At 42.6% G+C, this 115,343-nt stretch carries 116 protein-coding genes, 8 tRNA genes, 7 rRNA genes, 2 pseudogenes and 1 other annotated feature (1 of these 134 cut by a window edge); of the genes and pseudogenes, 123 read left to right on the plus strand and 10 right to left on the minus strand.

Going from position 1 to position 115,343, the window contains the following annotated elements; all coding sequences use genetic code 11:
- From CDZ94_RS14120 to CDZ94_RS14550, 87 genes and pseudogenes are all read left to right on the plus strand, one after another.
- Positions 1 to 1,486, plus strand: a 16S ribosomal RNA gene (locus CDZ94_RS14120).
- Positions 1,487 to 1,646: 160 nt separating this feature from the next.
- Positions 1,647 to 1,723, plus strand: a tRNA-Ile gene (locus CDZ94_RS14125).
- Between the two features lie 17 nt (positions 1,724 to 1,740).
- A tRNA-Ala gene (locus tag CDZ94_RS14130) sits at positions 1,741 to 1,816 on the plus strand.
- A gap of 310 nt (positions 1,817 to 2,126) precedes the next feature.
- Positions 2,127 to 5,061: ribosomal RNA gene (locus tag CDZ94_RS14135) — 23S ribosomal RNA — on the plus strand.
- Positions 5,062 to 5,160: 99 nt separating this feature from the next.
- A 5S ribosomal RNA gene (gene rrf / locus CDZ94_RS14140) occupies positions 5,161 to 5,277 on the plus strand.
- Together the 16S, 23S and 5S rRNA genes with 2 tRNA genes alongside form the textbook arrangement of a ribosomal RNA operon.
- An 878-nt stretch (positions 5,278 to 6,155) precedes the next feature.
- A pseudogene (locus CDZ94_RS14145) lies at positions 6,156 to 6,989 on the plus strand (IS1595 family transposase); the annotation flags it as partial.
- Positions 6,990 to 7,928: 939 nt separating this feature from the next.
- On the plus strand, positions 7,929 to 9,290 hold the full coding sequence (locus CDZ94_RS14150; RefSeq protein ID WP_096438101.1) for an amidohydrolase family protein: 1,362 nt from the start codon (positions 7,929 to 7,931) through the stop codon (positions 9,288 to 9,290).
- A 1,010-nt stretch (positions 9,291 to 10,300) separates the two neighbouring features.
- Positions 10,301 to 11,866, plus strand: a 16S ribosomal RNA gene (locus tag CDZ94_RS14155).
- Positions 11,867 to 12,242: 376 nt separating this feature from the next.
- A 23S ribosomal RNA gene (locus tag CDZ94_RS14160) occupies positions 12,243 to 15,177 on the plus strand.
- A gap of 99 nt (positions 15,178 to 15,276) precedes the next feature.
- A 5S ribosomal RNA gene (gene rrf, locus CDZ94_RS14165) occupies positions 15,277 to 15,393 on the plus strand.
- Between the two features lie 459 nt (positions 15,394 to 15,852).
- A complete protein-coding gene (locus tag CDZ94_RS14170; RefSeq protein ID WP_232735668.1) occupies positions 15,853 to 17,973 on the plus strand; it encodes a transporter substrate-binding domain-containing protein in 2,121 nt (706 codons plus the stop codon).
- Positions 17,966 to 19,318 carry a sigma-54-dependent transcriptional regulator gene (locus tag CDZ94_RS14175; RefSeq protein ID WP_198546722.1) on the plus strand — a complete coding sequence of 451 codons (1,353 nt, stop codon included), beginning with the start codon at positions 17,966 to 17,968 and terminating at the stop codon, positions 19,316 to 19,318. Before CDZ94_RS14170 ends, CDZ94_RS14175 begins: the two co-directional genes overlap by 8 nt.
- A gap of 166 nt (positions 19,319 to 19,484) precedes the next feature.
- On the plus strand, positions 19,485 to 20,495 hold the full coding sequence (locus CDZ94_RS14180) for a TAXI family TRAP transporter solute-binding subunit (protein ID WP_096438105.1): 1,011 nt from the start codon (positions 19,485 to 19,487) through the stop codon (positions 20,493 to 20,495).
- A 71-nt stretch (positions 20,496 to 20,566) separates the two neighbouring features.
- Entirely contained in the window at positions 20,567 to 21,007 is a 441-nt protein-coding gene (locus CDZ94_RS14185) for a DUF1850 domain-containing protein (RefSeq protein ID WP_096438107.1), read from the plus strand.
- 5 nt (positions 21,008 to 21,012) lie between these two features.
- Complete coding sequence (locus CDZ94_RS14190; protein ID WP_096438109.1) at positions 21,013 to 22,992, plus strand: TRAP transporter permease; 1,980 nt, start codon at positions 21,013 to 21,015, stop codon at positions 22,990 to 22,992.
- Positions 22,993 to 23,473: 481 nt separating this feature from the next.
- The gene (locus tag CDZ94_RS14195) at positions 23,474 to 24,205 is read left to right on the plus strand and encodes an MgtC/SapB family protein (RefSeq protein ID WP_096438111.1); all 732 of its coding nucleotides are present in this window, start codon (positions 23,474 to 23,476) and stop codon (positions 24,203 to 24,205) included.
- Between the two features lie 209 nt (positions 24,206 to 24,414).
- The gene (locus CDZ94_RS14200; RefSeq protein ID WP_096438113.1) at positions 24,415 to 24,876 is read left to right on the plus strand and encodes a CtsR family transcriptional regulator; all 462 of its coding nucleotides are present in this window, start codon (positions 24,415 to 24,417) and stop codon (positions 24,874 to 24,876) included.
- Between the two features lie 38 nt (positions 24,877 to 24,914).
- Positions 24,915 to 25,454, plus strand: a complete 540-nt coding sequence (gene mcsA / locus CDZ94_RS14205) for a protein-arginine kinase activator protein McsA (protein ID WP_096438115.1) — start codon at positions 24,915 to 24,917, stop codon at positions 25,452 to 25,454.
- A gap of 3 nt (positions 25,455 to 25,457) precedes the next feature.
- A complete protein-coding gene (mcsB, locus tag CDZ94_RS14210; RefSeq protein ID WP_096438117.1) occupies positions 25,458 to 26,534 on the plus strand; it encodes a protein-arginine kinase McsB in 1,077 nt (358 codons plus the stop codon).
- Positions 26,535 to 26,553: 19 nt separating this feature from the next.
- Positions 26,554 to 29,010 (plus strand): ATP-dependent protease ATP-binding subunit ClpC, encoded by a 2,457-nt coding sequence (clpC, locus tag CDZ94_RS14215; RefSeq protein WP_096438119.1) that lies wholly within the window; start codon positions 26,554 to 26,556, stop codon positions 29,008 to 29,010.
- 319 nt (positions 29,011 to 29,329) lie between these two features.
- Positions 29,330 to 30,739 carry a DNA repair protein RadA gene (gene radA / locus CDZ94_RS14220; protein ID WP_096440866.1) on the plus strand — a complete coding sequence of 470 codons (1,410 nt, stop codon included), beginning with the start codon at positions 29,330 to 29,332 and terminating at the stop codon, positions 30,737 to 30,739.
- Entirely contained in the window at positions 30,717 to 31,796 is a 1,080-nt protein-coding gene (disA, locus tag CDZ94_RS14225) for a DNA integrity scanning diadenylate cyclase DisA (RefSeq protein WP_096438121.1), read from the plus strand. The genes radA and disA overlap by 23 nt, the downstream gene beginning before the upstream one ends.
- Before the next feature lie 199 nt (positions 31,797 to 31,995).
- Positions 31,996 to 33,102 carry a PIN/TRAM domain-containing protein gene (locus tag CDZ94_RS14230; RefSeq protein WP_096438123.1) on the plus strand — a complete coding sequence of 369 codons (1,107 nt, stop codon included), beginning with the start codon at positions 31,996 to 31,998 and terminating at the stop codon, positions 33,100 to 33,102.
- Between the two features lie 124 nt (positions 33,103 to 33,226).
- Positions 33,227 to 33,928 (plus strand): 2-C-methyl-D-erythritol 4-phosphate cytidylyltransferase, encoded by a 702-nt coding sequence (gene ispD, locus CDZ94_RS14235; protein ID WP_096438126.1) that lies wholly within the window; start codon positions 33,227 to 33,229, stop codon positions 33,926 to 33,928.
- Entirely contained in the window at positions 33,921 to 34,406 is a 486-nt protein-coding gene (gene ispF / locus CDZ94_RS14240; protein WP_096438128.1) for a 2-C-methyl-D-erythritol 2,4-cyclodiphosphate synthase, read from the plus strand. Before ispD ends, ispF begins: the two co-directional genes overlap by 8 nt.
- Before the next feature lie 176 nt (positions 34,407 to 34,582).
- A complete protein-coding gene (gene gltX, locus CDZ94_RS14245) occupies positions 34,583 to 36,043 on the plus strand; it encodes a glutamate--tRNA ligase (protein ID WP_210421730.1) in 1,461 nt (486 codons plus the stop codon).
- A gap of 371 nt (positions 36,044 to 36,414) precedes the next feature.
- On the plus strand, positions 36,415 to 37,095 hold the full coding sequence (gene cysE, locus CDZ94_RS14250) for a serine O-acetyltransferase (protein ID WP_096438130.1): 681 nt from the start codon (positions 36,415 to 36,417) through the stop codon (positions 37,093 to 37,095).
- Positions 37,085 to 38,485: a cysteine--tRNA ligase gene (cysS, locus tag CDZ94_RS14255; protein WP_096438132.1), complete on the plus strand. Its 1,401-nt coding sequence runs from the start codon at positions 37,085 to 37,087 to the stop codon at positions 38,483 to 38,485. Before cysE ends, cysS begins: the two co-directional genes overlap by 11 nt.
- Before the next feature lie 64 nt (positions 38,486 to 38,549).
- A complete protein-coding gene (locus tag CDZ94_RS14260) occupies positions 38,550 to 38,903 on the plus strand; it encodes a Mini-ribonuclease 3 (RefSeq protein WP_096440870.1) in 354 nt (117 codons plus the stop codon).
- 31 nt (positions 38,904 to 38,934) lie between these two features.
- Positions 38,935 to 39,666, plus strand: a complete 732-nt coding sequence (rlmB, locus tag CDZ94_RS14265; RefSeq protein ID WP_096440872.1) for a 23S rRNA (guanosine(2251)-2'-O)-methyltransferase RlmB — start codon at positions 38,935 to 38,937, stop codon at positions 39,664 to 39,666.
- Positions 39,667 to 40,179, plus strand: a complete 513-nt coding sequence (locus CDZ94_RS14270; protein WP_096438134.1) for an NYN domain-containing protein — start codon at positions 39,667 to 39,669, stop codon at positions 40,177 to 40,179.
- A gap of 174 nt (positions 40,180 to 40,353) precedes the next feature.
- Positions 40,354 to 40,992 (plus strand): RNA polymerase sporulation sigma factor SigH, encoded by a 639-nt coding sequence (sigH, locus tag CDZ94_RS14275; RefSeq protein WP_096440874.1) that lies wholly within the window; start codon positions 40,354 to 40,356, stop codon positions 40,990 to 40,992.
- A 309-nt stretch (positions 40,993 to 41,301) separates the two neighbouring features.
- Entirely contained in the window at positions 41,302 to 41,451 is a 150-nt protein-coding gene (gene rpmG / locus CDZ94_RS14280) for a 50S ribosomal protein L33 (RefSeq protein ID WP_096438136.1), read from the plus strand.
- Between the two features lie 29 nt (positions 41,452 to 41,480).
- On the plus strand, positions 41,481 to 41,675 hold the full coding sequence (gene secE, locus CDZ94_RS14285) for a preprotein translocase subunit SecE (RefSeq protein ID WP_096438138.1): 195 nt from the start codon (positions 41,481 to 41,483) through the stop codon (positions 41,673 to 41,675).
- 59 nt (positions 41,676 to 41,734) lie between these two features.
- Positions 41,735 to 42,268, plus strand: coding sequence for a transcription termination/antitermination protein NusG (nusG, locus tag CDZ94_RS14290; protein WP_096438140.1), 534 nt, complete (start codon positions 41,735 to 41,737; stop codon positions 42,266 to 42,268).
- A 468-nt stretch (positions 42,269 to 42,736) separates the two neighbouring features.
- Positions 42,737 to 43,162 carry a 50S ribosomal protein L11 gene (gene rplK, locus CDZ94_RS14295; protein WP_157812071.1) on the plus strand — a complete coding sequence of 142 codons (426 nt, stop codon included), beginning with the start codon at positions 42,737 to 42,739 and terminating at the stop codon, positions 43,160 to 43,162.
- A 216-nt stretch (positions 43,163 to 43,378) separates the two neighbouring features.
- Positions 43,379 to 44,074: a 50S ribosomal protein L1 gene (gene rplA / locus CDZ94_RS14300; RefSeq protein WP_157812070.1), complete on the plus strand. Its 696-nt coding sequence runs from the start codon at positions 43,379 to 43,381 to the stop codon at positions 44,072 to 44,074.
- Positions 44,075 to 44,122: 48 nt separating this feature from the next.
- Positions 44,123 to 44,271, plus strand: a sequence feature (ribosomal protein L10 leader region).
- Between the two features lie 38 nt (positions 44,272 to 44,309).
- The gene (gene rplJ / locus CDZ94_RS14305; RefSeq protein ID WP_096438144.1) at positions 44,310 to 44,810 is read left to right on the plus strand and encodes a 50S ribosomal protein L10; all 501 of its coding nucleotides are present in this window, start codon (positions 44,310 to 44,312) and stop codon (positions 44,808 to 44,810) included.
- Positions 44,811 to 44,874: 64 nt separating this feature from the next.
- Positions 44,875 to 45,237 (plus strand): 50S ribosomal protein L7/L12, encoded by a 363-nt coding sequence (rplL, locus tag CDZ94_RS14310; RefSeq protein ID WP_096438146.1) that lies wholly within the window; start codon positions 44,875 to 44,877, stop codon positions 45,235 to 45,237.
- A gap of 486 nt (positions 45,238 to 45,723) precedes the next feature.
- Positions 45,724 to 46,323 carry a class I SAM-dependent methyltransferase gene (locus CDZ94_RS14315; protein ID WP_096438148.1) on the plus strand — a complete coding sequence of 200 codons (600 nt, stop codon included), beginning with the start codon at positions 45,724 to 45,726 and terminating at the stop codon, positions 46,321 to 46,323.
- A gap of 459 nt (positions 46,324 to 46,782) precedes the next feature.
- On the plus strand, positions 46,783 to 50,325 hold the full coding sequence (gene rpoB / locus CDZ94_RS14320; protein ID WP_096438150.1) for a DNA-directed RNA polymerase subunit beta: 3,543 nt from the start codon (positions 46,783 to 46,785) through the stop codon (positions 50,323 to 50,325).
- 36 nt (positions 50,326 to 50,361) lie between these two features.
- Positions 50,362 to 53,979 (plus strand): DNA-directed RNA polymerase subunit beta', encoded by a 3,618-nt coding sequence (gene rpoC, locus CDZ94_RS14325; protein WP_096438152.1) that lies wholly within the window; start codon positions 50,362 to 50,364, stop codon positions 53,977 to 53,979.
- A gap of 148 nt (positions 53,980 to 54,127) precedes the next feature.
- Positions 54,128 to 54,376 carry a 50S ribosomal protein L7ae-like protein gene (locus CDZ94_RS14330; RefSeq protein ID WP_096438154.1) on the plus strand — a complete coding sequence of 83 codons (249 nt, stop codon included), beginning with the start codon at positions 54,128 to 54,130 and terminating at the stop codon, positions 54,374 to 54,376.
- A 111-nt stretch (positions 54,377 to 54,487) separates the two neighbouring features.
- Positions 54,488 to 54,901, plus strand: coding sequence for a 30S ribosomal protein S12 (rpsL, locus tag CDZ94_RS14335; RefSeq protein ID WP_096438156.1), 414 nt, complete (start codon positions 54,488 to 54,490; stop codon positions 54,899 to 54,901).
- Between the two features lie 43 nt (positions 54,902 to 54,944).
- Positions 54,945 to 55,415, plus strand: coding sequence for a 30S ribosomal protein S7 (gene rpsG / locus CDZ94_RS14340; RefSeq protein WP_096438158.1), 471 nt, complete (start codon positions 54,945 to 54,947; stop codon positions 55,413 to 55,415).
- Positions 55,416 to 55,556: 141 nt separating this feature from the next.
- Positions 55,557 to 57,635, plus strand: a complete 2,079-nt coding sequence (fusA, locus tag CDZ94_RS14345; protein WP_096438160.1) for an elongation factor G — start codon at positions 55,557 to 55,559, stop codon at positions 57,633 to 57,635.
- Positions 57,636 to 57,769: 134 nt separating this feature from the next.
- A complete protein-coding gene (tuf, locus tag CDZ94_RS14350) occupies positions 57,770 to 58,960 on the plus strand; it encodes an elongation factor Tu (RefSeq protein ID WP_096438162.1) in 1,191 nt (396 codons plus the stop codon).
- A 520-nt stretch (positions 58,961 to 59,480) separates the two neighbouring features.
- Entirely contained in the window at positions 59,481 to 59,789 is a 309-nt protein-coding gene (gene rpsJ / locus CDZ94_RS14355; RefSeq protein WP_096438164.1) for a 30S ribosomal protein S10, read from the plus strand.
- Between the two features lie 31 nt (positions 59,790 to 59,820).
- On the plus strand, positions 59,821 to 60,450 hold the full coding sequence (rplC, locus tag CDZ94_RS14360; protein WP_096438166.1) for a 50S ribosomal protein L3: 630 nt from the start codon (positions 59,821 to 59,823) through the stop codon (positions 60,448 to 60,450).
- 26 nt (positions 60,451 to 60,476) lie between these two features.
- Complete coding sequence (gene rplD, locus CDZ94_RS14365; RefSeq protein ID WP_096438168.1) at positions 60,477 to 61,100, plus strand: 50S ribosomal protein L4; 624 nt, start codon at positions 60,477 to 60,479, stop codon at positions 61,098 to 61,100.
- Entirely contained in the window at positions 61,100 to 61,390 is a 291-nt protein-coding gene (gene rplW / locus CDZ94_RS14370; protein WP_096438170.1) for a 50S ribosomal protein L23, read from the plus strand. Before rplD ends, rplW begins: the two co-directional genes overlap by 1 nt.
- Positions 61,391 to 61,419: 29 nt before the next feature.
- Complete coding sequence (gene rplB / locus CDZ94_RS14375; protein WP_096438172.1) at positions 61,420 to 62,250, plus strand: 50S ribosomal protein L2; 831 nt, start codon at positions 61,420 to 61,422, stop codon at positions 62,248 to 62,250.
- A 60-nt stretch (positions 62,251 to 62,310) separates the two neighbouring features.
- Positions 62,311 to 62,589 (plus strand): 30S ribosomal protein S19, encoded by a 279-nt coding sequence (rpsS, locus tag CDZ94_RS14380; RefSeq protein ID WP_096438174.1) that lies wholly within the window; start codon positions 62,311 to 62,313, stop codon positions 62,587 to 62,589.
- Between the two features lie 22 nt (positions 62,590 to 62,611).
- A complete protein-coding gene (rplV, locus tag CDZ94_RS14385) occupies positions 62,612 to 62,953 on the plus strand; it encodes a 50S ribosomal protein L22 (RefSeq protein WP_096438177.1) in 342 nt (113 codons plus the stop codon).
- Between the two features lie 2 nt (positions 62,954 to 62,955).
- Positions 62,956 to 63,615, plus strand: a complete 660-nt coding sequence (rpsC, locus tag CDZ94_RS14390) for a 30S ribosomal protein S3 (protein WP_096438179.1) — start codon at positions 62,956 to 62,958, stop codon at positions 63,613 to 63,615.
- A 2-nt stretch (positions 63,616 to 63,617) separates the two neighbouring features.
- Positions 63,618 to 64,052: a 50S ribosomal protein L16 gene (rplP, locus tag CDZ94_RS14395; protein WP_096438181.1), complete on the plus strand. Its 435-nt coding sequence runs from the start codon at positions 63,618 to 63,620 to the stop codon at positions 64,050 to 64,052.
- Positions 64,042 to 64,245 carry a 50S ribosomal protein L29 gene (rpmC, locus tag CDZ94_RS14400; RefSeq protein ID WP_078578514.1) on the plus strand — a complete coding sequence of 68 codons (204 nt, stop codon included), beginning with the start codon at positions 64,042 to 64,044 and terminating at the stop codon, positions 64,243 to 64,245. The genes rplP and rpmC overlap by 11 nt, the downstream gene beginning before the upstream one ends.
- A 21-nt stretch (positions 64,246 to 64,266) precedes the next feature.
- A complete protein-coding gene (gene rpsQ, locus CDZ94_RS14405; RefSeq protein WP_096438183.1) occupies positions 64,267 to 64,530 on the plus strand; it encodes a 30S ribosomal protein S17 in 264 nt (87 codons plus the stop codon).
- Between the two features lie 49 nt (positions 64,531 to 64,579).
- Entirely contained in the window at positions 64,580 to 64,948 is a 369-nt protein-coding gene (gene rplN / locus CDZ94_RS14410; protein WP_096438185.1) for a 50S ribosomal protein L14, read from the plus strand.
- 55 nt (positions 64,949 to 65,003) lie between these two features.
- Positions 65,004 to 65,315 (plus strand): 50S ribosomal protein L24, encoded by a 312-nt coding sequence (gene rplX / locus CDZ94_RS14415; protein ID WP_096440878.1) that lies wholly within the window; start codon positions 65,004 to 65,006, stop codon positions 65,313 to 65,315.
- Positions 65,316 to 65,344: 29 nt separating this feature from the next.
- Positions 65,345 to 65,884: a 50S ribosomal protein L5 gene (gene rplE / locus CDZ94_RS14420; RefSeq protein ID WP_096438187.1), complete on the plus strand. Its 540-nt coding sequence runs from the start codon at positions 65,345 to 65,347 to the stop codon at positions 65,882 to 65,884.
- Between the two features lie 27 nt (positions 65,885 to 65,911).
- A complete protein-coding gene (locus CDZ94_RS14425; RefSeq protein WP_096438189.1) occupies positions 65,912 to 66,097 on the plus strand; it encodes a type Z 30S ribosomal protein S14 in 186 nt (61 codons plus the stop codon).
- Positions 66,098 to 66,124: 27 nt separating this feature from the next.
- Positions 66,125 to 66,523 (plus strand): 30S ribosomal protein S8, encoded by a 399-nt coding sequence (gene rpsH, locus CDZ94_RS14430; protein ID WP_096438191.1) that lies wholly within the window; start codon positions 66,125 to 66,127, stop codon positions 66,521 to 66,523.
- Between the two features lie 28 nt (positions 66,524 to 66,551).
- Positions 66,552 to 67,088: a 50S ribosomal protein L6 gene (gene rplF / locus CDZ94_RS14435; protein ID WP_096438193.1), complete on the plus strand. Its 537-nt coding sequence runs from the start codon at positions 66,552 to 66,554 to the stop codon at positions 67,086 to 67,088.
- Between the two features lie 33 nt (positions 67,089 to 67,121).
- Entirely contained in the window at positions 67,122 to 67,484 is a 363-nt protein-coding gene (gene rplR, locus CDZ94_RS14440; protein ID WP_096438195.1) for a 50S ribosomal protein L18, read from the plus strand.
- 25 nt (positions 67,485 to 67,509) lie between these two features.
- Entirely contained in the window at positions 67,510 to 68,007 is a 498-nt protein-coding gene (gene rpsE, locus CDZ94_RS14445) for a 30S ribosomal protein S5 (protein ID WP_096438197.1), read from the plus strand.
- A gap of 13 nt (positions 68,008 to 68,020) precedes the next feature.
- Positions 68,021 to 68,209: a 50S ribosomal protein L30 gene (gene rpmD / locus CDZ94_RS14450; RefSeq protein WP_096438199.1), complete on the plus strand. Its 189-nt coding sequence runs from the start codon at positions 68,021 to 68,023 to the stop codon at positions 68,207 to 68,209.
- Between the two features lie 31 nt (positions 68,210 to 68,240).
- On the plus strand, positions 68,241 to 68,681 hold the full coding sequence (gene rplO, locus CDZ94_RS14455; protein WP_096438201.1) for a 50S ribosomal protein L15: 441 nt from the start codon (positions 68,241 to 68,243) through the stop codon (positions 68,679 to 68,681).
- Positions 68,681 to 69,973: a preprotein translocase subunit SecY gene (gene secY, locus CDZ94_RS14460; protein WP_096438203.1), complete on the plus strand. Its 1,293-nt coding sequence runs from the start codon at positions 68,681 to 68,683 to the stop codon at positions 69,971 to 69,973. The genes rplO and secY overlap by 1 nt, the downstream gene beginning before the upstream one ends.
- Before the next feature lie 70 nt (positions 69,974 to 70,043).
- Positions 70,044 to 70,697: an adenylate kinase gene (locus CDZ94_RS14465; protein ID WP_096438205.1), complete on the plus strand. Its 654-nt coding sequence runs from the start codon at positions 70,044 to 70,046 to the stop codon at positions 70,695 to 70,697.
- Positions 70,694 to 71,440: a type I methionyl aminopeptidase gene (gene map, locus CDZ94_RS14470; protein WP_096438207.1), complete on the plus strand. Its 747-nt coding sequence runs from the start codon at positions 70,694 to 70,696 to the stop codon at positions 71,438 to 71,440. The genes CDZ94_RS14465 and map overlap by 4 nt, the downstream gene beginning before the upstream one ends.
- 97 nt (positions 71,441 to 71,537) lie before the next feature.
- Positions 71,538 to 71,840 (plus strand): KOW domain-containing RNA-binding protein, encoded by a 303-nt coding sequence (locus CDZ94_RS14475; protein WP_096438209.1) that lies wholly within the window; start codon positions 71,538 to 71,540, stop codon positions 71,838 to 71,840.
- A gap of 4 nt (positions 71,841 to 71,844) precedes the next feature.
- Entirely contained in the window at positions 71,845 to 72,063 is a 219-nt protein-coding gene (infA, locus tag CDZ94_RS14480) for a translation initiation factor IF-1 (RefSeq protein ID WP_010896341.1), read from the plus strand.
- Between the two features lie 48 nt (positions 72,064 to 72,111).
- On the plus strand, positions 72,112 to 72,225 hold the full coding sequence (rpmJ, locus tag CDZ94_RS14485; RefSeq protein WP_003322638.1) for a 50S ribosomal protein L36: 114 nt from the start codon (positions 72,112 to 72,114) through the stop codon (positions 72,223 to 72,225).
- Positions 72,226 to 72,246: 21 nt separating this feature from the next.
- Complete coding sequence (gene rpsM / locus CDZ94_RS14490; RefSeq protein ID WP_096438211.1) at positions 72,247 to 72,612, plus strand: 30S ribosomal protein S13; 366 nt, start codon at positions 72,247 to 72,249, stop codon at positions 72,610 to 72,612.
- A gap of 18 nt (positions 72,613 to 72,630) precedes the next feature.
- Complete coding sequence (gene rpsK / locus CDZ94_RS14495; RefSeq protein WP_096438213.1) at positions 72,631 to 73,023, plus strand: 30S ribosomal protein S11; 393 nt, start codon at positions 72,631 to 72,633, stop codon at positions 73,021 to 73,023.
- A gap of 182 nt (positions 73,024 to 73,205) precedes the next feature.
- Complete coding sequence (locus CDZ94_RS14500; protein WP_096438215.1) at positions 73,206 to 74,150, plus strand: DNA-directed RNA polymerase subunit alpha; 945 nt, start codon at positions 73,206 to 73,208, stop codon at positions 74,148 to 74,150.
- 80 nt (positions 74,151 to 74,230) lie between these two features.
- Positions 74,231 to 74,593, plus strand: coding sequence for a 50S ribosomal protein L17 (gene rplQ, locus CDZ94_RS14505; RefSeq protein WP_096438217.1), 363 nt, complete (start codon positions 74,231 to 74,233; stop codon positions 74,591 to 74,593).
- 275 nt (positions 74,594 to 74,868) lie between these two features.
- Positions 74,869 to 75,717 (plus strand): energy-coupling factor transporter ATPase, encoded by an 849-nt coding sequence (locus CDZ94_RS14510; protein WP_096438219.1) that lies wholly within the window; start codon positions 74,869 to 74,871, stop codon positions 75,715 to 75,717.
- Positions 75,699 to 76,577, plus strand: coding sequence for an energy-coupling factor transporter ATPase (locus CDZ94_RS14515; protein WP_096438221.1), 879 nt, complete (start codon positions 75,699 to 75,701; stop codon positions 76,575 to 76,577). Before CDZ94_RS14510 ends, CDZ94_RS14515 begins: the two co-directional genes overlap by 19 nt.
- Positions 76,570 to 77,367 carry an energy-coupling factor transporter transmembrane component T family protein gene (locus CDZ94_RS14520; RefSeq protein WP_096438224.1) on the plus strand — a complete coding sequence of 266 codons (798 nt, stop codon included), beginning with the start codon at positions 76,570 to 76,572 and terminating at the stop codon, positions 77,365 to 77,367. Before CDZ94_RS14515 ends, CDZ94_RS14520 begins: the two co-directional genes overlap by 8 nt.
- Before the next feature lie 21 nt (positions 77,368 to 77,388).
- Entirely contained in the window at positions 77,389 to 78,174 is a 786-nt protein-coding gene (gene truA, locus CDZ94_RS14525) for a tRNA pseudouridine(38-40) synthase TruA (RefSeq protein WP_096438226.1), read from the plus strand.
- Positions 78,175 to 78,358: 184 nt separating this feature from the next.
- Positions 78,359 to 78,796, plus strand: coding sequence for a 50S ribosomal protein L13 (gene rplM, locus CDZ94_RS14530; protein ID WP_096438230.1), 438 nt, complete (start codon positions 78,359 to 78,361; stop codon positions 78,794 to 78,796).
- 20 nt (positions 78,797 to 78,816) lie between these two features.
- Complete coding sequence (gene rpsI / locus CDZ94_RS14535) at positions 78,817 to 79,209, plus strand: 30S ribosomal protein S9 (RefSeq protein ID WP_096438233.1); 393 nt, start codon at positions 78,817 to 78,819, stop codon at positions 79,207 to 79,209.
- Between the two features lie 177 nt (positions 79,210 to 79,386).
- Positions 79,387 to 79,824: a DUF2521 family protein gene (locus tag CDZ94_RS14540; protein ID WP_096438234.1), complete on the plus strand. Its 438-nt coding sequence runs from the start codon at positions 79,387 to 79,389 to the stop codon at positions 79,822 to 79,824.
- A 74-nt stretch (positions 79,825 to 79,898) separates the two neighbouring features.
- Complete coding sequence (cwlD, locus tag CDZ94_RS14545; RefSeq protein ID WP_232735667.1) at positions 79,899 to 80,618, plus strand: N-acetylmuramoyl-L-alanine amidase CwlD; 720 nt, start codon at positions 79,899 to 79,901, stop codon at positions 80,616 to 80,618.
- A gap of 98 nt (positions 80,619 to 80,716) precedes the next feature.
- Positions 80,717 to 81,778 carry an Mrp/NBP35 family ATP-binding protein gene (locus CDZ94_RS14550; protein ID WP_096438237.1) on the plus strand — a complete coding sequence of 354 codons (1,062 nt, stop codon included), beginning with the start codon at positions 80,717 to 80,719 and terminating at the stop codon, positions 81,776 to 81,778.
- A gap of 363 nt (positions 81,779 to 82,141) precedes the next feature.
- On the opposite strand, the gene CDZ94_RS14555 is transcribed toward CDZ94_RS14550, so the two are convergent.
- The 6 genes and pseudogenes from CDZ94_RS14555 to gerD form a co-directional block, all read right to left on the minus strand.
- On the minus strand, positions 82,142 to 82,504 hold the full coding sequence (locus tag CDZ94_RS14555) for a hypothetical protein (protein WP_096438239.1): 363 nt from the start codon (positions 82,502 to 82,504) through the stop codon (positions 82,142 to 82,144).
- Positions 82,505 to 82,636: pseudogene (locus CDZ94_RS21985) on the minus strand (transglutaminase-like domain-containing protein); the annotation flags it as partial. It lies immediately after the preceding gene.
- 12 nt (positions 82,637 to 82,648) lie between these two features.
- Positions 82,649 to 83,173 (minus strand): hypothetical protein, encoded by a 525-nt coding sequence (locus tag CDZ94_RS14565; RefSeq protein ID WP_096438240.1) that lies wholly within the window; start codon positions 83,171 to 83,173, stop codon positions 82,649 to 82,651.
- Between the two features lie 230 nt (positions 83,174 to 83,403).
- Positions 83,404 to 83,721: a thiol-disulfide oxidoreductase DCC family protein gene (locus tag CDZ94_RS14575; RefSeq protein ID WP_157911764.1), complete on the minus strand. Its 318-nt coding sequence runs from the start codon at positions 83,719 to 83,721 to the stop codon at positions 83,404 to 83,406.
- Between the two features lie 79 nt (positions 83,722 to 83,800).
- The gene (locus CDZ94_RS14580; protein ID WP_157911765.1) at positions 83,801 to 84,103 is read right to left on the minus strand and encodes a hypothetical protein; all 303 of its coding nucleotides are present in this window, start codon (positions 84,101 to 84,103) and stop codon (positions 83,801 to 83,803) included.
- A 351-nt stretch (positions 84,104 to 84,454) separates the two neighbouring features.
- Positions 84,455 to 85,102, minus strand: a complete 648-nt coding sequence (gerD, locus tag CDZ94_RS14585) for a spore germination lipoprotein GerD (RefSeq protein WP_096438248.1) — start codon at positions 85,100 to 85,102, stop codon at positions 84,455 to 84,457.
- Between the two features lie 188 nt (positions 85,103 to 85,290).
- Between gerD and CDZ94_RS14590 the strand changes: the two genes are divergently transcribed.
- Positions 85,291 to 85,908 carry a KinB-signaling pathway activation protein gene (locus CDZ94_RS14590; RefSeq protein ID WP_096438250.1) on the plus strand — a complete coding sequence of 206 codons (618 nt, stop codon included), beginning with the start codon at positions 85,291 to 85,293 and terminating at the stop codon, positions 85,906 to 85,908.
- Between the two features lie 54 nt (positions 85,909 to 85,962).
- On the opposite strand, the gene pdaB is transcribed toward CDZ94_RS14590, so the two are convergent.
- Positions 85,963 to 86,724 carry a polysaccharide deacetylase family sporulation protein PdaB gene (pdaB, locus tag CDZ94_RS14595; protein ID WP_096438252.1) on the minus strand — a complete coding sequence of 254 codons (762 nt, stop codon included), beginning with the start codon at positions 86,722 to 86,724 and terminating at the stop codon, positions 85,963 to 85,965.
- Between the two features lie 174 nt (positions 86,725 to 86,898).
- Between pdaB and CDZ94_RS14600 the strand changes: the two genes are divergently transcribed.
- The 8 genes from CDZ94_RS14600 (at position 86,899) to CDZ94_RS14635 (ending at position 88,023) form a co-directional block, all read left to right on the plus strand.
- A complete protein-coding gene (locus CDZ94_RS14600; protein WP_096438254.1) occupies positions 86,899 to 87,147 on the plus strand; it encodes a hypothetical protein in 249 nt (82 codons plus the stop codon).
- A gap of 130 nt (positions 87,148 to 87,277) precedes the next feature.
- Positions 87,278 to 87,394: ribosomal RNA gene (gene rrf / locus CDZ94_RS14605) — 5S ribosomal RNA — on the plus strand.
- Positions 87,395 to 87,522: 128 nt separating this feature from the next.
- Positions 87,523 to 87,597, plus strand: a tRNA-Asn gene (locus CDZ94_RS14610).
- 1 nt (position 87,598) lies between these two features.
- A tRNA-Thr gene (locus CDZ94_RS14615) sits at positions 87,599 to 87,674 on the plus strand.
- Between the two features lie 3 nt (positions 87,675 to 87,677).
- Positions 87,678 to 87,752 (plus strand) — tRNA-Glu (locus CDZ94_RS14620).
- Between the two features lie 10 nt (positions 87,753 to 87,762).
- Positions 87,763 to 87,838 (plus strand) — tRNA-Thr (locus CDZ94_RS14625).
- 17 nt (positions 87,839 to 87,855) lie between these two features.
- A tRNA-Gln gene (locus CDZ94_RS14630) sits at positions 87,856 to 87,930 on the plus strand.
- 17 nt (positions 87,931 to 87,947) lie between these two features.
- Positions 87,948 to 88,023, plus strand: a tRNA-Ala gene (locus tag CDZ94_RS14635).
- 574 nt (positions 88,024 to 88,597) lie between these two features.
- Here CDZ94_RS14635 and CDZ94_RS14640 read toward each other — a convergent pair.
- Positions 88,598 to 88,768, minus strand: a complete 171-nt coding sequence (locus CDZ94_RS14640) for an aspartyl-phosphate phosphatase Spo0E family protein (RefSeq protein WP_096438256.1) — start codon at positions 88,766 to 88,768, stop codon at positions 88,598 to 88,600.
- Positions 88,769 to 88,963: 195 nt separating this feature from the next.
- Here CDZ94_RS14640 and sigW point away from each other — a divergent pair, with 195 nt between their 5' ends.
- The 20 genes from sigW (at position 88,964) to CDZ94_RS14740 (ending at position 107,603) form a co-directional block, all read left to right on the plus strand.
- Entirely contained in the window at positions 88,964 to 89,527 is a 564-nt protein-coding gene (gene sigW, locus CDZ94_RS14645; RefSeq protein WP_096438258.1) for an RNA polymerase sigma factor SigW, read from the plus strand.
- A gap of 18 nt (positions 89,528 to 89,545) precedes the next feature.
- Complete coding sequence (locus CDZ94_RS14650) at positions 89,546 to 90,196, plus strand: anti-sigma factor family protein (protein WP_096438260.1); 651 nt, start codon at positions 89,546 to 89,548, stop codon at positions 90,194 to 90,196.
- Between the two features lie 198 nt (positions 90,197 to 90,394).
- Positions 90,395 to 90,745: a lmo0954 family membrane protein gene (locus CDZ94_RS14655; protein ID WP_096438262.1), complete on the plus strand. Its 351-nt coding sequence runs from the start codon at positions 90,395 to 90,397 to the stop codon at positions 90,743 to 90,745.
- 26 nt (positions 90,746 to 90,771) lie between these two features.
- Positions 90,772 to 91,413 (plus strand): PspA/IM30 family protein, encoded by a 642-nt coding sequence (locus CDZ94_RS14660; protein WP_096438264.1) that lies wholly within the window; start codon positions 90,772 to 90,774, stop codon positions 91,411 to 91,413.
- Positions 91,414 to 91,499: 86 nt separating this feature from the next.
- On the plus strand, positions 91,500 to 92,228 hold the full coding sequence (gene liaF, locus CDZ94_RS14665) for a cell wall-active antibiotics response protein LiaF (protein ID WP_096438266.1): 729 nt from the start codon (positions 91,500 to 91,502) through the stop codon (positions 92,226 to 92,228).
- Positions 92,225 to 93,274, plus strand: coding sequence for a sensor histidine kinase (locus CDZ94_RS14670; protein ID WP_096438268.1), 1,050 nt, complete (start codon positions 92,225 to 92,227; stop codon positions 93,272 to 93,274). The genes liaF and CDZ94_RS14670 overlap by 4 nt, the downstream gene beginning before the upstream one ends.
- The gene (locus CDZ94_RS14675) at positions 93,267 to 93,902 is read left to right on the plus strand and encodes a response regulator transcription factor (protein WP_096438270.1); all 636 of its coding nucleotides are present in this window, start codon (positions 93,267 to 93,269) and stop codon (positions 93,900 to 93,902) included. Before CDZ94_RS14670 ends, CDZ94_RS14675 begins: the two co-directional genes overlap by 8 nt.
- A 347-nt stretch (positions 93,903 to 94,249) precedes the next feature.
- Positions 94,250 to 95,068 (plus strand): diadenylate cyclase CdaA, encoded by an 819-nt coding sequence (gene cdaA, locus CDZ94_RS14680; RefSeq protein ID WP_096438272.1) that lies wholly within the window; start codon positions 94,250 to 94,252, stop codon positions 95,066 to 95,068.
- Complete coding sequence (locus CDZ94_RS14685) at positions 95,061 to 96,425, plus strand: CdaR family protein (protein WP_096438274.1); 1,365 nt, start codon at positions 95,061 to 95,063, stop codon at positions 96,423 to 96,425. Before cdaA ends, CDZ94_RS14685 begins: the two co-directional genes overlap by 8 nt.
- A 29-nt stretch (positions 96,426 to 96,454) precedes the next feature.
- Positions 96,455 to 97,816 carry a phosphoglucosamine mutase gene (gene glmM, locus CDZ94_RS14690; RefSeq protein ID WP_096438276.1) on the plus strand — a complete coding sequence of 454 codons (1,362 nt, stop codon included), beginning with the start codon at positions 96,455 to 96,457 and terminating at the stop codon, positions 97,814 to 97,816.
- Between the two features lie 863 nt (positions 97,817 to 98,679).
- Positions 98,680 to 100,482 (plus strand): glutamine--fructose-6-phosphate transaminase (isomerizing), encoded by a 1,803-nt coding sequence (gene glmS, locus CDZ94_RS14695; RefSeq protein WP_096438278.1) that lies wholly within the window; start codon positions 98,680 to 98,682, stop codon positions 100,480 to 100,482.
- Between the two features lie 530 nt (positions 100,483 to 101,012).
- Positions 101,013 to 101,150 (plus strand): hypothetical protein, encoded by a 138-nt coding sequence (locus tag CDZ94_RS14700; RefSeq protein ID WP_232735665.1) that lies wholly within the window; start codon positions 101,013 to 101,015, stop codon positions 101,148 to 101,150.
- Positions 101,151 to 101,233: 83 nt separating this feature from the next.
- Complete coding sequence (locus tag CDZ94_RS14705) at positions 101,234 to 101,554, plus strand: hypothetical protein (protein WP_096438280.1); 321 nt, start codon at positions 101,234 to 101,236, stop codon at positions 101,552 to 101,554.
- Positions 101,518 to 101,730, plus strand: a complete 213-nt coding sequence (locus CDZ94_RS21990; RefSeq protein ID WP_096438282.1) for a GNAT family N-acetyltransferase — start codon at positions 101,518 to 101,520, stop codon at positions 101,728 to 101,730. Before CDZ94_RS14705 ends, CDZ94_RS21990 begins: the two co-directional genes overlap by 37 nt.
- A gap of 315 nt (positions 101,731 to 102,045) precedes the next feature.
- Positions 102,046 to 102,423 (plus strand): GntR family transcriptional regulator, encoded by a 378-nt coding sequence (locus CDZ94_RS14715; RefSeq protein WP_096438284.1) that lies wholly within the window; start codon positions 102,046 to 102,048, stop codon positions 102,421 to 102,423.
- Positions 102,423 to 103,313 carry an ABC transporter ATP-binding protein gene (locus CDZ94_RS14720; RefSeq protein ID WP_096438286.1) on the plus strand — a complete coding sequence of 297 codons (891 nt, stop codon included), beginning with the start codon at positions 102,423 to 102,425 and terminating at the stop codon, positions 103,311 to 103,313. Before CDZ94_RS14715 ends, CDZ94_RS14720 begins: the two co-directional genes overlap by 1 nt.
- A complete protein-coding gene (locus CDZ94_RS14725) occupies positions 103,310 to 103,918 on the plus strand; it encodes an ABC-2 transporter permease (protein ID WP_096438288.1) in 609 nt (202 codons plus the stop codon). Before CDZ94_RS14720 ends, CDZ94_RS14725 begins: the two co-directional genes overlap by 4 nt.
- A 40-nt stretch (positions 103,919 to 103,958) precedes the next feature.
- Positions 103,959 to 104,837, plus strand: a complete 879-nt coding sequence (locus CDZ94_RS14730) for a TraB/GumN family protein (RefSeq protein ID WP_096438290.1) — start codon at positions 103,959 to 103,961, stop codon at positions 104,835 to 104,837.
- A gap of 247 nt (positions 104,838 to 105,084) precedes the next feature.
- Positions 105,085 to 106,233 carry an aminoglycoside phosphotransferase family protein gene (locus tag CDZ94_RS14735; RefSeq protein ID WP_157911766.1) on the plus strand — a complete coding sequence of 383 codons (1,149 nt, stop codon included), beginning with the start codon at positions 105,085 to 105,087 and terminating at the stop codon, positions 106,231 to 106,233.
- Between the two features lie 536 nt (positions 106,234 to 106,769).
- Positions 106,770 to 107,603, plus strand: coding sequence for a class I SAM-dependent methyltransferase (locus CDZ94_RS14740; RefSeq protein WP_096438294.1), 834 nt, complete (start codon positions 106,770 to 106,772; stop codon positions 107,601 to 107,603).
- A 409-nt stretch (positions 107,604 to 108,012) separates the two neighbouring features.
- Here the strand turns inward: CDZ94_RS14740 and CDZ94_RS14745 are convergent, their stop codons facing one another.
- Entirely contained in the window at positions 108,013 to 108,207 is a 195-nt protein-coding gene (locus tag CDZ94_RS14745) for a hypothetical protein (RefSeq protein WP_096438296.1), read from the minus strand.
- A gap of 220 nt (positions 108,208 to 108,427) precedes the next feature.
- Here CDZ94_RS14745 and CDZ94_RS14750 point away from each other — a divergent pair, with 220 nt between their 5' ends.
- The 4 genes from CDZ94_RS14750 to CDZ94_RS14765 all read left to right on the plus strand — a co-directional run bounded on the left by CDZ94_RS14750 (position 108,428) and on the right by CDZ94_RS14765 (position 111,882).
- Positions 108,428 to 108,943: a DUF2243 domain-containing protein gene (locus CDZ94_RS14750; RefSeq protein ID WP_096438298.1), complete on the plus strand. Its 516-nt coding sequence runs from the start codon at positions 108,428 to 108,430 to the stop codon at positions 108,941 to 108,943.
- The gene (locus CDZ94_RS14755) at positions 108,933 to 109,730 is read left to right on the plus strand and encodes a cytochrome c oxidase assembly protein (protein WP_096438300.1); all 798 of its coding nucleotides are present in this window, start codon (positions 108,933 to 108,935) and stop codon (positions 109,728 to 109,730) included. The genes CDZ94_RS14750 and CDZ94_RS14755 overlap by 11 nt, the downstream gene beginning before the upstream one ends.
- A 501-nt stretch (positions 109,731 to 110,231) precedes the next feature.
- Positions 110,232 to 111,011 carry a transcriptional regulator GlcR gene (locus CDZ94_RS14760; RefSeq protein WP_096438302.1) on the plus strand — a complete coding sequence of 260 codons (780 nt, stop codon included), beginning with the start codon at positions 110,232 to 110,234 and terminating at the stop codon, positions 111,009 to 111,011.
- Between the two features lies 1 nt (position 111,012).
- Positions 111,013 to 111,882 carry a Cof-type HAD-IIB family hydrolase gene (locus tag CDZ94_RS14765; RefSeq protein ID WP_198520779.1) on the plus strand — a complete coding sequence of 290 codons (870 nt, stop codon included), beginning with the start codon at positions 111,013 to 111,015 and terminating at the stop codon, positions 111,880 to 111,882.
- A 142-nt stretch (positions 111,883 to 112,024) separates the two neighbouring features.
- Here CDZ94_RS14765 and CDZ94_RS14770 read toward each other — a convergent pair whose 3' ends face one another.
- On the minus strand, positions 112,025 to 112,783 hold the full coding sequence (locus CDZ94_RS14770) for a TrmB family transcriptional regulator (protein WP_096438304.1): 759 nt from the start codon (positions 112,781 to 112,783) through the stop codon (positions 112,025 to 112,027).
- A gap of 212 nt (positions 112,784 to 112,995) precedes the next feature.
- Here CDZ94_RS14770 and CDZ94_RS14775 point away from each other — a divergent pair, with 212 nt between their 5' ends.
- The 3 genes from CDZ94_RS14775 to CDZ94_RS14785 form a co-directional block, all read left to right on the plus strand.
- Positions 112,996 to 114,303 (plus strand): amidohydrolase family protein, encoded by a 1,308-nt coding sequence (locus CDZ94_RS14775; RefSeq protein WP_096438306.1) that lies wholly within the window; start codon positions 112,996 to 112,998, stop codon positions 114,301 to 114,303.
- 228 nt (positions 114,304 to 114,531) lie between these two features.
- Complete coding sequence (locus CDZ94_RS14780) at positions 114,532 to 115,155, plus strand: TetR/AcrR family transcriptional regulator (RefSeq protein ID WP_096438308.1); 624 nt, start codon at positions 114,532 to 114,534, stop codon at positions 115,153 to 115,155.
- A 15-nt stretch (positions 115,156 to 115,170) separates the two neighbouring features.
- On the plus strand, positions 115,171 to 115,343 hold the 5' end (the start) of the coding sequence (locus tag CDZ94_RS14785; protein WP_096440884.1) for a GNAT family N-acetyltransferase. The gene runs 361 nt beyond the window's last position; only the first 173 of its 534 coding nucleotides appear in the window; the start codon lies at positions 115,171 to 115,173; the stop codon falls past the right edge of the window.

The raw sequence follows: 115,343 nt of genomic DNA on the forward strand, positions 1-115,343 counted from the left end.
GGATCCCTTCGGGGTGAAACTTGTGGAACGAGCGGCGGACGGGTGAGTAACACGTGGGCAACCTGCCTCACAGACTGGGATAACTCCGGGAAACCGGGGCTAATACCGGATGATCAAAGGGATCGCATGATTCTTTTGTAAAAGTTGGGTTTTACCTAACACTGTGAGATGGGCCCGCGGCGCATTAGCTAGTTGGTGAGGTAGTGGCTCACCAAGGCGACGATGCGTAGCCGACCTGAGAGGGTGATCGGCCACACTGGGACTGAGACACGGCCCAGACTCCTACGGGAGGCAGCAGTAGGGAATCATCCGCAATGGGCGAAAGCCTGACGGTGCAACGCCGCGTGAGTGATGACGGTCTTCGGATTGTAAAGCTCTGTTGTTAGGGAAGAACAAGTGCCGTGCGAATAGAACGGCACCTTGACGGTACCTAACCAGAAAGCCCCGGCTAACTACGTGCCAGCAGCCGCGGTAATACGTAGGGGGCAAGCGTTGTCCGGAATTATTGGGCGTAAAGCGCGCGCAGGCGGTTCTTTAAGTCTGATGTGAAAGCCCACGGCTCAACCGTGGAGGGTCATTGGAAACTGGGGAACTTGAGTGTAGGAGAGGAAAGTGGAATTCCAAGTGTAGCGGTGAAATGCGTAGATATTTGGAGGAACACCAGTGGCGAAGGCGACTTTCTGGCCTACAACTGACGCTGAGGCGCGAAAGCGTGGGGAGCAAACAGGATTAGATACCCTGGTAGTCCACGCCGTAAACGATGAGTGCTAGGTGTTAGGGGTTTCGATACCCTTAGTGCCGAAGTTAACACATTAAGCACTCCGCCTGGGGAGTACGGCCGCAAGGCTGAAACTCAAAGGAATTGACGGGGGCCCGCACAAGCAGTGGAGCATGTGGTTTAATTCGAAGCAACGCGAAGAACCTTACCAGGTCTTGACATCCTCTGACACCCTTAGAGATAAGGCTTTCCCCTTCGGGGGACAGAGTGACAGGTGGTGCATGGTTGTCGTCAGCTCGTGTCGTGAGATGTTGGGTTAAGTCCCGCAACGAGCGCAACCCTTGATCTTAGTTGCCAGCATTAAGTTGGGCACTCTAAGGTGACTGCCGGTGACAAACCGGAGGAAGGTGGGGATGACGTCAAATCATCATGCCCCTTATGACCTGGGCTACACACGTGCTACAATGGATGGTACAAAGGGCAGCAAAGCCGCGAGGCCGAGCGAATCCCATAAAGCCATTCTCAGTTCGGATTGCAGGCTGCAACTCGCCTGCATGAAGCCGGAATTGCTAGTAATCGCGGATCAGCATGCCGCGGTGAATACGTTCCCGGGCCTTGTACACACCGCCCGTCACACCACGAGAGCTTGTAACACCCGAAGTCGGTGCGGTAACCTTTTGGAGCCAGCCGCCGAAGGTGGGACAGGTGATTGGGGTGAAGTCGTAACAAGGTATCCCTACCGGAAGGTGGGGATGGATCACCTCCTTTCTAAGGAGCTATTAAAGCTCAACGAGTTTTACAAAGGTTTTGCTTTGGTCTTTTTGTTTAGTTTTGAAAGGTTAATCCTTTTAACGGAAATATTGTTTTGAGAGCTAGTCTCTCAGGACTTTTTTTCTGACTAAAAACCAACTCCTTTCTTTTAAGAAGGGGGCCTGTAGCTCAGCTGGTTAGAGCGCACGCCTGATAAGCGTGAGGTCGGTGGTTCGAGTCCACTCAGGCCCACCATAATTAAACATGTTTTTGGGGCCTTAGCTCAGCTGGGAGAGCGCCTGCTTTGCACGCAGGAGGTCAGCGGTTCGATCCCGCTAGGCTCCACCAACATACCTTTTTTAGGTTACACTGTTCTTTGAAAACTAGATAACAGTAACGACATCAAATTTCTAATTTGAAATGAGATGTTCAAAAACGAGGACGATCAGGGCCGAGAAGATCGAGGAACGGCAGTGTCGAAGCCCGGAGCGTAGTACGCTACGTGAGGACTGGAGACACAAACGTGACGAAGAGATTCGACGGCAATGATACCCGGAGTTTTTGAACACCATATCGTAAACTCTTTGTGAGTTTCACCGGTTGTTTGATTATTTGAGAGAACAACCGAGTGTCTTAGAAAAAGACCAACGACATCGACGGTTAAGCTAATAAGAGCGCACGGTGGATGCCTTGGCACTAGGAGCCGAAGAAGGACGGGACGAACACCGATATGCTTCGGGGAGCTGTAAGTAAGCTTCGATCCGGAGATTTCCGAATGGGGGAACCCAGCACGCGTAATGGCGTGTTATTTATACCTGAATACATAGGGTATAAAAGGCAGACCCGGGGAACTGAAACATCTTAGTACCCGGAGGAAGAGAAAGCAAAAGCGATTTCCTGAGTAGCGGCGAGCGAAACGGAAACAGCCCAAACCAAGAGGCTTGCCTCTTGGGGTTGTAGGACACTCCATTGGAGTTACAAAGGAACGGAGTAGATGAAGCGACCTGGAAAGGTCCGCGAGACAAGGTAACAGCCCTGTAGTCGAAACTTCGTTCCCTCCGGAGTGGATCCTGAGTACGGCGGGACACGTGAAACCCCGTCGGAATCCGGGAGGACCATCTCCCAAGGCTAAATACTTCCTAGTGACCGATAGTGAACCAGTACCGTGAGGGAAAGGTGAAAAGCACCCCGGGAGGGGAGTGAAAGAGATCCTGAAACCGTGTGCTTACAAGTAGTTGGAGCCCGTTAAAGGGTGACAGCGTGCCTTTTGTAGAATGAACCGGCGAGTTACGATTACGTGCAAGGTTAAGTTGAAGAGACGGAGCCGCAGCGAAAGCGAGTCTGAACAGGGCGTATCAAGTACGTGGTCGTAGACCCGAAACCAGGTGATCTACCCATGTCCAGGGTGAAGTCCAGGTAACACTGGATGGAGGCCCGAACCCACGCAAGTTGAAAATTGCGGGGATGAGGTGTGGGTAGGGGTGAAATGCCAATCGAACTTGGAGATAGCTGGTTCTCCCCGAAATAGCTTTAGGGCTAGCCTCGAGGTGAGAGTGTTGGAGGTAGAGCACTGATTGGACTAGGGGTCCCTACAGGATTACCGAATTCAGTCAAACTCCGAATGCCAATTACTTTTTACTCGGGAGTCAGACTGCGAGTGCTAAGATCCGTAGTCGAGAGGGAAACAGCCCAGACCATCAGCTAAGGTCCCAAAGTATACGTTAAGTGGAAAAGGATGTGGAGTTGCTTAGACAACCAGGATGTTGGCTTAGAAGCAGCCATCATTGAAAGAGTGCGTAATAGCTCACTGGTCGAGTGACTCTGCGCCGAAAATGTACCGGGGCTAAACGTATCACCGAAGCTATGGATTGTCCTTCGGACAGTGGTAGGGGAGCGTTCCAAGTGCCGTGAAGTCAGACCGAGAGGACTGGTGGAGCGCTTGGAAGTGAGAATGCCGGTATGAGTAGCGAAAAGAGGGGTGAGAATCCCCTCCGTCGAAAGCCTAAGGTTTCCTGAGGAAGGCTCGTCCGCTCAGGGTAAGTCGGGACCTAAGCCGAGGCCGAAAGGCGTAGGCGATGGCAAACAGGTTGAAATTCCTGTACCACCTCCTCACCGTTTGAGCAACGGGGGGACGCAGGAAGGTAGGGTAAGCGCGCCACTGGATGTGCGCGTCCAAGCAGTAAGGCTGGCAAGTAGGCAAATCCGCTTGTCGTAAGGCTGAGCTGTGATGGCGAGGGAAATTATAGTACCGAAGTTCCTGATCCTACACTGCCTAGAAAAGCCTCTAGTGAGGTGAGAGGTGCCCGTACCGCAAACCGACACAGGTAGGCGGGAAGAGAATTCTAAGACGCGCGGGAGAACTCTCGTTAAGGAACTCGGCAAAATGACCCCGTAACTTCGGGAGAAGGGGTGCTCTTTCGGGTTTATAGCCCAGGAGAGCCGCAGTGAAAAGGCCCAAGCGACTGTTTATCAAAAACACAGGTCTCTGCCAAGCCGCAAGGCGATGTATAGGGGCTGACACCTGCCCGGTGCTGGAAGGTTAAGAGGAGGGGTTATCCCTTAGGGGAGAAGCTCTGAATTGAAGCCCCAGTAAACGGCGGCCGTAACTATAACGGTCCTAAGGTAGCGAAATTCCTTGTCGGGTAAGTTCCGACCCGCACGAAAGGTGCAACGACTTGGGCACTGTCTCAACGAGAGACCCGGTGAAATTATATTACCTGTGAAGATGCAGGTTACCCGCGACAGGACGGAAAGACCCCATGGAGCTTTACTGTAGCTTGATATTGGATTTTGGTACAGCTTGTACAGGATAGGTAGGAGCCTTGGAAACCGGAGCGCCAGCTTCGGTGGAGGCATCGGTGGGATACTACCCTGGCTGTACTGACATTCTAACCCAGGACCGTGATCCGGTTCGGGGACAGTGTCAGGTGGGCAGTTTGACTGGGGCGGTCGCCTCCTAAAAAGTAACGGAGGCGCCCAAAGGTTCCCTCAGAATGGTTGGAAATCATTCGCAGAGTGCAAAGGCATAAGGGAGCTTGACTGCGAGACATACAGGTCGAGCAGGGACGAAAGTCGGGCTTAGTGATCCGGCGGCACCGCATGGAAGGGCCGTCGCTCAACGGATAAAAGCTACCCTGGGGATAACAGGCTTATCTCCCCCAAGAGTCCACATCGACGGGGAGGTTTGGCACCTCGATGTCGGCTCATCGCATCCTGGGGCTGAAGTAGGTCCCAAGGGTTGGGCTGTTCGCCCATTAAAGCGGTACGCGAGCTGGGTTCAGAACGTCGTGAGACAGTTCGGTCCCTATCCGTCGTGGGCGTAGGAAATTTGAGAGGAGCTGTCCTTAGTACGAGAGGACCGGGATGGACACACCGCTGGTGTACCAGTTGTTCCGCCAGGAGCATGGCTGGGTAGCTACGTGTGGAAGGGATAAGTGCTGAAAGCATCTAAGCATGAAGCCCCCCTCAAGATGAGATTTCCCATTACGTTAAGTAAGTAAGATCCCTCAGAGACGATGAGGTTGATAGGTCTCGTGTGGAAGCGTGGTGACACGTGGAGCTGAGAGATACTAATCGATCGAGGGCTTATCCAAAAAAACGATGTTGTTTGTCTTTAAGAAACTCACAAAGGTTTCAAGTTGAAGCTGTTATCTAGTTTTGAGAGAACAAGGTTTTCTCAAAAGAATACGTTGTCTAGTGACGATAGCGGAGAGGTCACACCCGTTCCCATGCCGAACACGGAAGTTAAGCTCTCCAGCGCCGATGGTAGTTGGGGGCTCTCCCCCTGTGAGAGTAGGACGTCGCTGGGCAATCGATGAAGGAAACACTCGCTTTTGAGCGAGTGTTTTTTTTGTTAGGCTCTGATAAAGGTCATTGTTTATATTCGTAATAACGGGAGCACTTGATATATAATGAGGTTATAAACTAAGTAGAGCAGCTGTAGAACGTGAGGGTATCGAAATTTTAAAAGCAATAGAAAAGCTTAACTCGGTGGATAAATACCGTTTAGTGAATACCTTATTGGTGCCTTTACTACTTCGTCTTCGAATTGCCCGTGTTGGATGAGATTGCGGGACAAGAGAATAAGACTTGCAGCCAAAAGTTCAGCGGATCGAGACCGCTATTCTCCACCATATAAAGCTAGTAACGACGCAGTTTCTCGATCATTCGAGGAATTGTGTCTTTTTTTGTTGTACACCTTTAGTTAAGTATAGTGTGCTTATTTGTCTTAAGGCTTCCCCATATTTTTTGCCGCGCGATCCTGAGTATCTGGATTTACAAGAGAATAAATGTCAAGAGTGATAGCCACAGGGCTGTGCCTAATCGTTCAGATACAATCCTCGGGTTTTCATCAATCTCTAACATAAGGTTGCGTGAGTACGCCTAAGGTCATGAAAAGTGATCTTGGGACATTTGTTTTTTAAAGAAATAAGAAATCATAAAAAAACTACGTTTCGATGTCTAGCTCTAGGCGCCATCGGCTCATAACCTGATAGTCACCGGAACGGGGGATTACAGTATTTAGAGGCTGCTGAATAAGTAGCATACGCCTACATGGCAAGAGGTATGCTAGAGAATCTGCAAGGAAATAACTCTTCTTTTGCTAAGGCTCTGTTAAAGCTTGTTGTTGATATTTGCCCATACAGAACAAATGTTCTATAATGGAGTTATCAAAGTGGGGGTAGTGATGATTGTGAGAGCAACCGATATCCTTAAAGCCATTCAAAAACTTAATCCAGCGGAAAAACATCGGCTACGGGAATATTTAATCGATGTTCTTACTGCCTCATCGTCAACAGGAACGGTACTGGAAGAAATCTCGGAACGAAAGCATAAGGATGGCTATCGTTGTCCTGGTTGCGAGTCAGAATATATTGTGCGGTTTGGAAGATACTCTACTATCGTAGATGGCGAAGAAGTGAAGAAGCAGCGTTATCGCTGTAAGGCTTGTAAAATGACTTTTACTGACCTCACCAATACGGCATTATATCGAACACGTCATCTCAATCGTTGGATGAAGTTTATTGGTTGTATGATAGAAGGTTATTCGCTTCGTAAATCAGCGGAGCTGATTGGAGACGTTACTCACGTCACATTATTTTATTGGAGGCACAAGCTCCTAACGGCATTAAAACAAATGGAAAGCTCAAATTTCCAAGGTATCGTTGAAATGGACGAAACCTATTTCCTGTACTCTGAAAAAGGACAAAGAAAGATTAATGATAGAAAGCCTCGCAACCGGGGCGGTTCTGCAAAGAAACGCGGTATAAGTAATGAACAGGTATTTGTCCTGGTCGCAAGAGACCGTGAGAAGGTGACCTTTTCCCAGTCGTTGGGAATGGGACGTTTAACTAAAGAGCAATTAGACAAAGCCATTGGGCATAAACTTTCCAACGAGAATGTTTTATGTACCGATGCTTGGCGTGCTTTTAAAACCTATGCCACTGAAAAGGGAATATCCGTTTACCAGTTTAAGTCTAACGGTAAAATTCGCACAAAGGGTCTATATCATATCCAGTCCTCACCTTGTTGGTGTTTTTTTTATATGCATGCTAAAAATAAAAAGGAGTAGAGGGAAAGAGGGTAATTGTAGTCTCCTAGAGAATTCACTCTTAATTAGAGAAAAAGATAAAACTTTATCGAATGATTTTTATTTTTCTTAATACTAAGTAAAACGATTTTGATAGACAATCTACCCAATCCTTCCCCCAAACTATTAAACTTTTACTACCAGATACTTAAGAAGAGAAGACATTTAAAATCACTTCTGGTTTATTTAAAATTAAACTCTCTTTCATAATCTCTTTCTAATGTTATAGGATACAGAAAATTTATGTCAGTGTTTTTTTTCAATCCTTATTAAACTAACGGATAGCGTTAGTTTAATAAGGCAATAAAACAAAACGGAACTTCCAGTTTTATGGGATTTTCGTTTTTTCTATAAATATCAACATTGAACTTTAACAGAGTCTTTGCTAAAAGCCTTGCACTTGATTTTGAGATACACATGGGGGTGCTGAAGCGTTGCCTGCGGAAAGCGAAGCCATGGAAGCGGCACCCTTTTGTATTTGAGTTCTAGAGTTATTCAGCAATCCCTATTTAAGAAAATCAAAATTCCAATCGTCATTAATAATGGGGACTTTTATAAAAATGATAAAGAGAATTGCAGTTTAGACTGGATTTACCTGATGAAATAAAATAAATAAGAATTGAAGATCAAAAAATTATTATGTTATCCCCCCTGTAAGATAAGATGGTATTAGTACTACTTAATATGATAGTTGGTTCCGAAAATAAATAATAAGATTAGGAAAAATAAAAGAGGGAAGGGGAAAAATGAAAAATTACTAATTCTAGTGTTACATCCTTTTCAAATATTCAGCATGAACCATTTCATATAACTTGTATTACTAATTTATTTTCAAGCCACGTTAAAAATAATTTATTGGGGGAATGGGTAATGGAAAGAAAACTATTTAAAAATGGTATAGTGTTGACAATGGATAAGTCAATTGGTGATTTCAAAAAAGCAGATGTGTTAATAGAGGGATCAAAAATTGTTGAAGTGAAACCAAACATAGAAGCGACTGATTGTGAAATAGTCGATGCTTCTGAAATGATTGTAATGCCGGGTCTGGTGGATACTCATCGTCATACTTGGGAATCGGTTATTCGTAATGTAGGTGCGGACTGGTCACTTCAAAAATATTTAAGTAGTATTTATTATGGAAATATTGGATCCAAAAGAACTCCCCAAGACGACTATATTGCAAACTTATTAGGAGCTCTAGAAGCACTAGATTCTGGAGTAACAACATTTTTAGATTGGTCGATGATTATTTCTCGTGATAATACAGGAGAAATGATTAGGGGGCTACAAGAGTCAGGAGCCCGTTCCGTTTTTGCTCATGGTTGTCCAGGTGATGGGGATTATTGGAACAGGGAAAGTACTCTTCATAATTCTGATGACGCAAGGTACATTAAAGAAAAATATTTTTCCTCTAAAGACCAGCTACTCACAATGGGTTTAGCGATTCGTGGACCAGAGTTTTGTTCATGGGAAACATCTGTTGATGAAATAAAGCTAGCTCGAGAATTAGATGCAATATGCAGCATGCATTTAGGGTTTGGAACATGGGGATCAAGTGATCGTTCAATTGAAAAATTATATAATGCAGACCTTTTAGGAGGTGATTTAAACTTTACCCATGCAAACGCCGTTAGTCCTGAAGAGATCAAAATGCTAGTTGAAAAAGGTGGTACTGTATCTGTCACCCCTGAAATTGAGATGATGATGGGGCATGGTTATCCTGCTACTGGCCTTTGTGTTGAAAATGGGTTACGCCCATCAATTGGAGTAGATGTAGTGACATCAACTGGTGGAGACATGTTTGCACAAATGAAATTTACACTTCAGGCAGAACGTTCAAGGGTGAATGAAACAATCTTAGCAGAAGGAAATATGCCAGGGCCTCCACTTCATATTACAGCAAGGGATATTTTAGAGTATGCAACGGTTGATGGAGCTAAAGCGTTAAAGCTTAGTGATAAAGTAGGTACATTAACACCAGGTAAAGAAGCAGACATTATTATGATAAGAACGACTGATTTAAATATATTCCCAGTTAATGATCCAGTAGGTGCAGTTGTTCAATGTGCGCATACAGGAAATGTCGATTCCGTATTTGTTGCAGGTAAAGCAGTGAAAAGGGCTGGAAAAATGGTTAATGTTGATTTAAATCGTGTACGCAAGCTAGCGATTGATGCAAGAGATTCCATATTTAACAAATACGGCAATCCAGATGGAGCTTGGTTAGTTTAATTAGTAGAGGAGTTCTTTAAGTTTCTTAAGTGAGGTATGTAAAATTCCGACCATTCATTGAGTCTGATGAATGGTTGTTTTTTTTGGGGACGACATTTCTGACAGCTGGTGGTGAAAGCCTGTTGCTTAATAAGAGTGGAAGTGGTGAGAAAATGTTTCCTCCCCCTTTCATTTTAAAATAATTATTTTCTATTAATTTGGCTGTTCGAGTTGCAAGTGCTTGTGTAGTTATTTTCGAGTTCGGTCCATCGAATTAGTTTTACGTGAAATAGGAGGTACTTTGTTAGCAGCGGTTCAACTACAAAGGTTGTTTTTTAGTCCCTTAACGTAGGTAATCATAATGTACCTTTATTTCCTGAATAGATGAGTTGAGAAAGGCAAGTATTTCTGTGGCGAATGCGGACGAGGTCCGAGATAAGCCTAGATACTTAGGAGTAACTTCGCATACCCAAGTTATAAGCAAGCTTATGAGATAGATCCGATCCCCCTTATGTTTCTTCATTAAAATTGACAGTTGTTTGTATTTCCTTAACCCTTTAATTTTACTTTAGTATTATTTTTTGGTGATATTCAGCGATTTTCACAGATGGAGATTAGAGCTTGCAAGTGATTCATTGAGCAGTAAATAGCTGATCCTTTCCTCTAAAACAAAAATAGTTTCTGCCTATGTAGCAATACCTACAATATGGTTTCTTATAGAAGAGAATTTATTTTAAGATATTTATAAAAACACTTGTGTAAGAGTTTTTCCTGTGTTATATTTATATTTGTCGCCTTGAGAAAGGTGATTAAACATTATTGAAACATAACATCTCAACACGTAACATTAATTAAAAACTTATAATGAGTGTTGACAACATAATGTTGAGATGATATGATTAATGAGTTGCCTTAAATAACGTAGGCGGCTAAATTGACCTTTGAAAACTAAACAAAAAGCCAAGCGAAACGTGGGATATCGAGAGATATTCCGTCAATGAATTATTTATGATGTCAGAGACATCGAACTTTCTACGGAGAGTTTGATCCTGGCTCAGGACGAACGCTGGCGGCGTGCCTAATACATGCAAGTCGAGCGCGGGAAGCAAGTGGATCCCTTCGGGGTGAAACTTGTGGAACGAGCGGCGGACGGGTGAGTAACACGTGGGCAACCTGCCTCACAGACTGGGATAACTCCGGGAAACCGGGGCTAATACCGGATGATCAAAGGGATCGCATGATTCTTTTGTAAAAGTTGGGTTTTACCTAACACTGTGAGATGGGCCCGCGGCGCATTAGCTAGTTGGTGAGGTAGTGGCTCACCAAGGCGACGATGCGTAGCCGACCTGAGAGGGTGATCGGCCACACTGGGACTGAGACACGGCCCAGACTCCTACGGGAGGCAGCAGTAGGGAATCATCCGCAATGGGCGAAAGCCTGACGGTGCAACGCCGCGTGAGTGATGACGGTCTTCGGATTGTAAAGCTCTGTTGTTAGGGAAGAACAAGTGCCGTGCGAATAGAACGGCACCTTGACGGTACCTAACCAGAAAGCCCCGGCTAACTACGTGCCAGCAGCCGCGGTAATACGTAGGGGGCAAGCGTTGTCCGGAATTATTGGGCGTAAAGCGCGCGCAGGCGGTTCTTTAAGTCTGATGTGAAAGCCCACGGCTCAACCGTGGAGGGTCATTGGAAACTGGGGAACTTGAGTGTAGGAGAGGAAAGTGGAATTCCAAGTGTAGCGGTGAAATGCGTAGATATTTGGAGGAACACCAGTGGCGAAGGCGACTTTCTGGCCTACAACTGACGCTGAGGCGCGAAAGCGTGGGGAGCAAACAGGATTAGATACCCTGGTAGTCCACGCCGTAAACGATGAGTGCTAGGTGTTAGGGGTTTCGATACCCTTAGTGCCGAAGTTAACACATTAAGCACTCCGCCTGGGGAGTACGGCCGCAAGGCTGAAACTCAAAGGAATTGACGGGGGCCCGCACAAGCAGTGGAGCATGTGGTTTAATTCGAAGCAACGCGAAGAACCTTACCAGGTCTTGACATCCTCTGACACCCTTAGAGATAAGGCTTTCCCCTTCGGGGGACAGAGTGACAGGTGGTGCATGGTTGTCGTCAGCTCGTGTCGTGAGATGTTGGGTTAAGTCCCGCAACGAGCGCAACCCTTGATCTTAGTTGCCAGCATTAAGTTGGGCACTCTAAGGTGACTGCCGGTGACAAACCGGAGGAAGGTGGGGATGACGTCAAATCATCATGCCCCTTATGACCTGGGCTACACACGTGCTACAATGGATGGTACAAAGGGCAGCAAAGCCGCGAGGCCGAGCGAATCCCATAAAGCCATTCTCAGTTCGGATTGCAGGCTGCAACTCGCCTGCATGAAGCCGGAATTGCTAGTAATCGCGGATCAGCATGCCGCGGTGAATACGTTCCCGGGCCTTGTACACACCGCCCGTCACACCACGAGAGCTTGTAACACCCGAAGTCGGTGCGGTAACCTTTTGGAGCCAGCCGCCGAAGGTGGGACAGGTGATTGGGGTGAAGTCGTAACAAGGTATCCCTACCGGAAGGTGGGGATGGATCACCTCCTTTCTAAGGAGCTATTAAAGCTCAACGAGTTTTACAAAGGTTTTGCTTTGGTCTTTTTGTTTAGTTTTGAAAGGTTAATCCTTTCAAAACCTGTTCTTTGAAAACTAGATAACAGTAACGACATCAAATTTCTAATTTGAAATGAGATGTTCAAAAACGAGGACGATCAGGGCCGAGAAGATCGAGGAACGGCAGTGTCGAAGCCCGGAGCGTAGTACGCTACGTGAGGACTGGAGACACAAACGTGACGAAGAGATTCGACGGCAATGATACCCGGAGTTTTTGAACATCATATCGTAAACTCTTTGTGAGTTTCACCGGTTGTTTGATTATTTGAGAGAACAACCGAGTGTCTTAGAAAAAGACCAACGACATCGACGGTTAAGCTAATAAGAGCGCACGGTGGATGCCTTGGCACTAGGAGCCGAAGAAGGACGGGACGAACACCGATATGCTTCGGGGAGCTGTAAGTAAGCTTCGATCCGGAGATTTCCGAATGGGGGAACCCAGCACGCGTAATGGCGTGTTATTTATACCTGAATACATAGGGTATAAAAGGCAGACCCGGGGAACTGAAACATCTTAGTACCCGGAGGAAGAGAAAGCAAAAGCGATTTCCTGAGTAGCGGCGAGCGAAACGGAAACAGCCCAAACCAAGAGGCTTGCCTCTTGGGGTTGTAGGACACTCCATTGGAGTTACAAAGGAACGGAGTAGATGAAGCGACCTGGAAAGGTCCGCGAGACAAGGTAACAGCCCTGTAGTCGAAACTTCGTTCCCTCCGGAGTGGATCCTGAGTACGGCGGGACACGTGAAACCCCGTCGGAATCCGGGAGGACCATCTCCCAAGGCTAAATACTTCCTAGTGACCGATAGTGAACCAGTACCGTGAGGGAAAGGTGAAAAGCACCCCGGGAGGGGAGTGAAAGAGATCCTGAAACCGTGTGCTTACAAGTAGTTGGAGCCCGTTAAAGGGTGACAGCGTGCCTTTTGTAGAATGAACCGGCGAGTTACGATTACGTGCAAGGTTAAGTTGAAGAGACGGAGCCGCAGCGAAAGCGAGTCTGAACAGGGCGTATCAAGTACGTGGTCGTAGACCCGAAACCAGGTGATCTACCCATGTCCAGGGTGAAGTCCAGGTAACACTGGATGGAGGCCCGAACCCACGCAAGTTGAAAATTGCGGGGATGAGGTGTGGGTAGGGGTGAAATGCCAATCGAACTTGGAGATAGCTGGTTCTCCCCGAAATAGCTTTAGGGCTAGCCTCGAGGTGAGAGTGTTGGAGGTAGAGCACTGATTGGACTAGGGGTCCCTACAGGATTACCGAATTCAGTCAAACTCCGAATGCCAATTACTTTTTACTCGGGAGTCAGACTGCGAGTGCTAAGATCCGTAGTCGAGAGGGAAACAGCCCAGACCATCAGCTAAGGTCCCAAAGTATACGTTAAGTGGAAAAGGATGTGGAGTTGCTTAGACAACCAGGATGTTGGCTTAGAAGCAGCCATCATTGAAAGAGTGCGTAATAGCTCACTGGTCGAGTGACTCTGCGCCGAAAATGTACCGGGGCTAAACGTATCACCGAAGCTATGGATTGTCCTTCGGACAGTGGTAGGGGAGCGTTCCAAGTGCCGTGAAGTCAGACCGAGAGGACTGGTGGAGCGCTTGGAAGTGAGAATGCCGGTATGAGTAGCGAAAAGAGGGGTGAGAATCCCCTCCGTCGAAAGCCTAAGGTTTCCTGAGGAAGGCTCGTCCGCTCAGGGTAAGTCGGGACCTAAGCCGAGGCCGAAAGGCGTAGGCGATGGCAAACAGGTTGAAATTCCTGTACCACCTCCTCACCGTTTGAGCAACGGGGGGACGCAGGAAGGTAGGGTAAGCGCGCCACTGGATGTGCGCGTCCAAGCAGTAAGGCTGGCAAGTAGGCAAATCCGCTTGTCGTAAGGCTGAGCTGTGATGGCGAGGGAAATTATAGTACCGAAGTTCCTGATCCTACACTGCCTAGAAAAGCCTCTAGTGAGGTGAGAGGTGCCCGTACCGCAAACCGACACAGGTAGGCGGGAAGAGAATTCTAAGACGCGCGGGAGAACTCTCGTTAAGGAACTCGGCAAAATGACCCCGTAACTTCGGGAGAAGGGGTGCTCTTTCGGGTTTATAGCCCAGGAGAGCCGCAGTGAAAAGGCCCAAGCGACTGTTTATCAAAAACACAGGTCTCTGCCAAGCCGCAAGGCGATGTATAGGGGCTGACACCTGCCCGGTGCTGGAAGGTTAAGAGGAGGGGTTATCCCTTAGGGGAGAAGCTCTGAATTGAAGCCCCAGTAAACGGCGGCCGTAACTATAACGGTCCTAAGGTAGCGAAATTCCTTGTCGGGTAAGTTCCGACCCGCACGAAAGGTGCAACGACTTGGGCACTGTCTCAACGAGAGACCCGGTGAAATTATATTACCTGTGAAGATGCAGGTTACCCGCGACAGGACGGAAAGACCCCATGGAGCTTTACTGTAGCTTGATATTGGATTTTGGTACAGCTTGTACAGGATAGGTAGGAGCCTTGGAAACCGGAGCGCCAGCTTCGGTGGAGGCATCGGTGGGATACTACCCTGGCTGTACTGACATTCTAACCCAGGACCGTGATCCGGTTCGGGGACAGTGTCAGGTGGGCAGTTTGACTGGGGCGGTCGCCTCCTAAAAAGTAACGGAGGCGCCCAAAGGTTCCCTCAGAATGGTTGGAAATCATTCGCAGAGTGCAAAGGCATAAGGGAGCTTGACTGCGAGACATACAGGTCGAGCAGGGACGAAAGTCGGGCTTAGTGATCCGGCGGCACCGCATGGAAGGGCCGTCGCTCAACGGATAAAAGCTACCCTGGGGATAACAGGCTTATCTCCCCCAAGAGTCCACATCGACGGGGAGGTTTGGCACCTCGATGTCGGCTCATCGCATCCTGGGGCTGAAGTAGGTCCCAAGGGTTGGGCTGTTCGCCCATTAAAGCGGTACGCGAGCTGGGTTCAGAACGTCGTGAGACAGTTCGGTCCCTATCCGTCGTGGGCGTAGGAAATTTGAGAGGAGCTGTCCTTAGTACGAGAGGACCGGGATGGACACACCGCTGGTGTACCAGTTGTTCCGCCAGGAGCATGGCTGGGTAGCTACGTGTGGAAGGGATAAGTGCTGAAAGCATCTAAGCATGAAGCCCCCCTCAAGATGAGATTTCCCATTACGTTAAGTAAGTAAGATCCCTCAGAGACGATGAGGTTGATAGGTCTCGTGTGGAAGCGTGGTGACACGTGGAGCTGAGAGATACTAATCGATCGAGGGCTTATCCAAAAAAACGATGTTGTTTGTCTTTAAGAAACTCACAAAGGTTTCAAGTTGAAGCTGTTATCTAGTTTTGAGAGAACAAGGTTTTCTCAAAAGAATACGTTGTCTAGTGACGATAGCGGAGAGGTCACACCCGTTCCCATGCCGAACACGGAAGTTAAGCTCTCCAGCGCCGATGGTAGTTGGGGGCTCTCCCCCTGTGAGAGTAGGACGTCGCTGGGCAATCGATGAAGGAAACACTCGCTTTTGGGCGAGTGTTTTTTTTGCTTTAAGAAATGATAGTTACTAAATTAACGTTCGAAATTGCTGAAAAAGACCAAGTAAGCTTTCAATGCACCTACCTAAAACGGACGATATTGACCAAAGAATAACATACCCAAGCGAGGAAGTTCTCGGTCTAAAAGGGCCAAACTTTTCTTAAATAAATAAAAACCTTCCGATTCAATACAGTAGCTTTTGCTTTTACGCAGATTGTTGTTTTTTTTTATTTTGAGAACAACTATGAGAAGGAAAGCCTGTGATTTTTGAATGGAAAAAGACATACATACGATTGGTTTTAGCACAAATTTTTAATGCTGTCGTTTCTTTTACACAAATCATTCCTCAAGAAGCCTTGGCAACAGGTGAAAGTTGAACTACGATTAAATGAAATGGGAATTGATATATAAGAAAGGAATGAATATGGAACGATTACACTTTATATTAGAGGAGATTCAAAAAGGCCGGGGACAAATGCTGTCAAATCCCTTCGTTACGTTGCTAATCCGGTTCTTACATAGTAACGACCTACGTTCCGATCTCCGTGGCTCCTGTGCCTCGATCTTCTCGGCCTTGATTGTCATCCTTTTTATAATAATTAGTTGGACTTCTTATGTTAGTGCTGAAAAAGAAGAGCCTTTGGTTGTTGCCTACAACCCAAAATTACCTCCTTTCCATTTTGATAAAGGGCAAGGTGATGCGGGGTTTTCGATTGACTTAATGAATGGGTTAGCTGAGAGGATGGATCGCGACGTCATATACGTGCAGTACTCACAGACAGAGGCTATTAATCGGTTGCAAAATGGTGATGTAGACGTTATTTTAAGTGCATATTTTAATGAAGATCATGCGCGAATTATGGAGTTTACTGACTCGTATTTAAGCACTTCTGTTGGGTTGATCGTTCATGAAAGCAATGATGAAATTGATGGACTCCCACACCTTAGTGAGTCAATTACAGCACTTGAACGAGACACTTTAGAATATGAATTTCTTCGTAACATTCGCGGTATTCACTATCATACAACGAGTAGTCAACCGACAGCTCTTGAACTTCTAATTAACGGAAGGGCTAAGGCATTCGTAGGGAATATCTTAACTGCGGATTACCTTCTTGAGGAAAAAGGATTGGCAGATGAATATAAAATGGTGGGTAGTTATCTTCTCCCCATTGATTATTCGATGACAGTTCAAAAAGAGAACTATCTTTTAATGGATCAATTGAACCGAGCTATTCGAGAGGTTAAAGGAGACGGGACGTACAGCCAGTTGTTTGAAAAGTGGTTTGAAAGTGAGAATGAACTTACAGATAAGTTGTGGCTTGCGATTCAAGTGATTGGCTCATTACTTATTCTAATTCTTATTCTATTTTTACTCGGGATTAAATGGAACAGGCAATTACAGAGGGAAGTAGACAAAAAAACGAATGTGCTGAATGAGTTGAATCAAACGTTGCAAGATCAAGTTGAACAGACGAAAAGCAGTGACCAGTTTAAAAAACAAATTCTAAATAGTAGTCCGAGGGGAATTGCGACGGTGGATGATAAAGGTATCATCACTTCGTTTAATGCGAAAGCAAACGAAATGGCGGGGGTTAAGGGCTCTTCTGTTAATAGGCCCTATCAAGAGGTTAAAATATTAAAGCAACTCCTTGAAGACAAATTTGAACATGTATTTACATCAAAGCATTTGTTTCTTGGAGAGGATGCGATATGGCAACGAAAGGATGACAGGGTTTACTTTTTGCGGTACTATGTTTACCCTCTGTATAATTTAGAGAAAAAGATTACTGGGATTATCGTTACGTTTGAAGATGTAACAGAGGAACAAAAACTTCGATTACAAATTTTTGAACAAGAAAAAAACCAGGCATTAGGCCGAGTGATTGCAGGGATTGCCCATGAAATAAGGAATCCATTAACGTCAATTAAAACCTTTGTGGAGCTTATTCCGAAAAAATTTAAAAATGAACGTTTCCAAAAAGAAATTTCCACTTATGTACCACAGGAAATAGAACGGGTAAGTACGTTAATTGAAGGATTAATCGATTATGCTAAACCCAAGCAATTAAAAAAAGAGATCATAGAAGTAAGGTCTTTCCTGAATGAGTGTACGATCTTATTTAAACGCACTGCTATGAACAGTGGGATTAATTTGAGATGTGATGCAAGTCCTCATTTATTTATTGAGGCTGACCAGAATCAGTTAAAGCAAGTAATTATTAATTTAATCATAAATGGGATTGATGCTATGGAAATGACGGAAATGAAGGAAGAGCAAGTGCTTCATTTAGATGCAATTGAAAGGAACGGTAATGTCATTATTAGTGTTACTGATCAGGGCATAGGGATGACGGAAGAAGAAAGGAAACAAGCTCTTGAACCGTTTTTTACGACGAAAACAAAAGGTTCTGGATTAGGACTTGCGATTGTTCAACAATATGTTCGTGAAAATAAAGGTCATCTTTACATTGAAAGCAAAGTCGGAGTCGGGACGAACATATGTTTATCTTTTGACAAAGAGAGGGGGGAGTGCATTGAATAAGATAATCGTGATTGATGATGAAGCTTCTATATGTTCTTCATTGGAATTTGCATTAGAGGATGAGTGCGAGGTCGTGACGACCACTAATCCCGATCAAGGGCTGAACATGCTGAGAGAGACTAGGTTCGATGTATGCTTATTGGATCTTAGAATTGGTAATGTTGACGGGCTCAGTGTCTTGCGTCAAATCAAACAAATTAGTCCTGCTACAATCGTGATTATGATTACGGCTTATGGAACGATTGCGTCTTCAGTTACAGCCATGAAAGAAGGGGCTTATTCATACATTACGAAGCCAATTAATATGGATGAATTATTCTCTGTTATTGATCAAGCTTTTAATTATCAGAAATTAAGCGATCAGGTCGATTATTTAAGTCAGGAGCTGGAGCGGAAGTACGGATATGAAGGTATTATCGGGAGAAGTGAAGTGTTGAAAGATGTTTTTCATATGATTAATAAAGTGAAAGATGTCGATACGAATGTGCTCATTACTGGTGAGAGTGGGACTGGGAAAGAGCTTGTGGCTAGAGCCATCCATTTTTCAGGTAAACGAAAGAAGGAACACTTTGAAGTGGTTAACTGTGCTGCTATCCCGGATCAGTTATTAGAAAGTGAATTGTTCGGATATGAGAAAGGCGCTTATACTGGAGCTGTCTCGAGTAAAGAAGGTAAATTTCAAATTGCTCACAGAGGCACCATTTTTTTGGATGAAATCGGAGACATGCCGCTAAGTTTGCAAGCTAAGCTTCTCAGAGTGTTACAGGAGAGAGAAGTGACGAAGCTTGGGTCGAATAAAAACGTTAAAATTGATGTACGAGTCATTGCGGCTACGAATAAAAATCTTGAAGATGCAGTGAAAAGTGAGGAGTTTCGAGAAGATCTTTACTTTAGGCTGAATGTGTTACAAATTCCATTGCCCCCCCTTCGTGAGCGTAAAGAAGATATTCCTTATCTGCTCACTCATTTTCTTGAAAAGTTGAACGAGGAAATGGGAAAATCCATTAAAGGCTTAACGAAAGAGGCGAAGCGAGCTTTAATTAATTACCAGTATCCAGGAAATATCCGTGAATTAGCTAATGTTTTAGAATCGTCTATGGTTCTGGCGGACGGGGAATTCATTTATTTGTCAGATCTGCCACAACAATTTAAAAGTGGAATGTCTACTTTTGGTGATAGAACGGAGGCGTTAGAAGCACACGTAGGCAAATCTTTAAAAGAAATTGAGAAAAAATTCATCTTAGCTACTTTGGAACATAATAGTGGTCACCGAAAAAATACAGCGAAAATGCTCGGAATCAGTGAACGAAGCTTGCGAGACAAAATAAAACTATATGAGGAGTAACTATAGAGCGGCAAAATTTGCAGGTGAGGCAAATATTGCCGTTTTTTTATGCCAACCAATAAAAGAGAGCGCTGTCACAAAAGGATCATAATAATTGGCACAATTTTTGCATTATTAAAGTTATAAGGTTAATACAAAATAATTTACTTATATGGGGGTAGATGAGATGAAGAAGATATTGAGTTTACTTGTTGCTATGCTCTTATTTGTAGTTGCATGTGGCGATGAAGATACTGAAACAGGTGAGGAAAATGGAGAAGGAGATGATACAGATGCAGGCCAAATGGAATTAGATGATTTGTTTGTAACTGTTGCCACAGGCGGTACATCTGGCGTATATTACCCGATTGGTGGTGCGGTTTCAAACATTATTGAAGGAGAATTGGGCATTGATTCTTCCGTTCAGGCAACTGGTGCATCGGTGGAAAACATTAATTTAATTGAAAGTGGAAGAGCAGAGTTGGCTATTACAATGGCAGATGCAGTCCTTCAAGCATATGAGGGTAGTGGAGAATTTGATGGAGAAGAACCGGTCGATTCTTTAAGAGGACTTGCGGCTTTATATCCGAACTTTGTACAGGTTGTAACAACTGAAGACTCTAGTATTGAAACTTTTGAAGATTTACAAGGAAAAAGTGTCGGGGTAGGTGCTCCGAACTCTGGTGTTGAACTCAATGCACGCATGGTATTAGAAGCACACGGGATGTCTTATGATGACATAAATGAAGATTACCTCTCTTACGCTGAAGCAATTGATCAAATTAAGAATGGAATGGTTGATGCAGCATTTGTTACGAGTGGTGTGCCAAATGCAACGGTCATCGACTTGGACACGACACATGACGCTAAGATAGTCCCGATTGAAGGAGAAGCGATGGACTACTTGGAGGAGAACTATCCATTCTTTTCAGCAGAAATGATTCCGGCAGACGCTTACGGAAATGAGGAAGAAATTTCGACAGCAGCTATTACGAACTTGCTTCTTATCTCAAACGATATTTCAGAAGATGCAACGTATGAAATTACGAAAGCGCTCTTTGAAAACCTTGATGCGATCCAAGGGTCTCATAATGCAGCTCAGGAAATCACACTGGAAACAGTAGAAGTAGGGATGCCGGTGCCACTTCACCCAGGCGCGGAGCGTTATTTTGAAGAGGTAGGTGCTTTAGAAGAATAGATTGGATTTATGTGTAGAGAGAAGGGGATACCTTCTCTCTATCCTCTATTTCTTTGTCGGGGGAGCGACATATGAAAGCATTAGTTATTATTTCATTATTACTCATATCTGGATGCAGCGATACGGATTCGTGGACATTGATCGTTAATAGTGCAGACCAGACCTATATTGAGAAAGAGATTCAAAGTGGAGATGAAATCATAATGAGTTGGATTCATTCTGTGGAAAAAACACCATGGAGGGAGACCTACCAAGTGAATGAGAATGGTGAGTGGGTGCTTATCGAAACGGCTTTTGAATCTTTTGGTGCAGGGGTATCACATGAATTGGGGACCATGACGATTGAAGACGGAGAGGTCATTGTTCGAGATCTAGAAGAAATGGTGCCTGAGATTACTTGGATTCACTCACATAATGCAAAATATACTGTCTACTTTAATGAAGAATCTCTTATTGAAACAGGAGACTTACCTCACCATATCCCGATTGAAATAATTATTGAAAAGGGGTGAATTTTTTGGAAAAAAAGAAGCAAATAATAGATGAACCGCAAATAACAGAAAATCAGCAGGGAGTATTAGAAAAATATTCAGCCGAATCGCGCTACCGAATATTTTCAAATAAAACCATTGCTATCATCGTAACTATTCTAGCGATTTCATTATCGCTCTATCATATGTATACGTCTTATTTCGGTACACCTGTTACATTGCAGCACCGCTCGCTGCATGTTGCAGTTATACTTGGGCTCGTATTTTTACTTTACCCGCCATTTAAAAAAGCAAGCCGAACAAAGCTGCCATGGTACGACATGCTGTTTGTGTTGATGGCTTTTTCCACGTCGGTCTATATTTTTATAGATTATTTGGGCATTGTCAATCGGGGTGGCATGCCAAATACGTATGATTTAGTTTTTGGTGTTATCCTTGTGCTGCTAGTGTTGGAGGCTGCACGTAGGGTAACTGGTTGGGGATTACCCACGCTAGGGATACTGTTTATTTTATACGGTCTGTTCGGACGTGAAATGTCGGGTATATTCAGACATCGGGGTTACACGTGGGATGAAATCGTTAATTTTATGTATGTAACGACGGAAGGTGTATACGGCACCGCGGTCGGAGTGTCAGCTACTTATATTTTCCTATTTATTTTATTTGGAGCATTTCTATCGAAGTCAGGGATGGGGCAGTTCTTTAACGATATGGCTCTTGCCATCGCTGGGCAAACAAGAGGCGGTCCCGCAAAAGTGTCCGTTATAGCTAGTGGCTTCTTAGGAAGCATTAACGGAGCAGCCGTAGCGAATGTTGTAACTACAGGCTCTTTTACAATTCCTCTTATGAAAAAAATCGGGTATAGCCGAAATTTTGCAGGTGCGGTGGAAAGTGCAGCCTCTGTTGGCGGACAAATTCTTCCACCGATTATGGGTGCAGCCGCATTTATCATGGCAGAAATGCTTGGCATCCCTTATAGCCAGATTGTGTTAGCAGCCTTACTGCCTGCGTTATTGTTTTACTTGGGCATTATCGTCCAAATTCACTTACGTGCTACGAAACAGGGGTTAAAAGGGATATCCAGAGAAAATCTTCCTCGTGTATATGAAGTTCTAAAAGAGCGCGGACACTTGCTTATTCCACTGGTATTCTTACTTTATATGCTCTTCATGAGCGGGCGTACGATTATTTATTCTGCGCTCTTGACCATTATCGTCACGATTATCGTTGCCATGGTTAGAAAAACGACACGAATGTCTTTACGGGATATTCTCGATGCCTTAGAGCAAGGGGCTCGAATGGCGGTTAGCGTTGCTGTTGCCTGTGCTTCAGTTGGAATCGTCGTCGGTGTTGCTACTATGACAGGCTTTGGGCTAAAGCTTGCTAACGGTATCGTCACATTAGGTGGAGAAAGTTTATTCCTCACACTGGTCTTTACAATGATTGCTTGTATTGTCCTTGGCATGGGGTTACCGAGTATTCCAACGTATATCATTACTGCTACCATGGCTGCTCCAGCTCTTGTTACGCTTGGAATCGAACCCTTAGTTGCTCACCTATTTGTGTTTTACTTTGGTCTTTTTGCCAATATTACACCACCTGTTGCCCTTGCCGCCTTTGCTGCAGCAGGAGTATCTGGTGGAAACCAGATGAGGACCGGCTTTGTCTCAATGAAACTCGCGATTGCCGGCTTCATTGTGCCATATATGTTCGTGTATAATAATTCTCTCTTGCTTCTGGACACTTCGTTTGTAGATGGAACCCTCGTCGTCATTACGGCAGTTGCAGGCGTAATTATGCTCGGGGCTGCAGCAGAAGGTTATTTGTTTGCTAGTATTAATCCGATTGTAAGAATCGTGTTGTTTGGCGGGGCATTACTCTTTATGAACCCTAATCTAATTCAGGATATTATCGGAGTTACGATTATTGCCTTCGTTTGGTTCGTCCAGTGGCAGAAGGGCAAAAAACAAGGAAATATTGAACCGAAACAAGTACAGCAAGCATAGAAGGATTTTAGTCTTACAGGGAAAGTGAGTCATTGTACTCGCACCGAATAAAGGATAAGGAAGACCGTACTTCAGGAACTGGCAGAATCGTCAATATTACCTCATCCCATCTAAGAGCCTGTAGTGGACCTGGTCTAATCCAATACGTAGGTGATTGGACAAATGATCGTCAAAAGGCATATTAGTGATAATATATAAAACCACTCGAGTAATGTCGAGTGGTTTTTGTGTTTTTAGAAATTATATTTGCTTAAGGTTGTGAATTTATTTTTGAGGTTTGAGTTATATCTATATCCACCGTCTTAGAGATCGAGGTCATCTTAGACTCTTAATTTTAGGAATTAAGAAGGATTCTGGAGGGTTTTGTAGTAATAGACAAGTCATGGATAATTAAAAACGAGTAAAATGAGATGAATGTATTATTTAACACAGTTTTTTGGCAATGCCGTTTTTATATAGTGATGAATCAGGGGGATAAACGATGGAAACATTATGGATTGAACACGAAGGAGTTGTCATGACTTTACGACTCCTGCTCGCTGCAGTATTAGGCGGACTCATTGGGATTGAACGTGAGTACCATCACCACCCGGCAGGATTTCGAACTCATCTACTTGTAAGTGTTGGTTCTTGTTTAATTATGCTACTCGCTTTTTTTGGGTTTGATGCGTATATCGCCACCAAGGATCCGGAGATCATCACGTTTGATCCATCTCGTTTGGCTGCTTACGTTGTTAGTGGAATTGGATTTTTGGGTGCGGGGACGATTTTAGTTCAAGGGTATACCGTTAGAGGGCTTACTACAGCAGCATCGATATGGGTTGTGGCAGGGATTGGTTTATCTGTAGGTGCAGGTATGTACTTTTCTGCATCTATTGCGACAATCATCGTTATTTTAAGTTTATTTCTTTTAGGTAAGGTCGACTTGTTCGTTTTGAATCGGAGTGAGAAAAAAATAGTCTACGTTATGGTAGAAGAAAAGCATAGTGAATTAAGCACGTTAATTCAAAAACTTGAATCGCTGCGTATAATCGTTAAAGAAGTACGAGGGGAGAAAAAAGAGCGTATTAATGAAAGTCCGAAGATTGAATATCGCTTTCGGGTGGAATATGAAAAGAGAGAGCAACTTCTTAACTTCATGGATGCAGCTACGGTATTGCCATTTGTAGATGAAACATATATCGAGACAAAATCGAATGAACAGAAAAAATGAAGGCAATAATGGTGAAGAAACATGTTTAAGATAAATGGGGTTGACTAAACTCTTTTATCGATAAGCCGGCTTCTTGCGCTTTTCTTAAATTGCTGTGCAAAAATATTGCAAATGAAATAAATATGAGTATAATAAAATTAAAGTCAAAGATAGTCAAAGTCAAACTATCTGACAATAAGCAAGGTCCAGGTCGCAAGGAGGCTGAGGCGATGCGCAATATTTCCGACGTCATTGAAGGCTATTTAAAAGGGATCATTGATCAAAGTGATCAAGGCTTAATTGAAATTAAACGGAGTGAACTTGCTGAGCACTTCGAATGCGTCCCGTCTCAAATAAATTATGTGATTAGTACACGTTTTACACTGGAAAAGGGATATATTGTGGAGAGTAAGCGAGGTGGTGGCGGGTATATTCGGATTATGAAGGTGAAAGCAGATGGGCAAAAGGAATTATTTGATCAAATGCTTTCGATTATTGGCAGCCAAATAGCCCAAAACTCAGCTTCTAACATCATTGAAAGGTTAATGGAAGAAGGAGCGATTTCCAAGAGAGAAGCAAATCTTATGCTTAGCGTCATTGATCGATCTGTCATTCGTTTACCGTTGCCTGCAAGGGATGAGTTTCGAGCGGAATTAATGATGTCGATGATATCCGCGTTAAAATATCGTTAGTTGTATAAAATGTGTTGATGAGGAGGGGTTGGGTTAGAATGCTTTGTCAGGAATGTCAAAAACGTCAAGCTACACTACACTTCACAAAGATCATTAATGGAGAAAAAACGGAATTTCATATTTGCGATGTGTGTGCTAAAGAAAAAGGCGAGCACATCCCGGGGTCGAACAGTTTCTCAATTCATCAGTTATTATCAGGGCTATTAGATTTCGATCAGTCGATTTCAACGCACCCTTCCAGTGCGGCGCGTCAAGTTAGCGAAAATTCAACTTGTCCAAACTGTAATATGAATTATGAACAGTTTGCTGAAATTGGCCGGTTTGGCTGCGCTGAATGTTATAAGACCTTCCAATCAAAACTCGATCCGATTTTCAAACGAATTCATAGTGGAAATAGTACGCATGGAGGGAAGGTACCAAAGAGGATTGGTCAAGACCTTCATTTGCACAAAGAAATAGAGAAGCTTAAAGAGGAACTCCAGATCCTCATTTCAAAAGAGGAATTTGAAAAAGCAGCTGAGATTCGGGATCAGATTCGTTCCTTGGAAAAATCGTTGGCACAAAAAAAGGAGGGGTGAATCGTGTCTCTGCAGCAATTTATTAGCCAGGCTATCAGTCCATGGATGAAAAACGAAGGTCCGGATTCAGATATTGTCTTAAGCAGTCGGGTTCGTTTAGCCCGAAACCTGACGGATGTGCCATTCCCTATTGTAGCTTCTACTGAGGATTTATCGGGGCTTACAACTAGGGTGAAAGAATCCTACAGTGGTAAGGGTCACCGCAGGTTTGGAACAATAGAACTGTTGAAAATGGATGATATGAAGCAAAATGAAAAACGTGTTCTTGTAGAAAAGCATCTTATTAGCCCTGCATTATCTGACGAATCCAAAGCAGGAGCTGTTTTGCTAAGTGAAGATGAATCGCTTAGCATCATGGTTAACGAAGAGGATCATGTTCGTATTCAATGCCTTTTGTCAGGGTTTCAATTAACGGAAACGCTAAGGCTTGCTAATGACATTGATGACTGGATGGAGGAAAAGCTCGATTTCGCGTTTGATGAAAAACGAGGGTATCTAACGAGCTGTCCGACAAATGTAGGAACGGGACTTCGCGCTTCCGTTATGATGCACTTACCAGCGTTAGTGATTACGCGTCAAATGAACCGGATTTTGCCTGCAATAAACCAATTAGGACTTGTCGTTAGAGGAATTTACGGAGAAGGCAGTGAAGCTCAAGGCAATCTCTTTCAGATTTCAAATCAAATTACATTAGGAAAAACAGAAGAAGATATTGTTGAAGATTTACGTAGTGTTGTTCTGCAACTTATTCAACAAGAACGCACTGCGAGAAAAGCACTCCTTGAACAATCAAAACTTCAAATGGAAGACAGGGTATACAGATCGTATGGTATTTTAGCGTATAGCCGAAATATGGAATCTAAAGAAGCGACTCAACGTTTATCTGATGTCCGCCTGGGTATTGACTTAGGTATCATCAAAGACGTAGGCGGAAATATATTAAATGAACTAATGATTCTCACCCAACCAGGATTTTTACAGCAATACGCAGGTGAAATTTTATCACCAGAACAACGTGATCAGCGTAGGGCTACATTAATTAGGGAAAGGTTAAAGCTGGAAATGGAGAAGGATAACTAATAACCGGAGGTGGAGAAATATGATGTTTGGACGATTTACAGAAAGAGCACAGAAAGTATTAGCGTTAGCACAAGAAGAAGCGACACGATTAGGCCATAACAATATTGGCACAGAACACATTCTACTTGGACTTGTACGCGAAGGGGAAGGGATTGCTGCAAAAGCATTATCCGCTTTAGGTCTAAGTCCGGAAAAAATTCAAACAGAAGTTGAGCAGTTAATCGGGCGAGGAGAGGAAGGATCAAAAACGATTCATTATACACCTCGAGCGAAAAAGGTGATTGAGCTTTCAATGGATGAAGCCCGTAAACTCGGCCACTCTTACGTTGGTACAGAGCATATTTTACTTGGACTTATTCGCGAAGGAGAAGGAGTGGCTGCCCGCGTTCTTAATAACCTTGGGGTAAGTCTAAATAAAGCGAGACAGCAAGTTCTTCAATTACTTGGAAGCAGTGAATCATCGAATAGCCAGCAACAAAGTGCTGGTGCTGGAACGAATGTCAACACACCAACTTTAGATAGCCTAGCTCGTGATTTAACGGCAATAGCAAAAGAAGAGCAGATTGATCCTGTGATTGGGCGCGCGAAAGAAATTGAGCGTGTCATTCAAGTACTGAGCCGACGAACAAAGAATAATCCAGTACTGATCGGAGAGCCTGGAGTTGGTAAAACGGCGATTGCGGAAGGATTGGCTCAGCAAATCGTCAACAACGAAGTGCCAGAGACGTTGCGAAATAAACGTGTAATGACATTGGATATGGGAACGGTTGTTGCGGGGACAAAATACCGTGGTGAATTTGAAGACCGTTTGAAAAAAGTAATGGAAGAAATTCGTCAAGCGGGTAACGTCATCTTGTTTATCGATGAATTGCACACGCTAATTGGCGCCGGTGGAGCAGAAGGAGCGATCGATGCTTCCAATATTCTAAAACCGTCTCTCGCACGTGGTGAATTGCAATGTATTGGTGCGACAACGCTTGATGAGTACCGCAAATATATCGAAAAAGATGCCGCTTTAGAGCGTCGGTTCCAGCCAATTCAGGTAGATGAACCGACGAATGATGAATCTGTTCAAATTTTAAAAGGCTTGCGTGACCGATATGAAGCTCATCACCGCGTGACAATTACAGATGACGCGATTGAGTCTGCAGTAAAGCTTTCGGATCGTTACATTTCAGATCGCTTTTTGCCGGATAAAGCGATCGACCTGATAGATGAGGCAGCTTCTAAAGTACGGCTTCGGTCTTATACGGCACCACCGAATTTAAAAGAGTTAGAGCAAAAGCTTGAAGAAACTCGTAAAGAAAAAGACGCGGCTGTACAAAGTCAGGAATTTGAAAAGGCAGCTTCTTTACGTGATAGTGAGCAACGGGTTCGTGAAGAGCTTGAAGCCATGAAGAAAGAATGGAAAGAAAAGCAGGGACAAGAAAACTCCGAAGTAACAACAGAGGACATTGCCCTTGTAGTGGCGAGCTGGACAGGAGTTCCTGTAAGTAAGCTGGCAGAAGAAGAAACGGATCGCTTACTCAAGATGGAAGAAATTTTGCATAAACGTGTGATAGGTCAGGAAGAAGCTGTTAAAGCCGTTTCGAAAGCTGTGCGCCGTGCAAGAGCTGGATTGAAAGATCCGAAGCGTCCAATTGGGTCATTTATTTTCCTTGGTCCAACGGGAGTGGGGAAGACGGAACTTGCCAGAGCGGTTGCAGAATCTCTCTTCGGGGACGAAGATTCAATTATTCGTATCGACATGTCTGAGTTTATGGAAAAACATACGACATCACGTCTTGTAGGTTCACCTCCAGGCTATGTAGGCCATGAAGAAGGGGGGCAATTAACGGAGAAAGTTCGTCGCAAACCGTACTCCGTCATCTTGCTAGATGAGATCGAAAAGGCGCACCCAGAAGTATTTAACATTTTGCTTCAAGTGTTAGAAGATGGATTCTTGACGGACTCTAAGGGACGTCGTGTTGATTTCCGTAATACAGCGATTATTATGACATCAAACGTTGGAGCTAGCACTTTAAGACAAAATAAAAACCTCGGATTCACGGCTGAACGTGACGGTCAGACCTATAAAGATATGAGAAATAAAGTCATGACGGAGCTTAAGAAAAGCTTTCGTCCTGAGTTCTTAAACAGAATTGATGAAACAATTGTCTTCCATTCTCTTGAAAGAGTTCATATTAAAGAAATTGTTACTCTGATGGCAGATCAGCTGAAGAAGCGTCTCCAAGAACAAGAGATTGATTTTGTTATCTCAGACGAAGCAAAGGCAAAAATTGCTGATGAAGGATACGATCCGGATTATGGAGCACGTCCATTGCGTCGTGCTCTGCAAAAGCAAGTTGAAGATCGTTTGTCTGAAGAGCTGCTCAAAGGAAACATTCATAAAGGACAGCGAGTAAAACTCGATTTGAAGAACGATGACTTTGTCGTTGAAACTGGGACTACTAGCGCTGGAAAAGCAAAAGAGTAAAGACGACCGACAATGCAACCGGGAAAGTCAAATCATGACTTTCCCGGTTTTGCTATTGATTGAGGGGATATCTAATATTACATTTTTTGTAAGTTTGGAATTTATAAGATGACAGCTACCTTCACGCTACTCGTCTCAAGGGGAAAGCACCCTTGAGACTTTAATGCATGCGGCGGAAGCTGACGCTGTTTTTAATAAAAGACCGCTATGCGGTTTTTCTTATCTCTTTACGGCTTGTTTTAGCCTCATTCAAAAGATTCGTGATAAAATGAACATAGAGAACGTCGAGATCAAGATGGAAAAAAGGGCGGAGAATTTTATGGCTAAACGGAAGACAAAATATGTATGTCAGGAATGTGGATACGAGTCCAAGAAATGGATGGGAAAATGTCCGGGTTGTCAAAGCTGGAATACAATGGTCGAGGAATTTGAAGAAAAAACCTCACCTACGACCTCCAGGAGTTTTGTTACGAGTACAAAAGGCGAGATTACGAAGCCGCAACCGATTACTCAAGTAGAACACGAGAATGAGCAACGAATCGATACAAACCTCAAAGAGCTAAATCGCGTTTTAGGAGGAGGGGTTGTACCAGGATCGTTGGTTTTAGTTGGTGGTGACCCGGGGATAGGTAAATCAACATTACTTCTTCAAGTTTCCTCAGAACTATCTCGAAAAAAAGAGCGTGTACTCTATATATCTGGAGAAGAAAGTGTGAAACAAACGAAGATTCGCGCCGACCGATTAGGCATTGCCAATGACAATTTATTTGTTTTAGCAGAGACGGATGTTGAATATATTGAAAAAGTAATTGAAGAAATGAACCCGACACTCGTCATTATCGATTCGATTCAAACGGTCTACTTAGATGGCGTCACTTCCGCTCCAGGAAGTGTGTCACAAGTACGTGAATGTACAGCTTCATTTATGCGTATTGCAAAAACAAAAGGGATTGCGATTTTTATCGTCGGTCACGTGACAAAGCAGGGGTCGATAGCCGGGCCGCGCTTACTTGAACATATGGTAGATTCCGTTCTTTATTTTGAAGGGGAACGTCATCATACATTTCGTATTTTGCGTGCAGTCAAAAATCGATTTGGATCAACTAATGAGATTGGTATTTTTGAGATGAAAGAGGAAGGGTTAGCGGAGGTTCTTAACCCGTCGGAAATTTTTCTTGAAGAGCGAACGTCAGGCTCTGCAGGCTCAACTGTTGTTGCCTCAATGGAAGGGACCCGGACAGTTTTAGTAGAAATTCAATCACTCATTTCCCCTACAAGCTTTGGGAATCCTAGAAGAATGGCTACGGGCCTTGACCAAAACCGAATTTCCTTAATTATGGCCGTCCTTGAAAAACGTGTCGGTATGCTTCTTCAAAATCACGATGCTTATGTAAAAGTAGCTGGTGGGGTAAGGTTAGACGAGCCAGCGATTGATTTGGCAGTAACAGTAGCGATTGCGTCAAGCTTTCGAGATTCGCCTACGAGACCGACAGACGTGGTTATTGGGGAAGTGGGCCTCACTGGAGAAGTTCGTCGTGTAGCTAGGCTCGAACAACGTGTGATTGAAGCGGCTAAGCTCGGGTTTAAGCGGGCAATCATTCCAAAAAAGAACATTGGCGGGTGGACGGTTCCAGATGGAATCGAGATTGTTGGTGTAAATACGGTAAATGAAGCATTAGAAGAAAGTATAGGAGGTGCATCTTCTGGTGGATCCACGTTCAAGTTATGATTCTAACTTTATCAGTAATGTTTTACAGCTCGTAGCACCAGGAACCCCTTTAAGAGAGGGAATAGATAATGTGTTAAGGGCAAAGACTGGCGGACTTATTGTTCTTGGTTATAACAACGAGATGATGCAAATTGTCGACGGCGGTTTCTTTATCAATTGTGAGTTTTCACCCGCATACTTATATGAACTGGCAAAAATGGATGGAGCGATTATTTTAAGTGAGGATGCCAAAAGAATCCTGTATGCGAATACACAACTTGTTCCAAACAATGCGATTGAATCTACGGAAACGGGGATTCGCCACCGTACCGCTCAACGTGTGGCGAGACAGACGGGTAACCTTGTCATTTCCATTTCTCAGAGGCGGAATGTCATTACGTTGTATCAGGGAGAATACCGTTATTCATTAAAAGATATCGGTGTGATATTAACGAAAGCAAATCAAGCGATTCAAACGCTAGAAAAATATAAATCGGTTCTCGATCAAAGCATTACGAACCTAGGTGCTCTTGAATTTGAAGAACTGGTAACCATACAGGAAGTTTCTCAAGTGATGCACCGGGTTGAAATGGTTCTGAGGATTAAAAGCGAAATTTTAAATTATGTAAATGAACTTGGAAATGAAGGACGATTGATTTCCATGCAGCTAGAAGAGCTCGTTTCTAACACAGAGAAAGAAGCTGTGCTCCTGATTAAAGACTACATGAAAGAACGAAAGAACGATCCAGTCCATATTTTACGACAATTAAAAAAGCTTTCTAGTGATGAATTGTTGGATGATCAAATTATTGTGAAATTGTTGGGCTATAGCAAAAGTCCAAACCTATCAGAGTTTGGCGTTTGTCCAAGAGGATATCGAATTCTAAACAAAATTCCGCGTATTCCACCTCTCGTCGTCGAGAATTTAATTGGAAAATTTGAAGACTTGCCGCAGGTAATGAGAGCTTCCACTGAAAAATTGGATGAAGTAGAAGGAATCGGGGAAGCGCGTGCGAGGAAAATTAAAGAAGGATTAACGCGTATTCAAGAGCAGCTGTTTATAGACCGTCATATTTAGATCTTGTCTAACTCAATCAATCCTTGACGAATCTTATGTATTAACGATATAATAATAAATTTACTTTCATTGACAACAAAAACCTCCTTTGATATTGTTAATTTATTGTAATTTATAAGTGTGTAAGTTTTTGTGATTTTTTTAGAATAATGTTTCAAAATCAGTCACTTGTCTATAATGGTTAAAGGAGGTGAAAGCGATGCTTAGACGAATGGTACAATTATTTATTATCATTGTCGGTGGCGCGGTGGGATTTATTTTTATACCTGATTTGTTGGAATTGTTGAATTTTAGTGATGCTCCTTCTTGGTTGGAGAGCCCTTATGCAGGAGCGGTAATTGGTGCAATTATTTTATTTATAGCGACCTATTGGTTTACTGATGACTTCGTTGGGCTAATAAGGCTCTTTGAAGAAACATTAGTAAAAGCACCGGTCACTGACTTGTTATTTGGAACAATGGGTTTAATTGTGGGGTTAATTGTAGCCTTTTTAATTGGCTTACCACTGGATGCACTAGGGATTCCAGTCTTGAGTACGTATATTCCTCTTTTTGTGACATTCTTCTTAGGCTACTTAGGATTCCAAGTCGGCTTTAAAAAGCGGGATGAGTTGATGGGCCTTACAGCGATATCCAACCGTTTAGGGTCAAAAGAGAAGAAGAGTGACGGGCAAGGCGAGGATGTTGAAAACAGGAAAGGATCTCTTAAGATTCTCGACACGAGTGTCATCATTGATGGACGTATTGCAGACATTTGCCAGACTGGCTTTTTAGACGGGACATTGATTATTCCTGAATTCGTGCTTGAGGAACTACAACATATCGCGGATTCTTCTGATGTACTCAAAAGAAACAGAGGACGCAGGGGATTGGATATTCTTAATAAAATTCAAAAAGAGCTCCCAATTAACGTTGAGATTTACGAAGGTGACTTTGAGGAAATTCAAGAAGTTGACTCTAAACTTGTAAAACTAGCAAAGGTTATTGGTGGTTTTGTTGTAACAAATGATTTTAATTTAAATAAAGTTTGTGATCTCCAAGGTGTTTCTGTATTAAATATTAATGATTTGGCGAATGCCGTTAAGCCAGTTGTCCTTCCAGGTGAAGAGATGGCTGTCCAGGTGATTAAAGACGGTAAAGAGCAAAACCAAGGTGTAGCTTATTTGGATGACGGTACAATGATCGTTGTGGAAGAGGGCCGAAACTACATTGGAAAACAAATCGATGTGATTGTTACAAGTGTCTTACAAACTTCTGCAGGAAGAATGATCTTTGCAAAACCTAAGCTTTTAGAAAAGGCATTATAGTATAAAAAGAATAGAGAAGATCGAGGTGTGGAAGCTGGGAAGAGATTCGACACAGCTATTTTTTCCGCACTTTTTGAACATTCACTTATAATGAAATGATGATGAATTGGGGAAGGATTTAGTCATGGGGAACTACACGGTTGTTATACCGGCAGCTGGCCAAGGAAAGCGAATGGGTGCCGGGAAAAATAAACAATTTCTTAACCTCCAAGGTAAACCGCTGATCGTTTATACACTTGAGGTATTTGAAAAGGACTCTTGGTGTGATGAAGTTATCCTTGTCGTCAACGAACATGAAGTAAACCAAATGAGTGAGTTGGCTAAGGATTACGAGATTAACAAGGTTCAACAAGTCATTACTGGGGGGAAAGAGCGTCAGCATAGTGTCTTTAAGGGACTTAAGGCTGCTGATGCAGCGACGGGGGTTGTGCTTATTCATGATGGTGCGCGTCCCTTTATTAATACCGAACGTATTCACTCCCTAGTCATTCATGCTAGTCAAACAGGGGCGGCAATTGTAGCCGTCCCTGTTAAAGATACCGTTAAGCAGGTACAACATCAAAAGGTCACTCAAACCGTTGACCGCTCTAGCTTGTGGGCTGTACAAACGCCGCAAGCTTTTCGTTTATCTACCATTCTTCGAGCTCATCAGCAAGCTGAAACAGAAGGTTTTTTAGGTACGGATGATGCAAGTTTGTTAGAATGGCAAGGAGAAGCGGTTCATATCGTTGAAGGTGATTATCAAAATATAAAGCTAACAACACCAGAGGATTTGTGGTTTGCTGAAGCGATTATTTCAAGGCGGAAGGAAGAAAATGATGCTTAGAATTGGACAAGGATTTGATGTACACCAATTGGTAGAAGGACGCCCGCTAATTCTTGGGGGGATTGAGATTCCATATGAAAGCGGATTACTCGGTCACTCTGATGCCGATGTGTTATTACATACGATTGCGGATGCTTGTCTGGGTGCCATAGCTGAAGGGGATATCGGCAAGCACTTTCCTGATACAGACCCTGAGTTTAAAGATGCCGATTCAAAGGAATTGTTAAAGCACGTATGGGAGATTGTTAAAGGAAAAGGCTATAAACTTGGGAATGTTGATTGTACGATCATGGCGGAAAAGCCGAAGATGGCCCCGCACATCGAAAACATGCGTAAACAGATTAGTGAATTGTTAGAGGCTGACGTCGCACAGGTGAATGTAAAAGCAACGACCACAGAGAGGCTTGGGTTTACAGGGCGCGGAGAAGGAATTGCTTCCCAAGCGGTTGTTTTACTTACTAAAGCAGATGTGGTGTAAAGGTTTTTTATAATTCGTTGCTTTGACTCAAACAATTGTGTTTTTCTTTATTTAGCTTGACCATGATCAGCGCAACAATGATAAAATAAATGAACAGAATCCAGGTTTATGCTGCTGGTCGGAAAAGTTTTTCTGATCACATGAACTTTGAACAAAAGAATGGAAGGTGTCATACAATGTCTCAAGATATACGCGTACGTTTTGCCCCGTCCCCAACCGGACATTTGCATATCGGTGGAGCACGCTCTGCCCTGTTTAATTACCTCTTTGCACGAAATCAAAATGGCAAGTTTATTGTTAGAATTGAAGATACAGACCAAGCCCGAAATGTAGAAACAGCTACGGAAAAATTGATGGAGAGTATGAAGTGGCTGGGGATTGACTGGGATGAAAGTGTCGACGTGGGAGGTCCTTATGAGCCTTACCAAAGTATGGAACGTATCGACATTTACAAAGAATATTTAGCGAAGCTTTTGGATGAAGGAAAAGCTTTTTATTGCTACATGACAGAAGAAGAACTAGAAGTTGAGCGGGAAGAACAAATAGCCCGCGGCGAAACTCCGAAATATTCAGGGAGAGACAAAAATCTCACTGCCGAGCAACGAGAAGCGTTTGAAGAAGAAGGGAAAACGCCCGTCATTCGTTTCAACGTACCTGAAAATGACACTGTCGTCATTGAGGACATCATTCGCGGAAACGTCAGCTTTGAAACAGAAGGTATCGGAGATTTTGTTATTGCCCGTAAAGACGGAGTACCTACTTATAATTTTGCTGTTGTAGTTGATGACCATTTGATGAAGATTTCTCATGTTATCCGAGGCGAAGAACATTTATCTAATGCTCCGCGCCAAGCATTGCTATTCCAAGCTTTAGGCTGGGATAAACCAGTGTTTGCTCATGCATCGCTTATTTTAAATGAAGACCGTCAAAAGATGAGTAAGCGTGATGAATCGATTATTCAGTTTGTCGAGCAATATCGTGATCTTGGCTATTTACCAGAAGCGATTGTAAACTTCCTCGCGCTTCTTGGGTGGTCTTCGGGCGGTGAAGAGGAAAGATTTACAAAGGAAGAGCTTATTGATCAGTTTAGCTTGGAGCGAGTGTCAAAAGCTCCTGCGGTCTTTGATACCGATAAGCTCGCCTGGATGAACAATCAATATATGAAAGAAGCGGACCTCGATCGCGTCGTTTCGCTTGCTTTACCTCATTTAGTGAAAGCAGGGAAGTTGCCAGAAGAGGTGACGGGTGAGCAGAAAGAGTGGGCAACGAAACTCATCGCTTTGTATCAAGAGCAAATGAGCTACGGTGCCGAAATTGTGGAGTTAACAGATTTGTTCTTTAAGACTGAAATCGAGTATAATGAAGAAGCGCAGCAAGTGTTAGATGAAGAACAAGTACCGGAAGTTATGGCTGCTTTTAAAGAAGAAGTGCAGTCATTAGAGGATTTCGAACCAGCTACGATAAAAAAGGCAATCAAAGCGGTTCAAAAATCAACCGGTCATAAAGGTAAGAAGTTATTTATGCCAATTCGTGTCGCCACTACAGGTCAAACACACGGGCGTGACTTACCTGATACGATTTCATTATTAGGTAAAGAAGTGATTACTGCACGTTTAAATACAGTATTGAATAAATAGAAATAAATGAAAGCTATGAAGAGGAAAAGTAAGAATTGGAGTCTTTTATTAGAGGTGTTCGATATTTTGGAGCGATTTGCTCTATAAGGTTTCAGGACTTTTTGAACAAACTCTACGAGAGAGAGCTGCCACCGGCTGAAAGCAGCTTAAAAGTTTCTTTTCTGAAATGCGCCTCTGAGCCCCTTCCGAACTTCTCGTATGAACAGTAGGCAAGGGCGGAACGGACCGTTATCCCGTTAAGCGGAGCATCTTTTTTGGCTCAAACAGAGTGGAACCGCGCGTGAAGCGTCTCTGTGTCTATATGGCACAGAGACGCTTTTTTTATATGGTAAGTACTACCGGCAATGTGCTACAAAAAGGAGGTTGGCTAGATGTTTAAAACGTTAAAATCAGATATCGACGTCGTCATGGACCAGGATCCGGCAGCACGGAATCGGCTCGAAGTTGTTTTCAATTATGCAGGGGTTCATGCCATTTGGAGTCATCGCTTAGCGCACTGGTTGTGGAAAAAAAGAATGTATTTCCTCGCTCGCTTTCTTTCTCAAGTAAGCCGTTTTTTTACCGGAATTGAAATTCACCCTGGTGCTAAAATTGGCCAGCGTTTGTTTATTGATCACGGGATGGGCGTCATTATTGGCGAGACGTGTGAAATAGGCGATAATTGTACGATTTATCAAGGCGTGACACTAGGCGGAACAGGAAAAGAAAAAGGTAAGCGTCATCCAACCTTGGAAGATAATGTTCTGATAGCAAGCGGGGCGAAAGTGTTAGGGTCTATGAGAATTGGAGAAAATTCACGTATTGGTGCAGGATCAGTCGTCTTAAAAGAAGTACCCCCGAACTCTACAGTGGTAGGAATTCCCGGCCGTGTCGTAATTCAAGATGGTGTAAAAATCGATCATCAACTAGACCATAGCAATCTCCCTGATCCGGTGTCTGACAAATTTAAAGAGCTTGAAGAAGAAATTGAACGGTTAAGGGAAGAAATGAAGCAAATGAAAAAAAGAGAAGTAGTGAATGCCCTTAAGGAGGACTCCCGAAGTGACCATTAAAATGTACAATACACTTACAAGAAAAAAAGAAGTATTTGAGCCGATTGAAAAAGGAAAAGTAAAGATGTATGTGTGCGGACCTACTGTTTACAACTATATTCATATTGGGAACGCCAGACCAGCTGTTGTTTTTGACATGGTTCGTCGTTTCTTGGAATACCGTGATTTCGATGTTAAATACGTATCAAATTTCACGGATGTTGATGACAAAATCATTAAGGCAGCCGAAGAGTTAGGTGAAGGCGTGACGGATGTTGCGGAACGGTTTATTGCAGCTTACCATGAAGACACGTGCGCGCTCGGTGTTAAGAAAGCAGATAAACACCCACGCGTGACGGAGACGATGCCTGAGATCATTGAATTCATTGATAAGCTCGTAGATAAAGGGTTTGCATACGAATCTTCGGGTGACGTTTACTTCCGTACACGTAAGTTTGATGGTTACGGAAAACTGTCACATCAATCCGTTGAAGATCTCCAGATCGGAGCGCGCATTGAAGTAGGTGAGAAAAAGGAAGATCCTCTTGATTTCGTTCTATGGAAAAGTGCGAAAGCAGACGAGGTATACTGGGATAGTCCTTGGGGGAAAGGGCGTCCAGGCTGGCATATTGAGTGCTCCGCTATGGTGAAGAAGTTTTTAGGGGAGACAATCGATATTCATGCAGGAGGTCAGGATTTATCATTTCCTCACCATGAAAATGAGATTGCCCAGTCTGAAGCGTTGACAAATAAAAAAATGGCAAACTATTGGATTCACAATGGTTACATTAATATTGATAATGAAAAGATGTCGAAATCTCTTGGTAATTTCATTTTAGTAAACGACATTATTAAAAAGTTTGCCGCTGAAGTTGTTCGTTTTTTCATCGTAAATAATCACTACCGTAGTCCGATTAACTTCAGCGATGCTCAGTTAACAAGTGCGAAAACAAGCTTAGAACGAATGAAAACAACGTTTCAAAACTTGAACCACCGTGTGGAAGGAACAGCTGATTTAGGAGAGGAAAAAGAGCAGTGGATTAAACAAATCGACAATCACCATCGTGCATTTATCGAAGAAATGGAAGACGATTTTAATAGCGCTAACGCCATTGCTGCAATGTTTGACCTTGTGAAAACTGCGAACAACTATATGCGTGAAAAACATACACGAAAAGATGTTCTGCAGGCCTTTATTTCTACCTTTGAAAATATGGCGTACGTGTTAGGGATTCAGTTAAAAGAAACAGAAGAAATGCTTGATGATGAAATTGACGCTCTCATTCAAGAACGAATTGATGCTCGTAAAAATCGGGACTTTAACCGAGCCGATGAGATTCGCGATCAGCTGAAAGAGAAAAATATTATCTTGGAAGATACACCTCAAGGTACACGATGGAAGAGGGTGTAATGAGGTGAGGCTCAACCAGGATGTCCAAGATGTGGATCAATTAAATGGTCTAACTTTGGCTTATATGGGGGATGCGGTAATGGAGATGTATGTCCGTTATCGTCTTATCGCCTCGGGTCAGGTGAAGCCAAACCAACTACACCGCGCTGCCACTCGTTTTGTTTCTGCAAAAGCGCAAGCAGAGGTGATCACTCAGCTTTTGGAAGGGGATCACCTTACTGAAAAAGAGCGTTCGGTTGCTTTAAGAGGCAGAAATGCAAAGTCTGGAACGGTTCCTAAAAATACAGATGTTTCTACGTACCGTTATAGCACCGCGTTTGAAGCTTTGGTAGGGTACCTTTATTTCAAGGATCAAAAGGAACGGCTAGATGAAGTGATGGTTAAAGCATTTCAAATTCTAATTGAAGAAGGGAGGTAAATATATAGTGTCAAACAAACAAGATTTAATTATGGGGAAGAATCCGGTGATCGAAGCGTTAAAAGCAAATCGTCCGATCCATAAGCTTTGGGTAGCTGAAGGGTCACAAAAAGGACAAATGGGCAAAGTGATCGATTTAGCTAAATCAGCAAAGGTTTCTATTCAATTTGTCCCTAAGCGTAAGGTCGACCAAATATCAGAATCGACCCAGCATCAAGGTGTGGTGGCTCAAGTGGCCGCCTATGAGTATAAAGATATTGATGTCTTATTCGAAAAAGCAGAACAAAGCGGAGAACCACCATTTTTTCTCATTTTGGATGAGCTTGAAGATCCTCATAACTTAGGATCAATTTTACGTACTGCTGATGCTGTTGGTGCTCATGGAGTCATCGTTCCGAAGCGACGGTCGGTTGGACTGACCTCTACTGTAGCGAAAGCCTCTACGGGTGCTATTGAACATATCCCGGTGACGCGCGTTACGAATCTTGCCCGAACAATGGACGAGCTTAAAGACCGAGGTCTCTGGTTTGTTGGAACCGATGCCAGCGGAAATGAAGATTATCGGGAAACCGATTTTGACATGCCTGTTGGACTGGTGATCGGCAGTGAAGGAAAAGGACTCAGTCGTTTAGTAAAAGAAAAATGCGATTTCTTAGTTCAAATTCCGATGTCAGGGCATGTGACTTCATTGAATGCTTCTGTTGCAGCTGCTTTGCTTATGTATGAAGTTCATCGTCGCCGGCACCCTAAAGGATCGAAATAGATGCGACGATTTCTACTTGTTGATGGATATAATATTATCGGGGACTGGCCTGAACTAAGAGAAATGCAGCAAAGTGACTTAGAAGGGGCTCGAGATCTCCTTATTGAAAAAATGGCAGAATACCAAGCTTATACAGGGGTTAAAATTATGATCATTTTCGATGCTCACATGGTACCTGGACTTGGGAGGAAGTATCGAAATTATCGAGTTGATATCGTCTATACAAAGGAAAAAGAAACGGCCGATGAACGGATTGAAAAACTCGTTCGGACATTGAAAAGAGTGGACACAGAAATATCAGTGGCCACATCGGATTTTCTTGAGCAGCGCGTGATTTTTGCGAGTGGGGCGCTGCGGAAGTCAGCGAGAGAGCTCAGAACTGAAGTGGGTGCGATCGAAAAAGGGATCGCAAAACAAGTGTTGAGGGTAAAAAAACAAACGGCACGAACAAAACTTCCAATAAGTGATGAAATGGCAGAAATTTTTGAAAAATGGCGTCGAGGGGAGCGGTGAGCACCTTGACGCCTTTCCTTTTTATTTAGTATAATGTTTCTATATTTAGACAATTCAATCTGTTTAAAAAGGTTTTTTAATTATGCGCTTACATTTTAGCAGATCAGTGCAAACAAAGCCTTTTTTTAAATAGAAAAAGACAGGGTCGGAGGGATCGCAGTGGCTTTAGACCTCATGGAAACTAGACAGAATGTCACGTTTGATGCAATGGACGACGAAACCCTGGTGGAGTATGTCCGAGAAGGAGATAGTGCGGGACTTGAGTATCTGATTAACAAATACAAAAACTTCGTACGAGCGAAAGCTAGGTCATACTTTCTCATCGGAGCCGATCATGAAGACATCGTTCAGGAAGGAATGATTGGCCTTTACAAAGCAATTCGCGATTTTAAAGGGGACAAGCTGTCCTCATTTAAAGCGTTTGCTGAGTTATGTATTACGCGTCAAATCATTACAGCTATCAAAACAGCGACAAGGCAAAAGCACATTCCTCTTAATTCGTATGTATCGCTGGATAAGCCTTTGTATGATGAAGAATCAGATCGGACATTACTGGATGTGATCTGTGGGTCGAGAGTTAGTGATCCAGAAGAGTTACTCATAAACCAAGAAGAGTTTGATGATATTGAAGTTAAAATGAGTGAAATATTAAGTGAACTCGAAAGACAGGTGCTTATGCTGTATTTGGATGGGCGAAGTTATCAGGAAATTTCGGTGGATCTTAATCGGCATGTTAAATCAATAGACAACGCCCTGCAACGCGTGAAGCGCAAGTTAGAACGTTACGTTGAAATAAAAGGTGTAAAGCTGTAGACAGGGGATGGACCCTGTTTTCTTTTAGAAGTGAAGCAAGGATGTCCACTATAAGCGTGGTGGAGGGTAGTTTCAAAGATTGTGTATAAAGAGTGAGAAAGGACCAACGGCTCTACTAGCAAATATAAAACATCCTATTAGGTGGAACCTCATAACCTTAAACTTTCTCTTCCTCTTGTTATGAAATATCTTAAAGCAGGCGACACTGTGAAGGGGAGGTCGATTGACAGCCCTTCTTTTATTGTGATAACTTTGTATGGTATGTACACATATGTACATAATGGTGTTTAAACAGCTAAGGAGTTAACTATGTCAACAAAAATCGTTCTCGCATGTTCGGAATGTAAGTCCCGAAACTATTCAACCACAAAAACCGAAAGCGGACGTTCTGAGCGTTTGCAAAAAAAGAAATATTGTAAGACTTGCGGTAAGCATACAACCCATGTGGAAACGAAATAAATTGAATTCATAGGTTGGAGGTGGCTTGTATGGCAGAAACAGCAAAAAAACCCGTAAAATTTTTAAAAGAAGTTTCAACAGAAATGAAACGAGTAACTTGGCCAACACGTAAAGAATTGGTACGTTACACCGGTGTTGTTATAGCTACTGTAGCGTTTATCGCGGTATTCTTTGCGATAGTAGACCTAGGAATTTCTGAATTGATCCGCATTATTTTAAACTAGTATTGAACAGTGAGAGAAAGTTGTTTTAGAGGAGGGAAGGACTTTACGTCCTGATCGTCATGGAGAAAAACTGGTATGTTGTCCACACCTATTCTGGGTATGAGAATAAAGTAAAAACGAATCTGGAAAAGCGTGTTGAATCAATGGACATGACCGATAAAATCTTTCGTGTCCTTGTTCCTGTTGAGGAAGAAACGGAAGTGAAAAATGGAAAGAGTAAGCAAGTTACGAAAAAGGTCTTTCCTGGTTATGTTATTGTAGAAATGGTTATGACAGATGATTCGTGGTATGTTGTACGTAATACCCCTGGTGTTACTGGATTCGTAGGTTCTTCTGGAGCAGGCTCAAAGCCTACCCCGCTTCTTCCTGAAGAAGTGGAAGCAATCTTGCGCCAAATGGGTGTAGAACAACCAAAAGCAGAGGTTGATTTTGAAATCAAAGAGTCTGTTAAAGTAAAAGAAGGGCCGTTCGCAAACTTCATTGGTACTGTTGAAGATATCTTTGCGGACAAGCAAAAATTAAAAGTACATGTAAACATGTTTGGCCGTGAAACTCCGGTCGAGCTCGAGTTTAATCAAGTCGAAAAGATTTAATCTGCTTTTTTAAGAGTTAAGAAAGTATAAAAATCTACGCTTGTCTAGCACCAGGCGCCATCGACTCGTGTCAAATAACCTATCCGATCAAAAGTAAAAAGCACTTTTTATCGGACAGAACATTTGCATGTCGTCGGGTAAGGGCGCCTTACGCTTTTCTAATAATACGAGTTCAAAAGAGGTATAAATAGAGCATAAAAAGAGCCAAGTAGGTTTAGGTGGGAAACTTCTGTATTCGTCACAGGACGAGGTATTTAGCGGAATACCTACAGTTGAATAGCTATTTTTAGCGGATTTTTGAACATCTTCTTATAAAACTACTTGATATCTGTTTTTGTAAGTGATAAAATTTGAATGTTGTTAATGACGTGAACATCATGTTCACGTTTTTTCCTGCAAAGAAGCAGGACATGAGTGGGAGGGCAATTGCCCGGTTTACCACATCACGGACTTAAGGAGGTGTGTCGCGTGGCTAAAAAGGTCATTAAAGTTGTAAAACTTCAAATCCCAGCTGGTAAAGCGAACCCAGCACCGCCTGTCGGACCAGCACTAGGTCAAGCAGGGGTAAACATCATGGGATTCTGTAAAGAATTTAACGCTCGTACACAAGAACAAGCGGGCTTAATTATTCCGGTTGAAATCACGGTATTTGAAGACCGTTCATTTACATTTATCACGAAAACCCCACCGGCTGCAGTTCTATTGAAAAAAGCAGCAGGTATTGAAGCGGCTTCTGGTGAGCCGAACAAAAACAAGGTGGCAACGTTAAATCGTGATAAAGTTCGTGAAATTGCGGAACAGAAAATGCCTGACCTTAACGCAGCTGATGTTGAAGCAGCTATGCGTATGGTTGAAGGTACTGCCCGTAGTATGGGTATCGTTATCGAAGGCTAATTTAACCCATGAAAGTAAGTGAGGTTGCGACAGGGAATTCGTTCCCACTTGAGTTAGTGTTTGTTTAAAACGAAGGATAAATGGAGCTTAGGAGAGTACACGGTGTACCTTTACACAGCTATTTTTTCCGGAATTTTTAAACTTCATTTACAAGGTTCGCAACCTTTATTAGTGGGAGGTCTAACCGCTAAAACCACAATCAAGGAGGAAATTAACATGGCTAACAAAGGCAAAAAATTCGAAGATGCTTTGAAGCTCGTTGACCGCGAAAAAGCGTACGATGCACAAGAAGCTATCGAGTTAGTAAAGAAAACGGCAACAGCTAACTTTGATGAAACTGTTGAACTAGCTGCTCGTCTTGGGGTAGATCCGAAGAAAGCGGACCAACAAATCCGTGGTGCTGTCGTTCTTCCTAACGGAACAGGTAAAACACAACGTGTACTTGTTTTCGCAAAAGGCGACAAAGCAAAAGAGGCAGAAGCAGCTGGAGCTGACTATGTAGGTGAAGAAGACCTTATCAACAAAATCAACCAAGGATGGTTTGACTTTGATGTGGTTGTTGCAACACCAGATATGATGGCTCAGGTTGGTAAATTAGGTCGAGTATTAGGACCAAAAGGTCTTATGCCAAACCCTAAAACCGGCACAGTGACGTTCGAAGTTGAAAAAGCTGTGAATGAAATCAAAGCCGGTAAAGTAGAGTACCGTGTAGACAAATCCGGAAACATTCATGTTCCAATCGGAAAAGTATCTTTTGATACTGACAAATTGGTTGAAAACTTTTCAACAATGATTGAAACATTGTTGAAAGTAAAACCTTCAGCGTCTAAAGGTACTTACGTGCGCAATGTCTCTGTTGCATCTACAATGGGACCTGGTGTGAAGGTAAACTCTTCCAGCTTCAAACATTAAGAATATAGTTGACTTACCCTGCGAGGGAAGATATACTATTCAATAGTGAAATTCAAATAAGTCATACCGTAGACAGTAGGTGCGAGTAAATCGCTTAATTTCCTGCCGAGGTGAAATCATGTCAGATCCCTATGAATCCATAGGTTATCGATACGTGTGCCTCCATGTCTATGCATGGAGGCCTTTTTACTTTCTTCGGTATGAATGATTGATTTATGGGAGGTGTCAGGATAGGATGAGCGCAATTATCGAAAAGAAACAACAACTCGTTGGTGAAATCGCAACGAAGTTACAAGAGAGCCAATCAACAATTGTGGTTGATTACCGTGGACTTGATGTTTCTGAAGTTACAGAACTTCGTAAACAACTTCGTGAAGCGGGTGTAGACTTCAAAGTTTATAAAAACTCTATGGTTCGCCGCGCCGCTGCGGAAACTGGTTTGACAGAACTAGACGAGCAGTTGGTAGGACCTACTGCGATTGCTTTCAGTAATGATGATGTAATCGCGCCTGCAAAGATTTTAAATAACTTTGCAAAAGATCACGAAGCGCTAGAACTTAAAGCGGGGGTAATTGAAGGTCGAGTAGCTTCTTTAGAAGAAGTGAAGGCTCTAGCAGAACTACCTTCTCGCGACGGATTGCTTGGAATGCTTCTCAGCGTTATGCAAGCTCCAATCCGCAACTTTGCATTGGCTACAAAAGCTGTTGCAGAGCAAAAAGAAGAACAAGGTGCGTAAAATATACTCGCCGATTAGCGTGACGATAAATTTAGAAAACTTATAATTATAGGAGGAAAGACAAATGACTAAAGAGCAAATTATTGATGCAATTAAAGAAATGTCTGTTTTAGAACTAAACGATCTTGTTAAAGCGATCGAGGAAGAATTCGGTGTTGAAGCTGCAGCACCAGTAGCAGTTGCAGGTGGCGGTGCCGCTGAAGCAGCTGAAGAGCAAACTGAATTTGACGTTGTACTAGAATCTGCTGGCGCATCTAAAATCAACGTTATCAAAGTAGTTCGTGAAATCACTGGTCTTGGCTTGAAAGATGCAAAAGCTCTTGTAGATGGTGCTCCTGCTCCACTTAAAGAAGGCGTATCTAAAGAAGATGCTGATGAAATGAAAGCTAAGCTAGAAGAAGCTGGAGCTTCAATCGAACTTAAATAAGAAGCTACTCTTTATAAAAAACTCGCTTTGGTTTCCAAAGCGAGTTTTTTTAACCATTTTTCGTAAATTCATTTATAGAGGATGTTCAAAAAGTCCGCTAAAAATAGCTGTCGTAGAATTGGATCTCCTGCTAAATACCGCCACGTCCTGTGGCGTACGCAGAAGTCAGCCCATACTGGGGAAGCTTGTTGGCTTGTTTCTCGCTCCTCACGTATTAACATCATACGATCCGGTGCTCGAAGACATCGTCGCCTCGACCTACTCGGCTCTTTTTATGCTCCTTTTGAACACGCACTTATATGGTAAAAGAAGAAGGTAACGGAAGATTCTCTTCCAATTGATTGAAAAACCTCATCTACGCTAACACTGGAGAATGAGGCCTTTGCTCAAGAGTTAAGAAAGTAAATCTACGTTTCGGTGTCTAGCTTAAGGCGCCATCGTGCTCTTTTCTAGAATGAAAATTCAGGTAATGCGGGTGAAAACAATATGGACCATTATTATTCGGAAAACCCAAATGTGGAAAGTGATCCAACAACGATTAACGTCGTAATTCGAGAACAACAATTAACTTTCACCTCCGACCGAGGTGTTTTTTCAAAAGGCGACATAGACTTTGGGACAAGAGTGTTACTAGAGTCGTTTGAATGGCCGACAGTAAAAGGGGGGATTGGTGACATTGGATGTGGATGGGGGCCGATTGGTGTTACTCTTGCTAAAGAAAACTCGGACCGTTCCATTGTGATGGTGGATGTGAACAAACGAGCGGTTGAGTTAGCGAAAAATAATGCCAAGCTGAATCGAGTTGGAAATGTCGAGGTAATCCAAAGTAGCTTGTTTTCGAACGTTCGTGATTACGAGTTTGCGACAATTTTAACTAACCCGCCGATTCGTGCGGGCAAAAAAATTGTCCATCAATTATTTGAAGAGGCTTATGCTCAGTTACTATCCGGCGGCGAGTTGTGGGTTGTCATTCAGAAGAAACAAGGTGCCCCTTCAGCAAAGAAGAAATTAGAAGAAATGTTTGATGTTGTAGAGGTTCCGAGGAAAGAAAAAGGTTACTTTATTTTGAATGCAAAAAAATATTGACTCGGATTTCCGGTTGTGTTAATGTTATTTAATGCGTATGAATATGAAAATAGGGTCAATGCGTTTAAATATAGGAGATGTGTATGAAAAAGGGTCATTTTGGACAAACTAGTAACGTCTTTTATGCTTAAGGGGTAAAAGGCTTTGAAAATACCCTTTTTTCTTTGTTTCTACAATTATTTTAACGAGAGTACAGTTATTGGTGCATAAGCACGCCGATCATTTGACCCAGTGAATGCTATTAAAGGACGAAACTTTTATGTCCTTTTGATCATAGATAAGAAAGTTTAAGATTTTCGTGTCTATGTTTAGCTCTGGCGCCTATGAAGACAAGGTCACTTTACGTCGAACGAAGCAGAGATAGCTGCTCATGGTTTACCGACTAAAAGTAATGGCCACTCATGAAATAGGTGCTTGCGCTTTTCTTAATAAAAACGTTAGTTTTGAGGGGTGAATCAGTTGACAGGTCAACAAGTTCAGTATGGACGTCACCGCCAGAGAAGAAGTTATGCAAGAATCAACGAAGTTTTGGAACTGCCAAACTTAATTGAGATTCAATCAGCTTCTTATCAATGGTTTCTTGATGAGGGTATTCGCGAGATGTTTCAAGACATCTCCCCGATCGAAGATTTTACAGGTAATTTGGTTTTAGAGTTTATTGATTATAGCTTAGGTGACCCAAAATACTCTGTGGAAGAATCGAAAGAACGGGATGTTACTTATTCTGCACCTCTTCGTGTCAAGGTACGCTTGATCAACAAAGAGACAGGGGAAGTAAAAGAGCAGGAAGTATTTATGGGAGATTTCCCACTTATGACCGAAACAGGGACATTCGTCATAAACGGTGCAGAGCGTGTCATTGTTTCTCAGCTTGTTCGTTCTCCAAGTGTCTACTTTAACGACAAGATCGATAAAAATGGCAAAAAAGGCTTTGGTGCTACCGTAATTCCAAACCGCGGTGCTTGGTTAGAGTTGGAAACAGACGCCAAAGATGTCGTTTACGTACGAATTGATCGTACAAGAAAAATTCCGGTTACGGTGTTACTCCGTGCTCTCGGGTTTGGAACTGATCAAGAGATCATTGATCTACTAGGAGAAGATGAATACTTACGCAATTCTCTTGAAAAAGACAACACAGATGGATCTGAAAAAGCATTGCTAGAAATTTATGAGCGCCTTCGTCCTGGAGAACCTCCAACGGTCGATAACGCGAAAAGTTTATTAGAATCGCGCTTTTTTGATCCAAAACGATACGACCTAGCGAACGTTGGGCGTTATAAAATGAATAAAAAACTTCATATAAAAGATCGTCTCTTCAATCAACGGTTAGCAGAAACGCTTGTTGACCCTGATACAGGCGAAGTACTAGCAGAAGAAGGGGCTATGATTGACCGCCGTCTTCTTGATCGTTTAATCCCTTACTTAGAAAACAACGTAGGGTTCCGTCACTACACACTTAACGGTGGGGTAGTGGAAGATGAAGAAGTAGAGTTGCAGTCTGTTCTCATTCATCCTCAAAACGGAAAAGAAGATGCGGAGCCAATTCGTGTGTTAGGGAATGGAGTAGTAGACAGAAGCGTAAAGAACATTACGCCTGCTGATATTATTTCTTCCATTAACTACTTCTTTAACCTATTACATGGCGTTGGAAACACTGACGACATCGATCACTTAGGTAACCGTCGTTTGCGTTCTGTAGGGGAATTGCTTCAAAACCAATTCCGTATCGGTTTATCTCGGATGGAGCGTGTGGTTCGTGAACGTATGTCGATCCAAGACGCCAATATGATTACGCCACAAGCTTTGATCAATATCCGTCCGGTTATTGCGTCAATAAAAGAGTTCTTTGGAAGCTCGCAGCTTTCTCAATTTATGGACCAGACGAACCCTCTAGCTGAGTTAACACACAAACGTCGACTATCTGCATTGGGACCTGGTGGTTTAACGCGTGAACGCGCAGGCTTTGAAGTGCGTGACGTTCACTACTCCCACTACGGCCGTATGTGTCCGATTGAAACACCTGAGGGTCCGAACATCGGATTAATTAACTCGCTTTCCAGTTATGCGAAAGTAAACGAGTTCGGATTTATGGAAACACCTTATCGTAAGGTCGACCATGAGACAGGTGCCGTTTCTGCTCAGATTGATTATCTGACAGCTGACGAAGAAGACAATTATGTTGTCGCTCAGGCGAATGCAAAGCTGGGTGAAAACGGTGTGTTCGAGGATGATAATATCATTTGCCGATTCCGTGGTGAGAACATCGTCGTACCTAAGGATCGCGTCGACTATATGGACGTATCACCGAAGCAGGTTGTTTCCGCTGCGACGGCTTGTATTCCTTTCTTGGAAAACGATGACTCCAACCGTGCGTTAATGGGTGCGAACATGCAACGTCAGGCAGTTCCTCTTTTAAACCCTGAATCCCCACTAGTAGGGACAGGAATGGAGTATGTATCTGCGAAAGACTCCGGGGCTGCTGTCATTTCTAAATCAAAAGGACGTGTAGAACGCGTTTCTGGCAGCTACATTCAAGTTCGTCGAATTGAAGAAGTTGATGGAAAAGAAATCGAAGGAGACGCGGTCCGTTACAACTTTCAAAAGTTTATCCGTTCCAACCAAGGTACGTGTTACAACCAGCGTCCGATTGTAAGTGAAGGAGACATCGTAACAAAAGGTGAAATTCTCGCTGATGGACCATCAATGGAAAAAGGTGAAATGGCGCTCGGGCGTAACGTTCTTGTTGGGTTTATGACGTGGGACGGCTACAACTACGAGGATGCGATTATTTTAAGTGAACGCCTTGTAAAAGATGATGTCTATACGTCGATTCATATTGAAGAGTACGAGTCTGAAGCTCGTGATACGAAGCTCGGACCAGAAGAAATTACAAGAGATATTCCAAACGTTGGGGAAGATGCGTTACGCAACCTCGATGAACGTGGAATTATTCGTGTCGGTGCCGAAGTAAAAGACGGCGACATTCTTGTGGGTAAAGTTACGCCAAAAGGAGTAACAGAACTTACAGCAGAAGAGCGTCTGCTCCATGCTATTTTCGGTGAAAAAGCTCGGGAAGTAAGAGATACTTCATTACGTGCACCACACGGAGGCGATGGTATTGTCTTAGATGTAAAAATCTTTAATCGTGAAGATGGCGACGAACTGCCACCGGGTGTGAACCAGCTCGTACGTGTGTATATTGTACAGAAACGTAAAATTCACGAAGGCGATAAAATGGCCGGTCGTCACGGAAACAAAGGTGTTATTTCCCGAATTCTGCCAGAAGAAGATATGCCTTATCTTCCAGACGGAACGCCAATCGATATCATGTTGAACCCATTAGGGGTACCATCTCGTATGAACATCGGTCAGGTACTGGAAATGCATTTAGGTATGGCTGCTCGTAACTTAGGCATCCACGTTGCATCCCCTGTATTTGATGGTGCACGAGAGGAAGACGTATGGTCTACGATTGCGGAAGCGGGTATGGCTCGCGATGCGAAAACGGTCCTTTACGATGGAAGAACTGGTGAACCGTTTGATAACCGTGTATCCGTCGGAGTTATGTACATGATTAAACTGGCTCACATGGTTGATGATAAATTACATGCTCGTTCTACAGGTCCATACTCTCTTGTTACGCAGCAACCTCTTGGTGGTAAAGCACAATTTGGAGGACAGCGTTTCGGTGAGATGGAGGTATGGGCATTAGAAGCATACGGTGCGGCTTACACATTACAAGAAATCCTAACGGTGAAATCCGATGATGTGGTCGGTCGCGTAAAAACGTATGAAGCAATTGTCAAAGGCGAAAACGTTCCTGAGCCAGGTGTACCTGAATCGTTTAAAGTTCTTATTAAAGAACTTCAAAGCTTGGGAATGGACGTTAAGATGCTATCCAGTAACGAAGAAGAAATTGAAATGCTGGAGTTAGATGACGAAGAAGATCAAAATAACGACAAGTTGAACCTGAACCTGGAGTCCAGTGAATCAAACGGTTAATGGCAGATCTTGAAAGCTGAAAGGGAGGTTGGCCCCTTGATAGATGTAAATAACTTTGAGTATATGAAAATTGGCTTGGCTTCTCCGGATAAAATCCGCTCTTGGTCAAGAGGCGAGGTAAAAAAGCCTGAAACAATCAACTACAGAACTCTCAAACCTGAAAAAGACGGTCTGTTCTGTGAACGCATTTTCGGTCCAACAAAGGATTGGGAATGTCATTGCGGAAAGTATAAACGTGTCCGTTATAAGGGCGTCGTTTGTGACCGTTGTGGTGTTGAAGTCACGCGAGCAAAAGTACGTCGTGAGAGAATGGGGCACATTGAACTTGCTGCCCCTGTATCTCATATTTGGTACTTTAAAGGAATCCCTAGCCGAATGGGACTTGTTCTTGACATGTCTCCTCGGTCATTGGAGGAAGTCATTTATTTTGCTTCCTACGTCGTAACAGAAACTGGGGATACCCCACTAGAGTTAAAGCAGCTTCTTTCCGAAAGAGAATACCGTGCGTACCGTGAGAAGTATGGTCGTACTTTTAGTGCTCAAATGGGTGCAGAAGCGATTCGTAAGCTGCTTCAAGATATCGATTTAGAAAAAGAAGTTAAAATGTTAAAAGAAGAATTATTAACGGCTCAAGGACAACGTCGTACGCGAGCGATTAAGCGTCTTGAAGTACTTGAAGCATTCCGTAATTCCGGTAACAACCCTGACTGGATGATTCTAGACGTTCTACCGATTATTCCACCAGAACTGCGCCCAATGGTTCAACTGGATGGTGGACGTTTTGCTACATCAGACTTAAACGATCTTTATCGTCGAGTGATCAACCGTAACAATCGTTTGAAGCGACTGCTAGATCTAGGAGCACCGAGCATTATCGTTCAAAACGAGAAGCGGATGCTTCAAGAGGCTGTGGACGCTTTAATCGACAACGGTCGTCGCGGTCGTCCAGTTACTGGACCGGGGAACCGACCTTTAAAGTCACTTTCGCATATGTTGAAAGGTAAGCAAGGGCGTTTCCGCCAGAACCTGCTAGGTAAACGTGTAGACTACTCCGGTCGTTCAGTTATCGTAGTAGGCCCACATTTGAAAATGTATCAATGTGGTCTTCCAAAAGAGATGGCCCTTGAACTATTCAAACCATTTGTAATGAAAGAGCTGGTAAGCAAAGGGCTTGCTCATAATATTAAAAGCGCGAAGCGTAAAGTTGAGCGCGTGCAACCAGAAGTGTGGGACGTTCTTGAAGAAGTTATTAAAGAACACCCGGTACTGTTAAACCGTGCCCCTACTTTGCACAGACTCGGAATTCAAGCGTTTGAACCAACACTTGTGGAAGGGCGTGCCATCAAACTTCATCCGCTTGTATGTACAGCTTATAACGCTGACTTTGACGGTGACCAAATGGCTGTTCACGTTCCTTTATCAGCAGAAGCTCAAGCAGAGTCTCGTTTACTTATGCTTGCAGCACAAAACATCTTGAACCCGAAAGACGGTAAACCAGTAGTAACACCTTCTCAAGATATGGTACTAGGTAACTACTACTTAACGCTTGAACGTTCAGGTGCAATTGGTGAAGGGAACATTTACTATGGCGCAAATGAAGCACTTACCGCTTACCAAAACGGTTATGCTCATCTTCATACGCGCATAGCGGTACCAGTGGATTCAATTGGCGACAAACCTTTCAAAGAACACCAACGCGGGAAGTTACTATTAACATCTGTAGGTAAAATTATCTTTAACGAAATTTTACCACCAGAATTCCCTTATATTAACGAACCAACAGCGTTTAACCTTCAGGAAGAAACGCCTGATGAATACATCGTCCCAATGGATACGGACGTGAAAAGTTTATATGCTGAACGTGACATCGTGAAACCATTTAAAAAAGGTTTCTTAGGGGATGTTATTGCCCAAGTCTTTAAAGAGTTTAAAGTCTCAGAGACGTCTATTATGCTTGATAAAATGAAAGACCTAGGCTTTTACTACTCCACAAAAGCTGGTATTACCATTGGTGTATCGGATATTGTGGTGCTAAAAGACAAGCAAGATATCCTAGATGATGCAGAACAAAAAGTCGAACGAGTCTTGAAGCAATTCCGCCGTGGTTTAATCACTGAGGAAGAGCGTTATGACAAAGTTATTGAGATCTGGAGTTCAGCAAAAGACAAAATCCAAAGCAAGTTGATGGGTACTCTCGATAATCAGAACCCAATCTTTATGATGAGTGACTCTGGTGCCCGTGGTAACGCATCTAACTTTACGCAGCTTGCGGGTATGCGTGGTTTGATGGCTAACCCATCTGGTCGAATTATCGAACTTCCTATCAAATCCAGTTTCCGCGAAGGTCTAACAGTACTTGAGTACTTTATTTCCACTCACGGTGCTCGTAAAGGTCTTGCTGATACGGCACTCAAAACGGCTGACTCTGGTTACCTTACACGTCGTCTCGTAGACGTAGCACAAGATGTTATTGTTCGTGAGCAAGACTGCGGAACTGACCGAGGCTTAAAAGTAGCTGCAATCCAAGAAGGTAGTGAGGTTATTGAACCTCTTTACGATCGACTTGTCGGGCGTGCAACGTTCCAGACGGTACTGCACCCTGAAACAGGTGAAGTATTAGCAGAAAAGAACCAAACACTCGATGAAGATACGGCAAAAGTCATTGACGACGCTGGTGTGACACAAATCACCATCCGCTCTGCCTTCACATGTGATACAAAACATGGTGTATGTAAAGCTTGCTACGGACGTAACCTTGCAACAGGCGCTGAAGTAGAAGTTGGTGAAGCAGTTGGTATTATCGCCGCACAGTCTATCGGTGAGCCTGGTACACAGTTAACAATGCGTACATTCCACACAGGTGGGGTTGCCGGTGACGATATCACGCAAGGTTTACCGCGTATTCAGGAAGTCTTTGAGGCTCGTAACCCTAAAGGTCAAGCGGTGATTTCTGAGATTGAAGGTATCGTAACCGACGTCAAAGAAGTTAATGATAAAAAGGAAATCGTCGTAAAAGGCGAAATCGAAACACGCTCTTACACAACGCCATACGGATCTCGTATGAAAGTTGAGACTGGTGCTGAAGTGAAGCCGGGTCAGGAGCTTACAGAAGGTTCGATTGATCCTAAAGAATTGCTTGCAGTATCCGGCGTTCAAGGCGTACAAGAATATCTCTTACGTGAAGTACAGAAAGTATACCGAATGCAAGGGGTAGAAATCGGAGATAAACACGTGGAAGTAATGGTTCGTCAAATGCTTCGTAAAGTTCGCGTTCTTGACGCAGGTGATACTGACGTATTACCAGGATCTCTCGTTGAAATCCATCAGTTTAACGAAGCAAATAAAGACGTATTACTTCGAGGCGGTACACCAGCAACAGGTAAACCGGTATTGCTTGGTATTACAAAAGCCTCTCTTGAGACTGATTCCTTCTTATCCGCGGCATCCTTCCAGGAAACAACGCGTGTCCTGACTGATGCAGCAATCAAAGGAAAACGCGATGAACTCGTAGGTCTGAAAGAGAATGTCATTATCGGTAAGCTTGTGCCAGCGGGTACAGGAATGCAGCGCTACCGCCGCATCGATGTATCTGTTGAAGGAGAAGAACAACAAGAAGTGCCTGCGATCGAAGAAGCAACAATTCAAGAATCGTAAGCTATTAATCAAGGAGTCTTGGGGGAGGGGGCACTCTTTCCCCTTGATCCTACTATTAATAAAAGTTGTCATAGGTTGTTGACACTTATTATCCCGAGTGATAATATATAAAAGTGCGCCTAATACCTGATACTTTGGAGGATAACAAATGTCTTATGAAAAAGTAGTGCAGGCGAATCAACGGATAGTGGGCACGAAACAGACACTTAAAGCACTGGAAGAACAGCAGGTTATAGAATTAATTATTGCCGATGATGCTGATCACAGTGTACTTGCCAAGGTGTTGGCGGAAGCTGAGAACCAAGGAGTACCGATCGCAACCGTGGATTCTATGAAAAAGCTTGGTAAAGCTTGTGGAATTGACGTATCAGCAGCGATAGTTGCAATTAAAAAGTAAATTAGTTTTTGCTTTGGGATACCCCAAAAAAGCAAAAACTTTACTTTTGCACTTTTATGAACCACCTGGACCAGTGGACTTAACCATTGTTGTTATGAAAGGAGGAAAATCATGCCTACAATTAACCAATTGGTACGTAAAGGTCGCGTATCTAAAACAAAACAGTCCGACTCACCAGCTCTAAATAAAGGATACAACAGCTTCAAAAAAGTACAAACGGACTTGAGCTCTCCACAAAAACGTGGTGTATGTACTCGTGTTGGAACAATGACACCAAAGAAGCCAAACTCGGCGTTACGTAAATATGCTCGTGTACGCTTAACGAACCAAATTGAAGTAACGGCTTATATCCCGGGGATTGGACACAACTTGCAAGAACACAGTGTTGTTCTTATCCGTGGTGGACGTGTAAAAGACTTACCGGGTGTTCGTTATCACATCGTACGTGGAGCATTGGACACTGCTGGAGTTGAAAACCGTGCGCAAGGCCGTTCTAAATACGGTACGAAGCGTCCTAAAAAGTAACATTTAGGTTTTAATAATAGATGAAATGAAGGGAGGGGACCACATGCCTCGTAAAGGACCAGTACCAAAAAGAGATGTACTACCTGATCCGCTTTACAAATCAAAGCTTGTCACTCGTTTGATCAATCGTATGATGATCCACGGTAAAAAAGGGAAAGCTCAAACTACCCTATATAGATCATTTGAGCTAGTGCAAGAACGTACCGGCAATGATCCTCAAGAAGTTTTTGAACAAGCGTTGAAAAACATCATGCCAGTTCTTGAAGTAAAAGCTCGTCGTGTTGGTGGTGCTAACTATCAAGTACCAATCGAAGTAAAACCAGAACGTCGTACGACACTAGGTCTTCGTTGGTTAGTAAGCTATGCACGCATCCGTGGTGAAAAGACTATGGAAGAGCGTCTAGCTAACGAAATCATGGACGCAGCAAACAATACAGGTGCAGCTGTTAAGAAACGTGAAGACACTCACCGTATGGCGGAAGCAAACAAAGCATTTGCTCACTATCGTTGGTAATTCAACTCCTTGTTTTACAAGGGGATGGAACCAGCATTTACAGCATATGAGAGGGCATAAGAGGTGGAGCGCATAAGCGTTTTCACCTAAAGCCGTCTCCAACTACTATAAGATCTTCATTTTAGGAAGGAGAAAATGACCATGGGAAGAGAGTTCTCCTTGGAAAAAACTCGTAATATCGGGATCATGGCTCACATCGATGCCGGTAAAACGACAACAACTGAACGAGTTCTTTTCTACACAGGACGTATTCACAAAATCGGTGAAACGCACGAAGGTGCTTCTCAAATGGACTGGATGGACCAAGAGCAAGAGCGTGGTATCACGATCACGTCTGCTGCAACAACAGCTGCATGGAGAGAACACCGCGTTAACATCATCGATACACCAGGTCACGTAGACTTTACTGTAGAGGTAGAGCGTTCTTTACGTGTACTTGACGGTGCAGTTGCAGTACTTGATGCACAATCCGGTGTAGAACCACAAACGGAAACAGTTTGGCGCCAAGCTACGACATACGGTGTACCACGTGTTGTTTTCGTAAACAAAATGGACAAGATCGGAGCCGATTTCCTTTATTCTCTAGGCACAATGCACGATCGTTTAGGTGCAAACGCACAAGCGATCCAACTGCCAATTGGTGCAGAGGATGACTTCGAAGGAATTATCGACCTTGTCGAAATGAAAGCTTTCTATTACTTAGACGATCTAGGTTCACGTACTGAAGCTCGTGAAATTCCAGACGAATACAAAGATCAAGCGAATGAATACCGCGAGAAGTTATTGGAAGCTGTTTCTGAGCTAGACGAAGATTTAATGATGAAGTATCTTGAAGGTGAAGAACTCACTGTGGATGAGATTAAAGCTGCTATCCGTAAAGGTACTTGTGACGTTGAATTTTATCCAGTTATTTGTGGATCGGCTTTCAAAAACAAAGGTGTTCAACTAATGCTTGACTCTGTTATTGATTACTTGCCATCTCCACTTGATGTACCGGATATGACAGGTTTTCTACCTGACACAGAAGAAGAGGTTCTACGTAAAGCGGGCGATGACGAGCCATTCTCTGCATTGGCGTTTAAAGTTGCGACAGACCCATATGTAGGTAAACTTACGTTCTTCCGTGTATACTCTGGTTCAGTAAACGCAGGTTCATATGTAAAGAACTCTACAAAAGATAAGCGTGAGCGTATGGGACGTATCCTTCAAATGCACGCAAACCACCGTGAAGAGATTCCAACTTGCTACTCCGGTGATATTGCTGCAGGTGTTGGTCTTAAAAATACGTCTACAGGTGACACACTATGTGACGAGAAAAGCACTGTAATTCTCGAATCCATGGAGTTCCCTGAGCCAGTTATCTCCTTGTCTGTAGAGCCAAAGTCTAAAGCAGACCAAGATAAAATGGGTATTGCTTTAGCGAAGCTTGCTGAAGAGGATCCAACATTCCGCACACACACTGATGAAGAAACTGGACAAACGATCATCGCTGGTATGGGTGAACTTCACCTTGACATCATCGTAGACCGTCTGAAACGTGAATTCAAAGTAGAAGCGAATGTAGGGGCTCCACAAGTTTCTTACCGTGAAAGTATTCGCCAAAGCGCTAAGTGTGAAGGTAAATTCGTACGTCAATCTGGTGGTCGTGGACAATTCGGTCACGTATGGGTTGAGTTCTCTCCAAACGAAGAGGGAGCAGGTTTCGAATTTGAAGATGCTATTGTTGGTGGGGTTGTTCCTCGTGAATACATTGCATCAGTAGGACAAGGCCTTGAAGAATCACTTAAAAACGGTATGCTTGCAGGTTATCCCGTAATCGACGTTAAAGCACGTCTTTTCGACGGTTCTTACCACGATGTTGACTCAAACGAGATGGCATTTAAAGTGGCTGCTTCTCTTGCTGTTAAAGAAGCAGTGAAAAAATGTGACCCAGCTATTCTTGAGCCAATCATGAAAGTTGAAGTGGTTGTTCCTGAAGAATACATGGGAGATATTATGGGTGACGTTACTTCTCGCCGTGGACGTGTAGAAGGAATGGAAGCTCGCGGAAATGCACAAATCGTTAAGGCAATGGTGCCACTTTCCGAAATGTTTGGATATGCAACATCACTACGTTCAAACACACAAGGTCGTGGACAATATACAATGCATTTTGACCACTATGAAGAAGTGCCAAAGAGTATTTCTGAAGAGATTGTAAAAAAACAATCTGGTAGTTAATCTAATATTGTCTCACCATTAAATTTGTTGTAAGCTTAGTTTGTTGTAAGCTTAGAAAGGTGAAAAGAGATCCTTTTTCATCTTTCTCCCTAATATAAAAAATAATCTTAAAGAACTTAAGGAGGAATTCGATCATGGCTAAAGAAAAATTTGATCGTTCCAAGACGCATGCCAATATTGGTACAATTGGACACGTTGACCATGGTAAAACAACATTAACTGCTGCAATCACTCACGTACTTCATAAGCAATCCGGTAAAGGTTCTGCGATGGCTTATGACCAAATCGACGGTGCTCCTGAAGAGCGCGAACGTGGAATCACAATCTCCACTGCACACGTTGAGTACGAAACTGACACTCGTCACTATGCACACGTTGACTGCCCAGGACACGCAGACTACGTTAAAAACATGATCACAGGTGCCGCTCAAATGGACGGTGCAATCCTAGTTGTTTCTGCTGCTGACGGCCCAATGCCACAAACTCGTGAGCACATTCTACTTTCTCGTCAGGTAGGGGTACCTTCAATCGTAGTATTCCTTAACAAAACTGACCAAGTAGACGACGAAGAACTACTTGAATTAGTAGAAATGGAAGTTCGTGACCTACTTTCTGAGTACGACTTCCCAGGCGATGACATCCCAGTAGTAAAAGGTTCTGCTCTTAAAGCTCTTGAAGGAGATGCTGACCACGAACAAGCGATCATTGACCTAATGGCGCAAGTGGATGAGTACATCCCAACTCCAGAGCGTGACAAAGACAAGCCATTTATGATGCCTGTTGAGGACGTATTCTCAATCACTGGCCGTGGTACTGTTGCAACTGGCCGTGTTGAGCGTGGACAACTTAACGTAGGTGACGAAGTTGAAATCATCGGTATCGAAGAAGAGTCTAAGAAGACTACTGTAACAGGTGTTGAAATGTTCCGTAAGCTTCTTGACTACGCTGAAGCTGGTGACAACATTGGTGCGCTACTACGTGGTGTATCCCGTGACGACATCACTCGTGGACAAGTTCTTGCTAAGCCAGGAACAATCACTCCACACACTAAATTTAAATCTGAAGTTTACGTTCTTTCTAAAGAAGAGGGTGGACGTCACACTCCATTCTTCTCTAACTACCGTCCTCAGTTCTACTTCCGTACAACTGACGTAACTGGTGTAATCAACCTTCCAGAAGGTGTTGAAATGGTTATGCCTGGAGACAACATCGAAATGGTAGTTGAACTAATCAACCCAATCGCGATTGAAGAGGGAACTAAGTTCTCTATCCGTGAAGGTGGCCGTACAGTAGGCGCCGGCGTTGTTGCTGAGATCCAAGAGTAATAACAAAACAGACAGATTAACTAAATAAGTTAATGACCCCGGGAATTAAATTCCCGGGGTTTTGATATGTAATTAGGGTTTTTCATATGGAATAGAACTTGAATGCAAAACATTGGACCTTTTTACAGTAAGATAGAATTTTATGCAGAGTGGTTTTTTATTCAGAATTGATTCACCTCTTTCTAGCTTATAGAAGGTGTTCATATGGTTGATATGTAGAAAATAAGATTTCAATAAACATAAGCCATTGATAGACATCAAGAAATATTTGGATGCTTGTTTAACCCTTGAAAACAAAGGCGATAATCTTTATAATAGAAAAAGTGTGATTGGATAATTTAATTATCTATTACACTTGATTTGCGTTATACATTCTTGTATAATGTTTAATGTTGGTCACATGACAGGCGTTGATGTGGAAGGTTGCTGACACACCCGGCCCCTTTGCCATGGGAGGGTGCAGGAAAAATTTCCGCGGAGCAAGTCTATTTCCAAAATGGGCGAAAAAGGAGGTAATCAAATGGCAAAACAAAAAATTCGCATTCGTCTTAAAGCTTACGATCACAGAACGTTGGATCAGTCAGCTGAGAAAATCGTTGAAACAGCGAAGCGTTCAGGTGCTAGTGTTTCTGGTCCTATCCCGCTTCCAACTGAAAAATCTGTTTACACGATTCTACGTGCGGTGCACAAGTACAAAGATTCTCGTGAACAATTCGAGATGCGTACGCACAAGCGTTTAATCGACATTGTGGAACCTACTCCACAAACTGTTGATGCTCTAATGCGATTAGACCTGCCATCAGGCGTCGATATCGAAATCAAACTATAAAATTACGATAAGAAAACAGGAGGTGTGACTCATGACCAAAGGAATCTTAGGTAAGAAATTAGGAATGACTCAAGTGTTTGCTGATAACGGTGAGGTCATCCCAGTAACTGTAATCGAAGCTAACCCTAACGTTGTTCTTCAAAAGAAAACGGTAGAAAGCGACGGTTACGAAGCGATCCAAATCGGATTCAGTGATAAAAAAGATCACCGCTCTAACAAGCCTGAAAAAGGCCACGCTGCAAAAGCTGACACTGCCCCTAAGCGCTTCGTTAAAGAAATCCGTCACGCAAATATGTCGGATTATGAAGTTGGTCAGGAAGTCAAAGTTGATACATTTGCAGAAGGTGACGTTGTAGACGTTACAGGACAATCCAAGGGTAAAGGTTTCCAAGGCTCAATTAAACGCCACAACCAATCCCGCGGACCAATGTCCCACGGTTCACGTTATCACCGTGGTCCTGGTTCAATGGGACCTACAGACCCGAACCATGTACGCAAAGGTAAAAAATTACCTGGACAAATGGGTGGAGAAACTAAAACAATTCAAAACCTTGAAGTTGTCCGTGTAGATACAGAACGCAACTTGCTCTTGGTAAAAGGAAATGTACCGGGCGCTAAGAAAAGCTTCGTTACAGTAGAATCTGCTGTAAAAGCTAATTAAGATCGACTAGGAAAGGAGGAGCCCTGATGCCTAAAGTTGCTTTATTTAACCAAACTGGCTCTCAAGTAGGCGACATCGAGCTTTCAGATAGTATTTTTGGCATTGAGCCAAATGAAAGTGTTCTTTATGACGCTGTTGTTATGCAGCAAGCCTCACAAAGACAAGGCACACACGCTGTAAAAGGACGTTCAGACGTTCGCGGCGGTGGTCGTAAACCTTGGAGACAAAAAGGTACTGGACGTGCACGTCACGGATCAATCCGTTCACCATTATGGGTTGGCGGGGGTGTTGCATTCGGCCCTGGACCTCGTAGCTATGGCTACAAGTTACCGAAAAAAGTTCGTCGCTTGGCGATTAAATCAGCTCTTTCTTCCAAGGTTCAAGCGGAAGAACTCCGCGTATTGGAAGGATTGAGCTTAGAAACACCAAAAACAAAAGAGATGAAATCCGTATTAAGCGGCTTATCTGCAGCAGAGAAAACACTTGTTGTAACAGCTGATTATAACGATGCGGTCGCTCTTTCTACACGTAACCTAGCTGGAGTAAAGTTCGTTACTGCAGAAGGATTAAGCGTGTTAGACGTTTTGAACCACGACAACCTCGTGATCACTCAAGACGCTGTTAAAAAGGTAGAGGAGGTGCTTGCATAATGGCAAACGCTCGTGATATTATTAAGCGCCCCGTTGTTACTGAACGTTCTACAGACTTGATGGCTGAGAAAAAGTACACGTTTGAAGTGGATACTCGCGCCAACAAAACTCAAATTAAGAGTGCTGTAGAAGAGATCTTTGATGTAAAAGTAGACAAAGTAAACACGATGAACTACAAAGGCAAGTTCCGTCGTTTTGGACGTTATACAGGCTACAAGAGCAAGCGCAAAAAAGCCATTGTTCAATTGACACCAGATAGCAAAGAACTAGACTTCTTTGAAGGTGTATAAGAAGTTTAAAGAGAAGGAGGGAAAATCTGATGGCTATCAAAAAGTATAAACCGACCACAGCTGGTCGCCGTGGAATGTCTGTACTAGACTTTCAAGAGATTACTACTGACAAACCTGAAAAATCGTTGCTAACCCCATTGAAAAAACAAGGCGGACGTAACAACCAAGGTAGATTGACAGTACGTCATCAAGGTGGCGGACATAAGCGTCAATACCGTATCATCGACTTCAAACGTAACAAAGATGGAATTCCAGGTCGCGTTGCTACGATCGAATACGATCCAAACCGTTCTGCTAATATCGCACTTATCAACTATGTTGACGGTGAGAAGCGTTACATCTTAGCTCCTAAAGGGCTTAAAGTAGACATGGAAATCATGTCTGGTAAAGATGCCGACATCAAAATCGGAAATGCACTTCAACTTAAAGACATCCCAGTTGGTACAGTTGTACACAACATTGAACTTAAGCCAGGCAAAGGTGGACAGTTAGTACGTTCTGCTGGTGCAGAAGCTCAACTTCTTGGTAAAGAAGGAGACTACGTACTTGTACGTCTTCGTTCCGGTGAAACTCGTATGATTCTTGCTACTTGCCGTGCGACAATCGGTCAAGTTGGTAACGTTGAGCACGAACTAGTAAACATCGGTAAAGCTGGTCGTTCTCGTTGGTTAGGCAAGCGCCCAACCGTACGTGGTTCTGTAATGAACCCAAGTGATCACCCACACGGTGGTGGTGAAGGACGTGCGCCAATCGGACGTAAATCACCAATGTCTCCTTGGGGTAAACCAACACTTGGCTTCAAAACACGTAAGAAAAACAAAGACACGGATAAATACATTGTGCGTCGTCGTAAAAAATAACGGGATTGTGCTACGGTTCTTGAGTAGAACCGTAGGTCAATCACGAAGGGAGGTACACTCATGGGTCGCAGCTTAAAAAAAGGACCTTTTGTCGATGATCATCTAATGAAGAAAGTAGAAGCATTAAACGAGAGTGAAGACAGAAAAGTGATTAAAACTTGGTCTCGCCGTTCTACAATTTTCCCACAATTCATCGGTCATACGATTGCAGTATATGATGGTCGTAAACACGTACCGGTTTACGTATCTGAAGATATGGTTGGACATAAGCTTGGCGAGTTTGCTCCTAGCAGAACTTACAAAGGCCATGCTTCTGACGACAAGAAAACTAGACGCTAATTAAAGAGGGGAGGTACTTTCCATGGAAGCAAAAGCAGTAGCGAAACAAGTGCGTATTGCTCCTCGCAAGGTGCGTTTAGTGGTTGATTTGATTCGTGGCAAAGAAGTTGGAGAAGCAATCTCTATCTTACGTCACACTCCGAAGACAGCTTCTCCGGTAGTTGAGAAGTTAGTCAATTCGGCAATCGCTAACGCTGAGCACAATTACGAAATGGAACCAAACAATTTGGTTGTAAGTCAAGTATTTGTTGATGAAGGGGTAACACTTAAGAGATTCCGTCCACGTGCGATGGGTCGTGCTAGCCGCATCAACAAACGTACGAGTCATATTACAGTAGTTCTTACAGAAAAGAAGGAGGGATAAGTGTGGGTCAAAAAGTAAATCCAATCGGACTTCGTGTTGGCGTTATTCGTGACTGGGAGTCCAAATGGTATGCAGACAAAGACTATGCTGATCTACTTCACGAAGACATCAAAGTTCGTGAATATCTAGAGAAGCGTTTAAAAGACGCATCCGTATCCACTATTGAAATCGAACGTGCCGCTAATCGCGTGAACGTGACGATCTACACTGCGAAGCCAGGAATGGTTATCGGTAAAGGTGGATCCGAGGTTGAAGCACTACGTAAAGCATTAAATCAACTAACTGGTAAACGTGTACACATCAACATCAACGAAGTGAAGTCTCCGGACACAGACGCTCGTCTTGTTGCTGATAACATTGCACGTCAATTAGAAAATCGTATTTCTTTCCGCCGCGCTATGAAACAAGCGATCCAACGCACAATGCGTTCTGGAGCACAAGGTATTCGTACTGAGGTTTCTGGCCGTCTTGGCGGAGCAGACATTGCTCGTTCTGAATCCTACAGCGAAGGCACTGTACCACTACACACTCTTCGTGCGGACATCGACTACGGTACTGCTGAAGCAGACACTACCTACGGTAAATTGGGTGTGAAGATCTGGGTCTATCGTGGTGAAGTCCTTCCAACGAAAGGAACGAAACAAGAGGAAGGAGGAAAATAATCATGCTAATGCCTAAACGTGTAAAATTCCGTCGTGAACACCGTGGAAAAATGCGCGGCCGAGCAAAAGGTGGCACTGATGTATCTTTCGGTGAATACGGCCTACAAGCTTTGGAAGCGTCATGGATCACGAACCGACAAATTGAAGCAGCACGTATTGCTATGACACGTTATATGAAACGTGGAGGTAAAGTGTGGATTAAAATTTTCCCTGATAAGCCTTACACTGCAAAACCATTAGAAGTACGAATGGGTTCCGGTAAAGGGGCACCTGAAGGCTGGGTAGCAGTTGTGAAACCTGGGAAAATCATGTTTGAAATTGCAGGAGTTTCTGAAGAAGTAGCCCGCGAAGCATTGCGACTAGCTTCTCATAAATTACCGATCAAAACTAAGTTTGTAAAACGCGAAGAAGTGGGTGGTGACGCAAATGAAAGCTAATGAAATCCGCAACCTAACCACTGCTGAGATTGAACAAAAATCAAAATCTCTTAAAGAAGAGCTATTTAACCTTCGCTTTCAACTTGCGACTGGACAATTAGACAATCCAGCCCGCATCCGTGAAGTTAAAAAAGCTATTGCACGTGCGAAAACAGTTTTGCGTGAAAGAGAGTTAGGCATTACGAACGAATAATACCGAGAGGAGGTTTGCACTGTGGCAGAGCGTAATAACCGCAAGAGCTATACTGGTCGTGTTGTATCTGACAAAATGGACAAAACGGTTACAGTTCTTGTAGAAACGTACAAAATGCATCCGCTATACGGCAAACGCGTTAAATACTCCAAAAAGTTTAAAGCACATGATGAAAACAACACCGCGAAAGTCGGCGACATCGTTCGCATTATGGAAACACGTCCACTTTCAAAAAACAAGCGTTTCCGTCTTGTGGAAGTAGTCGAAGAAGCGGTCATTATTTAATAAAGCTAGAAGCTGACGTTTGCTTACCTGAAGGGAGGTAAATTGATCCATGATCCAACAAGAAAGTCGTTTAAAAGTAGCTGATAACTCAGGTGCTCGTGAAGTTCAATGTATCAAAGTTCTAGGTGGTTCCGGACGTAAAGTAGCGAACATCGGAGACATTATCGTTTGTTCGGTAAAACAAGCAACACCTGGTGGCGTTGTCAAGAAAGGTGAAGTCGTGAAGGCGGTTATCGTTCGCTCAAAGAGTGGAGCACGTCGCCCGGACGGTTCTTACATCAAGTTTGACGAGAACGCAGCTGTTGTTGTTCGTGACGACAAGAGCCCACGCGGAACTCGTATCTTCGGACCAGTTGCCCGTGAACTTCGTGAAAATCAATTCATGAAGATCGTATCCTTGGCTCCTGAAGTGCTTTAATGATAAATGGACGGAAATTGTCTGTTAAGGAGGTGCCCTCATGTCTCAAGGGAAAATGCATGTGAAAAAAGGAGATAACGTTAAAGTAATCTCTGGTAAGGACAAAGGCAAGGAAGGACAAATCCTTGAAGCTTATCCAAGCCAAAACCGCGTCCTTGTAGAAGGAATCAACATGATCAAGAAGCATGCGAAACCTTCGCAAGCGAATCCACAAGGTGGTATTTTAAACCAGGAAGCGGCGATTCACGTATCCAACGTTATGCCGGTTGACCCTAAAACGGGCGAGCCGACACGTGTTGGTTACAAAGAAGAAAACGGTAAAAAAGTGCGTATCGCTAAGAAATCCGGCGAAGCGTTAGATAAGTAAGAAGTTTTGGTTGAAAGGAGGTTCACACAATGAGTCGTCTTAAAGAAAGATACAACGGAGAGATTGTTCCATCTCTTACAGAAAAATTTAACTACTCTTCCGTCATGGCAGTGCCAAAAATCGAGAAAATTGTTATTAACATGGGGATCGGGGATGCTGTACAGAACTCAAAAGTTCTAGACAAAGCTGTTGAAGAGCTAACTGAAATCTCTGGTCAAAAACCTGTTATTACAAAGGCGAAAAAGTCTATTGCAGGATTTAAGCTACGTGAAGGTATGCCGATCGGTGCGAAAGTTACCCTTCGCGGTCAGCGCATGTACGATTTCCTTGATAAACTAATTTCGGTTTCTTTACCGCGTGTACGTGACTTCCGCGGAATTTCAAAGAAAGCCTTTGACGGACGAGGGAACTATACATTGGGAGTTAAAGAACAATTAATTTTCCCAGAAATTGAGTATGACAAAGTCGATAAAGTTCGTGGAATGGACATCGTCATTGTTACTACAGCTGAAACGGACGAAGAAGCGCGTGAACTACTCACTCAAATGGGTATGCCGTTTCAAAAATAAGATCTCGCCGAAAAGGAGGTTTGAACCTTGGCAAAGAAATCAATGATCGCTAAAGCGAAACGACCAAAGAAATTTAAAGTTCAAGAATATACACGTTGCGAACGTTGCGGACGCCCACACAGTGTCATTCGTAAATTTAAGCTGTGCCGTATCTGTTTCCGTGATCTCGCATACAAAGGTCAAATTCCGGGCGTTAAAAAAGCAAGCTGGTAATTCCGTGTAGGGAAGGAGGTAAATACGATGGTCATGACTGATCCTATTGCAGATATGCTAACTCGTATTCGTAATGCGAATACTGTACGTCACACAAGCTTGGAGCTTCCTGCTTCCAAGATCAAAAAAGAAGTTGCTGACATTTTGAAGCGTGAAGGTTTCATCCGCGACTTTGAATTTATTGAGGACAACAAGCAAGGCATCCTTCGTATTTTCCTTAAGTACGGTGTGAATAACGAACGCGTTATCACTGGACTTAAGAAAATTAGTAAACCAGGCCTGCGTGTTTATGCAAAAGCTGATGAAGTACCACGTGTACTTGGCGGTTTAGGTATCGCTGTTATTTCTTCATCAAGCGGCATCATCACTGACAAAGATGCTCGCCAAAAGCAAGTTGGCGGCGAAGTTTTAGCATACATTTGGTAATTTGAACGGAAGAATGGAGGTGTAAGGCATGTCTCGAATTGGTATCAAACCTGTTGAGATTCCATCTGGCGTAGAAGTTAAACATGAAGGTACTACCATTACGGTAAAAGGACCTAAAGGCGAACTAACTCGTACACTTCACGCAGATATGATCGTTAAACAAGAAGAGGACGGGATCGTTGTAGAACGTCCTTCTGATCATAAAGATCACCGCGCACTTCACGGCACAACTCGTAGCATCATCAGCAACATGGTTGAAGGTGTAACGAAAGGTTACGAGAAGACATTAGAACTTGTCGGTGTCGGATACCGCGCACAGAAATCTGGTAACAAACTAACCCTTAACGTTGGACTTTCTCACCCTGTAGAATTTTCACCTGAAACAGGCCTTGAGATTGATGTTCCTGAAAACACAAAAGTCATCGTTAAAGGTATTGATAAAGAACGCGTTGGAGCACTAGCTTCTAATATTCGTGCTGTAAGACCACCTGAACCTTATAAAGGCAAAGGAATTCGCTATCAAGGTGAATACGTACGCCGTAAAGAAGGTAAAACAGGTAAGTAAGGTTAAATAACGGAAAGAAAGGAATGACGTTCAATGATCACAAAGGCTGACAAGAACGTGGTACGTAAGAAACGACACGCACATGTTCGTCGTTCGATCACTGGTACTGCTGAACGTCCTCGTTTGAATGTTTTCCGTTCTAATAAGCACATTTACGCACAAGTAATTAACGACGTAGACGGCGTTACTGTTGCAAGTGCGACTAGCTTAGATAAAGAACTAAAACTAGAAAACGGCGGAAATAGCGAAGCAGCCCGTCAAATCGGCGAGCTTGTTGCGAAGCGTGCCCTTGAAAAAGGTACTGAATCTGTGGTATTTGACCGCGGCGGATACCTTTATCATGGTCGAATCCAAGAACTTGCAGATGCAGCTCGTGAAGCTGGTCTGAAGTTTTAAATAACGACAAAAGGAGGGAAATTCATTGCGTATCGACCCTAACAAACTTGAACTTGAAGAGAGAGTAGTAACTGTCAATCGTGTGGCAAAAGTGGTCAAAGGTGGTCGTCGCTTCCGCTTTGCTGCATTGGTTGTAGTTGGAGATAAAAACGGACACGTAGGCTTCGGTATGGGTAAAGCCCTTGAAGTACCTGAAGCAATCCGTAAAGGCATTGAAGATGCGAAGAAAAACTTAATCACGATCCCAATTCAAGGTACAACAATTCCACACCAAATTACTGGTGAGTATGGAGCAGGAAGTGTACTATTGAAGCCAGCTTCTGAGGGTACAGGAGTCATCGCTGGTGGTCCTGTCCGTGCGGTACTTGAACTTGGCGGTGTAGGTGATATCTTAAGTAAATCCCTAGGATCAAACAACCCGATCAACATGGTTCGTGCGACACTCCAAGGATTAGCAGATCTAAAAAGCCCGGAAGATGTAGCAAAACTTCGCGGCAAATCAGTAGAAGAGTTACTAGGTTAAGGAGGGAATTAACATGGCTAAAAAACTTGAAATTACCCTCACACGAAGCTTGATCGGACGCCCTGAAGATCAGCGCGTGACCGTTAATACACTTGGTCTTCGCAAAATGAACCACACAGTCGTTCAAGAAGACAACGCTGCTATTCGCGGAATGGTGAACAAAGTATCTCACCTTGTTACTGTTAAAGAAATCGAAGCGTAACTTGAAGATAATGAGTTGAGGAGGTGCCGACATGAAACTTCACGAACTTAAGTCCTCAGAGGGTTCTCGTCAAGTTCGCAAACGTGTTGGACGTGGGATCGCTACTGGTAACGGTAAAACAGCTGGTCGCGGTCACAAAGGACAAAACGCCCGTTCTGGTGGCGGAGTACGTCCTGGGTTTGAAGGTGGCCAAATGCCAATCTTCCGTCGTTTACCAAAACGCGGATTCACAAACCCAACACGTAAAGAGTTTGCGATTGTGAACCTTGAAACGTTAAATCGTTTCGAAGAAGGAACAGAAGTGACTCCTGAGCTATTGATCGAGTCTGGAATCGTAAGCAACGAGAAAGACGGAATCAAAGTTCTAGGAAATGGAAAGCTGGAGCACAAGCTTACAGTTAAAGCCCATAAATTCTCTGCTTCTGCAAAAGAAGCAATTGAGGCTGCCGGCGGAACAACAGAGGTGGTCTAATGTTTCAAACAATCTCCAATATTATGCGCATTGGTGATTTGAGACGCAAAGTACTGTTTACTTTGGCCATGCTAATTGTTTTCCGTATTGGGGCACATATCCCTGCACCAGGTGTTGATGCTGAAGTTTTGAACTTTCAAGATGAGATGAATGCTTTTGGTTTTCTAAATACCTTTGGTGGCGGAGCACTTGAGAATTTCTCGATCTTCGCTACAGGGATTATGCCCTACATTACAGCATCTATTATTGTGCAATTACTTCGCATGGATGTCGTTCCTAAGTTCTCTGAATGGGCGAAACAAGGTGAAGCTGGCCGACGTAAGTTAGCTCAGTTCACACGTTATGGAACGATCGTAATTGCATTCATACAAGCGTTAGGAATGTCGATCGGTTTTAACCGGATCTTCCCTGGCCTTGTACCGAATCCAAACATCCTCACGTTCTTGCTTATTGCACTCACATTAACAGCAGGTACTGCTTTCTTAATGTGGTTAGGTGAGCAAATTACGGCGAACGGAGTTGGAAACGGAATTTCGATATTAATCTTTGCTGGTATAGCTGCGGCAATACCTAATGGTGTCAATCAAATTTATACAACACAACTAGAAGATGCCGGTGAAGCATTGTTTATTAGTATCGTAACCGTACTGCTGTTGCTATTAGCTCTACTTCTCATTGTAGTAGGTGTTATCTTTGTCCAACAAGCATTACGTAAAATCCCTGTACAATATGCTAAGCGTCTTGTTTCAGGTAAACCTCAAGGCGGTCAGTCCACTCACTTACCATTAAAGGTGAACGCTGCCGGGGTTATTCCAGTAATTTTTGCAATGTCTCTGTTTATTTTCCCGCCAACTGTGGCCGGGTTTGTCGGAGATGACAATGCGATTGCTGGTTGGGTAACGAGAAACTTTGATTATACGCAGCCGTTCGGACTTGTTGTCTATGCTGCATTGATCATCGGATTCACGTATTTCTATACGTTTGTCCAAGTTAACCCAGAACAAATGGCCGATAACTTGAAAAAACAAGGCGGCTACATTCCAGGGATCCGTCCCGGAAAAACAACACAAGTTTACATTACTCGAATCCTGTATCGTCTGACATTTGTCGGTGCGCTATTCTTAGCGACTGTGGCTACCATCCCGGTCTTCTTTACAGAACTTGCAGGGTTACCGCCAGCGGTTCAAATCGGAGGTACCGGTCTGCTCATTGTTGTCGGTGTTGCACTTGATACAATGAAACAGATCGAAAGTCAAATGATCAAACGAAGCTACAAAGGTTTCATTAAATAATAAGGAAAGGGAGCAATATTATACTCCCTTTGCCTTCGATCGTGAATGATGAACGATGGAGGGATAATCGATGAATTTAATCTTAATGGGTCTTCCGGGTGCGGGAAAAGGTACACAAGCAGATAAAATTGTTGAAAAGTACGAAATTCCGCATATTTCAACCGGAGATATGTTCCGTGCAGCGATTAAAGGTGGAACGGAGCTCGGGTTGAAAGCAAAATCCTATATGGATGCTGGAAACCTCGTTCCAGATGAAGTTACTGTGGGAATTGTTCGAGAACGCTTGAGTGAAGATGATTGCAAAGGCGGATTTTTATTGGACGGCTTCCCAAGAACAGTTGCACAAGCTGAAGCATTGGAAGAAATTCTCGCTGAACTCGATCGCAAGCTAGATCACGTTGTTTACATTGAGGTTCCAGAAGATGACTTGTTTAAGCGTCTTACTGGTAGATGGATATGCCCAACTTGCGGCGCCACTTATCATGAGATCTTCAATCCGCCTAATGAAGCGGGCAAATGTGACAAAGATGGCAGCGACTTAATTCAACGAGACGACGATAAGCCTGAAACTGTCGAAAAGCGCCTAAACGTTAACTTAGAACAAACAAAGCCATTAGTAAATTTCTATGAAGATAAAGGATACCTTCGCCGTGTCGATGGTAAACAAGATATCCAATACGTCTTCGAAGCTGTAGATACACTACTGAAAGGAAGCAATCGATGATTATCTGCAAGACAGAGCGAGAACTAGAAATCATGCGTGTTGCTGGTAAAATAGTAGCGTTAACACATCAAGAGCTTCAAAAGCATATCAAGCCTGGTATTACAACAAAGGAACTGGATCACATCGCAGATAAATTTATTCGACAACATGATGCGATTCCATCTTTTAAAGGCTATAATGGATTTACTGGCAGCATTTGTGCTTCAGTGAATGAAGAATTGGTGCACGGTATTCCTGGCAATAGGGTCCTTAAAGAGGGTGACATTATCAGTATTGATATTGGTGCCATCTTTGAAGGCTATCACGGGGATTCGGCTTGGACTTATCCTGTCGGTTCGATCTCTGAAGAAGATCAAAGGCTTCTCGATGTAACAGAGGCTTCCCTCTTTAAAGGATTAGCAGAAGCAAAACCGAAAGAGAGACTGTCCAACATTTCACATGCGATTCAAACGTATGTCGAATCTCATGGATTATCTGTTGTAAGAGAGTATGTCGGTCATGGAGTAGGTCAGGATCTTCACGAAGATCCACAAATTCCTCACTTCGGACCACCGGGTAAGGGTCCGCGACTGAAAAAAGGCATGGTACTGGCGATTGAGCCGATGATCAATGCTGGTTCCAGACATGTAAAAACATTGTCTGATAACTGGACAGTCGTGACTACTGACGGAAAACGATGTGCCCATTTCGAGCACACAATCGCTATTGTTGAAACAGGATATGAAATTTTGACAAAAGCCTAATAGTGCGAGTTCAAAAAGGAGGATAAAAAAGCAGTATCCGACAGCTTTTTTCCCGGACTTTTTGAACATCCTCTAATAAAATAAAGGTGGTCATCAAATGAAAGATCCTGAAACGGTTCCGCAGCTCGGGGAGCTCGTGAGAATTGTAAAAGGTAGAGACAAAGATCAATACGCATGCATTATCGAAGTGTTAGATTCGCGTTTTGTAAGGATTGCCGATGGGGATAAACGAAAGGTAGACCGAGCAAAGAAGAAGAATATTCAACACATCGAGCGGACAGATTTCGTTTCGCCTGAAATAAAAAATAGCATTGTCGAAACGGGTCGTGTAACCAATGCAAAATTGCGATTTGCAATTTCATCATATATGAATGAAAATTTACTGAAGGAAGGAGAGTAAATTCATGGCCAAAGAAGATGTAATCGAAGTTGAAGGTACGGTGATTGAACCGTTGCCAAATGCGATGTTCCGTGTTGAACTGGAAAATGGACACAAGATTCTTGCCCACGTATCCGGTAAAATCCGTATGCACTTCATCCGTATTTTACCTGGAGATAAAGTGACCGTTGAATTATCTCCCTACGATCTAACCCGTGGTCGCATCACGTATCGTTATAAATAAGCTGATGGAAAGCGAAAGCGCACTCCGTATCACAAGGAGGTAAAGAGCATGAAGGTAAGACCATCTGTTAAGCCAATTTGCGAAAAATGCAAGGTTATTCGCCGAAAAGGTACCGTCATGGTAATCTGTGAAAACCCAAAACACAAACAAAAACAAGGTTAATCCAACAGGAGGTGTAACGTAATGGCACGTATTGCTGGAGTCGACATTCCTCGTGACAAACGAATTGTCGTATCTTTAACTTACGTTTTCGGAATCGGAAAAACAAGAGCTGCTGAAGTTCTTAAAGAAGCAGGCGTATCTGAAAACACTCGCGTTCGCGATTTAACTGAAGATGAGCTTGGCCGTATCCGTGAAGTAATGGATAGCATTAAAGTGGAAGGTGACCTTCGTCGTGAAGTGTCCCTAAACATCAAGCGACTAATCGAAATCGGTTCATACCGAGGAATTCGTCATCGTCGTGGTTTACCTGTACGCGGTCAAAAAACGAAAAACAACGCACGTACGCGTAAAGGACCTCGTCGTACCGTAGCGAACAAGAAGAAGTAAAGGAGGTAATGTACTGTTATGGCTAAAGCGAAAACGACTCGTACAAAGCGTCGTCAACGTAAGAATATTGAATCTGGAGTTGCGCACATTCGTTCCACATTCAACAACACGATCGTAACGATCACAGACCCTCATGGGAATGCAATCTCTTGGGCTAGTGCTGGCGCATTAGGCTTTAAAGGTTCACGTAAATCAACTCCTTTCGCAGCTCAAACAGCTGCTGAAACTGCTGCAAAAGCGGCGATGGAGCATGGTATGAAGGCAGTAGAAGTTTCTGTTAAAGGCCCTGGCGCTGGACGTGAAGCTGCAATTCGCTCCCTTCAAGCGACTGGTTTGGAAGTTAACATGATTAAAGACGTAACTCCAGTGCCTCACAACGGCTGCCGTCCACCAAAACGTCGTCGAGTATAATGACTGTAAAAGGTATGGATTGTCATACCTATGTCAATAATGGGTAAGAGTCATGAATAAAAGAAGACTCTTTTGGGAATATTGACGATTCAGTGAAAGGTCGGGATGTGCCCAATGAGGGATTCCGGTTTGACCTAGCATGGTCAACCGGGGTTTCGACGTTTTGAAGGAGGGTTTGTTTAATGATCGAAATCGAAAAGCCAAAAATTGAACCGGTCGAAATTAATGATGACGCATCATATGGCAAATTTGTAGTAGAACCTCTTGAAAGAGGATACGGAACGACGCTCGGAAACTCTTTACGTCGAATTCTCTTGTCCTCTCTTCCAGGTTCAGCAGTAACGAGTGTACAATTCGATACTGTTCTTCATGAGTTCTCAACGATTGAAGGCGTTACGGAAGATGTCACAGAGATTGTTTTGAATTTGAAGAAGCTCGCTCTTAAAATCTACTCCGACGATGAAAAAACGTTAGAAGTAGAAGCACAAGGCGAGGGAGTAGTAACGGCAGCTGATTTAATGCACGATAGTGATGTGGAGGTTTTAAACCCTGATCTTCATATTGCCACACTATCAAAAGGTGCAAACTTCCACTTGAAGATTACAGCTAATCGTGGACGTGGGTATGTGCCTGCGGAAGGGAATAATACAGAGGATTTACCAATTGGTGTGATTCCAATTGACTCTATTTATACGCCTGTTTCCCGAGTTAACTTTCAAGTAGAAAATACACGCGTCGGCCAAATTACCAACTATGATAAACTAACGTTGGACGTTTGGACAGACGGAAGTATTCGACCGGAAGAGGCTGTCTCCCTTGGCGCTAAGATTTTGACTGAGCACTTGAACATCTTTGTCGGTTTAACAGATCAAGCACAAAATGCCGAAATTATGGTAGAGAAAGAAGAAGACCAAAAGGAAAAAGTGCTTGAAATGACAATCGAAGAGTTGGACCTTTCTGTGCGTTCATACAACTGTTTGAAGCGTGCCGGAATTAATACCGTTCAAGAGCTTACACAGAAGTCAGAAGAAGATATGATGAAGGTCCGTAACCTAGGACGCAAATCTTTAGAAGAAGTTCAGGAGAAGCTAGGAGAACTAAGTCTTGGCTTACGCAACGAAGAGTAGTAGACGAGAAGCTTCTATTCTTAAGCACTTCCTCTTCTAATAATAGAGAACGGACAACCTTTAGAGAAGGAGGGACTCACATGGGATACAGAAAATTAGGTCGTGACAGCTCAGCGCGTAAGGCGTTGTTCCGCGACTTGGCTACTGATTTAATTATTAACGAGAGAATCGAAACTACTGAAGCGAAAGCGAAGGAGCTTCGTTCAATCGTAGATCAAATGGTTACACTTGGAAAGCGCGGTGATCTTCACGCTCGCCGTCAAGCAGCTGCTTTTGTTCGTGCTGAGTTAGCTGACGAAGAGAACGGTAAAGACGCTGTTCAAAAATTATTTGATGACATCGCTCCGCGTTATGAGGAACGTCAAGGTGGATATACACGCGTACACAAGCTTGGACCTCGCCGTGGGGATGGCGCAGAAATGGCAATCATCGAATTAGTGTAACAATCGATTTTATCGATTCTTCAAAGGGCGGGACTCAGAATCTGGCAATCGGCAGGTTCTGTTTCTATGCCCTTTTTTTGTACTTTAAGAATATTTAACTTCTCTAAAGGAATAAAGTTTAGCGCACCTAAGGCTTGGCGATAAACCAAGTTTTCTTTATCGGTTAAAAAGTACACGGTTCATTTTCTACAACAAGTAGCGAGTTCGAATCCTTTTACTTTCTTTAAATGTCATTTCACATCTACTTTAGATCGTTTTCCAAGGGGGACTAACATATGGAGCAATCTCTACATGATATTACCATCTCAAATATTAGCTTTAGGTATCGTGAAGAGGACCCTCGGGTATTAAAGGATCTTTCCCTGACTATTCGGACTTCTGAATGGGTGGCGATTGTCGGTCATAATGGCTCGGGGAAATCAACATTGGCTAAAATGATGAACGGTCTGCTCCTTCCAGAGACGGGTACCGTCCACGTGGGAGAGCTTCAAACGCAAAACTACGAACAGATACCGGCAATCCGTAAGCAAATCGGTATGGTATTTCAAAACCCGGATAACCAAATTGTCGCCCCAACCGTTCAAGATGACATTGCTTTTGCTCTTGAAAATAGTGGGGTAGAAGTAAATGAGATGAAGTCGCGGGTGCAAAAGTATATTGAAAAAGTCGGTTTATCTGGACTTGAGGATGCAGAGCCTCATAAGTTATCTGGAGGACAAAAGCAAAGAGTGGCAATTGCGGGTGCTGTTGCGCTTCAGCCACGTTTCCTCATTTTAGATGAAGCGACGTCGATGCTTGACCCTGAAGGAAAAACGGATCTTTTGAAGCTTGTAAAGCAGTTAAAAGAAAAGGAAGACGTCACTGTTGTGAGCATTACGCACGACTTGGATGAAACGCTCTTCGCCGACCGGATCGTTGTTATGAATCAAGGTGAGGTTATGGCAGAAGGAGATCCTGCTGAGATTTATGCTCATAAAGATGTAATCGAAAAAGCAGGCTTAGACCAACCGTTCATCATGGCGCTGAAAGAGGAATTGCAAAAGCACGGAGTGGACCTCCCAGAGCCGAATCGAATTTTAACAAAGAAAGCGTTGGTGGATGCCTTATGCACATTAAAACGCTGAACCTTGGCTACACATACATGAAAAACACGCCTTTTGAAAAGCAGGCTTTAAACGATGTAACGATCGACATTCCTGTTAATTCACGAGTGGCCATTGTTGGACATACGGGCTCTGGTAAGTCGACCCTAGTACAGCATTTAAACGGCTTACTCGTTCCGACTGAAGGAGAGCTGAAGGTAGGCGATCATGTGATTCGGCCCGACACGAAGCAAAAGGAATTCAGGCAACTTCGCCAAAAAGTAGGTATGGTTTTTCAATTTCCAGAGCACCAGCTTTTCGATGAAACCGTCGAAAAAGACGTCGCGTTTGGACCGATCAATTTTGGAGTGGAAAAGCAAAAAGCTCTTCGCATCGCGCGCCATGCGCTAGCGAAAGTCGGCTTAGAGGATGAAGAAATTATAACTAAATCTCCCTTTGAACTAAGCGGCGGACAAATGCGTCGGGTAGCCATTGCCGGAGTTCTCGTCAACAATCCTAATATCCTTATTTTAGACGAGCCTACTGCAGGGTTGGACCCACAAGGTAGAAAGACGATGATGAACCTTTTTTCTGATTGGCAACAGGAAAAAGAGAAGCGCTCCTACGTTCTCGTGACTCATCATATGGAGGATGCGGCGAGATTCGCTGATTATATTTACGTCATGTATAAAGGGAGGCTGGCTTTTGAAGGCACTCCTAACGATGTCTTTTCAAACCAAGAGCGATTAATGGAGTGGGGGCTCAAAGTGCCGCAAACGACACAGCTCCTATTGAAACTCCAGGATAGAGCGGGCGAGTCACTAAATGTAGCTTCGTTCGATATAGAATCGGCAGCAAGGGAAATTGTTCACTTTCTCGGAAAGGACACCCGTGATGTTTGATAATATCATTATCGGTCAGTATGTTCCACGCCAATCGGTAATCCATCGCATGGACCCAAGGGCAAAACTCATCTGTTTGTTCTTATTTATGATTGTCTTGTTTATAGGAAATAGGCCGGCAGCTTTGATCCCGGCAATTCTCTTTGTTATCGCAGCGTTACTTTTAGCACAAATTCCGATTCGTTTTTTTGCAAAAGGAATCCGGATTATTGCCATTATCATTTTTATAACTTTTATCCTACATTTATTTATGACAAGAGAAGGCGAGATTCTTTACCAGACATCTTGGTTTACCTTATACGAAGGAGCACTTTATCAAGCATCACTTGTCGCATTGCGTCTGTTTTTGCTCGTGGTGATGGCATCAATGCTGACGTTAACCACCACGCCAATTGACCTTACAGATGGTTTGGAAACATTACTCGGACCGTTAAAAAAAATCGGTGTTCCCGCCCATGAATTAGCATTAATGATGTCAATCGCATTACGATTCATTCCAACGCTGTTAGGAGAAGCAGAAAAAATCGTCAAAGCGCAGATGGCAAGAGGCGCTACCTTTACAGAAGGATCCTTATACAAACGAGCGAAAGCATTGATCCCACTCCTTATTCCATTACTTATTCAGTCGTTTAAGCGAGCAGAGGACCTGGCGACGGCTATGGAAGCACGAGGCTATGTCGGGGGTGAAGGCAGGACGAAGTATCGCGAGCTACAATGGAAAATGTCAGATAGTGTAATCTTAATTATAACCTTAAGTGTTGGTGCAATGATCTTTCTATTAAGAGCGTAAAGACAGGAAGAAGGTGTATGAATGTCACGGTTTGTTTGTAAAATTGCCTACGATGGAACCAATTTCTCCGGGTACCAAGTACAGTTAAACGGACGCACAGTTCAAGGTGAACTCGAAAAAGCCTTGAAAAAACTCCACAAAGGAAAAGCAGTGGGGATCATAGGATCGGGAAGAACCGATGCGAATGTCCATGCGGAGTCACAGGTGATTCATTTTGATTCTGAGTTAGCTATGGCCCCGGAACAATGGCAAAGAGCGTTGAATGCAATTCTCCCTAAAGAAATAGCGGTATTGGAAGTGGCAAGAGCTTGGAATGGCTTTCATGCACGCTATGATGCAGTAGGAAAAGAATATCGTTATCGCATTCTCCAGTCCCGAAACCGTGATGTTTTCAGAAGGAATTATACCTACCAACCTTTCCCGATGACTACCAAGGTCGAGGCGATGCAGCAAGCGGCAGCTTATCTTTTAGGTACACATGATTTCACAAGCTTCTGTTCTCCTCGAACAGACGTTGAGGATAAGGTGCGGACGATCTATTCCATTGACATTCGAGACGTTGGAGATGAAATTGTCTTTACCTTCAATGGCAGCGGCTTTTTATATCAAATGGTCCGGATTATGACCGGTACTCTGATGGAAATCGGTCAGGGTAAAAGAGAGGTAGAAGAGATTCAGAGGATCTTAGAGGCTAAAGATCGATTCAAAGCAGGTCACACCGCCGCTGGCCAAGGCCTTTGTCTAATGAGAGTGGATTACGAACCATCCCCGTTTTCTACCCAAAGAAATGAAGAAAACGAAGGGTGAATAATTTGGAATTAAAAAAATCCGTATAACAACGAATCCTGGTGTAACATTTTGTTGACATCAGGTATCGTATGGGTTATGATGTTATATGGTATTCTAATGCCCACTAGCCCCGGGCAGTGAATCGATTTGATAATTGTTGATTTTGGATTTTTGAGTGAAGTATTAGGAGGGAAATAATCTGATGCGTACAACATATATGGCAAAGCCTAATGAAGTAGAACGTAAATGGTACGTTGTAGACGCTGAAGGCCAAACGCTTGGTCGTCTTGCAAGTGAAGTTGCATCTATTCTTCGCGGCAAGCACAAGCCTACGTTTACACCGCATATTGATACAGGAGACCATGTGATTCTTATCAATGCAGACAAAATTCACTTGACTGGTAATAAACTTGCTGACAAGATGTATTACCGTCACAGCCAGTACCCTGGTGCACTTAAGAGCATGACAGCTCAGGAAATGCGTGATCGCAAGCCTGTAAAAATGCTTGAACTTGCAATCAAAGGTATGTTACCAAAAGGGTCCCTTGGACGCCAGCAAAGCAAGAAGCTTCACGTTTATACTGGTAGCGAGCACCCACACGAAGCACAACAACCTGAAACTTACGAACTACGCGGTTAATAAAGAAGGAGGTTATCCACTTGGCACAGGTTCAATACTATGGAACAGGTCGTCGTAAACACTCTGTTGCACGTGTACGCTTAGTACCTGGTGATGGCACAATTGTCATCAACGGTCGCAACATCAACGAGTATTTCGACCTTGAAACTTTAAAACTAATTGTAAAACAACCACTAGCTGAGACTGAAACAGAAGGTACGTACAACATTCACGTAAATGTTGACGGCGGTGGCTACACAGGACAAGCGGGTGCGATCCGTCACGGAATCTCTCGCGCGCTTCTAGAAGCAGATCCTGAGTACCGCACATCCCTAAAGCGTGCTGGCTTCTTGACTCGTGACGCTCGTATGAAAGAGCGTAAGAAATACGGTCTTAAAGCAGCTCGACGTGCTCCTCAGTTCTCTAAGCGTTAATATTGCTATTTACAACCCCTTTTCCTTTTTGGAAGAGGGGTTGTTTTTAGTTTGCGCTTAAGAAAAAGTCTCATCACAAGAGATTTCTGGCAGCTTTTCCATGGCTGAATTGGGATGTTTTTGCGGTTATGAACTTTTCTCCAAGGCTCACAATAAAAATAAAAAAGAGGCGGAGCCATGAACTTAATTACATCATTCAGTGAAAAAAGACGAAAGAAACAGTGGAATTATGAACGAAGAGTGTTAAGAAGTCTGTCCATCAGTGATTTAAGAAAAGATGTTCACCAGCATTTTTTTACTACGATTATGATGGACAGGGTAAGCCATATGTATTTAGAGGATTTTTGCTTGGATGTAGGCATTGATGCATATCTACTTGGATCGGAATATGGCCGGTTTGGCTATTTTGGCGAAACAGCTGAAATGGCGAAGCAGCGCTGCTTAGAGGATTTGGAAATTTACTGCGAACAAGTGGCAGGCCAATTTCAGGCGTGGTTAAAAGGGAGTGTAACAGAAGAAGAGCAATATAAACAGCTTAGTGAAACCTTTGTTCACAGGTGGTGGGAAAAAGGGTTTAATGAAGGGGTGCGCCGTTATCGAATGAAACTTCATTAATAAGTAAGGTGTGTTAACAGTTCTGAATTCCGTTCTTGTCCCATATATATGGAGTAGACAAGGAGGGGAGCGCTGTGAGAAAGCGTTGGAAATGGTTAGCGGTTATTTTTGCATGTATCGCACTTATATTCATTATACAATACCCTTTTGCGAGTGAGGATTCGGCCGGGATGAGTTTACCATTATCGGGGAAAGTCATCGTACTTGACCCTGGGCATGGTGGGATCGATGGTGGGGCATCGTCAAAAACGGGGGATTTAGAAAAGGATATTTCTTTGCAAATCAGCTTTAGCCTTCGTGATTATTTGCAAGAAGCTGGAGCTCTTGTCCTTATGACGCGTGAAGGGGATCACGACCTAGCCTCAGAAGCAACGAAACGAATCCGTTCAAGAAAAGTCGAGGATTTAAAACGTAGGGTGGAACTCATTAATGAATCGAATGCCGATTTATTTATTAGTCTTCATTTAAATGCGATACCTTCCTCTAAATGGAAAGGTGCGCAGACGTTTTACAATCGTAGCATTGAAAACAGTGAGGGTTTGGCTAAACAAATTCAAGGTGAAATTATTCGGAACTTGGAAAACACAAGCCGTGACGCTCGTCCGATAAATAGCGTGTATTTGATGAAAGAATCGAAAATTCCAGGAGCCCTTGTGGAAGTCGGCTTTTTGTCTAATCCAACGGAAGCTCAACTGTTAAAAACGAAGGACTACCAACAGAGTATAGCGGCTTCAATTTATGAGGGGATTCTACGCTATGCAAATGGAGACCCACTTCCAGGAGCGGATCAGTAAATGATTCGCTCTAATTAACCTTCAATTGCAGAGAGAATGTGGGCATCTATGTTATACTTGGGGTGTTGGAAAACGAATACATAGAGGGCGGTGTTACGATGTTGACAGAACAACAAGTGCTTGATGCACTCAAAAATGTGCAAGAGCCGCACTTAGGAAAAAGTCTTACGGATCTTGAGGCTGTTAAAGAAGTCAAGATTAAAGATAAGCTCGTAAGTTTAAAATTAGCCATCGCACAACCAGGTACAGCTGAGCAAATGCAGCTTCAGCAAGCGGTTGTAAGTGCTGTTAAAGAGGCAGGGGCTGACTCTGTAGGTCTTCGCTTTGAAAAGCTTTCAGACGATGTGATTGCTGAGCACGGGGGTGGTGCTGGTTCAAAAGAAGAAGGGGAGACGCTTTTAGATCGCGCGAAAAGTGGAAAGACAACGTTTATTGCCGTGACAAGTGGTAAGGGCGGTGTCGGAAAGTCTACTGTAAGTGTGAACTTGGCTACTTCTCTCGCTCGTAAAGGAAAGAAAGTCGGGATCATCGACGCGGACATTTATGGCTTTAGTGTACCTGATATGATGGGCATTGAAGAGCGTCCGAAAGTTGTCGAAGAGCGTATTTATCCAGTCAACCGTTTCGATGTGCAAGTCATTTCCATGGGCTTTTTCGTTGAAGATAACTCACCGATCATTTGGAGAGGTCCAATGCTTGGAAAAATGCTGAACAACTTCTTTAATGAAGTAGAGTGGGAAGATTTAGACTACCTCATTCTTGATCTGCCACCAGGAACAGGAGATGTAGCATTAGATATCCACTCGATGATTCCACAATGTAAGGAAATCATTGTGACGACTCCACACGCGACAGCAGCGTTTGTTGCAGCCAGAGCAGGGGCTATGGCGATCAAAACAGATCATGAGATCCTTGGCATTGTCGAGAACATGGCCTACTTTGAAAGCAAGCTCACTGGCGAAAAAGAGTATGTCTTTGGAAAAGGCGGCGGCGTTAAGTTAGCAGAAGAGTTAAAAAGTGAAGTCTTGTCTCACATCCCACTCGGCCAGCCTGAAATTGACGAAGAAAACTTTGCCCCATCTGTGTATGACGCCGATCACCAAATCGGAAAAATTTATATGGAGATGGCCCAATCTGTTATTGATAAGGTTGGGAAATAAGAAAAACCGACCGACAGGATTTACTCTGTCGGTCGGTTTTATTGAGTTATAAAAGTTAAGGTGGTAGCTACCATTAAAAGAAAGCAAGCGGCATTTTATTAGCCAAACAAGTAGACACCAAACAATCTTAATGTGAAATCGGTGGTCATGATGCTGGTAAGGAGTAAAACAGCGATGACACTTTTGCTTGCTTCTTTACGCATAAGTGAGGAAAACAAGTAAATGGATATCAGACCTATTGACAGGGCGTAAAGAAGGTCCTCAGAGAGCGGCAAAAGTTCTGCGCTTCTGTTCACGTACAGGAAAATAAAAAAATAATGGCTGCGATAGGAAACTGAGTTGCTTTATCTCATAGGCCCAACGCTAAATCGGGTCAACGTCCTTAATTGTCCATTTGCCGAAGTTGTCTTCCTGGCTCTGCTTGACTGGAAGTGGCGCATATTGCATGTAAATCGGCTGTAGAATGGGTGCGGCACCTTCAAGGCTATGGTATCCATAGGCCATGTTCTTTTTTCCCCACGTAACAAGCTCGTACTTTTCAGGAACAGGTTGTTCTTTGAAGGTGGGTGTCAGCGGCCAGCTAAAATCAAGGGAGAATGCGAGCCGCCTTCCTTCCGAAGCAGCAAACGCGTCTTTTTTCTTCGCGCTTGCTCCCATCGTGAGGGGAGCGAGAAAATGCTGGTGCCAGCCTTTAAGGATGGATGCAACGCTCGTATCAGCTGGCAACTAGCCGACTCCATCGATGTAAAATTCGCTCCATACGTGTGCTTTCATACTGCCTTTTGCCCAGCTTCCGGTCACAGAGCGACACGGAATGCCGAGGCACTTAAGGTAGGAAGCAAAAAGAAAAGAGTATTCCCCGCAGTCTCCCTACTTTTTTTCTTTGAAATAAAGGGCACCGCGCTTTTTAGGTGGGTACTGGTATTTGTATGTTTTATAGAGGTGAGTGAACAGTTGCCAAGCTTGTTCCAAAGGAAGAGTGTTCTTATCAGCGATCGCGAGGGCTTCCTTTCTTAGTTCTTCAGTAACCGGGCTCAGCGGTTCGGAGCGAAGGTAGAACGCTTTTTCTTCAGAGGATAAAGGAACAGGTTGCTCACGCTCGCCTTCGTAGGATTCGAGACTGACGCGGTACAAGTCTACGTAGATGGAAAGTTCGATTTCATCCCCGGGAGCAAGCTCGTAGTAATAAAGTGTTTGTCCTAGATGGTGGCTTTCTTGGTCAGGATGAACGGCAGAATCAATCCGGATATTTCCCTGGGTCGATGTTTCCGGGGGGGGGAGTGCAACCCAGGTTCTGAGTGTATCTTTCTGTCTGTTTTTATAATGATAGAAGTAATGTACTGCCTTCTCTTTAACTCTTACACGTGTAAGGTTGTTGCTTAAAGGATGTTTCAACCGAATCACTCCATATTCTATTACGAGGTTTTAGCTGTCTTCCATTGTGCAGGCGTCTTCTGTACAGTGGTTTATCGGTACAACTTTCCGTCGTTTTGCTACGTAAGTGTAAAACCGGGGACCAAGCCCTGTCCTCTCAGCGACTCCCCAGAGAGGGAATAGCCTTTTGCTCAATGCCAGGAAAGCTTGATTTCCACTTATATACCTGTTTGCTTTCAAGGTGAAGGCTGTCATTTCTTTTTCCGCCAAACCGGTATCAAGATTGTAGGATGCGGCGATGGTTTTATCACGAAAGGAAAAAAAGAAATAAGGTTCAAATAATCGATGGCGTGCAGGCGCTGAATGATTGATTGACACATAGGACACCAGCCGTCATAAAACACGATCAGTTGATGGCTATCAGCGATATGTTTTCTTCTAAGCGGTCGGGTAGCGTATTTTAACTGCAGGTTGAAACGCCGGATGATGTTACGTAGTCCCTTTTTGAACCCTTTATATTCTTTATCTGTAATGAAAATACACTCAATAGCAAGCATCGCAATAGACATTGTGACAAGGCCCATTGTAAACAGAATTCCCAGGTGGAAAGTAGCCATAATTAAGATGGCTGCGTACTTTGTATATTTGTTAAATAGCATAAATGGAAATGCCAGTTTTATCAAGACTGAAGAGAGTGTGACCTACCATCAAAACTTCGCTAGATAGGACTAAATTTCCAATAAATGAAGGAATATAATACTGTTCGACTTGGGTAATGTAGTAAATGGCTGTTCCTTCGTGCCACATTCCACCCATGGTCTGGTAAAGACCAAGACCGGATACAAAGTAGAGAATAATCAGCTGAGCACCACAAGCAATGACAGCAAGATTATGAAGAAGACCTTTGTACTTCATGAAAGCTGAAGATGTAGACAGTCGGTTTTTGCCCACCTGTGCGATTGCACGTGAATTTGGAACTGATTTTGGAAAACTGGCTGATTTTGTTTGTCGGGATAACGTTTTATTAAAGGAAGGATTGCCCTGAACGGCTCGATTAGGTGTGGCTTGAATAGACGGAGAAATACCTCTTCTGGCTGCGGTCGTGCAGTGAGGTGCCCAAAAGCTTAAAAGGAGATTATTTAAGCCAGTTCCAACATGCAGAATTTATTTACAAAAAGAATTTGGATTATTTTAAGAGGCTATTTTTACTAAAATGGCTATGGTAACAATAATATTAGAGGATGTCACAATAGGTCAAAAAAACGACCTTGAGACACCCTCTGAATGGTTAATATTTAGTAGTTAATTTCCTCCGCCTTGGCCGCCGCCACCTTGTGGGTCTTCTTCCTGGCTGCCTCCTTCTTCCTGTTGTTGTTCTTCATCGTCTTGCTTTTTCATTTGCTCTTCGGCTACTTTAGCTAAAACAGTGTTAAGTCGAGCAATGAAGTAAGGGCTTTCGAAAGCTTCTGTCATTATGTTCATGACTTGCGTTCTGTATTCCTTGCTTTGCATGAGTTCAAGGTATTCATCTTCCATTTCAGGGTCTTTCATTACATCAATTAGCATTCCTTGATACTCAGGGTCTTTCATTAGCCCTTTGAGTACTTGTTCATTTTCTTCCTGCATACTTTCAGCAAGAGATTTTGTGAATTCTGTGTCTTTCATCATTTCTTCCCAAAACCCTTTTCCTTGCTCAGTTGTGAGGGTACTTTCAATTGTGTCTTTTACAAAAGCTTGATCCAGTATAATGGATTGACGGACTTGTTCGTCCTGGAGGATTTCTTGTATCGCCTGCTTACCTTCATCGGTTTTTAACATGTCCACCATCATTTTTTTAGTGCTCTCATAATCAGGCTGCGTGTTTTGCTCTTCCATGGCGGCACAGCCAGTAAAAGCGAGTAAACAAAAAACGAGTAAAGATAAGGCCGCTTTTTTCCCGACATTGTTCATTAGGTGCCAGCCCCTTTTCGCAGTTGTCTTTTTTTCTAATATGCGTTAATGAGGGCTCCTTTATGCGGTACGACGCATGAAACAGGTTGGCACAATTGGTGGCTTTAGGTAATGAAAAAAAGTGGAATTGAACGTATCAGGTTTGATACAATAGAGGTTGGCAGATATCGAACAGTGGAGGAACAATCGTGAATACAAGAAAAGTTGTTTTTTTATTTTATAGTACATTCCTTATTGGTACCTCAGCAGGCTTATTAATGGGGTTCATTCTTGATTTTAATACACACATTCAAGACCTATCAAACGGGCAATTCGGTGGCTTGTTTATGTTGTTTATTGCTGCTGGGATTTGGACAGTCATTGCGCAAATGGGCTTCTTTGCTTACCTTACCATTCATCGCTTTGGATTGGGGATTTTTAATTCGACTCAGTTGTGGAATCGGGTGCAAGTCGTGATCATTTTGTTTGCGCTATTTGATCTCATGTTTTTTAGGCATTTACTGTTTGCTCAAGAAGGGGAAACGATGGGCGGATATGCTATCATGCCTTTATTCTTGCTAGTATATGGGTTGATTGTTGCCTACATCAAGAGTAAAGATACGAATTGGACCGCGTTTATCCCGACGCTATTTTTTATCGTTGTCGTTTCAATGATCGAATGGATTCCTGCATTAAGAGAAAACGATCCGACATTTTTATGGAGCGCTCTCGTGCCGCTACTTGTAGCGAATACTTGGCAAGTATTAGTATTGCACCGTCTCCATGAACAACCGAACACCTCAAAAAAAGCTCAGCCCACTTCTTAGTGGCTGAGTTTTTTTTGAGTTCACAATTTGTTCGGGGGACAGTCCCCTGAACTTTTAATTAATTTCTTGACTTTCGGTTTCGGATCCGCTCATGAGTTCGGACAGTGATACGAAGTTGAAGCCATCGGATGATAGCTGGCTGATAATTTCAGGGAGTGCTTCGGCTGTTTGTTTTGCTGAATCAGAGGCATGGAAGAGGACAATGTCGCCTGGTGAAGCTTCACTTACTACATTGTCCACAATTTTATCAACGCCGGGATTTAACCAGTCGTTGGAATTAATACTCCAATGGATCACGTCGTAATCGAGATTTTCTGCGATTTTTAAGACTCGGTCATCAAAGTTCCCGTTCGGTGGCCTTAAGAAATGGGGGGTGGTATCACTTACTTTTCTAATAATTTCGTGTGCTGTTAAGATGTCTTTTTTAATGTTCTCATCTTCCCATTTTGTATAGTGGTCGTGACGGAATCCGTGGCTGCCGATTTCGTGTCCATCTTCTAAGATACGTTCAACCACTTCGGGGTGTCGTTCAGCCCAAGAGGCTGATATGAAAAATGCCGCATTCGATATGTCGTTTTCTTTTAATGTGTCGAGTATAGGAATTGCTCTTTCTTCTCCCCAGCTTATATTAAAAGTTAAGGCAAGATCTTTGTCTTCCGTATCCACTTTGTAAATAGCGACTGGTCTTTCATCCGTTGAAAATACAGGGATCTGTGTTCGTTCAACATAGAGGATGCCTGCAGTAAAGAATGCGGCCAGAACAATAATCATATACTTTTTGATCATTTTGGCATTCCATATCCAAAAGAAATTCATCCGAAGCCCTCCTTGTCCATTGTTATCCTATATGTATTCGAGGGACAGGTTTTTATGAATAAATTGGGAGGAATCGGCAAATAATTTTACAGATGGAATGAGCAATAAAAAAACGAAAAAAGTCACATGAACATTGAATAAAGGAAAGTAAATGTTGAAAACTAGAGGTGACCTATGTTTGGCATTTTATTAAATCCGAAAGAAACACAAGAAATGGAATACCTGCTGAAAAGAGAATTGGAGGAATTGCTGCTTGATTTAACGGATTCACGGATTGATGGATTGGTTAAGCGGGCGATGGAAGAGCGGTACCAGCTTATTTTTCGAATGTACAAGCGTTTTGCACAACCGAAGGATTACTTGAAGTATGTTCGACACCGCCGTTCCTCCAAGCATGAAGAATCGAAACGAAAGTCAGAGTAAAACTTAATAGTTGAAACCACACGACTACGGGTCTTCGGAAAATCAAAGAGTGAATTCGTATCTTAAAAAAATCAGATGAAGCTCTTGCATTTTTTGTAGAAAAGTAGTATGATATCAAATGTCAATAAAGCCTAGTAACGATAGCGGAGAGGTCACACCCGTTCCCATGCCGAACACGGAAGTTAAGCTCTCCAGCGCCGATGGTAGTTGGGGGCTCTCCCCCTGTGAGAGTAGGACGTCGCTGGGCAACCCTTTTAAAAAGGGATCTGCCAAAAAAAGCAAGTGAGAGAGATCCGGAGCGTACCAAAGTACGTGAGGAATCGATCGAGCGCAGAAGACGAAGAGATTCGCCGCTTATTGGCAATCAGAAACCATTCCACAGTAGCTCAGTGGTAGAGCAATCGGCTGTTAACCGATCGGTCGTAGGTTCGAGTCCTACCTGTGGAGCCATGCTTCCTTAGCTCAGTTGGTAGAGCGCATCCATGGTAAGGATGAGGTCAGCGGTTCAAGCCCGCTAGGAAGCTCCAGGAGGCCCGTTGGTCAAGTGGTTAAGACACCGCCCTTTCACGGCGGTAACACGGGTTCGAATCCCGTACGGGTCACCAGCAATATTATGCTGGCCTAGCTCAATTGGTAGAGCAACTGACTTGTAATCAGTAGGTTGGGGGTTCAAGTCCTCTGGCCAGCACCATTTCAAATTGTACACGAAGGGCTATAGCCAAGCGGTAAGGCATCGGATTTTGATTCCGTGATTCGCAGGTTCGAATCCTGCTAGCCCTGCCATTTCTTTCATTTATATCGGGGCCTTAGCTCAGCTGGGAGAGCGCCTGCTTTGCACGCAGGAGGTCAGCGGTTCGATCCCGCTAGGCTCCACCATTTAAAACAAACAAAACTTGGCTAGCTGTAGCCAAGCTTTTTTTATGTAATTTAGCTCTGTAATCGAGCAAAAGAAAGTTTTATGCACAGTGCAAGCGTACACCCTTGTTCTCAGGCTATGAAATATTAATCCACAATGTTGATGTTACGGACAAATGAATTTATCCTCCACGATCATTTGAATTGCAAAACTGTCACGCTCAAAAAACAAACCTTTATAAAAGATTTAAAAAAACCTGCTCAAAACTGTGACGAGCAGGTAAAGGGAGCTATATTCATTTTTGAGAGCTAAGAAGGCATAAAAATCCACGTTTTTCGATGTCTAGCTCCAGGCGCGATCGTGTCGTGTCAAACAACCTGTCTTATTAAAAGTAAAAAGCACTTTTTATTGGACTGAACATTTGCATGTCATCGGCTACACGGGCGCCTTGCGCTTTTCTTAAAAAAAGCATTTATAAGAGGACAGCTACCTTCACGTCGCTCGTCTCAAGGGAAAAGCATCCTTGAGACTTAAAACATGCGGCGTAAGCTCACGCTGTTATTAATAAAAGACCGCTATGCGTTTTTTTCTTCGTTAACTTCCAATTTTGTAATATGTCGATTGGTATTGGTTTAGTAGTTCATCGAGATAGGTGCTAATTGCGACAACTTCAAGAGAGGTGCGGTTGTGGTGGGATGAAAGGTAATGCATTCTTCTCCTTGCCCATTCAATTTCCTCTAATAACTCTTTTTGATTGATTTCCAATTATGCGCCCTCCCATCAGTATGAGACGTTATGGTAATAGGATACCCAAAGATTTTATATTCCAAACAAATACTTTTTTAGGAAAAGTATGATTTTTCTGGATCTAAGTGATAGAATAAAAGGTGGAAATTTTGGTGAAACCTTTTTATACCTAAAACGTAAAGAAGGTAGCCGCAAGGAGCGGAGGTTTTATGCATGGATGCGGTGGTTAAAAAAATTATTATGGAAGTTAAAAAAGGAAACCAGCAAGCCTTTGGAGAGCTGGTTGAACTATACAAGGATAAAGTGTATCAAATATCATACCGCATGCTTGGAAATGTTCATGAAGCGCAGGATGTGGCACAAGAAGCATTTTTAAGAGCGTATACGAACATTGACAGTTACGATATGAATCGAAAGTTCTCGACATGGTTATTTAGGATTGCTACGAACTTATCAATCGATCGGATCCGTAAAAAGAAACCGGACTTTCATTTGGATGACCGCGTGAGTGGGACAGAGGACCTCACCTATTACTCTCAGATCGCAGCAGATGAAGAGCTTCCTGAAGATAAAGTCATCCAGTTTGAAACACAGGATTGGATCCAGAATGAAATCTCACAACTGCCACCGAAGTATCGATCTGCGATTATCTTAAAGTACCTTGAAGACCTTTCTTTAAAAGAAATTAGTGAAATATTAAATCTCCCAGTTGCCACGGTTAAAACACGCATCCACCGTGGAAGAGAGGCGTTACGTAAAAAGTTACGCAGTTCCTGACAGAAAGGGGTGCAAAGAATGGGTTGTGAAAACATAAAAAAAGCACAGCTTCATCAATATTTAGATGAAGAAATGACACTTTTGGAAAAAAAGCAATTTGAGCAGCATATTATGACATGCCGTGAATGCGAAAACCATTTAAGGGAACTTAGAAAAACGATCGCCATTGTGCAGAGTGCATCCCACATTGAAGCACCTAGTAACTTTACGGCGAATGTAATGAATAAACTCCCTCAAGAAAAGAAGGCTCAAAAGTGGAAAACGTGGATGAGGAAGCACCCATTCATGCTGGCTGCTGCGGTCTTTATGCTCTTGTTCGTTACGAGTGTGTCTTCGATTTGGAGTGGAGGTTCTCATATAACGGTTCAAGGACAAGGGAATTTTAAAATAGATGAAGAACGAAATGTCGTCATTATTCCTCAAGGGGAAACAATCGAAGGCGATTTGCTTATTAAAAATGGTGATATCGAAGTTGAAGGGGAAGTTCTCGGGAATATAACGGTCATTAATGGCGAGAATTATCTTGCGTCAGCAGGTCATGTCGCAGGAGAAATTAATGAGATTAATCAAATGATGGGCTGGTTATGGTATGAAACGAAATCATTTCTAAACGAAGTCGTGAATGTATTTAACGGTGATGAACCAGGTCCAGTCGATGACGGAAAATAAGCAAACGAACAATGATCAAACGCAAACTCTGCATAACAAAGGGTTTGCGTTTTTTTAGTTAACGGTTGTTCAGGATGTACCCTTGGAACCTAAAGTAAAATACGCCCTAAGGCTTAGCGAAAATATTGCTCTGGCACGTGATGTGAAAAAGTGAAACTAGGTAAGATGAAAGTAAGATAAAGAAAGGAGGCACCAAACATGAATAAGTTTTTGTTATTTGTCGGCGGGCTTATTGCATTGTTCGTCTTACTTGCTAACCTTGGCCCGATGATTTTACTTGCGGTTAGTGCTTATTTGCTATATGTGATTTTTAAGCAGTTTGTGAAAAGTGAATCTACGGTAGGAAAAATCATGTGGGTTATTGTCGGGCTGATTGTCTTAAGTATAGGTGTAGCAAATATCTATGCGCTGCTTGGAGTTGTTGCACTATATGTCTTGTATGTGATCTATAAAAAGTGGAAAGAAGACAAAGAAGTGACGTTTGATAAGCCAGTAAATGATGATCCGTTTACAAATTTTGAACGCCAATGGGCAGAGCTTAATAAATAATGAAAATTACAGAGGAGTGATGGTGAATGTCAACTTTATTTACTAGAATGAAGGATTCGATTTCAGCAGATATGCACAATCTATTAGATAAAAAGGAATCCAAGAATCCGATTACGGCACTGAATCAATACTTGCGCCAAAGTGAGCAGGAAACGGAAAAAGTACGCAACCTGGTGGACCGACAATATCGGTTAAAAGAGGAGTTTACACGGGAACACCAAGAAGCGGTAGAGATGGCTGAGAAACGAAAGCAACAAGCAGAAGTTGCTGCACGTGCAGGCGAAGATGAGCTTCATAACTTTGCGATCCAAGAATTAGAAGAATACAATGCTCGAGCCGAGCGTTTGAACCGATCACGAGAGGATGCTGTAGATCAACTTGAAAATCTGGAGCGTAAGTATGAAGAAATGAAACATAAATTAAAGGATATGCGTTTGAAGCGCATGGAGCTAATGGGACGAGAGAACGTGGCGAAAGCTCATCATCAAATGAACCGAATGACAGAAGAGACAGGAGAAACGTCGTATTCTCGGTTCTCAGACATGGAACGCTACATTGAAGGGTTAGAGCACCAAGTAACAAGCTCTTACTACCATAACGCTTTTGACAGCAAAATCGCGCAATTAGAAAACAAGCTCCAAGAGAAGGAAAATCTTCGGGCAGAATAACCAAACATGGTAAACTAAGAAGGGCGCAGTTCACTGCGTCCTTTTCGCACAACCAACCTAACGAAAACAAGAAAGTAGGATCGCTCATGTTTCAACGTATATCAACAGAAGCATTCAATTGGATATTTTTAATCGGGGCGGTCCTCTTTGTCTTTGAAGTATTATTTTTTGGAGGCGGGTTCGCTTTTGGTGTGATCTTTCTTGCTCTCCTTCTTTATATTGGCCGGAAATATTACCACAAATTAATCGGAAAGCTTTGCTTCTGGATTGGATTGGTCAGTCTCGTTTTCACTGTCTTAAATCTTATGGCTGTACGGTTTTTATTTATCTCGCTCGTCTGTTTGTTTTTTTACCGGTATTATCGGTCAAAAAAAGACCCGGAAACACTCGAACCTGAATTTGGAGAACAGCCGGGGAGTCAAGTTGAGCCGATGGTTTACGTCCTTCCCTTGTTTAAAAATCGGTTTATTGGTCAGCAAAAAACGAGTGAAGTGCCTTACGCATGGCGGGATATTAATATTCAAGGCGGTATTGGTGACCGAATAATTGACCTCAGTAATACTGTCATCCCGGATAATGCGATCATTTCGATTCGTCACGGAGTAGGTAACATCAAGATTTTTGTTCCATATGAAGTAGAAGTTTCTGTTTCACATAGTGCGTGGTTCGGTCGAGCGACGATTTTTCAAGAAAAAAACACAAAGCTCTTCAATCAGCAGCTTGCTTATCAGACGGCAGAATACGATGAAAGAAAGCCGAGAGTCAAAATTGTCACCTCTGTTCTATCTGGAGATATAGAGGTGAAGCGAATATGAGTGTATTTATAAAACAGATATTATTCGCTACGCTGATTTTTGTGTTGTTTGCAGTCACACTGCTCATCCCTACTTTTCTCATAAATCCTTTTGAAAGCTGGAGTGAGCTATGGGAACGCGAAATTTTCGACTTCCCCTACATTTACTCTATTCTCATTTTTACAATCCTAGTAGGTCTTGTCGTTGGTGCCATTTCAGGATGGTATTGGCGACAAAAGCTCAAATGGGTGCATGAACAGCTTGAGGCCGTTACAAAAGGGGAAAAAAGAGAACGTACGGAATATGAGTCGTTAAAGGAGCTAAAAGAGTTAGACCAGAAGTTCCTTTTACTTGAAAAGAAATTTGCCGATCAAACAAAGCTCGCACAGCAGCTTGCGACAGAGCGAGCTACAGAGCGAGAAAAGAGCTTACAGGAAGTCGTTGTACAAGAACGGAATCGTCTGGCCCGTGAACTTCATGATTCCGTGAGTCAGCAGCTTTTTGCAGCGTCAATGATGATGTCTACTGTGAACGAAACGAATCCACCCGCAGGTGAAGCGATAAAAAAGCAGCTCCACATGGTTGAGAAGATGATCGAACAGTCTCAACTTGAGATGCGGGCACTTCTTCTCCATCTTCGCCCAGCTGCCTTAAAGGGAAAAACGTTAACAGAAGGTATTGAGGAGCTTTTAGCGGAATTAAAGCAAAAAGTCTCTATAGAAATTGAACAGAAGCTAGAGCCGCTCGATTTAGACAAAGGGGTAGAGGATCAATTGTTTCGTATCCTTCAAGAGTCTGTCTCAAATACGCTCCGCCATGCAAAAGCAAATCGCATGCAGGTGATGCTTATTGAAAGAGACGGTCATATTATATTACGTGTCGCAGATGATGGGGTCGGCTTTGATGTCGAGGAAACGAAAAACAACGGCTCATATGGGCTGGAAAATATGAAAGAAAGAGCTGAGTCAATAGGCGGCTCGATCAAAGTTGTAAGTGTGTTAACTGAAGGAAGTCGTCTTGAAGTGAAAATACCGAAGATTGGAAATGAGGTCGATCCAGATGATTAGAGTATTATTTGCTGATGATCACGAAATGGTACGGATCGGAGTATCATCTTATTTGTCAGCACAATCAGATATTGAAGTGATTGCCGAAGCAGATGATGGAAATGAAGCAGTAGAGCTTGCGATGAAGCTCCGTCCGGATGTTATTTTAATGGACTTGGTCATGAAAGAGATGGATGGCATTGAAGCAACGAAAAACATTACTGCTCAGTGGCCTGAAGCGAAGATCATTATTGTTACGAGTTTTCTGGATGATGAAAAGGTCTATCCAGCACTTGAAGCCGGTGCGACGAGCTATATGCTAAAAACGTCGAAGGCCAGTGAAATTGCCAAAGCCATCCGTGCTACGTATGATGGACAGTCGATCTTAGAGCCGGAAGTGACAGGGAAAATCATGACAAAAATGCGTCAGAAGCCGGTTGACCATCCGCATGAGCAGTTGACAGAGCGGGAAATGGAAGTTCTTCGTCTGATGGCTGAAGGCAAAGCGAATCAGCAGATTGCCGATGAATTGTTCATCGCTTTAAAAACGACGAAAGTGCATGTAAGTAATATTCTAACGAAACTCGATGTCCATGATCGGACGCAAGCGGTAATCTATGCGTTTAAGCATGACTTAGTTGAAAAATAAAGATTCACCTAGCCTAGGAAAAGCTTAGAGATGTAGTCTTTAAGCTTTTTAAATTATCATCTCTCAGGGAGAGGGGTTTCGCTTTATCAGGATTTCATTACATTCGAATTTTTCTTGACATGTAACGAATAAGAAGATTGTGCCGTCTCAATATAGGGAAGACAAGGGGTTAAAAGGGGAATTAAGAAAAGAACGAGGCCGAATGTGAACGTTTTGTGATATAATTAGGAGGTTATTAGGATAATAAAAAAGGACAGATTTCAATAATTCCAAGGCACGTTCATTAATCTTATGACCTCCTTTTTGAACATATTATTATCGAGGAATTTTTGTCATGGAGGAAAGCCATGTTTGAAGATATACAAGTACTTCGTTTATTAGGAATAGTTATCGACATTGCCCTAGTGGCTTTTGTCATATATAAATTGATCATGGTAGTTCGGGGGACGAGGGCAGTTCAACTCGTAAAAGGGATTACTGTGATTTTGGCTGTCTGGTTTTTAAGCAGCTTTTTAGGACTACAAACGCTGCAATGGATTATGAATCAGGCTGTTACATATGGTTTGTTAGCGATTATTATTATCTTTCAGCCTGAGCTCCGTCGTGCGTTAGAGCAGTTGGGGCGCGGAAAGTTCTTTGCAAAAAGTTCAACTGCAGAAGAAGAAGAAGTGAAAAATACGATCAATCATATCGTAAAAGCGGCGAATTATATGGGGAAACGACGAATTGGGGCATTGATTTCTGTTGAACGGGAAACAGGGATGAATGACTATGTAGAAACGGGCATTTCGATTGAAGCCAAATTAACATCGGAACTTCTCATTAATATTTTTATTCCGAACACGCCTCTTCACGATGGAGCGGTCATCATTAAAGGAAATGAGATTATGGCAGCGGGTTGTTACTTACCTTTGTCAGAAAATCCGTTTATTTCAAAAGAATTAGGAACTCGCCACCGAGCTGCTCTTGGTGTGAGTGAAGTAACCGATTCACTTACATTGGCTGTCTCTGAAGAAACAGGCGGCATATCTTTAACGAAGAACGGTGAGTTGCACCGGAACTTGGATGAAGATGCGCTTAGAGACCTACTCATTAAAGAGATGTTAACAGAGGAGACTAACTCCACTTCATCACGCTGGCAATGGGGAGGGAAAAAGAATGGATAAATGGTTTAATAATAAATGGTTTATTCGCGGCATTTCCCTTTTAATTGCGATTATGCTTTATATGATGGTGAGTATGGATAATGTAGGGAACCAGCAAGCAGGGGGAATCCCTGGAATTACAAATGGCCACCGGGTTATTGAAGAAGTTGATTTAACCATTTATTATAATGAAGATGAACATGTGGTCACTGAAGCTCCAGAAACAGTTCAAGTGAATTTACGTGGACCTCAAAATGTTCTTACATTACTACAAGTAACCAGACCGCAGTATGAAGTTTTTATTGATCTTACGGATAAAGAACCCGGTGAGCATTATGAACGGGTGCAGTATTCAGGTTTTCCGAGTGACTTATCTGTCTCGATTGTACCGATGACAGTCCGAGTAGGTCTACAGGAAAAACAAACATCCTCATTCCCGATTGATATTGAATTAGAAAACGAAGGGGAGCTAGAAGAGGGTTACACGTTAGGAAACCCTTCTGTTGACCCTTCCAGTGTTGATGTTACAGCTGCTTCGGGATTAGTTGAGCAAGTTGCTTCAGCACAAGTTCTAGTCGATCTGTCAGGAAGAGATGGAACCTTTGAAGAAAGTGCGAGTGTCATCTTACTTGATGCGAGTGGAAATCCCTTGCCAATCACACCGGACCCTTCAGCAGTGGACGTAGAAGTACCGATTACCAGTCCGAATAAGGAGGTACCTGTTCGTATTGAACGGGAAGGGGATCCTCCGGAAGGATTTGCAATCTCTTCTGTAGAAGCGGACCCTTCCGACGTCACGATCTATGGACCTGTTTCAGTCATAAATGAGATCTCCTTTCTCGAAGGGATTGACGTCGATTTAAGCGAAATTACGGAGGATACGACATTAGAAGTGGACGTGCCAGTACCTGATGGCGTTGAACGTGTAGATCCGGAAACCATTTCTGTTGATATTGAAATTGAGGAAGAAGAGTCTCGTTCGTATAATAATGTTCCAATTGAGATTGTTGGCCTTGAAGACGGAAAAGAAGTTGAATTGGTTTCTCCAGGAGAAGCATTCTTTGACCTTGAAATAATGGGGACTGCGACTCTGTTAGAGCGGATTAGTCGTGAAGACATTGAAGCATTTGTTGATTTGGAAGGCGTAGAAGCTGGCGAATATGATCTGCCGATTACAGTAAACGGACCACAGCATCTACGCTTTACAAAAGGGATGAATGAAGTGAGCCTCATCGTGTATGATGATGAAGCAAGTGCACAAAACGCCAACGACGATGTAGAAATCGAAGACGACATCGAAACTGAAGACGATGAAGATACAGAAAACAGTGAAACAGAAATAGAAGAGGAACCGGAAGAAGAAGAGAATTCGTCATAACCTAGACGAAAAAACAAGGAGAGATTTACATGGGAAAGTTTTTCGGAACAGATGGAGTTAGAGGGGTAGCAAATACAGAACTTACACCAGAGTTAGCTTTTAAACTAGGGCGTTACGGCGGTTATGTACTAACGAGAGAAACAGAAAAGCCAAAAATTCTTATTGGGCGAGACACACGCGTTTCAGGCCATATGCTTGAAGGAGCACTCGTTGCAGGCCTACTATCCATCGGTGCTGAAGTGATGCGCATAGGCGTTATTTCAACACCAGGAGTGGCTTACTTAACAAAAGCATTGAGTGCTCAAGCCGGGGTGATGATTTCAGCTTCTCACAATCCAGTCGAAGATAACGGCATCAAGTTCTTTGGTCCTGATGGGTTCAAGCTCGTTGATAGCCAGGAGGAAGAAATCGAACAACTCCTTAATAGAGAAGATGGTATGGAAGATGAGCTTCCTCGTCCAGTAGGCGCTGATCTTGGACAAGTTAACGACTACTTTGAAGGTGGTCAAAAATACTTACAATTCTTAAAGCAGACGATTCACCAAGACTTTTCGGGCTTACATATTGCTCTTGACTGTGCTCACGGTGCAGCCTCGTCTCTGGCGGCGCACTTGTTTGCCGATCTTGAAGCAGAGAAAATCTCGACAATCGGCGCTTCACCAAATGGTATTAACATTAACGATGGCGTAGGTTCGACTCACCCAGAATCTCTCGTCGAATTAGTCAAGGAAAAAGGCGCTGACATCGGTCTTGCTTTCGATGGTGATGCAGATCGTTTGATTGCTGTGGATGAGAACGGACAAATTGTTGACGGCGACCAAATCATGTTTATTTGTGCCAAGTACATGAAAGAAAAAGGATTCTTAAAAGAGAACACCGTCGTTTCAACAGTAATGAGTAATCTTGGCTTCTACAAAGGACTTGAAAAGATCGGTGCTGAAACGAAGCAAACAGCGGTAGGTGACCGTTACGTCATGGAAGAAATGCGCAAAGGTGGCTACAACATCGGTGGCGAGCAGTCCGGTCATATTATTTTCTTGGATTATACGACTACAGGAGACGGCTTACTCAGTGCGATTCAGCTCGTCAATATTTTAAAAGCTACTGAAAAGCCACTATCTGAGCTTGCAGCAGAAATGAAAAAGTATCCACAAAAACTTGTAAACGTACGAGTTGCCGATAAGCATTCCCTTCACGACAGCGAAGTGATTGCACACGAAATTACCGCAGTAGAGGCGGAAATGAACGGGGAAGGGCGTATTCTTGTTCGTCCATCAGGCACAGAGCCCCTCGTTCGCGTCATGGCAGAAGCCCCGACAGTCGAACTTTGTGATCATTACGTACAAAAGATCGTCGATGTCGTAAAGCGTGAGCTAGGAGCATTGGAATAAGGGTGGAAAGTAATGCATGGATAGCACAGGTTACGCTGTCCATGCATATTTATTTAGTAACGCCAGCTTCTTATTGCAATGTGTGGCCTGAAGCGTTGCCCACGGAAAGCATCCTCCTGTAGCGGATTCGAGCGAAAATCTTATGTTATATAAAAAACTGTTGCTATTTTTTAAGCGTGACAGCCTTTTAACTACTGCGGATGATGGAAAAGGACGCAAATTTTTGCCTTCAACCCATCATTTTAGCTGAAAAACGCTCAAAAACAACAAACAGAGTAATTATTTGAGTAATATATCGACGCGAGCAGATGCTTTATCAACTGTTCAAGCATGATATCGGCGCAAACAGGCAATATATCAGCGGAAATTGGTCTTATATCGGCGGAAATCAGCATGATATCAGCGGAAATAGCTCGGATATCGGCGATTCGACAAATAACGCGCATCAATACCTAATTATCTTAGCTTCATGCGCCTTGCGCTTTTCTAATAATCAAAGGAGGTGGTGTGAGGGAGAGTCATGATTACAAAATTCATATTGACCGAATTTCCTGTTGTGTAGTATGATGAGCGAGTATTTAAAAACATAGAAGGGGGATAGAAGGAAAACGACATCTTTAAAAAGCGCCTGGGCTATTCAAACGAACGGAAATGAATTGAATAGTTGACGAGGAGGAGGTTTATCGAAGTTTCGGCGGATGCCTCCCGGTTGCACCATCACAACCGAAAAATCACAGCCTAAAACAAAGAGGCGACTCTTTGAACAAAAGCTGGGGTCATGATGACACTGCATTACGAAAATAGAGAGTGGGGCAAGAGTGCCCCGTGCATTTTCTTGCCCTACTAAGGGAGGAAATGTCATTATGTGTGGAATTGTCGGATATATCGGAACAGAGGATGCAAAAGAGATCTTACTACGAGGTCTAGAAAAGCTTGAATATAGAGGGTACGACTCTGCAGGAATTGCAGTCATAAACGACGGCGGTGTCAGCCTTTTTAAAGAAAAAGGTCGTATTGCTACGTTGCGTGACTCCGTAGACGAAAACGAGCAAGGAACAGCCGGAATCGGTCACACTCGCTGGGCAACTCACGGCGCACCAAGTCAAGTTAACGCTCACCCTCATCAAAGCAACAACGACCGCTATACGATTGTGCATAACGGAGTCATCGAAAACTACTCCCAATTGCGTAAAGAACACCTTCAAAACGTGGAGCTTACAAGTGATACAGATACGGAAATTATCGTACAGCTTGTTGAGCACTTCGCTAAAGAGGGGAAGTCAACAGAAGCAGCGTTCCGCAAGACGCTTAGTCTGTTAAAAGGTTCTTATGCAACCGCGCTTTTAGACAATGAAGATCCGGATACAATCTATGTGGGGAAAAATAAAAGTCCACTGCTTGTCGGTCTTGCAGACGGTGTGAACGTCGTCGCAAGTGACGCAATGGCGATGCTACAAGTAACCAATGAATTCGTTGAGCTCATGGACGAAGAAGTCGTCATCGTTAAACGAGACAAGGTAACGATTAAAACACTTGATGGTTTAGAAGTTTCCCGCGACTCTTATATCGCTGAACTTGATGCAAGTGATATTGAAAAAGGAACGTATCCGCACTACATGCTCAAGGAAATAGATGAGCAGCCTTACGTAATCCGAAATATCATTACAAAATATAAAGATGACAACGACACGATTAAACTTGATGAAGACATTCGAGAAGCGGTGCTTGATGCAGATCGAATTTATGTCATCGCTGCAGGCACAAGCTACCACGCTGGTTTAGTCGGAAAACAACTGATTGAAAAAATCGCCAACAAGCCTGTTGAAACGCATATTGCTAGTGAGTTTCTTTACAACATGCCACTGTTAAGCGAAAAACCACTCTTTATTTTTATTTCACAAAGTGGCGAAACTGCGGACAGCCGCGGCGTCCTTGTGAATATAAAGGAATTGGGCCATAAATCCCTTACGATTACAAATGTACCTGGCTCCACCTTATCCCGTGAAGCTGACTACACGCTGCACACGTACGCTGGACCAGAAATTGCCGTAGCCTCAACAAAAGCATACACAGCTCAAATGGCAGTTCTTGCGATTTTAGCTGTAGACACAGCTCATGCCGGGGGCGTTGAAATGGAATTCGATCCCCTTCAGGAGCTTGCGATTGTTGCGAATGCAATGGAAACATTAACTGACCAAAAAGAATCACTCGAGCAAGTCGCACGCGAATACTTGAGTGTCACACGCAACTGCTTCTTCATTGGTCGCGCGATGGATTATCATGTCTGCCTTGAAGGCGCACTAAAGCTAAAAGAAATCTCCTACATTCAAGCGGAAGGCTTTGCTGGAGGAGAACTGAAGCACGGTACCATTGCCCTGATTGAAGAAGGCACACCCGTGATCGGCTTAGCCACCCAAGAGCACGTCAACTTAAGCATTCGCGGCAATATGAAAGAAGTCGTCTCTCGCGGCGCTTACCCATGCCTTATAAGCATGGAAGGATTCGAAGACGAAGGAGACGCAATCGTCATCCCGCGCGTTCATGAATACCTGACTCCGCTTGTGAGCGTCCTGCCATTACAGCTGATCTCTTACTATGCAGCGTTGCACCGTGGGTGTGATGTTGATAAGCCTCGTAATCTCGCGAAGAGTGTTACGGTGGAGTAGTAGTTGTTAATGGATGTTGTGAATGTGTAAGTAATTGTTCAACCGTTCATAAAAAAATTGCACTGTTTTACCCCTTTGGATATCATTGTCAAAGGGGTGTTTTTCTGGCGAAAGAAAAAGTGATCAAACTTTATTATAAAAATTGCACACACCATTCACAAGAATAGAATCCGTTTTGATCAATCTTTTTTCAAAATTGATTCTATTTGTTTGTTGTAAAAAGAGGGTTTGAGCAACACTTTTAATCAACCTTTATTTCAAAGCTACAATAAAATCCACCATGGTCGTGAGATATTACGAGAACGATATTGCTTAAAGTTTAACCGCTTATAAGAAGATGCACCGTATTGCCCTTTGGATATACTTTAATTGAAAGGTTTCCTGTTGTAAAAGATATAAAGATATAAGGTTATACAGCAATCGGGCCAGATTGTTGCACAACGGGTGATTCATAGAAGGGGGCGATGTTATGGGGTTTTTGATATTTACTTTTACTTTTGATAGGTATTATTCTTGTTATTGTGAGTGTTATGAAAAAAGGTGTGTCTGCAGCAGTTAAAGCAGTTATTTTGTTATTTGTTATTGGTGTTCTATTCGTTGTTGTATCATTAGTTTTATTGATGCCTGGTAGCTCTGATATTATTGCAGAGCTTTTAAAATTAGAGTAAGTGGAGATACGTAATTTTAAAGCAAACGGGCGCTTTTAATTAATAAAAAGGAGCTTTTTAAAATAAAGGAAGGAGGAGTGAACTTGGCAGATTATAAGATTAGATCAGAAAAGGAACAAGATATTGATTTTCTATGGGAGATGCTTTATCAAGCAATTTATGTTCCAGAAGGAGATGCGCGACCTTCACGGGAGATCTTAAACCAACCTGATATACTAAAATATTTATGCAATTGGGGAAGACAAGGAGATATAGCCTATATCGCGACGGATTTAAGTGATAACCCCGTTGGAGCAATATGGACACGTTTATTTGATGAAGCAAATAAAACATATGGATATATGATAAAAACACTCCAGTACTTAGCATGGCTGTTCTACCAAAACATAGAGGTCAAGGGATAGGAACTCTACTTCTTAATGAAATGATAAGGAAAGCTAAGGATTCTGGTTTCATTTCATTATCATTTAGTGTTGATCCCAACAATCCTGCTCTTCGTTTGTATGAAAGGTGTGGGTTTGTGAAAGTCGGTATAGATGGAACATCGTGGGATATGATGGCAACATTAGATAAAAAATAAACTATCGAATGACTTCAACAAGATATCATTTTAATTGTATAGGAATTTTAAAAGCATTAGGCTTATTCCAGAATACGATCAAGGCGCGATTGTTGAAAGAGCGCATACCTGTCTACCGTTTAAGGCTAGTCACAGGAATAAGAATTCTGGACTAACGAATTTCCTTTGATGAGGGCAGCTTTTTTTAAATTTGAATAATATGCATTGTTGATACACTGAGATCCAGTGTATTTTTTTATTGACACATAAAAGGGTTCAATGTATATTATATACATACACACTATATACAAAGATCTCATTGAAATGAGGATGTCTATGAGAATTTTAATTTCTAACCAGTCCAAAGAACCAATCTATGAGCAGATTAAGAACCAAATCAAAGAGAAAATCTTAAATGATGAATTGACGGAAGGGGACGCTCTTCCGTCTATGCGCAAACTCGCTAAAGATTTACGCATCAGCTTAATTACGACGAAACGTGCTTATGTTGAATTAGAAAATGAAGGCTTCATTACGTCGTTCGTTGGGAAGGGGTCGTTCGTAGCCAGTCAAAATATGGAATTACTTCGTGAAAAGCGATTAAACCAGATTGAAGAGCAGCTGGCACAAGTCATTGAAGACAGTAAGCGGGCGAGTTTGAGTCTTGGCGAACTAAAAGAGCTTTTGGAAATGTTATATGAGGAGGACAAATAATGGAAAATACAATTAAACTTGAAAATGTATCGAAGCAATATAAGCAGTTTTCTTTGAACAATATTTCTTTTCCGGTTAAGAAGGGGTTTGTAACGGGATTTATTGGCCCAAATGGAGCGGGTAAAACGAGTACGATTAAAATGATTATGAATCTCATTCATATGGATTCGGGTAGGATTGAGCTGTTTGGATTGGACCATAAAGAGAATGAACGTGCTGTAAAAGAACGTATCGGGTTCGTTTACGCGGAAAATCATTTTTACGATCACCTTACGATCGACAAAATGAAAAAAATCGTTGCAGCTTTTTATATGGACTGGGATGATGCGCTATTTTATGAAATAGCCCGTCAGTTCGACTTGCCGCTTAAGCGTAAGATTAAACAGCTTTCCAGCGGTATGAAAATGAAATTCTCGTTAGCGATTGCATTAGCTCATCACGCCGATCTCATTATTATGGATGAACCAACTTCCGGTTTGGATCCCATTTTTCGCAGCGAAATTTTAAATGTGTTTTCCGAGATTATGCAAGACGAAGAAAAAACAATCTTTTTCTCCACGCATATTACATCAGACCTTGAACAGATTGCCGATTACATTACATTCATTGATGAAGGGAACATTCTTTTTCATGAAACGAAGGATGATATTTTGGAACGCTTTGCCATTGTAAAAGGAGACACACAGCTACTTGATGCGGATACACGCAAGCATTTGATCGGTATTAGGGAGACGGATTTTGGTTTCGAGGCTTTAACAGCAAACCGTGCTGAAATAGCCAAAGTTTTTGGCCAAGAAGTTTTAGTAGAGCCGGCGAACTTGGAACAAATTATGGTCTTTACTGTTCGAGGTGAACAGCACAATTCAATTTCAAGGAGGGAGACCCTATGAAGGCATTATTATTAAAGGAATACTATTCAAACCAATCGACATATGCTGCAACATTTATTTTTTTCGCTGTTGCAGCGTGGGTCATTGGTGACGATCAAATACCTTCATTCGTATCGATATTGTTTGTAGGTGTCTATCTATTCTCAACTAGTTATGTTGATGATCAGAATAATAGCCACATACTGATCAATAGTCTACCCGTTAATCGCTGCTTGGTGGTCACATCTAAATATATAAGTGGACTTTTGGTCGGTATGCTGCTTTTGATATTAACAATCGTACCAAACATTCTTATCCCAGGCTATACACCGCTAACTGAAATCGCGCTGGCAGCTGCTGCTATTATGATGGTGATTGCATTTTACTATCCAATTTACATTATTTTCGGACATCGTTTCATGGGTTACGTTTTCTCTGCAGTACTCATCGGTTTATTGGTAATGGGACCGATTCTTTCAAAAACAAATGTTCTCGATACAATCGTTATTTTTATTCAACAGCAATCAACTGTAGCCCTGATGACCGGGGTGACTGCAGCGTCCATACTGATTTTGATTTTGTCTTGGATGATTTCAGTGCGCGTTTACGTTGCGAAACAGTTTTAAAGAAAAGAATATTAAGCTTAGAGCCAGGAGGAATACAAAAATGCGATATAAAGCTTTTATTTCGATGCTGCTATCCATCTTGCTGTTGGCTGCCTGCCAGAACAGTTCAGATGGCACTGGCGGCTTCCTATGGGAAGTGGAAGAAGGGGATACGAACGTTTATTTACAAGGCACCATTCATCTCGGGGAAGAAGATTTTTATCCGTTGCAATCAAATACCGAGGAAGCCTATGAAGAAGCAGACGTTGTGTTACCGGAGATTAACACAAATGATATCGATACGGATGACATGCAATCGCACGTTATGGATCTGGCCACATATGACGGGACAATGACATTGGAAGATCACTTGCCTGCTGATTTATATGCTGAGGTAGAAGGAACGCTCGAGTCACTCGGTTTTGAGGCTGAAATGTTTGACAACTTCCAGCCATGGTATATCGAAATGCTACTGCTGCAATTGGCGATTGAACAAACGGATTATGATGCTCAACATAGCGTCGATCAGTACTTCCTTGATCGTGCTGAAGAGGATGGCAAAGAGATTGTTGAACTGGAAAGTTATGAGGATCAGATGGAAATGTTAGCTGGCTTTTCGGATGATACGCAAATTGAGTTGCTTGAAGCTGCTGTATCGGAATGGGAGAACATGGACGCAGAATTGGAACATCTCGTTAGCATTTGGAGAGATGGAGATGTCGATGCGATGGCTGAGCCGACGGATGACTATCCAGATGAATATATGAAAGAACTCAACGATGTCCGTAATTTCGATATGGCTGAGCAGATCGAGGACATATTGGAAAATGACTCCGGTCAAACGTATTTTGTGTTCGTGGGTACGTTGCACATGACTGAAGAACCGAGCATTGTGTCCATTCTGGAGGATGAAGGTTTGGATGTGAACTATGTTGATTAGAAAGGGGGGAGCTCGATCAGATAATTGCCCAGAAAACATTTGAACAAAAAACCAGCAATATCATGAGTGATGAACAAGTCTTAAGCAATACGATCGGGCGCGTTTGAGGAAGATCATGGCCAGAAAATGATCAATCTTTTTTATAAAAATTGCATAGTGTTTTACAAGGAATTAACTCGTTTTGATCAATCTATTTTCAAAAAGGGTTAATTTTATTTAACGTGAAATATAAGTTTGTGAGGTATCTTTGATCAAACTTTATTCCAAAGCAACAGAATGTGTAAGTAATTGTTCAACCGTTCATAAAAAATTGCACTGTTTTACCCCTTTGGATATCATTGTCAAAGGGGTGTTTTTGTGGGGAAAAAACCTAAAGTTGATAAATGGATTAAAGAAGCTCAGGGAATTGGTTCTAATACGTTTTAAGATAAGAAAGGAAAGAAAGATGACGGATAAACAAAATGAACTTGTTTCAAAATTTGTTCAGCAAAAAGCGAAAAGCTTGGGTTATGAGGGTGAAAAATGGTTATATCATTTAAAGGATACGATTTATGACTTGGAACAAAGATGGGGCATACGTATAGAAAAAACACTTGAAGGTGGATCGGAAGCTTTTGTGGCCGAAGTTTCAGCTCATGATGGAGGTAACGCTATTCTTAAGTTAGTGATGCCTCAAATGGAAGGCAACTCAGTGCTTGAACAAGAAGTTGAGGCTTTACGTATTGTAAACGGGGATGGGTATGTACGGCTAATTAATGAAGATATGAATCAAAGAGCTTTATTATTGGAACGTTTGGGCAAACCTTTACATCAATTAGGGTATTCTACTAAAGAAGAAATAAAAATTATCTGTTCGACGCTAAAGCAGTCATGGAAACCTATACAACAATCCCATCATTTACAGTCGATTCATGATCTTATTGAATGGTTTACAAATTTTATTCCAGCACTCTGGAAAGATCTTGGAAAGCCATGTTCAAAGGAACTTATCGACCAATCGCTCACCTTTTTAGAATCACGATTAACCAATATAGACTTAAAAAAAGCTGTTTTGGTTCATGGTGATGCTCACAGTGGAAATATTCTTCAAAACCCAACAGAGCCTCAACCTTTATTTAAACTGATTGATCCTGATGGTTTGATAGCTGAACCATCCTATGACCTAGGTATCCTCATGCGCGAGTGGCTCGATGATTTAATAGAAGATCCGTTAGAAAATGGTAAAATACGCTGTTCCTTGCTCGGACAATTAACTGGTGAAGACACACAAGGTATATGGGAATGGGGTTACATTCAGTCAATCTCTACGGGTTTATTTTTAATCAAAATTGGTGAGGAACCATTTGGTTATAAAATGCTTAAGGTAGCAGAAGCTTGGAAAGAGACTAGATTATAGTAGATTTACTTATTTATGAAAATTACTCGGTTGTTGAAGATTAATGCTACAAAATGAAAAATTTAGATAAAAATTGAACAATACTTCACAAAGAAGGAATCCATTTTGATCAACCTTTTTTCAAAATGGATTCTTTCTATTTGCAGCAATATGTGGATTTGCGATCTATTTTTGATCAAACTTTATTGCAAACGACAGCATGTATAACTTACAATAAAGTCGTTTACAGGATAATAAAGTTGTTAAAAAGGGGTTAAACTAGTAGTTACTTCGCAGTTTATTGTCTGTTATGTTAACAAAAACACTAAAAGGATAGGTGAAGAAGTTCGGCATAGCAGAAGTTTGATTTTCGTGAACTTTGTTATGACTGGAAAAGAGTAAAAAAATCAAATTGAAGCAAACTGAAAATAAGCATTTTTATGTGTTTATTTGGTATGCCCATTTGATTTTTTACTCTACGGACTTAGTCTCTTTTTGAACCGCAGAGTAAAGCTCTGCGGTTTTTTGTGTTTTAAAAATTTTAGGAGGAAGTTTTTATGAATAATTTATTAAACCATTTGCACGTACCTTCACGATTTGAGCAAGCAGATAATGCTTTTTGGCAGGATCCTTATATTTCCAAACGATTATTAGAAGCTCATTTAAGCTCTGATACTGAAGGAGCTAGTAGGAGTTTTGCATTTATTGATAAATCTATTGATTTCATTCAACAAGTTGCCCCCAAAAAATCTTATCAAAAAGTATTAGATTTAGGTTGTGGTCCTGGTCTTTATAGTGAGCGATTAGCCAAAAAAGGTTATACGGTAAAAGGCATAGACTTCTCTGAAAACTCAATTCGTTATGCTAAAGAACAAGCAAAAAAACTAGATTTTGATATTGAATATCGCCATGAGAATTATATGGAATTAAATGATTCAAATATCTATGACTTGGCTCTATTGATATATTGCGATTATGGTGCTCTTGCGACTGACGATCGCAGTAAATTACTTTTCAACATTTGGAACAGTTTGAAGAATGGAGGACAGTTGTTATTAGATGTTTTCTCGCAAAAAATATTTGATCAGTTCAAGGAAGAACAATATTGGAGTTTTAATGAAAATGGTGGTTTCTGGTCAAAGGATTCCTATGTATCTATCGGTAGAAATCTTAAATATCCTGATAGAGTAACATTAGAGCAAACAACGGTGGTTACCGATGATAAAATAGAAACTTACAACATTTGGCATCAATTCTTCACAAAAGAATTATTCATCAAAGAGGTAACTGCTGTAGGGTTTACTGTAAAAGAAATATACGATGATGTTTCTGGTGAAACTGGTAATGGAGGAGATAAAACTATCGCGTTATTGTTAGAAAAACAAGGGTAAATTGAACAAAGAGAAAGAAAAATGTGTTATCACTTTTTTCAAATAGCAATATATTCTCTTTTATGCGGATTACAAACCGTTGCTGGTCCTTGGCAAACTAGTCAATTTCAAGCTTGAAGGTAGATTGATCAAAAATCACGAGACGCCTGCGGGAAAGCGAGAGCTGAAGATCCATCGGGGCGATCTCCCCCGATTAGCTGAAGCCTTGCCCGCGGCAAGCGAGTGTATTTTTATTCAATCAACGCTCATGTAAACATCAAATAAAAAGGATGGCCCTCACCAACGGTGAGGGCCATCCTTTTTAGCTGGGCTTTGTTCCCATCTTAAGCTCCATTGATTTCTCTTTTTAAATCAATGTTTGTAGAACGTTAGTGCAAGGATAAATAAAGGCAGTGTCGTATATCTTTTCTCAAGTTTCTTCTTCAAAGTGTTGATCGATGATCTCTATTGCTAATCTAACAAGTTCATCATGATCTATAGAATCTTCTTCAACTAACACACACGCTGGTATAAGTGAATCCACGAATGTAATCATCACTTCTTCAGGTAAATAACTGTGAAAGAAATACACGGCGATTCGACGTTCAACCTCTACAGGAATCATTTTGATACCGCCAATCCATGTCGTTCTTTAGAGGAGAGCTACTTTCACGCCGCTCACCAAGGTGCTTGCGCTTTCACCCTGTTTTAAGATTCTTCATGGATTGTAGGGTCTTTTGACACTTTACTAAGTGCTTGCGAGTTGAATAGAGGTTATTTATTTAGGCTAGAATGGGGGGATGATGGACTAAAAATGGAAAGCAAAAATGCATAAGGGGCACTGTATGAAAACGGAAACCAATCAATACAAGCAAAGTTCCAATGATACTAATCGCTATGTATACTCGACTCGCAATTTATGGTCGGGCATTTTGTTTGGACTTGGTCTAATCGCCTTTTTCGATGAGGTGGTTTTTCATCAACTGCTGCGTTGGCATCATTTTTATGACAAGTCGACGACCGATATCGGTCTGATTTCAGATGGGTTGTTTCATGCTTTTAGCTGGTTTGCAACCATCGGAGGGTTGTTTATGTTTGCCGATCTTCGGAGACGAAATGCATTATGGCTGACTAGGTGGTGGGGCGGCGTCCTCCTTGGAGCGGGTGTATTCCAACTTTATGATGGTATCATTCAACACAAGTTTATGCGCATACATCAGATTCGTTACGTAGATAATGTCATAATCTATGACTTAGTATGGAATATCACTGCTATTGCCATGGTTATCGTCGGTATTATCCTTATTAATCGTACGCGAAACAAACACCAACCAGGCGGAGCTGTTTCGGATGAATCATGATAAACATATTCACCATGTCATTGGAGTGGTACCACAACTAACCTTAGTCCTCCCCTTTGTAATTGGGTTAGCTATTTATATCCTTGCGGTAGTCATTTCCAATCGGCGACTCAAAAAATGGCCAGTCTACCGCACGGCATTTTGGGTTACTGGAATTTTCTGCGCTGCTTTTGCAGTTGCTGGTCCCTTAGCGGACCGTGCGCATGTAGATTTCTCGGCGCATATGCTTGGACATTTGCTTCTTGGCATGCTTGCTCCACTACTTATGGTGTTAGCCGCCCCTTTGACACTTATTCTGCGCACACTCAATGTCACGCTGGCACGTCGTCTTTCTCGTTTGCTTAAAAGTTGGCCATTTCGTGTTGTAAGTGATCCGATTGTGGCGTCCTTGTTCAACGTTGGAGGCTTGTGGATCCTTTATACAACTGACTTATATTCAGCAATGCATCAAAATATCATTCTTCATGTATTTATTCACTTACACGTATTTTTAGCGGGTTATGTTTTCACTATATCGATGATTTATATAGATCCGACACCACATAGATCTAGCTACGTCTATCGTTCGATTGTGCTGGTATTTGCTTTAGCTGGTCATGGTATTTTATCAAAGTACCTATATGCTTACCCACCTGCCGGCGTACCTGCGTCACAAGCAGAAATAGGCGGTATGCTCATGTACTATGGTGGAGATGCCATAGATATTGTTATTATCTTCATTCTTTGCTTTCAATGGTTTAAAGCGACCCGCCCCCGAACATCAAAGGTGGCGACTGAACATTTATAAAAGCAAGGATGGTAGGGATGTAAATCACCGCCATGATGATCATTACAATCCTCAATGTGGTCTATCGCGTTGTTGTGTACGTGTATTAAGGTTTTACGACCTTCGAGTTTGATAGAATGCGCCTCTTGGGGTATGGCCGATGTATTGATTAGTGACCCTTCTTCGTATCTCGAGCATTAACCACATTCTTCTCAATTTAATCAAACGTTTGTTTAACAAGTCGAAAAAACGCGCAGGAGCAATAAACAACCCGAAACTCATCTTAGTGGTGCCTGACCCCCGCCGCATTAATGCTGTACAGCGGTGGGGGTCAGGCACCATAAGTTAACCATTGACTACTTAATATTACTTATATATAATTAAAAAAAAGCAAAAATGGTGTACGATTACTTATAAGTACTTAATAATGCGTGTTCAAAAAGGGGGGGGAATAGCCACCGGAGAGATTCAATAGCTATTTTACCGAGCTTTTTGAGCATCACTAAAAGTTGGTGTTGGTTCTTGTATCAAGAAGAGAGACTTGTATCTATTTTAGAATTCCTAAAAGAAAATAATCGGATCTCTGTCGATCAAATCGGCGCGCTCTTTGATGTTTCAAGAGATACAGCAAGAAGAGACCTTGTCAGGCTTGAGGAAGAAAACGCCATTGTGCGGACACGCGGTGGGGCAATTCTTCCGTCGGTTCATGATGAAATAAAAACGTATTCTAATCGATTAAAAACGGTATCGGAAGAAAAAAAGGTTATCGGAAAAATGGCGGCCTCCTTAATTTACTCTAGTGACAGAGTAATATTGGATGCGTCAACAACGGTTCAATCATGTGCGGAACAGATTGAAAACATAGATTGTACTGTGATCACGAACTCGATTAACCAAGCGGAGGTATTATCTTTCAAACCGGAAGTCAATATCCAACTCTTAGGTGGAGCGCTGCAAAAAGAGCACCGCTTTCTTTATGGGTCTTCTGTGGTGGAAAAACTTTCAGAATACCATGTCGATAAAGCGTTTATCGGAGTTGTAGGTATATCTGAAAAAGGACTGACTATCGCCCATGAGGAAGACGGGGTGGTGAAGCGAAAAATGATCCAACAGGCTAATCAGGTCATTGTTTTAGCGGATCATACAAAGCTAGGAAATACTGATTTTTTCAGGTTTGCTAATCTCACTGATATTGATCTGCTAATTACCGATAAAACACCTCCAATTGCATTCAGAGAATTGTTGACTAAATCCAACGTGGAACTTTTAACCGCCGATCAAGAAACTGGGGGAGAGGACTAAGATGATAAAAATGATCGCGATCGATTTAGATGGCACATTGCTAAATGAAGAAAACCAAGTAAGTAAAGAGAATTTGGAAGCGATCAAGTATGCTCAGACACATGGAATTGAAGTTGTTATTGCTACTGGACGTGCTCATTTTGATGTTCAAGAAATTTTCAAACATACAAATATAAAACCGTGGATCATTGCAGCTAATGGGGCAACGATCTATCAGCCGAATGGTGAACGATTTCACGCACAATCAATCAATAAACAGGTGGCCCTCGATATTTTGAGTTGGCTTGAGGAAGAAGCTTTTTATTATGAAGTGTTCAGCGACCATGCAATCGTGACTCCGCAGAATGGTAGGGAGCTTTTAACAATCGAGATGGACAGGGCAGCGAGCGCCAATCCGGAATTAAGCGTTAATGAGCTGAAACGTGCGCTTGAGAAGCAATACAGTCAATTCGGATTTTCCTTTATCGAGTCCTATACAGACCTACTCGATACAGATATGGGGTTTTATAATATTCTAGCCTTCTCGTTTGATGAAGCGAAACTCAGTAAAGGTTGGGCAAAATTTGAGGGTACTCAGGATTTGACTATAGTGAAGTCTGCTAAACATAATTTCGAACTAGAGCACAAAAACGCTTCAAAGGGAATTGCCTTAAATATCCTAGCTAATAAGTTAAAGGTAAATATAGATGAAACAGCTGCTGTAGGTGATAGCTTCAATGACTTATCTATGTTAAAAATAGCAGGAAAAAGTGCAGCAATGGGCAATGCTCAGCAAGAGATTAAAGACTGCTGTCATGAAGTTACCCTCTCCAACAAAGAGAACGGAGTGGCTCACTTTATTTATTCGTTAACAAAGGAAGTCAAGAAGTAATGAACCATGATACTTAACCTCTTATTGGCGTAACGCAATTGCGGTTGTGGCGTAACAATAAGGGTTTGAGTTATAAGGTGCCTGACCCCCACTGCTTTACCACATCACCGCGCCGGGGGTCAGGCACCAGACTGGCACCAGACTAATATCGTAATTTCAATAGGATGCTTCTTATTTCTGGGTCGTCCATTAATAGGTGGTGATGTTTTTCACTTATTTTCGTTAGTGCGACGTCATGATAGAAGAATTCTGTAAACACCTTTACAAATGGGTTGGACATGGTTTTCATTGCTTGCCATGTGCGGTCTTCTACACCAGTAAAAATAACTTCTTGATCGTCAATGATCATCAGTTGAAATCGTTCTAATGCATGATGCTCTTCGGCAGGTGTGAGTGTATATACTTTTGCTAAGTTTGTCTTTAACCCTCCTACTACAAGAACTTCTACATCAATACCCTCGGTTTCTTTTTCTTCTAATAGTGTCAGGTATTCTTTGAGATTATTGTCCCAGGCTGATATTCGAATAGATTTTTTAGCTTGTTGCATGAGTTGTTTACTCTGTGTTCGAATCGATGTTTCATCTTTTAAACTCCACACGCGGTCGTCGGAATAGGATTTTTTAGCGGTATTTATTTTTAATTGTTCTATGTTGTGTTGAAATTCGGTGGTTAGTTTTTCAATAGCAAGAGGTAATGGTAATGCTGTATAAACCTTTTTCTTTTCTGAAACCGAGTCCATGATCATTCCTTTTTCAGTTAAACGTGATAAAACCTCATATATTTTAGCCTTTGGGACGCCAGAATATTTAACAATTGTAGTGGTGGTCATAGGTTCCTCACTTGAAGCAAGGACTTCGTATACTTTACTTTCATATTGTGAAAAACCGAATTTTTGTAACATAGTTCCTCCTGTTTGAATCTAATCTTTTCTTTATAAGTGCGACATCCTCTTTAAGCATAAATATCAGTAGAGAGTTTCACAAGTCCTATTGTTCGCTATAAGGATAAAATGAATCCTTATTGTCAATTGACAAACAATAAGGATTGACTGTAATCTATTGAATAGTTACTAACGTAGTGGTAACCTATTTTATCGTTGTGGGAGGTAATTGTGTGAAGATCGCTTATGTTAACGGTACTTTTTTTACAATAAGTGAAGAGAATGACGTATTTGAAGACGGAATGATGATTGTTGACGGTAAAGTCATCTCATATATTGGCTCTCATTGTAGTGAGCAGCTTGGTCAAGTCGATAAGGTTGTAGACCTTGATGGGAAATGGGTCATGCCTGGTTTAGTGAATACTCACTCCCATGTTGTTATGACCATTTTGCGTGGTATTGGGGACGACATGCTGTTGAAGCCGTGGCTGGAAACGAAAATTTGGCCGCTGGAGCAGCAATTTACAACGGAAATGGCATCAACGAGTTCACTTCTCGGTATTCTTGAAATGCTGAAATCCGGCACGACAACGTTCTCTGATATGTTTAATCCAAATGGTATTGATAGCGATGAAGTGATAAATGCAATTGGCAAAACAGGGATTAGAGGAGCATTTTCACATACCGTTTTCAGTTTTGGCACGAAAGAAGAGCAACGTGCGAATCTTACGGAAGCTGAACGCTTTGCAAAGACATATAAGTCATTTGCTGACGGTCGTTTAACAACGATGGTGGCACCTCATAGTCCTTATACGTGTTCACGAGAGGCACTTGAAGAAAGCGCGCGAATTGCCAAAGAAAGTGATGTTATGGCCCATATTCATGTGTCAGAAACAGACGGTGAAATTGCGGAAATTGAAAAACGCTATGGATTACGTCCGGTTGAACATATTCGCCGCGCCGGGCTTTTTGATCAGCCGACGGTGATGGCGCATGGAGTCGTACTGAACGATGAAGAGCGGCAATTGCTACACGAGCTTGATGTCCGCGTCGCTCATAATCCAATCAGTAATCTTAAGCTCGGCTCTGGTGTGGCTGATGTAGCTAGTCTTTTGGATGCAGGTGTTAAAGTAGGAATCGCTACGGATGGCGTTGCTTCAAATAATAATTTTGATATGTTTGAAGAAATGCGCCTCGCTGCCTTGCTACAAAAAGGTATGTACAAAGACACGACGAAGCTTCCAGCCGAAACCGTTCTTGCTCTTGCTACAAGGATCGGTGCTGAAGTGATTGGAATGGCGCACACTGGTTCTCTTGAAGTAAACAAGCATGCTGATTTTATTACGATTAACCCTTACGATAAACCACAATTACAGCCATTAAACGAAGCCTTTTCACATCTTCTTTATGCTGCAAGTGGGCGAGATGTTAGTGACGTATATGTTGATGGGAAGCAGGTTGTAAATGACAGCCAGTCTCTCACCATCGATCAGGAAAAAGTAATAGCTGACGTCAATCGGTTGCATGCTAAATTAAAATAAAGAAACTTACCGTGTTCGTAAAAACCTCTTAGGCTGCTATTTAGCCTGGGAGGTTTTTTGATAGGACAAGCATTCATTTGCCGCCTAACGTTCAAAAAACAACTAGCAACAATCCTTAAAAAGAGCCTTCTATAAGTAAATCTTGAAAACGACACCAGTGTCGTTTATAATGATGAAGTGAATAAAGTGACACTAGTGTATATTTTGTAAACTGAAGGGGATTGAAGCATGTCGCCAAAAGTAAGTGAATCATACAAATGGGAGAAAAGAAAAGAAATCCTGCAAGCTGCCAGGCAAGTGTTTATTAAAGAGGGATTTACCGATGCAACGATGCAAGACATTATCGATAAAGCTAGAATATCGCGAGGTGCTCTGTACGCTTATTTCGATAATATAGAGCATGTTTTTATTGAAGTCCTTCAATTTGATGACCAAGAAGAACTTCTGTTGTTTGAACAGAATGGTGATACATTTTCGTGGCCACATATTAAAAAATGGGTACTAGATCAGCAAATTAAGATTGAAGCTACTCATCAAACGCTCGTTCTTGCCAAGGCGGAATTTTTTCTTTCATCAAAGTATGTGAAGAATAAAGATCGTTTTCCATATATTACAGAACGCTATGAGCGTATAGTTGAAGCAACAAAAGTGGTTATTGAAAAAGGAGTTGAACGAGGAGAATTCAAGTCTCGTCAATCTCCAGAATCAATTGCCGGTTTTCTAATTTCGTTTCTTGATGGTCTCATGTTGAACACATTCCAGTTAGGACCAGATAGGACAAACGTCAGTGACCAGCTATCAGCGATCCTTTTTTCATTAGAAGCGATGCTTTGTCCGGTCGAAGAAAAATAAACGATAGGAGTGTTTATCTTGTTTGAATCTTCGAGAATTGTTTTTAGAAAAATGACAGTAGAAGATACAGAACTATATCATACGTGGAGAAATGACATGGAGGTGATGCGTTCAACTAGTCCTTCATTAGATACTTATCATTTGGATTCGACAGTAGATTTTGTTCAACAAATCTTAGGTACAAACTC

The sequence above is a fragment of the Alteribacter populi genome (assembly GCF_002352765.1).
In the GTDB taxonomy this organism is placed as follows: Bacteria; Bacillota; Bacilli; order Bacillales; family Salisediminibacteriaceae; genus Alteribacter; species Alteribacter populi.

What these genes read in the sequence shown, in the direction of transcription:
- CDZ94_RS14770 (WP_096438304.1), bottom strand. Translation starts at nt 112,783, where the DNA reads ATGTTACAAAAATTCGGTTTTTCACAATATGAAAGTAAAGTATACGAA.
- pdaB (WP_096438252.1), bottom strand. Translation starts at nt 86,724, where the DNA reads ATGAATTTCTTTTGGATATGGAATGCCAAAATGATCAAAAAGTATATG.
- ispF (WP_096438128.1), top strand. Translation starts at nt 33,921, where the DNA reads ATGCTTAGAATTGGACAAGGATTTGATGTACACCAATTGGTAGAAGGA.
- CDZ94_RS14315 (WP_096438148.1), top strand. Translation starts at nt 45,724, where the DNA reads ATGGACCATTATTATTCGGAAAACCCAAATGTGGAAAGTGATCCAACA.
- rplP (WP_096438181.1), top strand. Translation starts at nt 63,618, where the DNA reads ATGCTAATGCCTAAACGTGTAAAATTCCGTCGTGAACACCGTGGAAAA.
- CDZ94_RS14510 (WP_096438219.1), top strand. Translation starts at nt 74,869, where the DNA reads ATGGAGCAATCTCTACATGATATTACCATCTCAAATATTAGCTTTAGG.
- CDZ94_RS14475 (WP_096438209.1), top strand. Translation starts at nt 71,538, where the DNA reads ATGAAAGATCCTGAAACGGTTCCGCAGCTCGGGGAGCTCGTGAGAATT.
- rplB (WP_096438172.1), top strand. Translation starts at nt 61,420, where the DNA reads ATGGCTATCAAAAAGTATAAACCGACCACAGCTGGTCGCCGTGGAATG.
- mcsA (WP_096438115.1), top strand. Translation starts at nt 24,915, where the DNA reads ATGCTTTGTCAGGAATGTCAAAAACGTCAAGCTACACTACACTTCACA.
- CDZ94_RS14765 (WP_198520779.1), top strand. Translation starts at nt 111,013, where the DNA reads ATGATAAAAATGATCGCGATCGATTTAGATGGCACATTGCTAAATGAA.
- CDZ94_RS14755 (WP_096438300.1), top strand. Translation starts at nt 108,933, where the DNA reads ATGAATCATGATAAACATATTCACCATGTCATTGGAGTGGTACCACAA.
- cdaA (WP_096438272.1), top strand. Translation starts at nt 94,250, where the DNA reads ATGTTTGAAGATATACAAGTACTTCGTTTATTAGGAATAGTTATCGAC.
- CDZ94_RS14725 (WP_096438288.1), top strand. Translation starts at nt 103,310, where the DNA reads ATGAAGGCATTATTATTAAAGGAATACTATTCAAACCAATCGACATAT.
- CDZ94_RS14260 (WP_096440870.1), top strand. Translation starts at nt 38,550, where the DNA reads ATGGGGGATGCGGTAATGGAGATGTATGTCCGTTATCGTCTTATCGCC.
- sigH (WP_096440874.1), top strand. Translation starts at nt 40,354, where the DNA reads ATGGAAACTAGACAGAATGTCACGTTTGATGCAATGGACGACGAAACC.
- CDZ94_RS14195 (WP_096438111.1), top strand. Translation starts at nt 23,474, where the DNA reads ATGGAAACATTATGGATTGAACACGAAGGAGTTGTCATGACTTTACGA.
- CDZ94_RS14330 (WP_096438154.1), top strand. Translation starts at nt 54,128, where the DNA reads ATGTCTTATGAAAAAGTAGTGCAGGCGAATCAACGGATAGTGGGCACG.
- liaF (WP_096438266.1), top strand. Translation starts at nt 91,500, where the DNA reads ATGTTTCAACGTATATCAACAGAAGCATTCAATTGGATATTTTTAATC.
- rplV (WP_096438177.1), top strand. Translation starts at nt 62,612, where the DNA reads ATGGAAGCAAAAGCAGTAGCGAAACAAGTGCGTATTGCTCCTCGCAAG.
- rpmJ (WP_003322638.1), top strand. Translation starts at nt 72,112, where the DNA reads ATGAAGGTAAGACCATCTGTTAAGCCAATTTGCGAAAAATGCAAGGTT.
- fusA (WP_096438160.1), top strand. Translation starts at nt 55,557, where the DNA reads ATGGGAAGAGAGTTCTCCTTGGAAAAAACTCGTAATATCGGGATCATG.
- rlmB (WP_096440872.1), top strand. Translation starts at nt 38,935, where the DNA reads ATGGGGAAGAATCCGGTGATCGAAGCGTTAAAAGCAAATCGTCCGATC.
- nusG (WP_096438140.1), top strand. Translation starts at nt 41,735, where the DNA reads ATGGAGAAAAACTGGTATGTTGTCCACACCTATTCTGGGTATGAGAAT.
- CDZ94_RS14500 (WP_096438215.1), top strand. Translation starts at nt 73,206, where the DNA reads ATGATCGAAATCGAAAAGCCAAAAATTGAACCGGTCGAAATTAATGAT.
- secE (WP_096438138.1), top strand. Translation starts at nt 41,481, where the DNA reads ATGGCAGAAACAGCAAAAAAACCCGTAAAATTTTTAAAAGAAGTTTCA.
- CDZ94_RS14270 (WP_096438134.1), top strand. Translation starts at nt 39,667, where the DNA reads ATGCGACGATTTCTACTTGTTGATGGATATAATATTATCGGGGACTGG.
- rpsK (WP_096438213.1), top strand. Translation starts at nt 72,631, where the DNA reads ATGGCTAAAGCGAAAACGACTCGTACAAAGCGTCGTCAACGTAAGAAT.
- radA (WP_096440866.1), top strand. Translation starts at nt 29,330, where the DNA reads ATGGCTAAACGGAAGACAAAATATGTATGTCAGGAATGTGGATACGAG.
- CDZ94_RS14575 (WP_157911764.1), bottom strand. Translation starts at nt 83,721, where the DNA reads ATGTCTATTGCGATGCTTGCTATTGAGTGTATTTTCATTACAGATAAA.
- rpsJ (WP_096438164.1), top strand. Translation starts at nt 59,481, where the DNA reads ATGGCAAAACAAAAAATTCGCATTCGTCTTAAAGCTTACGATCACAGA.
- CDZ94_RS14720 (WP_096438286.1), top strand. Translation starts at nt 102,423, where the DNA reads ATGGAAAATACAATTAAACTTGAAAATGTATCGAAGCAATATAAGCAG.
- gltX (WP_210421730.1), top strand. Translation starts at nt 34,583, where the DNA reads ATGTCTCAAGATATACGCGTACGTTTTGCCCCGTCCCCAACCGGACAT.
- cysE (WP_096438130.1), top strand. Translation starts at nt 36,415, where the DNA reads ATGTTTAAAACGTTAAAATCAGATATCGACGTCGTCATGGACCAGGAT.
- CDZ94_RS14170 (WP_232735668.1), top strand. Translation starts at nt 15,853, where the DNA reads ATGGAACGATTACACTTTATATTAGAGGAGATTCAAAAAGGCCGGGGA.
- CDZ94_RS14515 (WP_096438221.1), top strand. Translation starts at nt 75,699, where the DNA reads ATGCACATTAAAACGCTGAACCTTGGCTACACATACATGAAAAACACG.
- CDZ94_RS14715 (WP_096438284.1), top strand. Translation starts at nt 102,046, where the DNA reads ATGAGAATTTTAATTTCTAACCAGTCCAAAGAACCAATCTATGAGCAG.
- CDZ94_RS14780 (WP_096438308.1), top strand. Translation starts at nt 114,532, where the DNA reads ATGTCGCCAAAAGTAAGTGAATCATACAAATGGGAGAAAAGAAAAGAA.
- glmM (WP_096438276.1), top strand. Translation starts at nt 96,455, where the DNA reads ATGGGAAAGTTTTTCGGAACAGATGGAGTTAGAGGGGTAGCAAATACA.
- CDZ94_RS14185 (WP_096438107.1), top strand. Translation starts at nt 20,567, where the DNA reads ATGAAAGCATTAGTTATTATTTCATTATTACTCATATCTGGATGCAGC.
- CDZ94_RS14685 (WP_096438274.1), top strand. Translation starts at nt 95,061, where the DNA reads ATGGATAAATGGTTTAATAATAAATGGTTTATTCGCGGCATTTCCCTT.
- truA (WP_096438226.1), top strand. Translation starts at nt 77,389, where the DNA reads ATGTCACGGTTTGTTTGTAAAATTGCCTACGATGGAACCAATTTCTCC.
- CDZ94_RS14150 (WP_096438101.1), top strand. Translation starts at nt 7,929, where the DNA reads ATGGAAAGAAAACTATTTAAAAATGGTATAGTGTTGACAATGGATAAG.
- rplQ (WP_096438217.1), top strand. Translation starts at nt 74,231, where the DNA reads ATGGGATACAGAAAATTAGGTCGTGACAGCTCAGCGCGTAAGGCGTTG.
- rplL (WP_096438146.1), top strand. Translation starts at nt 44,875, where the DNA reads ATGACTAAAGAGCAAATTATTGATGCAATTAAAGAAATGTCTGTTTTA.
- CDZ94_RS14745 (WP_096438296.1), bottom strand. Translation starts at nt 108,207, where the DNA reads ATGATTCCTGTAGAGGTTGAACGTCGAATCGCCGTGTATTTCTTTCAC.
- rplC (WP_096438166.1), top strand. Translation starts at nt 59,821, where the DNA reads ATGACCAAAGGAATCTTAGGTAAGAAATTAGGAATGACTCAAGTGTTT.
- rplX (WP_096440878.1), top strand. Translation starts at nt 65,004, where the DNA reads ATGCATGTGAAAAAAGGAGATAACGTTAAAGTAATCTCTGGTAAGGAC.
- rpmG (WP_096438136.1), top strand. Translation starts at nt 41,302, where the DNA reads ATGTCAACAAAAATCGTTCTCGCATGTTCGGAATGTAAGTCCCGAAAC.
- infA (WP_010896341.1), top strand. Translation starts at nt 71,845, where the DNA reads ATGGCCAAAGAAGATGTAATCGAAGTTGAAGGTACGGTGATTGAACCG.
- rplO (WP_096438201.1), top strand. Translation starts at nt 68,241, where the DNA reads ATGAAACTTCACGAACTTAAGTCCTCAGAGGGTTCTCGTCAAGTTCGC.
- rpsS (WP_096438174.1), top strand. Translation starts at nt 62,311, where the DNA reads ATGGGTCGCAGCTTAAAAAAAGGACCTTTTGTCGATGATCATCTAATG.
- rplE (WP_096438187.1), top strand. Translation starts at nt 65,345, where the DNA reads ATGAGTCGTCTTAAAGAAAGATACAACGGAGAGATTGTTCCATCTCTT.
- gerD (WP_096438248.1), bottom strand. Translation starts at nt 85,102, where the DNA reads ATGAACAATGTCGGGAAAAAAGCGGCCTTATCTTTACTCGTTTTTTGT.
- rplM (WP_096438230.1), top strand. Translation starts at nt 78,359, where the DNA reads ATGCGTACAACATATATGGCAAAGCCTAATGAAGTAGAACGTAAATGG.
- rplF (WP_096438193.1), top strand. Translation starts at nt 66,552, where the DNA reads ATGTCTCGAATTGGTATCAAACCTGTTGAGATTCCATCTGGCGTAGAA.
- rpsL (WP_096438156.1), top strand. Translation starts at nt 54,488, where the DNA reads ATGCCTACAATTAACCAATTGGTACGTAAAGGTCGCGTATCTAAAACA.
- map (WP_096438207.1), top strand. Translation starts at nt 70,694, where the DNA reads ATGATTATCTGCAAGACAGAGCGAGAACTAGAAATCATGCGTGTTGCT.
- CDZ94_RS14520 (WP_096438224.1), top strand. Translation starts at nt 76,570, where the DNA reads ATGTTTGATAATATCATTATCGGTCAGTATGTTCCACGCCAATCGGTA.
- CDZ94_RS21990 (WP_096438282.1), top strand. Translation starts at nt 101,518, where the DNA reads ATGGCTGTTCTACCAAAACATAGAGGTCAAGGGATAGGAACTCTACTT.
- tuf (WP_096438162.1), top strand. Translation starts at nt 57,770, where the DNA reads ATGGCTAAAGAAAAATTTGATCGTTCCAAGACGCATGCCAATATTGGT.
- CDZ94_RS14670 (WP_096438268.1), top strand. Translation starts at nt 92,225, where the DNA reads ATGAGTGTATTTATAAAACAGATATTATTCGCTACGCTGATTTTTGTG.
- CDZ94_RS14465 (WP_096438205.1), top strand. Translation starts at nt 70,044, where the DNA reads ATGAATTTAATCTTAATGGGTCTTCCGGGTGCGGGAAAAGGTACACAA.
- CDZ94_RS14655 (WP_096438262.1), top strand. Translation starts at nt 90,395, where the DNA reads ATGAATAAGTTTTTGTTATTTGTCGGCGGGCTTATTGCATTGTTCGTC.
- CDZ94_RS14230 (WP_096438123.1), top strand. Translation starts at nt 31,996, where the DNA reads ATGCTTAGACGAATGGTACAATTATTTATTATCATTGTCGGTGGCGCG.
- CDZ94_RS14600 (WP_096438254.1), top strand. Translation starts at nt 86,899, where the DNA reads ATGTTTGGCATTTTATTAAATCCGAAAGAAACACAAGAAATGGAATAC.
- rpsM (WP_096438211.1), top strand. Translation starts at nt 72,247, where the DNA reads ATGGCACGTATTGCTGGAGTCGACATTCCTCGTGACAAACGAATTGTC.
- CDZ94_RS14540 (WP_096438234.1), top strand. Translation starts at nt 79,387, where the DNA reads ATGAACTTAATTACATCATTCAGTGAAAAAAGACGAAAGAAACAGTGG.
- rpsG (WP_096438158.1), top strand. Translation starts at nt 54,945, where the DNA reads ATGCCTCGTAAAGGACCAGTACCAAAAAGAGATGTACTACCTGATCCG.
- CDZ94_RS14650 (WP_096438260.1), top strand. Translation starts at nt 89,546, where the DNA reads ATGGGTTGTGAAAACATAAAAAAAGCACAGCTTCATCAATATTTAGAT.
- CDZ94_RS14675 (WP_096438270.1), top strand. Translation starts at nt 93,267, where the DNA reads ATGATTAGAGTATTATTTGCTGATGATCACGAAATGGTACGGATCGGA.
- CDZ94_RS14660 (WP_096438264.1), top strand. Translation starts at nt 90,772, where the DNA reads ATGTCAACTTTATTTACTAGAATGAAGGATTCGATTTCAGCAGATATG.
- rplR (WP_096438195.1), top strand. Translation starts at nt 67,122, where the DNA reads ATGATCACAAAGGCTGACAAGAACGTGGTACGTAAGAAACGACACGCA.
- CDZ94_RS14730 (WP_096438290.1), top strand. Translation starts at nt 103,959, where the DNA reads ATGCGATATAAAGCTTTTATTTCGATGCTGCTATCCATCTTGCTGTTG.
- CDZ94_RS14750 (WP_096438298.1), top strand. Translation starts at nt 108,428, where the DNA reads ATGAAAACGGAAACCAATCAATACAAGCAAAGTTCCAATGATACTAAT.
- rplD (WP_096438168.1), top strand. Translation starts at nt 60,477, where the DNA reads ATGCCTAAAGTTGCTTTATTTAACCAAACTGGCTCTCAAGTAGGCGAC.
- rpmD (WP_096438199.1), top strand. Translation starts at nt 68,021, where the DNA reads ATGGCTAAAAAACTTGAAATTACCCTCACACGAAGCTTGATCGGACGC.
- rpmC (WP_078578514.1), top strand. Translation starts at nt 64,042, where the DNA reads ATGAAAGCTAATGAAATCCGCAACCTAACCACTGCTGAGATTGAACAA.
- ispD (WP_096438126.1), top strand. Translation starts at nt 33,227, where the DNA reads ATGGGGAACTACACGGTTGTTATACCGGCAGCTGGCCAAGGAAAGCGA.
- CDZ94_RS14700 (WP_232735665.1), top strand. Translation starts at nt 101,013, where the DNA reads ATGAAAAAAGGTGTGTCTGCAGCAGTTAAAGCAGTTATTTTGTTATTT.
- rplJ (WP_096438144.1), top strand. Translation starts at nt 44,310, where the DNA reads ATGAGCGCAATTATCGAAAAGAAACAACAACTCGTTGGTGAAATCGCA.
- rplA (WP_157812070.1), top strand. Translation starts at nt 43,379, where the DNA reads ATGGCTAACAAAGGCAAAAAATTCGAAGATGCTTTGAAGCTCGTTGAC.
- rpsH (WP_096438191.1), top strand. Translation starts at nt 66,125, where the DNA reads ATGGTCATGACTGATCCTATTGCAGATATGCTAACTCGTATTCGTAAT.
- CDZ94_RS14180 (WP_096438105.1), top strand. Translation starts at nt 19,485, where the DNA reads ATGAAGAAGATATTGAGTTTACTTGTTGCTATGCTCTTATTTGTAGTT.
- CDZ94_RS14200 (WP_096438113.1), top strand. Translation starts at nt 24,415, where the DNA reads ATGCGCAATATTTCCGACGTCATTGAAGGCTATTTAAAAGGGATCATT.
- clpC (WP_096438119.1), top strand. Translation starts at nt 26,554, where the DNA reads ATGATGTTTGGACGATTTACAGAAAGAGCACAGAAAGTATTAGCGTTA.
- CDZ94_RS14550 (WP_096438237.1), top strand. Translation starts at nt 80,717, where the DNA reads ATGTTGACAGAACAACAAGTGCTTGATGCACTCAAAAATGTGCAAGAG.
- sigW (WP_096438258.1), top strand. Translation starts at nt 88,964, where the DNA reads ATGGATGCGGTGGTTAAAAAAATTATTATGGAAGTTAAAAAAGGAAAC.
- CDZ94_RS14740 (WP_096438294.1), top strand. Translation starts at nt 106,770, where the DNA reads ATGAATAATTTATTAAACCATTTGCACGTACCTTCACGATTTGAGCAA.
- secY (WP_096438203.1), top strand. Translation starts at nt 68,681, where the DNA reads ATGTTTCAAACAATCTCCAATATTATGCGCATTGGTGATTTGAGACGC.
- rplN (WP_096438185.1), top strand. Translation starts at nt 64,580, where the DNA reads ATGATCCAACAAGAAAGTCGTTTAAAAGTAGCTGATAACTCAGGTGCT.
- rplW (WP_096438170.1), top strand. Translation starts at nt 61,100, where the DNA reads ATGGCAAACGCTCGTGATATTATTAAGCGCCCCGTTGTTACTGAACGT.
- glmS (WP_096438278.1), top strand. Translation starts at nt 98,680, where the DNA reads ATGTGTGGAATTGTCGGATATATCGGAACAGAGGATGCAAAAGAGATC.